Source organism: Cupriavidus sp. 86D6, assembly GCF_057815095.1.
Genome location: NZ_JBYPSB010000005.1, coordinates 284447 through 399789, shown reverse-complemented (window position 1 = coordinate 399789; position 115343 = coordinate 284447). Strand labels below are relative to the sequence as shown.

General features: G+C 68.3%; 98 protein-coding genes, 1 tRNA gene and 2 pseudogenes (2 of these 101 running past the window's edge). 52 read left to right on the top strand and 49 right to left on the bottom strand.

The features are described 5' to 3' along the window. The 6 genes from AC3G88_RS15175 to malQ all read left to right on the top strand — a co-directional run. On the top strand, positions 1-580 hold the 3' portion of the coding sequence (locus tag AC3G88_RS15175; RefSeq protein WP_249641026.1) for a sigma-54 interaction domain-containing protein. The gene continues 437 nt to the left of window position 1, outside the view; 580 of the gene's 1017 nt are visible here — the last part of the coding sequence; the start codon falls outside the window, past its left edge; its stop codon occupies positions 578-580. Between the two features lie 339 nt (positions 581-919). Next, the gene (locus tag AC3G88_RS15170; protein WP_488771940.1) at positions 920-4252 is read left to right on the top strand and encodes an alpha-1,4-glucan--maltose-1-phosphate maltosyltransferase; all 3333 of its coding nucleotides are present in this window, start codon (positions 920-922) and stop codon (positions 4250-4252) included. Next, entirely contained in the window at positions 4249-7650 is a 3402-nt protein-coding gene (gene treS / locus AC3G88_RS15165) for a maltose alpha-D-glucosyltransferase (RefSeq protein ID WP_488771941.1), read from the top strand. The genes AC3G88_RS15170 and treS overlap by 4 nt, the downstream gene beginning before the upstream one ends. Further along, entirely contained in the window at positions 7637-9910 is a 2274-nt protein-coding gene (glgB, locus tag AC3G88_RS15160) for a 1,4-alpha-glucan branching protein GlgB (RefSeq protein WP_488771942.1), read from the top strand. The genes treS and glgB overlap by 14 nt, the downstream gene beginning before the upstream one ends. 85 nt (positions 9911-9995) lie before the next feature. Beyond that, positions 9996-12143, top strand: coding sequence for a glycogen debranching protein GlgX (gene glgX, locus AC3G88_RS15155; protein ID WP_488771943.1), 2148 nt, complete (start codon positions 9996-9998; stop codon positions 12141-12143). After that, a complete protein-coding gene (gene malQ, locus AC3G88_RS15150) occupies positions 12140-14410 on the top strand; it encodes a 4-alpha-glucanotransferase (protein ID WP_488771944.1) in 2271 nt (756 codons plus the stop codon). Before glgX ends, malQ begins: the two co-directional genes overlap by 4 nt. Before the next feature lie 4 nt (positions 14411-14414). Here malQ and AC3G88_RS15145 read toward each other — a convergent pair whose 3' ends face one another. Together AC3G88_RS15145 and AC3G88_RS15140 are read right to left on the bottom strand one after the other, a co-directional pair. Continuing rightward, positions 14415-16334 carry a hybrid sensor histidine kinase/response regulator gene (locus tag AC3G88_RS15145; RefSeq protein ID WP_488771945.1) on the bottom strand — a complete coding sequence of 640 codons (1920 nt, stop codon included), beginning with the start codon at positions 16332-16334 and terminating at the stop codon, positions 14415-14417. Positions 16335-16460: 126 nt separating this feature from the next. After that, positions 16461-16622 carry a hypothetical protein gene (locus AC3G88_RS15140; protein ID WP_153945994.1) on the bottom strand — a complete coding sequence of 54 codons (162 nt, stop codon included), beginning with the start codon at positions 16620-16622 and terminating at the stop codon, positions 16461-16463. A 258-nt stretch (positions 16623-16880) separates the two neighbouring features. Between AC3G88_RS15140 and AC3G88_RS15135 the strand changes: the two genes are divergently transcribed. The 4 genes from AC3G88_RS15135 to treY all read left to right on the top strand — a co-directional run bounded on the left by AC3G88_RS15135 (position 16881) and on the right by treY (position 26013). Next, positions 16881-19391, top strand: coding sequence for a glycogen/starch/alpha-glucan phosphorylase (locus tag AC3G88_RS15135; RefSeq protein WP_488772360.1), 2511 nt, complete (start codon positions 16881-16883; stop codon positions 19389-19391). 321 nt (positions 19392-19712) lie between these two features. Next, positions 19713-21329 (top strand): glycogen synthase GlgA, encoded by a 1617-nt coding sequence (glgA, locus tag AC3G88_RS15130; protein ID WP_488771946.1) that lies wholly within the window; start codon positions 19713-19715, stop codon positions 21327-21329. 66 nt (positions 21330-21395) lie between these two features. Beyond that, on the top strand, positions 21396-23345 hold the full coding sequence (gene treZ, locus AC3G88_RS15125) for a malto-oligosyltrehalose trehalohydrolase (RefSeq protein WP_488772361.1): 1950 nt from the start codon (positions 21396-21398) through the stop codon (positions 23343-23345). A gap of 7 nt (positions 23346-23352) precedes the next feature. After that, complete coding sequence (gene treY, locus AC3G88_RS15120) at positions 23353-26013, top strand: malto-oligosyltrehalose synthase (RefSeq protein WP_488771947.1); 2661 nt, start codon at positions 23353-23355, stop codon at positions 26011-26013. Between the two features lie 9 nt (positions 26014-26022). Here treY and surE read toward each other — a convergent pair whose 3' ends face one another. The 4 genes from surE to AC3G88_RS15100 form a co-directional block, all read right to left on the bottom strand. Beyond that, positions 26023-26808 carry a 5'/3'-nucleotidase SurE gene (gene surE / locus AC3G88_RS15115; protein WP_488771948.1) on the bottom strand — a complete coding sequence of 262 codons (786 nt, stop codon included), beginning with the start codon at positions 26806-26808 and terminating at the stop codon, positions 26023-26025. A gap of 139 nt (positions 26809-26947) precedes the next feature. Continuing rightward, positions 26948-27355, bottom strand: a complete 408-nt coding sequence (locus AC3G88_RS15110) for a hypothetical protein (protein WP_488771949.1) — start codon at positions 27353-27355, stop codon at positions 26948-26950. Positions 27356-27584: 229 nt separating this feature from the next. Next, positions 27585-28592: a cytochrome-c peroxidase gene (locus AC3G88_RS15105; protein ID WP_488771950.1), complete on the bottom strand. Its 1008-nt coding sequence runs from the start codon at positions 28590-28592 to the stop codon at positions 27585-27587. A 232-nt stretch (positions 28593-28824) separates the two neighbouring features. After that, positions 28825-29691 carry a LysR substrate-binding domain-containing protein gene (locus AC3G88_RS15100; RefSeq protein ID WP_153945989.1) on the bottom strand — a complete coding sequence of 289 codons (867 nt, stop codon included), beginning with the start codon at positions 29689-29691 and terminating at the stop codon, positions 28825-28827. A gap of 125 nt (positions 29692-29816) precedes the next feature. Between AC3G88_RS15100 and AC3G88_RS15095 the strand changes: the two genes are divergently transcribed. From AC3G88_RS15095 to AC3G88_RS15060, 8 genes are all read left to right on the top strand, one after another. Beyond that, a complete protein-coding gene (locus AC3G88_RS15095; RefSeq protein ID WP_488771951.1) occupies positions 29817-30404 on the top strand; it encodes a cysteine dioxygenase family protein in 588 nt (195 codons plus the stop codon). Positions 30405-30506: 102 nt separating this feature from the next. After that, positions 30507-32120, top strand: coding sequence for a rhodanese-like domain-containing protein (locus tag AC3G88_RS15090; protein WP_488893466.1), 1614 nt, complete (start codon positions 30507-30509; stop codon positions 32118-32120). Positions 32121-32174: 54 nt separating this feature from the next. Further along, the gene (locus tag AC3G88_RS15085; RefSeq protein WP_400394522.1) at positions 32175-33191 is read left to right on the top strand and encodes a Bug family tripartite tricarboxylate transporter substrate binding protein; all 1017 of its coding nucleotides are present in this window, start codon (positions 32175-32177) and stop codon (positions 33189-33191) included. A 66-nt stretch (positions 33192-33257) separates the two neighbouring features. Next, complete coding sequence (metC, locus tag AC3G88_RS15080; protein ID WP_488771953.1) at positions 33258-34472, top strand: cystathionine beta-lyase; 1215 nt, start codon at positions 33258-33260, stop codon at positions 34470-34472. Continuing rightward, entirely contained in the window at positions 34456-35487 is a 1032-nt protein-coding gene (locus AC3G88_RS15075; RefSeq protein WP_488771954.1) for a M14 family metallopeptidase, read from the top strand. Before metC ends, AC3G88_RS15075 begins: the two co-directional genes overlap by 17 nt. A gap of 98 nt (positions 35488-35585) precedes the next feature. Next, on the top strand, positions 35586-36506 hold the full coding sequence (locus AC3G88_RS15070) for a Bug family tripartite tricarboxylate transporter substrate binding protein (protein WP_488771955.1): 921 nt from the start codon (positions 35586-35588) through the stop codon (positions 36504-36506). 4 nt (positions 36507-36510) lie between these two features. Next, on the top strand, positions 36511-38757 hold the full coding sequence (locus AC3G88_RS15065) for a molybdopterin-dependent oxidoreductase (RefSeq protein ID WP_488771956.1): 2247 nt from the start codon (positions 36511-36513) through the stop codon (positions 38755-38757). A 153-nt stretch (positions 38758-38910) separates the two neighbouring features. Continuing rightward, entirely contained in the window at positions 38911-39243 is a 333-nt protein-coding gene (locus tag AC3G88_RS15060) for a 2TM domain-containing protein (protein WP_488772362.1), read from the top strand. 16 nt (positions 39244-39259) lie between these two features. On the opposite strand, the gene AC3G88_RS15055 is transcribed toward AC3G88_RS15060, so the two are convergent. From AC3G88_RS15055 to AC3G88_RS15045, 3 genes and pseudogenes are all read right to left on the bottom strand, one after another. Continuing rightward, the gene (locus tag AC3G88_RS15055) at positions 39260-40021 is read right to left on the bottom strand and encodes a LytR/AlgR family response regulator transcription factor (RefSeq protein WP_488771957.1); all 762 of its coding nucleotides are present in this window, start codon (positions 40019-40021) and stop codon (positions 39260-39262) included. After that, positions 40018-40878, bottom strand: a complete 861-nt coding sequence (locus AC3G88_RS15050) for a sensor histidine kinase (RefSeq protein WP_488772363.1) — start codon at positions 40876-40878, stop codon at positions 40018-40020. Before AC3G88_RS15050 ends, AC3G88_RS15055 begins: the two co-directional genes overlap by 4 nt. Positions 40879-41098: 220 nt before the next feature. Continuing rightward, positions 41099-41248: pseudogene (locus tag AC3G88_RS15045) on the bottom strand (L-rhamnonate dehydratase); the annotation flags it as partial. On the opposite strand from AC3G88_RS15045, the pseudogene AC3G88_RS15040 reads away from it, so the two are divergent. Next, positions 41245-41397, top strand: a pseudogene (locus AC3G88_RS15040) (L-rhamnonate dehydratase); the annotation flags it as partial. The pseudogenes AC3G88_RS15045 and AC3G88_RS15040 overlap by 4 nt on opposite strands. Positions 41398-41416: 19 nt before the next feature. Here the strand turns inward: AC3G88_RS15040 and AC3G88_RS15035 are convergent. The 3 genes from AC3G88_RS15035 to AC3G88_RS15025 all read right to left on the bottom strand — a co-directional run bounded on the left by AC3G88_RS15035 (position 41417) and on the right by AC3G88_RS15025 (position 44780). Continuing rightward, entirely contained in the window at positions 41417-42169 is a 753-nt protein-coding gene (locus tag AC3G88_RS15035; protein WP_488771958.1) for an SDR family NAD(P)-dependent oxidoreductase, read from the bottom strand. 326 nt (positions 42170-42495) lie between these two features. Further along, a complete protein-coding gene (locus AC3G88_RS15030) occupies positions 42496-43761 on the bottom strand; it encodes an NAD(P)/FAD-dependent oxidoreductase (protein WP_488771959.1) in 1266 nt (421 codons plus the stop codon). After that, a complete protein-coding gene (locus AC3G88_RS15025; RefSeq protein WP_488771960.1) occupies positions 43758-44780 on the bottom strand; it encodes a LysR substrate-binding domain-containing protein in 1023 nt (340 codons plus the stop codon). The genes AC3G88_RS15030 and AC3G88_RS15025 overlap by 4 nt, the downstream gene beginning before the upstream one ends. Before the next feature lie 145 nt (positions 44781-44925). Between AC3G88_RS15025 and AC3G88_RS15020 the strand changes: the two genes are divergently transcribed. The 5 genes from AC3G88_RS15020 (at position 44926) to AC3G88_RS15000 (ending at position 51349) form a co-directional block, all read left to right on the top strand. Continuing rightward, positions 44926-45951, top strand: coding sequence for a tripartite tricarboxylate transporter substrate binding protein (locus AC3G88_RS15020; RefSeq protein ID WP_488771961.1), 1026 nt, complete (start codon positions 44926-44928; stop codon positions 45949-45951). Between the two features lie 21 nt (positions 45952-45972). Further along, positions 45973-47496: a UxaA family hydrolase gene (locus AC3G88_RS15015; protein ID WP_488771962.1), complete on the top strand. Its 1524-nt coding sequence runs from the start codon at positions 45973-45975 to the stop codon at positions 47494-47496. Positions 47497-47541: 45 nt separating this feature from the next. Then, on the top strand, positions 47542-49011 hold the full coding sequence (locus tag AC3G88_RS15010; RefSeq protein WP_488771963.1) for an NAD-dependent succinate-semialdehyde dehydrogenase: 1470 nt from the start codon (positions 47542-47544) through the stop codon (positions 49009-49011). Between the two features lie 49 nt (positions 49012-49060). Further along, complete coding sequence (hpaI, locus tag AC3G88_RS15005; RefSeq protein WP_488771964.1) at positions 49061-49864, top strand: 4-hydroxy-2-oxoheptanedioate aldolase; 804 nt, start codon at positions 49061-49063, stop codon at positions 49862-49864. Positions 49865-49936: 72 nt separating this feature from the next. After that, positions 49937-51349: an FAD-binding oxidoreductase gene (locus AC3G88_RS15000; protein ID WP_488772364.1), complete on the top strand. Its 1413-nt coding sequence runs from the start codon at positions 49937-49939 to the stop codon at positions 51347-51349. Here AC3G88_RS15000 and AC3G88_RS14995 read toward each other — a convergent pair. Together AC3G88_RS14995 and AC3G88_RS14990 are read right to left on the bottom strand one after the other, a co-directional pair. Next, positions 51273-52178: an EamA family transporter gene (locus AC3G88_RS14995; RefSeq protein WP_488771965.1), complete on the bottom strand. Its 906-nt coding sequence runs from the start codon at positions 52176-52178 to the stop codon at positions 51273-51275. The genes AC3G88_RS15000 and AC3G88_RS14995 overlap by 77 nt on opposite strands. Before the next feature lie 218 nt (positions 52179-52396). Beyond that, complete coding sequence (locus AC3G88_RS14990; protein WP_092598271.1) at positions 52397-52576, bottom strand: CsbD family protein; 180 nt, start codon at positions 52574-52576, stop codon at positions 52397-52399. Between the two features lie 365 nt (positions 52577-52941). Between AC3G88_RS14990 and AC3G88_RS14985 the strand changes: the two genes are divergently transcribed. From AC3G88_RS14985 to AC3G88_RS14975, 3 genes are all read left to right on the top strand, one after another. Next, complete coding sequence (locus tag AC3G88_RS14985; RefSeq protein ID WP_488771966.1) at positions 52942-53604, top strand: ABC transporter ATP-binding protein; 663 nt, start codon at positions 52942-52944, stop codon at positions 53602-53604. Further along, a complete protein-coding gene (locus tag AC3G88_RS14980) occupies positions 53601-54398 on the top strand; it encodes an ABC transporter permease (RefSeq protein ID WP_488771967.1) in 798 nt (265 codons plus the stop codon). The genes AC3G88_RS14985 and AC3G88_RS14980 overlap by 4 nt, the downstream gene beginning before the upstream one ends. A 203-nt stretch (positions 54399-54601) precedes the next feature. Further along, positions 54602-55657: a porin gene (locus AC3G88_RS14975; protein WP_488893465.1), complete on the top strand. Its 1056-nt coding sequence runs from the start codon at positions 54602-54604 to the stop codon at positions 55655-55657. Between the two features lie 94 nt (positions 55658-55751). Here the strand turns inward: AC3G88_RS14975 and AC3G88_RS14970 are convergent, their stop codons facing one another. Genes AC3G88_RS14970 through AC3G88_RS14960 form a run of 3 tightly spaced genes read right to left on the bottom strand, consistent with a single transcriptional unit; the run spans position 55752 to position 58904 of the window. After that, positions 55752-57014: an MFS transporter gene (locus AC3G88_RS14970; RefSeq protein ID WP_488771970.1), complete on the bottom strand. Its 1263-nt coding sequence runs from the start codon at positions 57012-57014 to the stop codon at positions 55752-55754. A gap of 1 nt (position 57015) precedes the next feature. Further along, positions 57016-57519: a flavin reductase gene (locus tag AC3G88_RS14965; RefSeq protein WP_488771971.1), complete on the bottom strand. Its 504-nt coding sequence runs from the start codon at positions 57517-57519 to the stop codon at positions 57016-57018. Positions 57520-57530: 11 nt separating this feature from the next. After that, entirely contained in the window at positions 57531-58904 is a 1374-nt protein-coding gene (locus AC3G88_RS14960; protein ID WP_488771972.1) for an LLM class flavin-dependent oxidoreductase, read from the bottom strand. A 152-nt stretch (positions 58905-59056) separates the two neighbouring features. Between AC3G88_RS14960 and AC3G88_RS14955 the strand changes: the two genes are divergently transcribed. Beyond that, a complete protein-coding gene (locus AC3G88_RS14955; protein ID WP_488771973.1) occupies positions 59057-59623 on the top strand; it encodes a helix-turn-helix domain-containing protein in 567 nt (188 codons plus the stop codon). On the opposite strand, the gene AC3G88_RS14950 is transcribed toward AC3G88_RS14955, so the two are convergent. The 7 genes from AC3G88_RS14950 to AC3G88_RS14920 all read right to left on the bottom strand — a co-directional run bounded on the left by AC3G88_RS14950 (position 59624) and on the right by AC3G88_RS14920 (position 66962). Continuing rightward, positions 59624-60409: a GntR family transcriptional regulator gene (locus AC3G88_RS14950; RefSeq protein ID WP_488771974.1), complete on the bottom strand. Its 786-nt coding sequence runs from the start codon at positions 60407-60409 to the stop codon at positions 59624-59626. It lies immediately after the preceding gene. Between the two features lie 100 nt (positions 60410-60509). Beyond that, complete coding sequence (locus AC3G88_RS14945) at positions 60510-61367, bottom strand: isocitrate lyase/PEP mutase family protein (RefSeq protein ID WP_488772365.1); 858 nt, start codon at positions 61365-61367, stop codon at positions 60510-60512. 5 nt (positions 61368-61372) lie between these two features. After that, positions 61373-61891, bottom strand: a complete 519-nt coding sequence (locus AC3G88_RS14940; protein ID WP_488771975.1) for a LeuD/DmdB family oxidoreductase small subunit — start codon at positions 61889-61891, stop codon at positions 61373-61375. Further along, entirely contained in the window at positions 61888-63162 is a 1275-nt protein-coding gene (locus AC3G88_RS14935) for a 3-isopropylmalate dehydratase large subunit (RefSeq protein WP_488771976.1), read from the bottom strand. The genes AC3G88_RS14940 and AC3G88_RS14935 overlap by 4 nt, the downstream gene beginning before the upstream one ends. A gap of 9 nt (positions 63163-63171) precedes the next feature. Continuing rightward, positions 63172-64146, bottom strand: coding sequence for a Bug family tripartite tricarboxylate transporter substrate binding protein (locus AC3G88_RS14930; protein ID WP_488771978.1), 975 nt, complete (start codon positions 64144-64146; stop codon positions 63172-63174). A 368-nt stretch (positions 64147-64514) separates the two neighbouring features. After that, positions 64515-66374 carry a dihydroxy-acid dehydratase gene (gene ilvD / locus AC3G88_RS14925; RefSeq protein ID WP_400392783.1) on the bottom strand — a complete coding sequence of 620 codons (1860 nt, stop codon included), beginning with the start codon at positions 66372-66374 and terminating at the stop codon, positions 64515-64517. A gap of 150 nt (positions 66375-66524) precedes the next feature. After that, positions 66525-66962 carry an Lrp/AsnC family transcriptional regulator gene (locus tag AC3G88_RS14920; protein WP_488771979.1) on the bottom strand — a complete coding sequence of 146 codons (438 nt, stop codon included), beginning with the start codon at positions 66960-66962 and terminating at the stop codon, positions 66525-66527. A 141-nt stretch (positions 66963-67103) separates the two neighbouring features. On the opposite strand from AC3G88_RS14920, the gene AC3G88_RS14915 reads away from it, so the two are divergent. From AC3G88_RS14915 to AC3G88_RS14900, 4 genes are all read left to right on the top strand, one after another. Continuing rightward, a complete protein-coding gene (locus AC3G88_RS14915) occupies positions 67104-68009 on the top strand; it encodes a DMT family transporter (RefSeq protein ID WP_488771980.1) in 906 nt (301 codons plus the stop codon). A 45-nt stretch (positions 68010-68054) separates the two neighbouring features. Continuing rightward, on the top strand, positions 68055-69305 hold the full coding sequence (locus tag AC3G88_RS14910) for a serine hydrolase domain-containing protein (RefSeq protein ID WP_488771981.1): 1251 nt from the start codon (positions 68055-68057) through the stop codon (positions 69303-69305). An 89-nt stretch (positions 69306-69394) separates the two neighbouring features. Next, on the top strand, positions 69395-69709 hold the full coding sequence (locus AC3G88_RS14905) for a hypothetical protein (RefSeq protein ID WP_488771982.1): 315 nt from the start codon (positions 69395-69397) through the stop codon (positions 69707-69709). 90 nt (positions 69710-69799) lie between these two features. Continuing rightward, positions 69800-69979, top strand: a complete 180-nt coding sequence (locus AC3G88_RS14900) for a hypothetical protein (RefSeq protein WP_249641031.1) — start codon at positions 69800-69802, stop codon at positions 69977-69979. A 1-nt stretch (position 69980) separates the two neighbouring features. On the opposite strand, the gene AC3G88_RS14895 is transcribed toward AC3G88_RS14900, so the two are convergent. Both AC3G88_RS14895 and AC3G88_RS14890 read right to left on the bottom strand, forming a co-directional pair. After that, the gene (locus AC3G88_RS14895; RefSeq protein ID WP_488771983.1) at positions 69981-70736 is read right to left on the bottom strand and encodes an HAD family hydrolase; all 756 of its coding nucleotides are present in this window, start codon (positions 70734-70736) and stop codon (positions 69981-69983) included. Between the two features lie 95 nt (positions 70737-70831). Further along, positions 70832-71512, bottom strand: a complete 681-nt coding sequence (locus AC3G88_RS14890) for a Crp/Fnr family transcriptional regulator (protein ID WP_400395990.1) — start codon at positions 71510-71512, stop codon at positions 70832-70834. A gap of 189 nt (positions 71513-71701) precedes the next feature. On the opposite strand from AC3G88_RS14890, the gene AC3G88_RS14885 reads away from it, so the two are divergent. Beyond that, positions 71702-73339, top strand: coding sequence for an acyl-CoA synthetase (locus AC3G88_RS14885; protein ID WP_488771984.1), 1638 nt, complete (start codon positions 71702-71704; stop codon positions 73337-73339). Between the two features lie 38 nt (positions 73340-73377). Here the strand turns inward: AC3G88_RS14885 and AC3G88_RS14880 are convergent, their stop codons facing one another. After that, complete coding sequence (locus AC3G88_RS14880) at positions 73378-74256, bottom strand: c-type cytochrome (protein ID WP_488771985.1); 879 nt, start codon at positions 74254-74256, stop codon at positions 73378-73380. A 242-nt stretch (positions 74257-74498) separates the two neighbouring features. Here AC3G88_RS14880 and AC3G88_RS14875 point away from each other — a divergent pair. Continuing rightward, a tRNA-Val gene (locus tag AC3G88_RS14875) sits at positions 74499-74575 on the top strand. A 74-nt stretch (positions 74576-74649) separates the two neighbouring features. After that, entirely contained in the window at positions 74650-74982 is a 333-nt protein-coding gene (locus AC3G88_RS14870) for a DUF2322 family protein (protein WP_488771986.1), read from the top strand. Positions 74983-75068: 86 nt separating this feature from the next. Here AC3G88_RS14870 and AC3G88_RS14865 read toward each other — a convergent pair whose 3' ends face one another. From AC3G88_RS14865 to AC3G88_RS14820, 10 genes are all read right to left on the bottom strand, one after another. After that, positions 75069-76736, bottom strand: a complete 1668-nt coding sequence (locus AC3G88_RS14865; protein ID WP_488771988.1) for a cation acetate symporter — start codon at positions 76734-76736, stop codon at positions 75069-75071. Next, entirely contained in the window at positions 76733-77038 is a 306-nt protein-coding gene (locus AC3G88_RS14860) for a DUF485 domain-containing protein (RefSeq protein WP_153945946.1), read from the bottom strand. The genes AC3G88_RS14865 and AC3G88_RS14860 overlap by 4 nt, the downstream gene beginning before the upstream one ends. Before the next feature lie 282 nt (positions 77039-77320). Then, positions 77321-77614, bottom strand: coding sequence for a GYD domain-containing protein (locus AC3G88_RS14855; RefSeq protein WP_153945945.1), 294 nt, complete (start codon positions 77612-77614; stop codon positions 77321-77323). A gap of 268 nt (positions 77615-77882) precedes the next feature. Continuing rightward, on the bottom strand, positions 77883-78221 hold the full coding sequence (locus AC3G88_RS14850) for a hypothetical protein (protein ID WP_153945944.1): 339 nt from the start codon (positions 78219-78221) through the stop codon (positions 77883-77885). Positions 78222-78421: 200 nt separating this feature from the next. Beyond that, positions 78422-79312 (bottom strand): LysR family transcriptional regulator, encoded by an 891-nt coding sequence (locus AC3G88_RS14845; protein ID WP_488771989.1) that lies wholly within the window; start codon positions 79310-79312, stop codon positions 78422-78424. A gap of 54 nt (positions 79313-79366) precedes the next feature. Beyond that, a complete protein-coding gene (locus AC3G88_RS14840; protein WP_488771990.1) occupies positions 79367-80071 on the bottom strand; it encodes a cysteine hydrolase family protein in 705 nt (234 codons plus the stop codon). Between the two features lie 136 nt (positions 80072-80207). Further along, positions 80208-80600, bottom strand: a complete 393-nt coding sequence (locus tag AC3G88_RS14835; RefSeq protein ID WP_488771991.1) for a hypothetical protein — start codon at positions 80598-80600, stop codon at positions 80208-80210. Positions 80601-80779: 179 nt separating this feature from the next. Then, positions 80780-81598, bottom strand: a complete 819-nt coding sequence (locus AC3G88_RS14830) for a class I SAM-dependent methyltransferase (RefSeq protein WP_488771992.1) — start codon at positions 81596-81598, stop codon at positions 80780-80782. Between the two features lie 162 nt (positions 81599-81760). Then, positions 81761-82726, bottom strand: coding sequence for an NAD(P)/FAD-dependent oxidoreductase (locus AC3G88_RS14825; RefSeq protein ID WP_488771993.1), 966 nt, complete (start codon positions 82724-82726; stop codon positions 81761-81763). Between the two features lie 6 nt (positions 82727-82732). After that, positions 82733-85090: a hypothetical protein gene (locus AC3G88_RS14820; RefSeq protein ID WP_488771994.1), complete on the bottom strand. Its 2358-nt coding sequence runs from the start codon at positions 85088-85090 to the stop codon at positions 82733-82735. A gap of 229 nt (positions 85091-85319) precedes the next feature. Between AC3G88_RS14820 and AC3G88_RS14815 the strand changes: the two genes are divergently transcribed. Together AC3G88_RS14815 and AC3G88_RS14810 are read left to right on the top strand one after the other, a co-directional pair. After that, on the top strand, positions 85320-87686 hold the full coding sequence (locus AC3G88_RS14815; protein ID WP_488771995.1) for a xanthine dehydrogenase family protein molybdopterin-binding subunit: 2367 nt from the start codon (positions 85320-85322) through the stop codon (positions 87684-87686). Beyond that, positions 87653-88114, top strand: a complete 462-nt coding sequence (locus AC3G88_RS14810; RefSeq protein ID WP_487522286.1) for a (2Fe-2S)-binding protein — start codon at positions 87653-87655, stop codon at positions 88112-88114. The genes AC3G88_RS14815 and AC3G88_RS14810 overlap by 34 nt, the downstream gene beginning before the upstream one ends. A gap of 19 nt (positions 88115-88133) precedes the next feature. Here AC3G88_RS14810 and AC3G88_RS14805 read toward each other — a convergent pair whose 3' ends face one another. After that, positions 88134-88817 (bottom strand): GntR family transcriptional regulator, encoded by a 684-nt coding sequence (locus AC3G88_RS14805; protein WP_488772367.1) that lies wholly within the window; start codon positions 88815-88817, stop codon positions 88134-88136. A 245-nt stretch (positions 88818-89062) separates the two neighbouring features. Here AC3G88_RS14805 and AC3G88_RS14800 point away from each other — a divergent pair, with 245 nt between their 5' ends. The 5 genes from AC3G88_RS14800 to AC3G88_RS14780 all read left to right on the top strand — a co-directional run bounded on the left by AC3G88_RS14800 (position 89063) and on the right by AC3G88_RS14780 (position 94572). Further along, a complete protein-coding gene (locus AC3G88_RS14800; protein ID WP_153945934.1) occupies positions 89063-90361 on the top strand; it encodes an MFS transporter in 1299 nt (432 codons plus the stop codon). Between the two features lie 48 nt (positions 90362-90409). After that, positions 90410-91591 carry a serine hydrolase domain-containing protein gene (locus AC3G88_RS14795; protein ID WP_488771998.1) on the top strand — a complete coding sequence of 394 codons (1182 nt, stop codon included), beginning with the start codon at positions 90410-90412 and terminating at the stop codon, positions 91589-91591. A 63-nt stretch (positions 91592-91654) separates the two neighbouring features. Next, on the top strand, positions 91655-92383 hold the full coding sequence (locus AC3G88_RS14790; RefSeq protein WP_488771999.1) for a maleate cis-trans isomerase family protein: 729 nt from the start codon (positions 91655-91657) through the stop codon (positions 92381-92383). A gap of 27 nt (positions 92384-92410) precedes the next feature. Continuing rightward, the gene (gene hydA, locus AC3G88_RS14785; protein WP_488893464.1) at positions 92411-93829 is read left to right on the top strand and encodes a dihydropyrimidinase; all 1419 of its coding nucleotides are present in this window, start codon (positions 92411-92413) and stop codon (positions 93827-93829) included. A gap of 5 nt (positions 93830-93834) precedes the next feature. Next, the gene (locus tag AC3G88_RS14780) at positions 93835-94572 is read left to right on the top strand and encodes an aspartate/glutamate racemase family protein (RefSeq protein ID WP_488772002.1); all 738 of its coding nucleotides are present in this window, start codon (positions 93835-93837) and stop codon (positions 94570-94572) included. A 62-nt stretch (positions 94573-94634) separates the two neighbouring features. Here the strand turns inward: AC3G88_RS14780 and AC3G88_RS14775 are convergent, their stop codons facing one another. The 4 genes from AC3G88_RS14775 to AC3G88_RS14760 form a co-directional block, all read right to left on the bottom strand. Then, a complete protein-coding gene (locus tag AC3G88_RS14775; protein ID WP_488772003.1) occupies positions 94635-95942 on the bottom strand; it encodes a TolC family protein in 1308 nt (435 codons plus the stop codon). Further along, a complete protein-coding gene (locus AC3G88_RS14770; RefSeq protein WP_488772004.1) occupies positions 95939-99070 on the bottom strand; it encodes an efflux RND transporter permease subunit in 3132 nt (1043 codons plus the stop codon). The genes AC3G88_RS14775 and AC3G88_RS14770 overlap by 4 nt, the downstream gene beginning before the upstream one ends. Next, positions 99070-100158, bottom strand: a complete 1089-nt coding sequence (locus tag AC3G88_RS14765) for an efflux RND transporter periplasmic adaptor subunit (protein ID WP_488772005.1) — start codon at positions 100156-100158, stop codon at positions 99070-99072. Before AC3G88_RS14765 ends, AC3G88_RS14770 begins: the two co-directional genes overlap by 1 nt. A gap of 87 nt (positions 100159-100245) precedes the next feature. Next, positions 100246-100740, bottom strand: a complete 495-nt coding sequence (locus AC3G88_RS14760) for a hypothetical protein (RefSeq protein WP_488772006.1) — start codon at positions 100738-100740, stop codon at positions 100246-100248. Between the two features lie 327 nt (positions 100741-101067). On the opposite strand from AC3G88_RS14760, the gene AC3G88_RS14755 reads away from it, so the two are divergent. Further along, positions 101068-101322, top strand: coding sequence for a hypothetical protein (locus tag AC3G88_RS14755; protein ID WP_488772007.1), 255 nt, complete (start codon positions 101068-101070; stop codon positions 101320-101322). Here the strand turns inward: AC3G88_RS14755 and AC3G88_RS14750 are convergent. Continuing rightward, positions 101277-102590, bottom strand: a complete 1314-nt coding sequence (locus AC3G88_RS14750; RefSeq protein WP_488772369.1) for an MFS transporter — start codon at positions 102588-102590, stop codon at positions 101277-101279. The two genes, AC3G88_RS14755 and AC3G88_RS14750, sit on opposite strands and share 46 nt — an antisense overlap. A 195-nt stretch (positions 102591-102785) precedes the next feature. On the opposite strand from AC3G88_RS14750, the gene AC3G88_RS14745 reads away from it, so the two are divergent. Further along, positions 102786-103271 carry a winged helix-turn-helix transcriptional regulator gene (locus tag AC3G88_RS14745; protein WP_488772008.1) on the top strand — a complete coding sequence of 162 codons (486 nt, stop codon included), beginning with the start codon at positions 102786-102788 and terminating at the stop codon, positions 103269-103271. Positions 103272-103305: 34 nt separating this feature from the next. Then, positions 103306-104100 (top strand): helix-turn-helix transcriptional regulator, encoded by a 795-nt coding sequence (locus AC3G88_RS14740; protein ID WP_488772009.1) that lies wholly within the window; start codon positions 103306-103308, stop codon positions 104098-104100. Between the two features lie 11 nt (positions 104101-104111). On the opposite strand, the gene AC3G88_RS14735 is transcribed toward AC3G88_RS14740, so the two are convergent. The 5 genes from AC3G88_RS14735 to AC3G88_RS14715 form a co-directional block, all read right to left on the bottom strand. Continuing rightward, positions 104112-104642 carry a RidA family protein gene (locus tag AC3G88_RS14735; RefSeq protein ID WP_488772010.1) on the bottom strand — a complete coding sequence of 177 codons (531 nt, stop codon included), beginning with the start codon at positions 104640-104642 and terminating at the stop codon, positions 104112-104114. Continuing rightward, positions 104639-105511 carry a PhzF family phenazine biosynthesis protein gene (locus AC3G88_RS14730; RefSeq protein ID WP_488772011.1) on the bottom strand — a complete coding sequence of 291 codons (873 nt, stop codon included), beginning with the start codon at positions 105509-105511 and terminating at the stop codon, positions 104639-104641. The genes AC3G88_RS14735 and AC3G88_RS14730 overlap by 4 nt, the downstream gene beginning before the upstream one ends. Continuing rightward, entirely contained in the window at positions 105504-106487 is a 984-nt protein-coding gene (locus AC3G88_RS14725) for a Bug family tripartite tricarboxylate transporter substrate binding protein (protein WP_488772012.1), read from the bottom strand. Before AC3G88_RS14725 ends, AC3G88_RS14730 begins: the two co-directional genes overlap by 8 nt. A 174-nt stretch (positions 106488-106661) precedes the next feature. Continuing rightward, complete coding sequence (locus tag AC3G88_RS14720; RefSeq protein WP_488893463.1) at positions 106662-107291, bottom strand: HD domain-containing protein; 630 nt, start codon at positions 107289-107291, stop codon at positions 106662-106664. Continuing rightward, the gene (locus tag AC3G88_RS14715; protein ID WP_488772014.1) at positions 107288-107650 is read right to left on the bottom strand and encodes a hypothetical protein; all 363 of its coding nucleotides are present in this window, start codon (positions 107648-107650) and stop codon (positions 107288-107290) included. Before AC3G88_RS14715 ends, AC3G88_RS14720 begins: the two co-directional genes overlap by 4 nt. A 237-nt stretch (positions 107651-107887) precedes the next feature. Here AC3G88_RS14715 and AC3G88_RS14710 point away from each other — a divergent pair, with 237 nt between their 5' ends. The 7 genes from AC3G88_RS14710 to AC3G88_RS14680 are packed head-to-tail and all read left to right on the top strand — an operon-like array spanning position 107888 to position 115126. Next, entirely contained in the window at positions 107888-109816 is a 1929-nt protein-coding gene (locus AC3G88_RS14710; RefSeq protein ID WP_488772015.1) for a TonB-dependent receptor plug domain-containing protein, read from the top strand. 28 nt (positions 109817-109844) lie between these two features. Further along, positions 109845-111182 carry an HmuY family protein gene (locus AC3G88_RS14705; protein WP_488772017.1) on the top strand — a complete coding sequence of 446 codons (1338 nt, stop codon included), beginning with the start codon at positions 109845-109847 and terminating at the stop codon, positions 111180-111182. A gap of 53 nt (positions 111183-111235) precedes the next feature. Next, positions 111236-112270 carry a hemin-degrading factor gene (locus AC3G88_RS14700; protein ID WP_488772018.1) on the top strand — a complete coding sequence of 345 codons (1035 nt, stop codon included), beginning with the start codon at positions 111236-111238 and terminating at the stop codon, positions 112268-112270. 19 nt (positions 112271-112289) lie between these two features. Beyond that, positions 112290-113129 (top strand): heme/hemin ABC transporter substrate-binding protein, encoded by an 840-nt coding sequence (locus tag AC3G88_RS14695; protein ID WP_488772019.1) that lies wholly within the window; start codon positions 112290-112292, stop codon positions 113127-113129. Between the two features lie 41 nt (positions 113130-113170). Then, positions 113171-114118, top strand: coding sequence for a FecCD family ABC transporter permease (locus AC3G88_RS14690; protein WP_488772370.1), 948 nt, complete (start codon positions 113171-113173; stop codon positions 114116-114118). A 1-nt stretch (position 114119) separates the two neighbouring features. Then, on the top strand, positions 114120-114905 hold the full coding sequence (locus AC3G88_RS14685) for a heme ABC transporter ATP-binding protein (RefSeq protein ID WP_488772020.1): 786 nt from the start codon (positions 114120-114122) through the stop codon (positions 114903-114905). Beyond that, positions 114902-115126 (top strand): hypothetical protein, encoded by a 225-nt coding sequence (locus AC3G88_RS14680; RefSeq protein WP_488772022.1) that lies wholly within the window; start codon positions 114902-114904, stop codon positions 115124-115126. The genes AC3G88_RS14685 and AC3G88_RS14680 overlap by 4 nt, the downstream gene beginning before the upstream one ends. On the opposite strand, the gene AC3G88_RS14675 is transcribed toward AC3G88_RS14680, so the two are convergent. Continuing rightward, on the bottom strand, positions 115101-115343 hold the 3' portion of the coding sequence (locus AC3G88_RS14675) for a sensor histidine kinase (RefSeq protein WP_488772023.1). 1200 nt of this gene lie beyond the right edge of the window; the window shows 243 of its 1443 coding nt (coding positions 1201-1443); its start codon lies beyond the right edge, outside the window; its stop codon occupies positions 115101-115103. The two genes, AC3G88_RS14680 and AC3G88_RS14675, sit on opposite strands and share 26 nt — an antisense overlap.

Below are 115343 nucleotides of genomic sequence, written 5' to 3'. Positions count from 1 at the left end.
CGTGCTGGAAAGCCGCTCGTTTCACCGCGTGGGCGGCGATGCGCCGATGATCAGCGACGTGCGCATCCTGGCCGCCACCAACCGCGACCCCATGGACGCGGTGCGCGGGGGCCAGCTGCGCGAGGATCTGCTGTACCGGCTGGCCGTGTTCCCGCTGCATATTCCGCCGTTGCGCGAGCGTCCCGAGGACATCATTCCGCTGGCGCGCCATTTCCTGGACGAGTTCAACGCGATGGAGCAGACGGAAAAGTCTTTCTCTCCCGGCTCGCTGGAACGGCTGGTGCGCTACGACTGGCCCGGCAATGTGCGTGAGCTGAAGAACTCCATCTACCGCGCCTACATCCTTGCCGACCGTCAGGTCGAGATCGGCAACCCGGGCCTGGCCAGCCAGCCGCCCCGCCCCACCACCGTGGACGGCGTGGTCAGCGTGCGCGTGGGAACCACGCTGGCGGATACCCAGCGCGAGATCATCCTGGCCACCCTGGCCAAGTACGACGGCGACAAGCGCCAGGCCGCCAAGGCACTGGGCATCAGCCTCAAGACGCTGTACAACCGTCTCGACGTGTATCGCGCGAGCTGATCGCCGGGCTTCCGCGTCCGACCTGTCCACCTTCTCCCCGACTGGCCGCCTGGCGTCCGGCAAATCCGCGCACACGCTTCAGCCCCCGTTCGGGTGTCCTGAATGCATGCATTCCTATCAGGGCATTCCTGCGTCCCCGCCATTTCGACCCTGTACTTCTTACATTGCCGACAGGGCAGCGGCGTTGGCGTCATCCGTTCCAACCCTTGCTGCGCCGCACTTCCCGCGCGATACCGGCGCCGGGCGTCTGGCTGGCACGTCCTCTGCATGTCCTTATGGAATTGACATGACGCGCGCCCGCTTGTCCTATGGGGCGCCCACGGCCAGAGGACGTGTGACGTGCGCATTTGCCAACTCAACCTGACGGAATCGCGAGCCCTGGACAACGACACCCTGGTGCGCACCGCCAGGCTCGGATTCGACCATATCCTGCTGGCCGGCTGGTCAGCTTCCCATTCCCGCCCCGACGTCTTGAAAGCGGCGTTCGACGCGTGCCGCCAGCACGGCCTGGCGCCACTGCTCGACCTTGCGCTGGACCGCCTTCCCAGCGACACGGCGGCCATGCATGACGGCTGGATCGATCATGCCCGCCCCGCCGGCAGCCCGGATGCCACCGACAACCACCTGCCTGGCGTTCGCGTGCGCTGGTTCGACGAAGCCACGGCGGGACAGTTGCTGGCCTGGTGGACCGCCCAGCTCGGCGATGCCCTGGCCGCAGGCGCCGCCGGCTTCTGCTGCAGGGCACCATCGCGTGTGTCGGGTCGGCACTGGGCCCAACTGATAGAGGCGCTGCAACGCGACACCCCAACCGGCAATGGCCTCAAGCCCCTTTTCCTGGCCTGGACCCCCGGCTGCACACCCCAGCAACTCGATGACCTGGCCGCCGCGCCGTTCGACGGCGCGTTTTCGTCACTGCCATGGTGGGACTATCGCAGCGCGTGGCTGACCGAGGAAATCGCGCGCCTGCGCCGCTTTGGACGTGTGCTGGCCGCGCCCGCGCTGGCCCCTGACGGCGTAGACGTCCTGGCTGCCCGGCGGGCGTTGTGGACGGCCGCCGCCATCGGCGACGGATGGTTGGTGCCAGCTGGTTACGAGACCGGCGCCGCTGCCGCGCATGGAGCGCCGGGCGCGGCGCTCGACGCGTCACCCGGCGCGCAGGCCGACGGCCATCCCGACGATATCGTCGACGCGCCTTACGACCTGACCCATGAACTGATGCAGGCCAACGCCTGGCTCGCCGCCCGCGATGACGAACCCGCCGTGGCGGTGCGACAGGTCAGCGGGCCCGATGCCCCGCTGACCGTGCTGGCCCGTGTGCCGCGCCACCTTGCCAACGGCGCAGCCGGCAAACCGGCGCTGACCGTGGTGCTGAACCCCTGCCCCGTGCAGCCGGCGTCGTTTGGCGTCGATCGGGTGCTGAGCGGCCTGCCGCAGCCGGCGGCTACCCTGACACCGGTGAACGGCGGCCCCGGGGGCACGCTGGAAGACGGTCTGGACAACCTCAGCCCGTGCAGCACGATCACGCTGCCGCCGGCCGATATCCGCCTGTTCGAGGCCGTGCCCGCGCCCGTGATCGTGACGAACGGGCGCAAGGATACGCGCAACGGCACGCGTAAATCAGCGGGCCGGTCGGCCGACCGCGCGCTGGCCGCCGCCATGGAAGCGCCACGCGTGGCCATCGAGAACCTGTCGCCGGCCACCGACAACGGCCGCTTTGCCGTGCGCCGCACCGTGGGCGAGCGCGTGGAAGTCAGCGCCGATATCTGGATGGACGGTCACGACAAGCTGGCCGCCGTGGTGCTGTGGCGCGGCCCCGGCGAACAGGCGTGGCACAGGGCGCCGATGGTCCACATCGTCAACGACCGCTGGCGCGGCAGTTTCCCGGTGGTGGCCATGGGTCGCCATGAATTCACGGTCGAAGCCTGGCGCGATACCTTCGCCAGCTGGCTCGACGAAGTCGGCAAGAAGCGCAAGGCCGGCGTCAATATCAAGCTGGAAATCGAGGAAGGCGCGCGCCTGGTGGCCGCCACGCTCGGCACGCCGGAAGCCGGCGCCATCGCCGATGCCGGCGCGATCCTGGCCGACCTGTCGGCGGCGGCCGACGACGCCCTGCGCCTGGAGATCCTGCTCTCGCCGCGGACCGAGGCCGCCATGCGCGCGGCGATGGAAACCCCGGCGGGCCGTCCGTTCGCCAGCCGCTATCCAACCACCATGCCGGTCGAGGCAGACCGCCTGGCCGGCCGCTTTGCCAGCTGGTACGAACTGTTCCCGCGCTCCGAGAGCGGCGACGTGAATCGGCACGGCACGTTCGACGACGTGATCCGCCGCCTGCCCGCCATTCGCGCGATGGGCTTCGACGTGCTGTACTTTCCGCCGATCCACCCCATCGGGCAGGCGCACCGCAAGGGTAAGAACAACAGCCTGAAGGCCGAGCCCGGCGACGTGGGCAGCCCGTACGCCATTGGCAGCGCCGAGGGCGGCCACGACGCCATCCATCCGCAGCTTGGCACGCTGGAGGACTTCCAGCGCCTGCGCCGGGCCGCCAGCGACATGGGCATCGAACTGGCGCTCGACTTCGCCATCCAGTGTTCGCCTGACCATCCCTGGCTGCGCGAGCACCCCGAGTGGTTTTCCCATCGGCCTGACGGCACGCTGCGCTATGCCGAGAATCCGCCCAAGAAGTACGAGGACATCGTCAACGTCGATTTCTATGCGGCGCCACCGGCCGGCGAGCAGCTCTGGCAGGCACTGCGCGACGTGGTGATGTTCTGGGCCGATCAGGGCGTGCGCATTTTCCGCGTGGACAATCCGCACACCAAGCCGCTGCCGTTCTGGGAATGGATGATCGCGGACGTGCGGGCAAAGCACCCCGACACGCTGTTCCTGGCCGAGGCCTTCACGCGGCCGAAGATGATGGCGCGGCTGGCCAAGCTGGGCTTTTCACAGTCGTACACGTACTTCACCTGGCGCAACACCAAGGCCGAGCTGATCGAGTACATGACCGAGCTGACGCAAAGCCCGCTGCGCGAGTTCTACCGCCCGCACTTCTTTGTCAACACGCCCGATATCAACCCGTTCTTCCTGCATGGCGGCGAGCGCCCGGCGTTCCTGATCCGCGCCGCGCTGGCCACGCTGCTGTCGGGCCTCTGGGGCATGTACAACGGCTTCGAGGTCTGCGAGAGCGCGCCGCTGATCCTGAACGGCGTGGAGCGCGAGGAATACCTCGACTCCGAGAAGTACGAACTGCGCGTGCGCGACTGGCGGGCGCCGGGCAACATCGTGGCCGAAATCTCGCGGCTGAACCAGATCCGCGCGAGCCACCCGGCACTGCAGAACCACCTGGGCCTGCGCTTCTATCACGCCAGCGATGACGCCGTGCTGTACTTTGCACGCTTCGTGCCCACCGGGGCGGAACATGCCGGCGCCTTCGGCGACGACGTGCTGCTGGCCGCCATCAGCCTGGACCCGCACGCCGCGCGCGAGACCGACATCGAACTGCCGCTATGGGAATGGGGCCTGCCGGACAACGCCGCGCTCGACGCCGAGGACCAGATGTTCGGCACGCGCTTCACGTGGCACGGCAAGCGCCAGCACATCCGCCTGAATCCGCACGAACTGCCGTTCGCGCTCTGGCACGTCAGGCCTCAACAACAACCGGGAGACACGGCATGAAGCGACTCTCCGAGGGCGCCAACGCCGCAATGCTCAATGCCGACCCGCTCTGGTACAAGGACGCGGTGATCTATCAGTTGCACATCAAGTCGTTCTACGACGCCAATGGCGACGGCGTGGGCGACTTTGCCGGGCTGCATGCCAAGCTGGACTACCTGGTCAGCCTGGGCGTCGACACGATCTGGCTGCTACCGTTCTACCCGTCGCCACGCCGCGACGACGGCTACGACATTGCCGACTACCGCAACGTCCACCCCGACTACGGCACGCTGGCCGAGGCCAGGCGGTTCGTGTCCGCGGCGCATGCACGCGGCCTGCGCGTGGTCACGGAACTGGTCATCAACCACACGTCCGACCAGCACCCGTGGTTCCAGCGCGCGCGCCGGGCCAAGCCCGGGTCCGCCGCCCGCAACTATTACGTGTGGTCCGACAACGACCAGAAATACGCCGGCACTCGCATCATCTTCTGCGATACCGAGAAGTCCAACTGGAGCTGGGACGCCGAGGCCGGCGCGTATTTCTGGCACCGCTTCTACTCGCATCAGCCGGACCTGAACTTCGACAATCCGCAGGTGCTCAACGAAGTGCTGTCGGTCATGCGGTTCTGGCTCGACATCGGCATCGACGGCCTGCGCCTTGACGCGGTGCCTTACCTGGTGGAACGCGAGGGCACCAGCAACGAGAACCTGCCCGAGACGCACGCGGTGATCCGCAAGATCCGCCGCCATCTCGATGAGCGGTATCCGGGCCGCATGCTGCTGGCCGAGGCCAACATGTGGCCCGAGGACGCCCAGCAGTATTTTGGCGGGGCGAGCGGCGGCGGCACCGCCGACACCACCGGCGCCGCCAGTCCGGACGGCGGCATCCAGGGGGACGAATGCCACATGTCGTTCCACTTCCCGCTGATGCCGCGCATGTACATGGCCATTGCGCGCGAGGACCGCTTCCCGATCACCGACATCATGCGGCAGACCCCCGAGGTGCCGCCGAACTGCCAGTGGGCGATCTTCCTGCGCAACCACGACGAACTGACGCTGGAAATGGTAACCAGCAGCGAGCGCGACTACCTGTGGGAGGTCTACGCTTCGGATCGCCGCGCCCGCATCAACCTTGGCATCCGCCGGCGGCTGGCGCCGCTGATGGAACGCGACCGCCGCCGCATCGAACTGATGAACAGCCTGCTGTTCTCGATGCCGGGCACGCCCGTGATCTACTACGGCGACGAAATCGGCATGGGGGACAACATCCACCTGGGCGACCGCGACGGCGTACGCACGCCGATGCAGTGGTCGCCGGACCGCAACGGCGGCTTCTCGCACGCCGACCCCGAGCGCCTGGTGTTGCCGCCGTTGCAGGGCCCGCTGTACGGCTACGAGGCCGTCAATGTCGAAGCGCAAACGCGCGACCCGCATTCGCTGCTGAACTGGATGCGCCGCATGCTGGCGCTGCGCCGTCAGCACCGCGCCTTCGGCCGGGGCACGTTGCGCTTTCTGTTTCCGGGCAATCGCAAGATCCTGGCGTACCTGCGCGAATACGATGGCGAGCACATCCTGTGCGTGGCCAACCTGTCGCGCGCGCCGCAGGCCGTGGAACTCGACCTGTCGCAGTTCAATGGCCGCGTGCCCGTCGAAATGCTCGGCGCCACGCCCTTCCCCGCCATCGGCCAGCTGACTTACCTGCTGACGCTGCCGCCGTATGGCTTCTACTGGTTCGTGCTGAGCGAGGACGCGCAGCCGCCGGCGTGGCACGTCAACGCACCGGAGCAGATGATGGATCAGGTCACGCTGGTGCTGCAAAATCTTGGCGGACGTTCCGAACTGACCGACGCGGCGCGCCGCGTGCTGACCACCGAGGTCCTGCCGAACTACCTGGCGCGGCGCCGCTGGTTCGCATCCAAGGGCGAACGCATCGAGCGCGTGAACGTGGCCTATGCGTGGCCCGTGGCCCGCGTGGGCAACAGCGAGGAGGTCTGGCACTGCGAGGTCGAGGTATCGCTGCCGGGCCGCACCGAGTGCTATCAGTTGCCGGTGGCCCTGCTGTGGGACCGCGAAAATACCGATGGCATGTCGCAACTGATGACGGGCCTGTCGATGGCCCGCATCCGGCGCGGCGCCCGCGTGGGCGTGGCCACCGACGGCTTCGTGGTGGAATCCTACGCCCGCGCCGTGGTGCAGTCGCTGCGGGACAACGTCAGCGCCGAAACCCCGCACGGCACCATCCGCTATCTGGCCGAACCGGGTCTGTCCGAGGCCCCGCTCGAAGACGAGCCAGTGCAGTGGATGTCGGCCGAACAATCGAACAGTTCACTGGCGTTCGGCAACACGGGCGTACTGAAGCTGGTGCGGCGCGTGGCCGGGGGCATCCACCCCGAAGCCGAGATGACGCGCTACCTGACCAGCCACGGCTACACCCATTCGGCACCGCTGCTGGGCGAAGTCGTGCGCACCGGCGCCGATGGCACGCCGCACACGCTGATGCTGCTGCAGGGCTACATCCTCAACCAGGGCGATGGTTGGGACTGGACGCTGGACTATCTGGGCCGGTCGATCGACGATGCCCTGCCGGCGGCCGAAACCGGCAACGAGGACGAGTTCGGCGAAGCCATGGCCGGCTACGCCACCATGGTCGGCACGCTGGGCAGGCGCCTGGCCGAACTGCATGCGGTACTGGCGCAGCCGACCGATGAAGACGCATTCGCGCCGGTACCCGCCACCGAGGCGCAGGCTACCGAATGGGCAGAGGAAGCGCTGCGCTCGCTGGAAGAGGCACTAAGCCTGTTGGAAGCGCGCCGCGCCAATGCCACAGGCGCGTTCGCCGGGGACATCGACACCCTGCTGTCCGCGCGCGGCAAGCTGCCGCATCTGGTGTCGCGCCTGGCCGCCGCCGCGCCCGACAGCCTGCAGACCCGCATTCACGGCGACTTCCACCTGGGCCAGGTGCTGATCGCCCAGAACGACACCTACCTGGTGGACTTCGAAGGCGAGCCGCGCCAGCCGCTGGCGTTCCGCCGGCGCAAGACATCGCCGCTGCGCGACGTGGCCGGGCTGCTGCGGTCCATCGACTACGCCGCCGCCACGGTCGGCACCGACCGCCAGGAGCGCACGCACGCCGCGCTGCCGCCGGCACAGGCCGATCGCCGTGCCGCGCTGCTGGACCGCTTCCGCCACACCGCCGGCGACGCGTTCCTGAACTGCTACCAGCAGGCCATGTCTGCAGCGCCCCAGCCCTGGGCCGCCGCCGGCCAGCTGCAACCGCTGCTGCACCTGTTCCTGCTGGAGCGCGCTGCCTATGAAGTGGGTTACGAGGCGGCCAACCGCGTGGCCTGGATCGACCTGCCGACCAGTGGCCTGGCACGCCTGGTCCGCAAGCTGCTGGGAGACGACCATGACCAGGAATGATGCCGCCGCGCTGGAATTGCCGGCGCCGACGCTGCCCGGGCCGGTCATCGATGCGTTGCGCGAGGCGCGCCTGGCCGATCCGTTCGGCGTACTGGGCCCCCACCGCGACGAACACGGCGTGGTGGTGCGCACCATCGTGCCCGGCGCGGCAGCCGTCCAGCTGACCCGCGCCGATGGCGAATTCCTGGCCGACATGGTCCGGCTGCACGCCGACGGCGTGTTTGCCGGTCGCCTGCCCGGCTTCGAAGGTCGGCAACCGGCCGCCCCCGACTACCGGTTGCGCATCCGCTGGCCGGACGGCAGCGAGCAGTTCGGCGCGGACCCGTATGCCTTCGGGCTGCTGCTGGGTGAACTCGACCTGCACCTGTTCAACGAGGGCCGTCACCTGGAACTTGGCAAGTGCCTGGGCGCGCAATGCCTGACGATCGACGGTGAGCCGGGGGTGCGGTTTGCCGTGTGGGCGCCGAATGCGCGGCGCGTGTCCGTGATTGGCGACTTCAATGGCTGGAACGCGGCGCGGCATCCCATGCGCCTGCGCCACGGCGCGGGCATCTGGGAACTGTTCGTCCCGCAGGGCATGGGCGTCGGGCCGGGCAGCCGGTACAAGTACGACATGACCGGCCCGCATGGCGAAGTGCTGCCCGACAAGGCCGATCCGGTGGCGCAAGCCACCGAACTGCCGCCGGCCACCGCGTCGGTGGTGGCGTGCGCCGGGCATGCCGCGCCGCCGTTCCGCTGGAACGATGCGGCGTGGATGGAGCAGCGCGCCCGCACCGACCCCCACGCCGCGCCGATGTCGGTCTACGAACTGCACGTGATGTCCTGGCAGCGCGCCGCCAACGACAGCGGCCGGGGCTGGGAAATCCTGGCCGAGCGGCTGGTCCCGTATGTGCGCGACCTCGGCTTCACGCATATCGAGCTGCTACCCATCACGGAGCACCCGTTCGGGGGCTCGTGGGGCTACCAGCCGCTGTCGCTGTTCGCGCCCACGGCGCGGCTGGGATCGCCCGAACAGTTCGCGTCGTTCATCGACCGCTGCCACCAGGCCGGCATCGGCGTGATCCTGGACTGGGTGCCGGCGCACTTTCCGACCGACCCGCACGGGCTGGCGATGTTCGACGGCACGGCACTGTATGAACACCAGGACCCCCGCGAAGGCTATCACCAGGACTGGAACACGCTGATCTACAACCTGGGCCGCAACGAAGTGCGCGGCTTCCTGCTGGCCAATGCCGTCCACTGGCTCGAACATTTCCATGCCGACGCGCTGCGCGTGGACGCGGTGGCGTCGATGCTCTATCGCGACTACAGCCGCAAGTCGGGCCAGTGGGTACCAAACCGTTTTGGCGGCCGCGAGAACCTGGAATCGGTGGCCTTCCTGCGCGAGATGAACACCGTGGTGCACGAACGCTGCCCCGGCGCGCTGACCATCGCCGAGGAATCCACCGCCTGGCCCGGTGTCACGGCCAGTGTGGAATCGGGCGGACTGGGCTTCAATTTCAAGTGGAACATGGGCTGGATGCACGACACGCTGCGCTACCTTGGCCACGAGCCCATCCATCGCCCCTGGCACCACGGCGACATGACGTTCGGCATGGTCTACGCGTGGTCGGAGGCGTTCGTGCTGCCGCTGTCCCACGACGAGGTGGTGCATGGCAAGGGATCGATGATCGGCAAGGCGCCCGGGGACGACTGGCAGCGCTTTGCCAACCTGCGCGCGTACTACGGCTTCATGTGGACGCACCCCGGCAAGAAGCTGCTGTTCATGGGCGGCGAGTTCGCGCAGTGGCGCGAATGGAACCATGACGAAGAGCTGGACTGGGCGCTGCTCGACCAGCCCGCGCATCGCGGCGTGCATTCGCTGGTGCGCGACCTGAACCGCCTGTACCGCGACCTGCCGGCGCTGCACGCGATGGACCATCGGCCTGAAGGCTTCCAGTGGATCGTGGGCGACGACCACCAGAACAGCGTGTTCGCGTATCTGCGGCGCGCCGCGCCCGACAGCCAGGACGTGGTGCTGGCCGTCGTCAACATGACGCCGGTGCCCCGCCACGGCTACCGCCTGGGTGTGCCGTTCGCCGGGACATGGGAGGAATGCCTGAACACCGACGCCGAAATCTACGGCGGCAGCAACCTGGGCAATGGCGGGCGCGTGCAGGCCGACGCAACACCATCGCACGGCCAGCCCGCGTCGTTCTCGCTGACCCTGCCGCCACTGGCCACGCTGATCCTGCGGTATGCGCCGGAGCATGCCGGGTGACACCGGAGCGCACGCTGCCCGCGCGGCGGGCCATGACGACAACCGACAACCAAAACCAGAACCAGAACAACGAGGAGCTTTACGCATGGCGAGCCTTACCGTTGATCGCCTGCTGCCCGGCAAGCCGTATCCGCTTGGCGCCCACTGGGACGGACTCGGCGTCAATTTCGCGGTGTTCTCCGCGAACGCCAGCCGCATCGACCTGTGCCTGTTCTCGGCAAACGGGCGCAAGGAAGTGCAGCGCCTGGCGCTGCCCGAATGTACCGACGAAATCTGGCATGGCTACCTGCCGCACGCGCAGCCGGGCCTGCAATACGGCTTCCGCGCCTTCGGGCCCTACGAACCCACGCGCGGCCACCGCTTCAACCCGCACAAGCTGCTGCTTGACCCCTACGCCCGTGCGCTGAGCGGGCCGGTGCGATGGTCCGATGCGCTGTTTGGCTACCGCCTCAACAGCCCGCGCGCCGACCTCACGCCCGACCGCCGCGACAGCGCGCCGACGATGCCCAAGGCCGTCGTCATCGACGAGAGCTTCAACTGGGGCGATGACCGGCCGCCCCAACAGCCGTGGGCCACGACCTCGATCTACGAGGTGCATGTGCGCGGCGTGTCGATGCTGCGCGAGGACGTGCTGCCGCAATACCGCGGCACCTTTGCCGCGCTGGCCGATCCGCGCTTCATCGAGCACCTGCTCAAGCTGGGCGTCACGGCGATCGAACTGCTGCCCGTCCACGCGTTCCTGCAGGATCGCTTCCTGATCGAGCGCGGCCTGCGCAACTACTGGGGCTACAACACGCTGGCATTCTTTGCTCCCGAGCCGCTCTACCTGTCCGGGCGCCAGCACCATGAAGTGAAGATCGCGATCCGGCGCCTGCACGCGGCCGGCATCGAAGTGATTCTGGACGTGGTCTACAACCACACATGCGAGGGCAACGAACTGGGGCCCACGATGTCGTGGCGCGGGCTGGACAATGCCAGCTACTACCGGCTGATTCCCGGCGACGAGCGCCATTACATCAACGACACCGGCTGCGGCAACACGCTGAACCTGTCGCATCCGCGCGTGCTGCAGATGGTCATGGACTCGCTGCGCTACTGGACGGAAGTGTTCCACGTGGACGGCTTCCGCTTCGACCTGGGCAGCACGCTGGGCCGCGAAAGCAACGGCTTCGACCCGGGGTCGGGCTTCTTCGATGCCATCCTGCAAGACCCGGTGCTGTCGCGCGTGAAGCTGATCTCCGAACCCTGGGACCTGGGCCCCGGCGGCTACCAGGTGGGCAACCACCCACCCGGCTTTGCCGAATGGAACGACAAGTTCCGCGACAACGTGCGCCGCTTCTGGCGCGGCGACGCGGGCCAGCGCGGCGAACTGGCGGCGCGGCTGACCGGCTCGGCCGACCTGTTCGACCGCCGCCACCGCAAGCCGTGGGCCAGCGTCAACTTCATCACCGCGCACGACGGCTTCACGCTGGCCGACGTGGTCAGCTATGCGCACAAGCACAACGAGGCCAACCACGAGGACAACCGCGACGGCAACGACGACAACGCCAGCGCCAACTGGAGCCCGGACGGCAGCATCGAAGGCCCCACCGACGACGAGGCCGTGCTGGAAACGCGCGCCCGGGTGGCACGCGCCATCATGGCCACGCTGCTCCTGTCGCAAGGCACGCCGATGATCACGGCCGGCGACGAATGGGGACGCAGCCAGCAGGGCAACAACAACGCCTACTGCCAGGACAACGAGCTGTCGTGGCTGAACTGGGACGATGCCGCCCATCCTTCGAATGCGCCGATGCGCCAGCTGGTCAGCCGCCTGCTGGCGCTGCGCCGCCGGTTGCCGGTACTGACCGAGAACCGCTTCGTCCATGGCCGCTCGCAGCCAGCGCCGGGCCTGGCCGATATTGCCTGGTTCGGACCGGACGGCAACGAACTGACCAGCGAGCAATGGGCCAATCCCGAAGACCGTACGCTGGCGCTGCGCCGCGCCACGCACTGCCCAGAGGAAGAGGTGGAGGTCATCGTGCTGTGCCTGAATGCCAGCCACGAGGACGTGGTCTTTCGCATGCCGGCGCCGGGCGAGGACTGGCATCTGCTGTTCGACAGCACAGCGCCGGACCTGGAAGACGAACCCGTGGCGCTCGACGACGAAGGCCGTCCCGCGTACAAGGTGCCGGCGCGCGGCCTGGCGCTGCTGTCCGCCGCGGTGCCCAAGGACGAGGATCCCTCGCGATGAGTCACGACGACGCGCTGCAACGGCTGGCTGAACGCGCGGGGCTGCAGGTGCGTTGGCGCGACGCGTGGAACCAGCCGCAGACGCTGTCGCCGGAAGCCCTGCGCACGGTGCTGACCGCGCTGGACCTGCCCTGCGGCACGGCCGGCGAGTGCGAGGCATCGCGCGCCCGGCTGGCTGCCGACGACGCGGCGCACGCGCTGCCGCCGCTGATCACCGCGGACCAGGGCAGGCCCGTGGTCGTGCCATGGGCACACCCGTCGCCGGAGCGGCCTTATCGCCTGGAATGCGAGGACGGCACGACGATCGAGGGCATCGCCCGGCGCACCGGCGACGGCACGCTGCAAATCGCGCCGGTCTCGCAATGGGGCTACCACCACCTACTGCTGGGCGATGTGTCGACCACGCTGGCGGTGGCGCCGCCGCGCTGCTTCAGCGTGGCCGATGCGCTCGCGGCGTCGCCGCGCCCGGTGCTGGCAAGCAAACCCTGGGGGCTGTCGGTCCAGCTGTACGGGCTACGGCGTGGCGCCGATGGCGGCATTGGCGACCTGACCACGCTGTCGCTGACTGCGGAAGCGGCGGCAGGCGCCGGTGCCGACGCCATCGCCATCAATCCGTTGCATGCGGGATTTCCGGCACTGCCCGAGCGTTTCAGCCCGTACTCGCCGTCCAGCCGCATCTTTTTCAATCCGCTCTACGCCGACCCCGCGCGCATCTTTGGCCAGGCCGCCGTGGACCACGCGGTGGCAACCCTCGGCATCGGCGCGGCACTGGCCGAAGCCGAGCGGCGCACCGAGATCGACTGGCCGGCCGTTGCCCAGGTGCGGCTGCGCTTGCTGCACTGGCTCTGGCAGCATCACGACACCTTGCTTTCCGCTGTGCAGAAGCAGGCATTAGCCGCTTTTCGCGCGCGCGGCGGCAAGGCATTGCTGGCGCACGCGACGTTCGAAACCATCCAGGCCGAGCGGCTGGCCGCCGCAGCCGACGGTGACGCCGCCCGCGACGCCGCCGACTGGCGACGCTGGCCGGCGTCGCTACGCCACCCCGATGGCGCGGCAGCCGCTGCCATCGCGACAAGCGCCGCCGACGCCATCGGCTATCACGCCTTCCTGCAATGGCTGGCCGCCGATGGCCTGAACGACGCGCAGCAGCGTGCGCGCGCGGCCGGCATGGCGATTGGCGTGATTGCAGACCTTGCCGTCGGCACCGACCCCGGCGGCAGCCACGCGTGGACGCGGCAGGCCGAGATCCTCAACGGCTTCCACGCCGGCGCCCCGCCGGACCTGTACAACCCGCTGGGGCAGGACTGGGGCGTGGCCGTATTCTCGCCGCGCGGCCTGCGCCGCAACGGCTATGCCGCCTTCATCGAGATGCTGCGGGCCAATCTGGCCCACGCGGGCGGCCTGCGCATCGACCATGTGCTGGGTCTGGCGCGCATGTGGCTGGTGCCCGAAGGGGCGCCCGCCAGCGCTGGCGCGTATCTGACCTATCCGCTCGACGACCTGCTGCGCCTGGTGGCCATCGAGTCCTGGCGGCACCGCGCGATCATCATCGGCGAGAACCTTGGCACGGTGCCGGAGACGCTTGATACCGCACTGGCCGCGCGTGGCGTGCTGGGCATCGACGTGCTGTGGTTCGTCCGAGAGGCGGACGAGGCGGACGAGGCCGATGCGGCAGACGACGAGGGCGCCGCTGATGCCCGGCCTGAAACGCCCCACTCGCCACCCGGCGAACCCCCTGCCGCAGCCTGGCCGGCCTGCCCCGCATTCCTGCCGCCCGATCGCTGGCCCGTGCTGGCAGTCGCCACCACAACCACGCACGACCTGCCGACCATCGCGGGCTGGTGGGCGGGCCGCGACATTGCCTGGCGCGCCCGGCTGGACCAGCTGGCCGCCGACGAGACCGAAGCCGGCCTGATGGCGCTGCGCGCTGCCGAGCGCAGCGCCCTGTGGCAAGCCATGCGCGACGCAGGCGTGGCACACGGGGCCGAGCCGCCCGCCGACACCGCGCCCGTGGAAACCGTGCTGCGCTGGCTGCATCGCACTGCTACCCCGCTGCGGCTGGTGCCGGTGGAAGACCTGCTGGCGCTGCGTGAACAGCCGAACCTGCCGGGGACGGTCTCCGGCCATCCAAACTGGCAACGGCGACTGGACGCCGATCCGCGCGACCTGTTCACGCGCCCCGCGGTGGAGCGGCGGGTGGCGGCACTGCGCGACGGCGACGCGCCAGCAGGCAGCGGGGGCGAAGACAGCGGAGACAGCGATGCGTGACGCGTCAGGGCGCGTGCGGGTCCGTCAGCGCCCGACAGAGCGCCTCCACGGTCAGCGGCTTGACCAGGTGCGCGTCGAAGCCGGCCGCTTCGGTGCGGCGCCGGTCGTCGGGCGAACTGCGCCCGGTCAAGGCAAACACGCGCGGCCCCAAACCGCTCTGGCGCAGCGCATCCAGCACCTCGTAGCCGCTCATGTCGGGCATCTCCAGATCCAGCAGCACCACGTCGGGCGCGAAGCTGCGCGCCGCTTCCACCGCGCGCATGCCCGTGTAGACCGGCTGGGCGTGATGGCCGAGCACGGTCAGCAGTTCGGCCATGCTGTCGGCGGAATCGGCGCTGTCATCGACGATCAGGATGCGCTGGCCCGCACACTGAGCCGTTCCCGGACGCGGCACGCTGGCACCGTCCATCTGCACCTCGGGCAGCATGACGGTGAACGTGCTGCCATGGCCCTCGCCCGCGCTGCTGGCCTGGATGGCGCCGCCATGCGCCTCGATCACGGCCCGTGCCAGGGCCAGGCCGATACCCAGCCCGGAGCGCGCGGTCTCGTCGCCTTCCTGGGCGAACAGGTTGAAGATGCGGTCCAGCGCCTCCGGCGCGATGCCGCGCCCGGTATCGCTGATCGTGGTCACCACGTTGCCGCCGTCCGCGCGCACCCGCACCGTCACCGTGCCGCCGCGCGCCGTGTACTTGGTGGCGTTGCTGAGCAGGTTCGACAGCACCTGCTCCAGCCGCGCCGCATCGCCGTTCACGAAGACCGGATCGGCGGGCAGCAACACGTCGAACTTCTGGCTGGCACCCTCCAGCGCGGGGCGCATCGCCTCGATGGCGGTGGAAACCACCTCGTTGTACAGCAGGGGCACTGGCTGCACCTTGAGCTTGCCCGACGTCACGCGTCCCACATCCATCAGGTCGCTGACCAGCCGCGTCAGCAACTGCAGTTGCCGGCCGATGATTTCCGCGCAATGGCGGATGCGGGAGTCGGCCACCGGCGTCAGCCGGATCACATCGACCGCGTTGCGGATCGGGGCCAGTGGGTTGCGCAGTTCGTGGGCCAGGATGGCAAGGAACGCCTGTACACGGCGTCCCGCGTTATCGAGATCGGCCAGGCGGGCCGCGTCGGTCACATCGCGCGCGATCCACAGTACGCCCGACACGCCCTGCGCGGCATCGCGCAGCAATACCTGGCGGACATGGCACTGCACCAGCGTGCCGTCATGCCGCTGCAGGCGCTGATCGCCAGACCATGCGCCGCTGCCCCGCACGACATCGAGCAAGCCCGGGGTGCTGGCGGCCGGCCGGGGGCCGGATGGCACATCGGAAACCGTGTCCGGCGCCATGTCGGCCCGGGGGTGCACCAGCGACAGCGGCTGCCCCACGGCCTCCTGCGCGGTGTACCCGAACAGCGCCTGGGCGCCGGCGTTCCAGCTTCGGATCTGCCCTTCGGGGTCAAGCTCGCAGATGGCACAGTCGTCCATCGTATCGAGCAGTTGGTGCCAGCGCGCCTCGACCGCACGCGCGTGCTCCTCGGCCGCGTACTGGACCGTGATGTCGCGGTAGACCACGCCAAAGGCCTCGGGTCCGCCATTGCGTCCTCCGTCGGGCCCCGGCAGGGCCACGATCACCGTGCTGGCATAGAACACGCTGCCGTCGCGGCGCAGGCGCCAGCCCTTGGATTCGGCGCGTCCGGTCGTCCGGGCTGTCGCCAGCAGCTGGTCGGCGCTGGCCCCGTCGTCCGGATCGTCCTGCGTGGCGGGATGAAAACGCGACAGCGGCGCACCGGCTGCCTCGTCGGCGGTGTACAGCAGCACGCGCCGCGCGGCCTCGGTCCACGCACTGACACGACCGTCCGCCGCCAGCGCGAAGATCGCGGTGTCGTCGACCGCATCGAGCGCATTGAGCAATGCGCAACCCGGCAGGGTCATGGGTACGCTCCCTCTTCTCTTGTTGCCGCTGCCCTTCTTGGAGGCAGTCACCGCATCCAGCGCGCCGGCCCGGCGGGCCGGCATGTCTGCGTTGCTTGTAAAAACTACAAGCGGATGCCAAAAACGCTAGCCGTGTTCGCGCGCCGACCTGCTCACCGACGGCGGCGGCGGATGCTTGTCCGGCAGGTTGCGCGCGGGCTGATCCCCTTTTTCCTTGTTGTGATCGGGGCTCTGGTCGGGCCGGCGGTCCGGCCGACGCACGGGGTCATGCGGGATGTGGGTAGCCATGGCGCGTCTCGCAGTGGTTCGCAGGATGGGAAGGCTCATTGCGCTGCAGTTTCCATACCAGCACCGGCACTAATGATTCCCCGGTGCCCCCTCATTTCTTTTGTAGCCTGAAACCAGCACCAAGTCTCGATCCACGTTGATCTGTTCAGGAGTCAAGTGATGACCGATGCATCCCGGCTGCGGCCGGCCCCCGCCGATGCAACCCGCGGCACCCAGAGCACGACTGCGCAAGAGAACCCGGACGACACGCGCACCGCGATGTCCAGCGCCACCATCCGGCGCGCCTTTCTGGACCATGTGTTCTATACCCAGGGCAAGCTGCCCGGCCATGCCAGCGGCAACGATCTCTACCAGGCGCTGGCGCACACCGTGCGCGACCGGCTCGTGCAACGCTGGATCAGCACCGCCGAGACTTACCAGACGCAGCCGTCGCGCACGGTGGCCTACCTGTCGGCCGAATTCCTGATGGGCCCGCATCTGGGCAACAACCTCGTCAACCTGGGCATCGTCGACGAGGTGCGCGCGGCCATGACCACGCTGGACCTCGATCTGGACGACATCCTGTCGCACGAGGAAGAACCGGGGCTGGGCAACGGCGGCCTCGGCCGGCTGGCCGCCTGCTTCATGGATTCGTTGGCCACGCTGGAAATTCCCGCGCTTGGCTACGGCATCCGCTACGAATACGGCATCTTCCACCAGAACATCATCGACGGACAACAGGTGGAAACCACCGACACCTGGCTACGCCACGGCAATCCGTGGGAGATCCAGCGATCCGAATGGGCGGTGCAGGTGCGGCTGGGCGGTCACACCGAGCACTACACCGACGACCGGGGCCGCTACCGCGTGCGCTGGGTGCCCGAAAAGACCGTGGTGGGCGTGCCATTCGATTCGCCCATCCTGGGCTACCGGGTCAACACCGTGAACACCCTGCGCCTGTGGCGCGCCGAAGCCACCGAGTCGTTCGACTTCCATACTTTCAATCGGGGCGACTACCTGGGCGCCGTCAGCAAGAAGGTGACGTCGGAAAACCTGACCAAGGTGCTGTACCCGAACGACGAAACCCAGCAGGGCAAGGAACTGCGGCTGGAGCAGCAGTACTTCTTCGTGGCGTGCTCGCTGCAGGACATGCTGCGCCTGCTGGCCTCGCACGGCATTCCGGTGTCCCGCTTCCACGAGAAGTTCGCCGTGCAGCTCAACGACACCCACCCCGCCGTGGGCATCGCCGAGCTGATGCGCCTGCTGGTGGACGATCACGGCCTGACCTGGGACGATGCCTGGTACATCACCCGCAACGCATTTGCCTACACCAACCACACGTTGCTGCCCGAGGCACTGGAACAGTGGCCGCTGGAACTGTTCCGGCGCGTGCTGCCGCGCCACCTGGAAATCATCTACGAGATCAACGCGCGCTTCCTGGACGAAGTGCGCATCCGCTTCTATGGCGACGAATCGCGGCTTGCGCGGCTGTCTCTGGTGAACGAGCAGGGCGGCCGCTACGTGCGCATGGCCGGGCTGGCCTGCGTGGGCAGCCACGCCATCAACGGCGTGGCCGACCTGCACTCGCGCCTGATGCGCGAGGACGTGCTGCAGGACTTTTACGCGATGTGGCCGGAGAAATTCACGAGCATCACCAACGGCGTCACACCCCGGCGCTGGTTGGCGCTGTCCAACCCGCGGCTGACCCGGCTGGTCAGCGATGCCATCGGCGACGGCTGGATCAAGGATCTGGACCAGTTGCAGGCGCTGGAGCCGTACGCCGGCGACGCCGGCTTCCGGGCCCAGTGGCAGGCCGTGCGCCGCGACAACAAGCGCGACCTGGCGCAGCTGATCCGCGACACCACGGGCGTGACGGTAGACCCGGCGTCGATGTTCGATGTGATGGTCAAGCGCATCCACGAATACAAGCGCCAGCACCTGGCCGTGCTGCACATCATCGCGCTGTATCACCAGATCAAGTCCGATCCCCATGCCGAGATCCCGCCGCGCACCTTCCTGTTTGCGGGCAAGGCCGCGCCGGGCTATCACTATGCCAAGCTGATGATCCGCTTTGTCACGTCGGTGGCGGAGGTGGTCAACCGCGACCCGCAGGTGCGCGACCGGCTCAAGGTGGTTTTCCTGCCAAACTTCAACGTGACCTACGGCCAGAAGATCTACCCCGCGGCGGACCTGTCCGAACAGATCTCGCTGGCCGGCAAGGAGGCGTCGGGCACCGGCAACATGAAGTTCGCCATGAACGGGGCCATCACCATCGGCACCATGGACGGGGCCAATATCGAACTGCGCGACGCCATTGGCGCGGACAACTTCTTCCCGTTCGGGCTCAACGCGTCCGAAGTCTATGCGCTGCGGGCGGCCGGCTACCATCCGTCCACGTATTACGAATCGAGCCCCGAACTGCGTGCCGTGGTGGACCTGATTCAGCACGGGTTCTTTTCCAAGGGCGACGCGGCCGTGTTCCGCCCGCTGTTCGACGGGCTGCTGCAGCACGACCCGTACATGCTGATGGCCGACTTCGCGTCGTACCTGCAGTGCCAGCGCGATGTTTCCGCCGCCTATGCGGACCCGGCGCGCTGGCAGCGCATGTCGGTACTGTCCACGGCGCGCTCCGGCCGGTTCTCGTCGGACAGGGCCATCCGCGAGTATTGCGAGCGGGTCTGGCATGTCGATCCGGTGCCCGTGTGCCTGCTGCGGCGGTCAAGCGGCCAGGTGCAGGGGCAGCGCCGCGCCGGCGATGCCATCGCCGGCTTCAGCGAACGCTGCCAATAGTCGCGCGGCGTCACAGGGGGCAGCCTACGCGGTAGCGCTGCCGCCCCATTCCACTCGGGCCGATCCACCGATTGCAGATTGGTGGACGTCTGGCCCGCTTGCTGCACTTTCTACAAAAGTGGCGGCACCTTATACATCGGCATTGCGCCGCGCCCGTCCCGCCAGTCCAGCCGCCTCAGGCGTCACGCGGCACGCCAGCCTGCGCCGGGGCTGGCACAAAGTTCGCATTGCTGTTCCCCTGCGTCCGGCGGCCCCTGTGTGCGGCGCCGCACGGAGCATCCACCCATCCCAGCAGAACGGCAAACCAGCGGGAGTCTTTCCTTGAACGCGAACACCCTGTTTGTGGCGGCAGAAGCCCAGCCCCTGGCCAAGACTGGCGGGCTGGCCGACGTGGTAGGCGGACTTGCCCGTGCGCTGCTGCAGCGCGGCACCGATGTCACGATCCTGATGCCCGGTTACCCGCGCGCCATTGCGGCGGCGCGCGACGTGCGCAGCCTTGGCGCGATCCACCTGCCGATGGCCCTGCCGCCGGGACACAGCCCTGCGCGCCTGCTGCAGGGCCAGATGCCGGATAGCGGCGTGCGCGTGGTGTTCCTCGACTGCCAGTCGCTCTACGACCGGCCGGGATCGCTGTACGTTGACGCCACCGGCCGCGACTTCTGCGACAACGCCCAGCGATTTGCCGCGCTGGCGCATGCCGCCACGGCCATCGCGGCGGGCGAGACGCCGCTGCCGGTGCCGAGCCTGGTCCATGCGCACGACTGGCACGCGGCGCTGACGCCGCTGCTGATGCGTGCGCGCGGCCTGCACACGCCCACCGTCTGCACGATTCACAACCTGGCCTTCCAGGGCGTGTTTCCCATGGCCGCGGCGGGGCCGCTGGGCCTGCCGCCGGAATCGCTGACACCCGATGGCATCGAGTTCTGGGGCAAGATCAACTTCCTGAAAGCCGGCATCCGCTATGCCGACCGCATCACCACGGTCAGTCATACCTATGCGCGCGAAATCCTGACGCCCCACTTCGGCCATGGGCTGGACGGCCTGCTGGCGCATCGCGCGGCCGTGCTGGGCGCCATTCCGAACGGTGTCGATACCGACACCTGGTCACCCCGTACCGACCGCCTGCTGCCGCAGTGCTACGACGCGCGCAACCTGGCGGGCAAGCGCGCCTGCAAGGCCGCCCTGCAGTTGCGCCACGGGCTGCCGGTGGATGCCGACCGCCCGTTGATCGCCATGGGCAGCCGCCTGACGCACCAGAAGATGGCCGATGTGGCGCTCGACGCGATCGCCCTGGCACTGGCCACACACACCGACGCGCAGTTCGTGATCCTGGGCTGCGGCGATCCCAGGCTCGAAGCCGCATTTTGCGCACTGGCCCAGCGCCATCCGCAGCGCGTGGGCGTGGCCATCGGCTATCGCGAGGAAGATGCGCACCTGCTGCACGCGGGCGCCGACATGCTGTTGCACGGCAGCCGCTTCGAGCCCTTCGGCCTGACGCCGGTCTATGCCATGCGCTATGGCACCGTGCCGATCGTGTCGCGCGTGGGTGGCCTGGCCGACACCGTGCGCGACGTGGGCGACGGCACCGCACCGGCCGCCCGCGCGAACGGCATTGTTTTCGACGGCGAATCCGTTGAGGCGATGTGCGCAGCCATGACCCGTGGACTAGGATGGTATGGTCGCCAGCGCCACTGGCGCACCCTGCAGCGTACCGGCATGCAAACCGACTTCGGCTGGGAAGGCCCCGCGCGCCAGTACCTCGCCATGTATGGCGCGCTGGCACCGGCGCTGGCTCACGTGCCGGTGGTCGTGGACGTGGAAGCCGTGGCAGCGGCGCCGACGGTACAGCCGGCGCGCGGTGGCCGCCGTCCGGTGGCAGTTTCTGACGCACCGGCGCTTTCGCCGTCCGACGCCGGGGCGGCCGCGACGCCCGCCTGAGCCGCGTCCGGCGTGCCACCACCTAACTGGACGTGCGATGTGCCTGCACGAAGGTAGCCTCAGATGATGACTGCTACGCCATCCCCGCCGCCCCGTGACGGCGCGCCGGTCCGCCGGAACTGGCAAACCCTGGGCGCCGATGCCAGGCTGCTGCCCTGCGGCGACGAAGCCGCCGAGGGCTACTGGTTCGGCCCGGTGCGCCTGGCAGACGGCCGCGTGCGCTTCCGGCTGTGGGCGCCAGACGCCGCCGCGCAGGGCCATGCGATACGGCTCGAAGTCGCTGGCATGGCCCCCGTGGTGATGACGGAAGGCAAACGCGGCTGGTTCGAGGCGGTGGTGCCCTGCTGCCACGGCGTGCGTTACTGGTTCCGGCTCGACGATGGCACCATCGTGCCCGACCCGGCTTCGCGCCTGCAGGCCGATGACGTGCATGGCGCCAGCGTGCTGTGCCTGCCGGAGGCCGGCGCGGCCTACGCCTGGCAGCATACGGAATGGCGCGGGCGGCCGTGGCATGAAGCGGTGATCTACGAGCTTCACGTGGGCCTGTGCGGCGGCTACACCGGCGTGATGTCCGAATTGCACCGCCTGGCGGCGCTGGGCTTCACCGCCATCGAACTGATGCCGCTGTCGGAGTTTCCCGGCGCCCGCAACTGGGGCTACGACGGCGTGCTGCCGTTTGCTCCCGAGCACAGCTATGGTTCGCCCGACGAACTGCGCGCGCTGATCGACGCCGCCCATGGGCTCGGCATGATGGTACTGCTCGACGTGGTGTACAACCACTTCGGGCCCGAGGGCAACTACCTGCACCAGTACGCCAGCCCCTTTTTCCGCACGGACCGGCAAACCCCGTGGGGGCCGGCCATCGACTTCCGTCGCGCGGAGGTCCGCCGCTTCTTTGGCGAGAACGCGCGCTACTGGCTGGAATCGTTCCGCTTCGACGGGCTGCGGCTCGACGCCGTGCATGCCATCGAGGATGAGGGCTGGCTACCCCAGCTGGCGCAGGAACTGCGCGCATGCCTGCCGGACCGGCACGTGCATCTGGTGCTGGAGAACGATCACAACGACGTGGCGCTGATACAGGCCGGTTACGACGCGCAGTGGAACGACGACGCCCATCACGCGCTGCACGTGCTGCTGACGGGCGAGCATGACGGGTACTACCGCGAGTATCAGTCGGCACTGCCCGGCGCCACGGCCGCAAAAGACATCGGCACGCCCGCGCTGCATCACCTGGCACGGGTGCTGGGCGAAGGTTTCGCGTGGCAGGGCGAAGTGTCGCCGCACCGCAGCGGCGACGAGAATGGCCCGCTGCAGGGCCGCGAGGTCCGGCGCGGGCAGCCCAGCGCCGGGCTGCCTCCCACCGCCTTCGTGATGTTCCTGCAGAACCACGACCAGACCGGCAATCGTGCGTTCGGCGAACGCCTGACCACGCTGGCGGACCCCGACGCCCTGCGCGCGGCGGTGGCGCTGCAACTGCTCTGCCCGCAGATTCCGCTGGTGTTCATGGGCGAGGAGCATGGCGCGCGCACGCCCTTCCTCTACTTCACCGATCATCCGCCGGAACTGGCCCAGGCGGTGCGCGACGGCAGGCGGCGGGAATTCGCCGCGTCGTCTGCCTTCCGCGACGACGCCCATGCCGCGCGCATCCCCGACCCGAACGCGCCGGAGACGTTCGATGCCTCGCGTCCGGTCTGCGACGATACCGACGGCGATTGCCGCGCGTGGAACCACTACTACGGCGAACTGCTGTCGATCCGCCGCAACGAGATCGTGCCGAGGTTGCGCCATTGCCAGCCGATTGGCGTCACGCCACTGGCCGACCGCGCGCTGGTGGCGCGCTGGCGCCTGGGCGACGGCAGCCAGCTGTCGATCTGGCTCAACCTTGGCGCCGAGCCCGTGGAAGCCGACTGCGCCGGCGGCCGGATGCTGCATGCCAGCCAGGCAGGCGCCATTGCATCGCTCAACGCCGGCATCCTGACCGAACGCTGCTGCGTCACCTGCCTGCATCCCGCCTGACACCGCCATGACCACACCCGCCGACGTGCATCACGCCGACCTCGATCATGCCGGCGTGCCCCGCGCCACGGCGCGGCTGCAACTGCATGCCGGCTTCACCTTTGCCGATGCCGCTACGCTGGTCCCCTACTACGCCGGGCTCGGCATCAGCCACCTGTATCTGTCCCCGATCACCGAAGCGCGGCCGGGGTCCACGCACGGCTACGACGTCACCGACTGCACGCGCATCAGCACGGCGCTCGGTGGCGAAGACGGCTTTGTGGCGCTGGCCGGCCAGGCGCGCGATGCCGGCCTGGGCATCGTGCTGGACATCGTGCCCAACCACATGGCCGCCGACGCCACGCACAACGCATGGTGGCGCGATGTGCTGGCGCAGGGCGAACGCAGCCCGTTTGCCCACTACTTCGATATCGACTGGCAATCGCCCGACCCAGCGCTGCGTGGCAAGGTGCTGCTGCCGGTTCTGGGCGACCCGTACTGGCAGGCGCTGGAGTCGGGCGCGCTGATCGTGGAACGCGGCAGCGATGGCCAGCCGACGCTGCGCTACGGTGACCACGATCTGCCGCTGTCGATGCCGGATGGGTCAACCTTGCCCACCGACGCGCACACACTGCACGCGCTGCTGGAGCGCCAGCCCTACCGGCTGGCGTGGTGGCGCACCGGGGCCGCCATGCTGAACTGGCGCCGCTTCTTCGAGATCACGGAACTGGTAGGCGTGCGCCAGGAGTGCGAGGACGTGTTCGAGGCCACGCACGCGCTGCCGTTCCGGCTGTACCGCGAGGGCTGGATCGACGGGCTGCGCATCGATCATGTGGATGGCCTGGCCGACCCGGCCGGCTACTGCCGCCGCGTACGCGCGCGCCTGGACGCCCTGCGGCCCGGCCGGCCTGCCGCGCTGGCGCGCGCGCATCCCTGGCTGGTCGTCGAGAAGATCCTGGGCGAGCGCGAACCGTTGCCGCGCGACTGGCAGGTGGATGGCACCACCGGCTACGACTTCATGGACGAGGTGGGCGCGGTGCTCCACGACCTGCACGGCGTGGCCCCGCTGAACATGCTCTGGCTGCAGATCAGCGGCGACGACCGCTCGTTTGCCGAACAGGTCCATGCCGGACGGCATCGCGTACTGGCCCGCCACCTGGTCACGGAGGTCGCGTCGCTCTGCGCGCGGCTGCTTGCGCGGGCACGCAGCGACGTCGCCACGCGCGACCTGTCGCCGCACGCGCTGCAGCATGCGCTGTCGGCGTTCATGACGGCCATCCCGGTGTACCGCAGCTACTACGTGCCCGGCGACGATGACCGGGACCGCTCGTTCGACGACGACATGGTGTCGGCAGCCGCCGAAGCCGCGCGCCGCCACCTGGCGCCGGACGAATCGGCCGCCCTGGACTTCATCGTGGCCGCCTTGCGCGCCGACGCCCCGCTCGACACCGCCGCCGGGCAGCTTCGCACCAAACTCCAGCAACTGATGCCGGCGCTGGCTGCCAAATCCACCGAGGACACCGCGTTCTACCGCTATGGGCGGCTGTTGTCCCGCAACGAGGTGGGCAGCGATCCGGGCACGCTGGCCATTGCAGCCGAACGCTTTCACCAGCGGATGCAGGTGCGCGCCGAAACATGGCCGCACGCCATGCTGGCCGTATCCACCCATGACCATAAGCGCGGCGAGGATGCGCGGATGCGGCTGGCGGTGCTGAGCGAGTTGCCCGAGGCATGGGCCGAAGCCGTGGCCGGCTGGGAGACGCATCTGGCGCCGCTGCTGGCGGCATCGCCCCGGGGCCCCGACGGTATCGACCGCCTGATGCTGTACCAGACGCTGGTGGGCGCGTGGCCGGCCGATCCCCGCGCGCTGGCGTCCGAGGAAAGCCAGCGCGCCTTCGTCGACCGCATCCTGGCCTGGCAACGCAAGGCGATTCGCGAGGCCAAGCGTCACGGCAGCTGGACCCATCCCGACAGCGAGTACGAGAACGCATGCGAGGCGTTTCTGCCCGCCATGGCCATCGGCGGGCCGGACAGTGTGCTGGAGAGCATCGGCGCCTTCGCGGCGCGCATCGGCACGGCTGCGGCGCTGAACAGCCTGGCGCAGACGCTATTGCAGCTGACCGCGCCCGGGGTGCCGGACCGCTACCAGGGCAATGAAACCTGGGACTTCAGCCTGGTCGATCCCGACAACCGGCGCGCACCCGATTACGCGCGGCTGCAAGCGCAACTGGAATGCCGCGCGGGCTGGTCGCACTGGCTTGCGCACTGGCGCGACGGCCGCATCAAGCAGCAACTGATCCGCAGCGTGCTGGCTTTTCGACGCGATAACCCGGCGCTGTTCGACCGGGGCTGCTACCGTGCGGTGTCCGTGAGCGGCGATCTGGCCGGGTCCGTGCTGGCGTTCGCACGACAGTGCGGCAACGTGGAAGCCGTGGTGGCCGTGACCCGGCTCGCCGCGCGCCATGTGGACCCGGCCCTGCCGCGTATCCCACCGCATTGCTGGCACGATACGGGCCTGCATACGGGTGATGGCGGCGGCGCGAGCGGTAGCGGCGTCGGTAGCGGCATCAGTAACGGCGACGGCTGGACCGACATCCTGACCGGTCATGCCGTGACATCGCACGCGGGATGGCTGCGCGCCAGGGACGTATTCGCCACGCTGCCCGTGGCGCTGCTGGTGCGACGCTGACGCCAGGTGCTAACCGAGGGCGGCGGCCAGTTGCGTGGCCAGTTGCGCGGCCGCTTCGTCGTCGGTGCGCTCGAAGCGCAGCGGCGTGACCGACACCGCGCCCCGCCCCACCACCATCGCTTCGGCATCGTCCACATCGGGCCGGGGGCCACGCGAGAACTGGAGCCAGTGGTACGGAATGCCGCGCGGGTCCACATGCGCGCGCACGTCGATGGCCTTGACGAGCCCCATGCCCTGGCGCGACACCACCAGCGGGCCGGCCTGCTCCGCTTCCACATCGGGAAAATTCACGTTCAGGCACGCCCCGTCCGACCAGCCTGTCGCCAGCAGGCGGCGGATCACATCCGGCGCCAGCGCGCGCGACGTCTGCCATTTCACCGCATCGCGATCGGTGAACACCTGGCTCAGCGCGATGGAACGGATGCCGAGCAGCATGCCAGTCATGGCGGCGCCCACCGTGCCGGAGAACACGGTTTCCAGCCCGAGGTTGCCGCCCCGGTTGATGCCGGACAGCACCAGATCGGGCGGCGCGTCGCGCATGAGATGGCGCGCCGCCATCACCACGCAGTCACCCGGCGTGCCGCTGACGCCGAAGCGGCGCGGCCCATGTCCGGTCACGCGCAGCGGCGCGTGCAGGCTGATCGAGTGCGACGTGCCGCTCTGGTCGTGATCCGGGGCGACGATCCACACCTCACGGGCCAGCGTGGCCGCCACCTGCTCCAGCACGGCAAGGCCGGGCGCCTCGATGCCATCGTCATTGGTCAGCAGCACACGGTCGACTACGAAATCGGACATGGGGACGCTCTTTGGAGGACGAATGAACGGCCCCTACTGTATCGCAACCATGCCCGCTCCCGTGGCTGCGATGGCCAGGGATGCCTCGTTGCACGCAAAAAAGCCCGCATCGCCGGATGCGGGCATGGCCGTCGCAGTCTTAGTGCAGGCGGTGCGCGTCGCTGTCGAGTGCCCGCTCTGCCGCGTCGCCGGTCGCGCCGCGATAGTAGAGATGGACGCCGATGGCCAGCGAATCGTGACGGATTTCATGCAGTGCACGCCACGCCTGCACGGGGTCCTTGAAGACCAGATAGTGCGCCTCGCGTTCCACCAGCGTGGCCACCTCGTGCAGCCCGTGGTTGTGCAGCGCGCCGACCAGATGATCGAGACTGCGATGCGTGCGGGCGTCCGTACGCGGATAGAGCATGTGCAGCACGGCAACCGGCGAAGCCGCCGGCTGGGCGGTGAACGCGGCAACAATGTCCTGATGATGGATGGCCGTGACGGCATCGTCATTGGCCTGCGTGCGGAAGGACTGAAGTCCTGCGTCGAGGGTCGTGTTGTTCATCTCAGCACCTCCTGGTCAAAATCTGAACGACAGTGGTGCAAAGATAGGGGATATTTGACGCGCCGCAATACGCGTTTCTCGCAACAGTGAATTCCAGCTATTCCGCCGAACGGAATGCCGGGCAGGTTGTCCATGGATCGCATTTCTTTCCGGCAGCTTTCCATGGGCTTTCAGTTGGCTTTCGTCGCTGCCCCGCACACGGCACGGCACGGCGGCAGCGACTGACCCGTTATTCGAACGGACGCGGCTTCGGCGTCTTGTCGTTCGAAGGCGGCAGGATGGGCAGCGTCAGGCGCGGCTGATCGCCCGTTAGCGTATGCAGGAAGGCCACAATATCGGCGTTTTCCTCGGCCGTGAACTTGCGGCCGAGTTGCAGACGCCCCATCACGTCCACCGCCTCGGTCAGCGTCGCCGCCTCGCCGTCGTGGAAGTACGGATAGGTCAATGCCACGTTGCGCAGCGTGGGCACCTTGAAGCTGAAGCGGTCGGCGTCCTTCCCCGTCACGCCGGCCCGGCCTTCGGACGGGTTTTTCGTCTTGTACGGCTCGATCAGGCCCATCTTCTGGAACGACCCGCCGCCAAGGTTCGGACCGTTGTGGCAGGCCACGCAGCCGGACGACTTGAACAGCTGGTAGCCGCGCAGTTCCTGCGCGTCGATGGCCGTCTTGTTGCCTTTCAGCCATTTGTCGAAGCGGGCATTCGGCGTGACCAGCGTCTCTTCGAACGCGGCGATGGCCAGCGTGATCTCGTTCATCGTCAGCTTGCCGGATGGGAACACCTTGCGAAACTCGGCCCGGTATTCGGGAATGGACTTCACGGTGTCGACGGCCAGGTCATGCGTAAAAGCCATCTCGATCGGATTGGCAATCGGCCCGTGCGCCTGCTCCTGCAGGTCCTTGGCGCGGCCGTCCCAGAACTGTACGAAGTTCAGGCTCGAATTGAGGACGGTGGGCGAATTGAGCAGCCCCTTGTTCCATTTGTCGCCAATCGACGTCTTCAGGTTGTCCGAGCCCCCCATGCTGAGGTTGTGGCACGAATTGCACGAGATGAAGCCCGAGCGCGACAGGCGCGGATCGAACCAGAGCTTTGCGCCCAGGGCCACGCGGGCCGGGTCCTTGATCTTCGCGGGTTCGATGGGCTGTACGGGTTCGGCCGGCTGCGACGTGGCGGACGCCACGCCGGCGGCAATCGATGCCGTGATCCACAGCAGTGTTGGTAGGAATTGTCTGAGCTTCATGGGAGGACTCCGAATTTCTTTGAACCGCTCCGGCATCAACGATGCATTGGAACGGGCTCTCGGATTAGGCTCCCATGGCCTGTGGCTTACCCTGACGGGCGTCAATGCCGCCCTGAAAGCCGACGGAAAGGTGCCCTCGCATATCCATACACGATCTTCTTCGTTGGCGCAGTGTTGCGCGCGCCCTACGATCTCGTCTTTGCCCTTTGGGAATTCGCGGCAGCGGCCAGCATCAGGCGCTGGCCAGGCCGCGCTGCAAGGCCGTTTTGAGCATCGAGAAGACATGTCGCGCCACAGGATTGACCGCATTGGGACGCGCCCACAGGTAGTACGTGACATCGGGCAGCCGTGGCAGGCCATCGCTTTCGCCAAGGATGCGCATGTCGGCCTGCAGCAGGTCGATGCTGCGCGCCGTGATACCCAGGCCGGCGCGCAACGCCGCCTTGATGCCGATCAGGCTCGGGGCCAGATAGGCGATGCGCCACGGCACGCCGGCCTGCGTCAGCGATTCCAGCGACAGCTTGCGGAACAGGCTTGGCTCGTCGGCGAGGATCAGCGGCACCGCCGTGCCACGCTCATAGACAAAATCGGCCGCACAGACCCAGATGGTGGGCGTGGTACGCAGCACGATACCTTCGAGCGCGCTGTCCTCGCGCGTGGAAACGGTCAGGTCGATTTCACCGCGCCGCAGCGACTCCATCAGAAAGGGGCTGCGGCCGACATGGATCTCCAGCCGCAAGGCCGGCGACGACCGCGCAATATGCGACAGCAGCACCGGCAGGATGGTGTCGGCCACATCGTGCGGCGCACCAATGCGCAGCGAACCCGTAAGGTCCCCCTCGCGCAACACCCGCAGCGCCTCGTCGTTGGTGCTGAGGAGCTGCCGCGCATACTCGAGCAGCTTCTTGCCATGCCGCGTGAACTGCTTGCTGCGGCCCTGCCGCTCGAACAGCGGCAGATCGAGTTGCTCTTCCAGCCGCTGCATCTGCTGGGTCACCGCCGACTGGGTACGCTGCACGGCCTCGGCGGCAGCCCCGAACGTATCGTGATCGGCAATGGCTACCAGCGTGCGCAGCAGGTCGAGGTCAAGGTTTCGCATTCATTAGCGGCGCTAATGGATTTTCGTCGCGCATTAAGTGGTTTTCAGAACGGGTGTTCATTACAGTGAAACACGAAGCACCGTTCTACCCCCGAAAAACAGAGATTGCAAGGATTGATCGCACCATGTCCCTCGCAGCACAGCGCCAGTCCGCCGTTGGCGACACCATCGAATCCATTAGAAACATTGTAGACAAGGGCGGCGTGACCCGCGCCAGCCTGGCTGAAGTGCTGCCCCTGGTGGAAGACCTGGCCGCCCGCACCGAACTGTGGAATGAAGCCGACTATCCGCCGCCCGAGGCCAACGAGCGTCAGGCCCGCTACCTGATTGCCGAAGACCCGGACCAGACCTACGCGCTGTACCTGAACGTCATGCGGCCCGGCAAGCGTATTCCACCGCACAACCACACCACCTGGGCCTGCGTGGCCGGCGTGAGCGGCATAGAGGTCAACGACGTCTACGTGCGCACCGACGACGGCAGCCAGGCCGGCGTGGGCACGCTGGAACATTCGCACACCGTGGAAGTGGGCCCGCGCCACGGCATCGCCCTGCTGCCCGACGACATCCATTCGGTGGAAATCCGTGGCGATGCCGTCATCCGTCACCTGCACATGTACGGGCGCGCGCTCGAAACGCTGACCGACCGGCTGACGTTCGACCTCGAGACCGGACGCTGCCAGATCATGAACATGGGCGTCCAGACCCGCCGCTAAGCCACACCTGACCGGGGCCGCCGAGCGCGCCCCGACAACTCCTGAATCGAAGCCGACTCCTCGCTCCTGCGGCGAGGACGGCCCCCTTTTTGCCCAACATTCATGACACAGCCCACCTACACCGCCGTCGATGCCGTCACCCTGAAGGGCTGGCTGCACGATGCCGACGAAATCGCGCTGTTCGACGTCCGCGAGCACGGCCAGTATGGCGAGGGCCATCCGTTCTATGCCGTGCCGATGCCCTACAGCCGGCTGGAACTCGATGTCGGCCGGCTGGCCCCGCGTACCGATGCCCGCATCGTGCTGGCCGATGACGGCGATGGCGTGGCGCAGGCTGCCGCGGCGGCGCTGGCATCGCTCGGCTATACGAACCTTTTCGTGCTCGACGGCGGCATGCCGGCCTGGCGCGCCGCCGGCTATACGCTGTTTGCGGGCGTCAATGTTCCGTCCAAGACCTTCGGCGAACTGGCCGAGCACCACTACCACACGCCGCGCGTGACCGCACAGGAACTGGCCGCGATGCAGGCAGGCCCCCAGGCGCCGGTCGTGCTCGACGGACGCCCGGCCAGCGAATTCCGCAAGATGAACATTCCGGGCGCGATCTGCTGCCCCAACGGCGAGCTGGCCTATCGCCTGCGCGACCTGGTGCCCGACAGCACCACCCCGATCGTCATCAACTGCGCGGGCCGCACGCGCAGCATCATCGGCGCCCAGTCCTTGATCAACTTTGGCGTCGCCAATCCTGTCTACGCGCTCGAAAACGGCACGCAGGGCTGGTACCTGAATGATTTCCCGCTCGAACACGGCGGCACCGCGCGTTATCCGGACAATGGCCTGCCGCAGGACATCGACGCGGCCCGCCGCGCCGCCCAGGCGCTGACGCAACGCTTCGACGTCCCCCACATCGACGCCGCCCAGGCCCAGGCATGGCTGGCTGACACGACGCGCACCACATTCCTGTGCGACGTGCGCACCGCCGAGGAATTCGCCGCCCAGACGCTGCCCGGCGCACAGCACACGCCCGGCGGCCAGTTGATCCAGGCCACCGACCAGTACGTCGGCATCCGCCGCGCCCGGCTGGTGCTGTTCGATGCCGAAGGTGTGCGCGCCCCGGTGGTGGCCAGCTGGCTGCGCCAGATGGGCCATGACGCCGTGGTGCTCGAAGGCGGCCTGCAGGCCGGCCAGGCCGCCGGCGTACGCGCCGCCCAGGGTCCGACCCATGAAGTGACCGCACTGCCGGGCACATCCGCCGCGCAGCTGGCAGCGGGCCTGGCCGACCAGTCGATGCTGGCGCTGGACCTGCGCGGCAGCATGGCCTACCGCGCCGGGCATGTCGCCGGGGCGCGCTGGTCCATCCGGTCCCGCCTGGCGCAGGACCTGCGCGGCGTGCCGCACGACACCACGCTGGTGCTGATCGGCGATGCCGATGGCGACGATCCCGCCGAGCTGGCCGTGGCCGATCTGCGCGCGCTGGGCTTCCGCGATCTGCGCCGGCTGCAGGGCGGCTTTGCCGCCTGGCGCGATGCCGGCCATGCGGTGCGCCAGGGCGCCGACACGCTGCCCGACGCGCGCTGCATCGACTACCTGTTTTTCGTCCATGACCGCCACGACGGCAACAAGGCCGCCGCGCGCCAGTACCTGGCCTGGGAAACGGGCCTGATCGCCCAGCTCGACGCGCAGGAACTGGCCACGTTCCGCTTCCCGCCTGCCGGCTGATTGCCACCCGCGCCATTCACTTTCCACCTGCCATAGAAGAACGAGGTCGCCCCCATGTCCCGTCCGATGTCATCCCGCCTGTCGTCACGTCTTGCGCAGTACCTGGTTGCCGTATGCACCGTCACGCTGTCCGCCGCCGCCACGGCGCAGCAGCCCATGGCACCCGTCAACGGATTTCCGTCGCAGCCGCTGCGGATCGTCTCGCCGTTCCCGGCCGGCGGCGGCAACGATGCCGTGACCCGCGTGGTGGCCACGCGGCTGTCGCAGGTACTGGGCCAGAGCGCCGTGACCGACAACCGGGGCGGCGCGGGCGGCAACATCGGCACGCGCTACGTGGCCGAGGCCAAGCCCGACGGCTATACGGTGCTGACCTCGCAGGTGTCGATCATGGCCGTCAACCCAACGCTGTACCGCGCGCCTGGCTTCGATCCGGTCAAGCAGTTCATCCCGGTCACGCAGATCAACGCGGCGCCGCTGGCCATCGTGGTATCGGCCAACGCCCCGTGGAAGACCTTCGAGGAACTGGCCGCGCAGGCCAAGGCGCAGCCGAACCGGATCACGTTCGCCACGCCCGGCAACGGCACGCTGTCGCACCTGGTGGGCGTGGTGCTTGACAAGGACAGCCAGGTTTCGCTCCAGCATGTGCCCTACAAGGGCGCGGGTCCGGCCATCAACGACCTGCTTGGCGGGCAGGTGGACGTGCTGATCACGTCCACGTCGTCGGTGTCCAGTTTCATCCAGACCGGCCGCATGCGTGCGCTGGCCGTCACCAGCCCGCGCCGTCTCGGGGTATTCACCAAGGTGCCGACTCTTGAAGAGCTGGGCTATCGCAATGCACGCTTCGAGGACTGGTACGGCTTCTTCGTACCGGCTGGCACGTCGCCGGAACGCGTTGCGCTGCTGAACCGCGCCATCGTGCAGGTGCTGCAGATGCCCGAGGTGGTGAAGACCATCAACGAAGGCGGCAGCGACGTGGTGGCCAACAGCTCCGAGGCATTTGCCGCGCAGATGAAGCAGGACATTGCCCGCTGGTCGCAGATCGTCAAGCTGTCCGGCGCGCACGTGGACTGATCGACCGGTGCAGGCACGCGCCTTGCGACCCCCTCACACAACATGCGCCAACCCACAGGCCAGCCAATGACGAAAGCGATCCCCACCCGCCTTGCCCATGCCGGACGCACCGCGGCCGTGCCCGGCGGACAGCCGGTCAATCCGCCCGTGGTGCGCGCCAGCACCGTGCTGTTCGAGTCAGTCGCGCAGCAGCGCGAGATGCGCGCCCGGCGCGACACCGAGCGGCTGTTCACATACGGCGCGCGCGGCAACCCCACCAACTTCGCGCTCGAAGACATGGTGACCACGCTGGAAGGTGGCTATCGCACGCGACTGTTTCCGTCGGGCCTGGCCGCCGCGGCGATGACGATCCTGGCCTACGTGCGCCCCGGCCAGCACGTGCTGCTGCCCGATTGCGTCTACGAGCCGGTGCGCAACCTGGCCAACGGCTTCCTGCGCCAGCACGGCATTGCGGCCGACTTCTATGCCGCCAACGGCGCCGACCTGGACGCGAAGCTGCGCCCGGAGACGCGGCTGGTCTATGTCGAGGCGCCCGGTTCGCTGGTCTATGAGATGTGCGACCTGCCCGCGCTGGCGGCCCGCGCCCACGCGCATGGTGCGCTGGTGGCGGCGGACAATACCTGGGGCTCGGGCCTGCTGTACCGCCCCCTGACGCTCGGCGCCGACATCTCGCTGATGGCGGCCACCAAGTACCTGGGCGGCCATTCCGACGTGATGATGGGGACAGTGTGCACCACCGAGGCCGCGTGGCAGCCGCTGGCCACCATGGCCGATGCCTTCGGCATGACCGTCAGCCCCGACGACGCCTACCTGGTGCAGCGCGGCATCCGTTCGCTCGGTGCACGCCTGGCCCAGCACCAGACCAGCGCGCTGGCCGTGGCGCAGTGGCTGCTCGACCGCCCCGAGGTGGCCGATGTCTTCTGCCCCGCGCTGCCGCACGATCCCAATCACGCGCTGTGGCAGCGCGACTGCCACGGCACCAACGGCCTGCTGTCGTTCACGTTGCGCTCGCAGGCGCCGGTGGCGCCCGAACGCTTCGTCGACAGCCTGCAGCTGTTCGGCATCGGCGCCTCGTGGGGCGGCTTCGAAAGCCTGGCCGTGCTGGCCGACATGCGCCGCGCGCGCAGCGTCACGGACTGGTCGCAGCACGGCACCGTGATCCGCCTGCATATCGGCCTGGAAGCCGTCACCGACCTGCTGGCGGACCTGGATCAGGCATTCGCCGCCATCGCTCATCTCGACTCGACAGAAAAGGACACTTCCCATGCCCATCATCGGTGACTGGCTGCGCCAGCAATCCGGCCCCGCCCGCACCAGCGGGCAGCTACCCGTTGGCTCGATGGCCTCGGGCATGTCAGTCACGCTGCCCTACGTGGCCGTACGTGGCGCACGGCCGGGGCGCACGCTCTGGCTGCATGGACAGGTGCATGGCGACGAGATCAACGGCATGGTGGCGGCCCTGCGTTTCGCACGCAGCCTGGACCCCGCGGCCATGCGCGGCAACGTGGTGGTCACGCCCACCGGCAATCCGCAGGCGCTGGACGCGCGGCGCAAGCGCAATCCCTATGACGAGCTGGACCTGGACCAGACCTATCCGGGCAGCGCCGGCGGCCTGGTATCCGAGCGGCTGGCCCATGCGCTGATGAGCGAGGTGCGCGGCGTGGCCGACGTGCTCATCAACCTGCATACGATGAATCCGCTGTTCGACGCCCGCCCCTACACGGTCTACAAGGTCCACCCGGGCAGCAGCGTGACCGAGGCCGAAGTGCTGGCCGCCATGGCGCCGTTTCATCCCCACGTGGCCTGCCAGCAGGACGTGGGCGGCAAGGGCGAGCTGCCCGGCAACATCGCGGGCGCGCTCGACTACCAGTGCCTGGCCGCCGGGGTCTGCGCGTTCATGCTCGAACTGGGCAGCGGCAGCCGTTTCGAGGCCGACAACATCGCCGTGGCCGAGACCGGCTTCCACACGCTGGCCGTGCAGATGGGCATTCTCGACGGCCCGCCGGCCAGGCCCGCCGCCACCACGCTGCGGCGCGTGACACGGCGCGGCTGGATCACCGCCGATGACGGCGGCCTGTTCATTCCGGCGGCACGGGCCGGAGACAAGCTCGGCGAAGGCGCATCGATTGGCGACACGCTCAAGCTCGACGCCTCGCTCACGCCCGTCAAGCCACTCACGCGCGACGGCGTGCTGATCGGCCTGCGCAGCGACCCCGTGGTCCACACCGGCGAGCGCCTGGCGTTCGTGGCGTGGGAATGGGACACGGTGTCGATCCAGCCTTTACTTACGGCATGACAACGGCCCGCGCCACAACGCCTTACCAAGCCTTGAAGCAAGACCATCGGAGCCTCACCATGTTTGCCCGCCGCGCCCTCGTTCTCTGCCTTGCCCTCATGACACCCCTGGCCCATGCGGCCTGGCCCGATCCGTCGAAGCCGATCCGCGTGGTGGTTGGCTTTCCGCCCGGCGGCGGTGCCGACGCGCTGGCGCGTGCCATTGCCCCGGCGCTGTCGGACCAGCTCAAGGCCAACGTCATCATCGACAACCGGCCCGGCGCGGGCGGCCTGATTGCCACCGACATGGTGGCCAAGGCCGCGCCCGACGGCTACACGCTCTACATCGCCACGCCGGGATCGTTCACGATCTGGCCGAACCTGCGCAAGCTGGCCTACGACCCGCAGAAAGACTTCGCGCCGGTCAGCGTGCTGGTGACCATGCCCAACGTGCTGGTGACGGGCGCCGACACGCCATACAAGGACGTGCAGGGCCTGCTGGCGGCCGTGAAGCGCGCGGACGGCAAGTTCTCGTACGCATCGGGCGGCAACGGCACGATCGGCCAGATCGCTGCCGAGCAGTTCAAGATGCTGGCCGGCGTGCAGATGCAGCATGTACCGTACAAGGGCACCACCCCCGCGCTGACCGACGTGATGGGCGGCGTGGTGCCGATCACGTTCTCCGATCCGTCGGCCAAGCCGCTGATCGCGTCAGGCAAGCTGCGCGTGCTGGCGGTGACCACTGCCAGACGCTCGCCGCAGTTCCCCGGCGTGCCAACCGTGGCCGAAGCCGGCGTGCCCGGCTACGAGGTCACCAACTGGTACGGGCTGGTGGCGCCGGCCGGCACCCCGCCCGATGTCATCACGCAGCTGAACAAGGCGCTGGTCAAGGTCATGGCCGACCCCGAGATCCGCCACCGGCTGGCCATATCGGGCATGGATGCCACCTCGGACACGCCGCAGCAGTTCGCGAAGCTGCTCGACAGCGAGCGCGCCAAGTGGGGCGACCTGATCCGCAAGGCCGGCATCCAGGGCGATTGAACCCGTGACCGTCCGCCGCTACCCGCAACTGGCGCATTGGGGGGCCTTCACGGCCGTCGTCGACGATGGCAGGCTGGTCCGCTGCGAACCGTTCGCCGCCGATCCCAACCCGTCGCCCCTGCTCGATGCCATCGTGCCGATGGTCTACTCGCCCACGCGCATCCGTACGCCGATGGTGCGGCGCGGCTGGCTGGCGCAGCGCGAGGCCAGCGACGGCCATGCACGCGGACGCGACGATTTCGTCGAGGTGCCGTGGGACGTCGCGCTCGACCTGGTGGCGGGCGAGATCCGGCGCGTCCGCGAGCAACATGGCCCGGCCGGCGTATTCGGCGGGTCCTACGGCTGGTCGTCGGCCGGGCGGCTGCACCACGCGCGCTCGCTGATCCGCCGTTTTCATTTCACGGGCGGCGGCTGCGTGGACCAGGTGGGCAACTACAGCTGGGGCACCGCGCAATTCCTGCTGCCCCACGTCATCGGCACCGACCGGCCCCTGACGGGCCGCGTCACGGCCTGGCCCAGCCTGATCGCCCATACCGAGGTCTTCGTGGCCTTCGGCGGACTGGCGCTGAAGAACGGCCAGGTGTCGTCGGGCGGCGCCGCCGAGCATACGCAGGAGTCCTGGCTGCGCAAGCTGGCAGCCAGCGGCGCCACGGTCATCAATATCAGCCCCACGCGCGACGATTGCCCCGATTTCCTGGGCGCCGAATGGATTCCGATCCGGCCGAACACCGATGTCGCGCTGATGCTGGCGCTGGCTTACGAACTGCGGCGCACGGGCGCGCACGACGCGGCATTCCTGCAGTCGCATTGCAGCGGCTGGGCCGAACTCGAATCCTATTTGCTGGGCCACGCCGACGGCGAGCCGAAGACGCCGGCGTGGGCGGCCGCCATTACCGGCATTCCGGCTGCGCGTATCGCCCAACTGGCCGCCCAGCTGGCCGGCAAGCGCAGCTACCTCACCTGCAGCTTCGCCGTCCAGCGCCAGCATCGCGGCGAGCAGCCATACTGGATGGCCATTGCGCTGGCGGCCATGCTGGGCCAGATCGGCCTGCCCGGCGGCGGTTTCGGCTTCGGGCATGGATCGATGAATGGCGTGGGCAACCCGCGCGTGGCCACGCCGGGCCCGGAAATGCCGGTCGGGCGCAACCCGGCCAAAGTCGACATCCCCTGCGCACGGCTGTCGGACATGCTGCTGAATCCGGGCACCGCCTACCGCTTCAAGGGCGAGACGCGCCACTATCCCGATGTGAAGCTGGTGCACTGGGCCGGCGGGAACCCGTTCCATCACCACCAGCAGCTGGGGCGGCTGCGCCAGGCATGGGCGCGCCCGCAGACCGTGATCGTGCAGGACATCTGCTGGACGGCCACCGCGCGTCATGCCGATATCGTGCTGCCGGTGACCACCGCGCTGGAACGCAACGATATCGGCGGCTCTTCGCGCGACCGCTATGTGCTGGCCATGCACCAGGCCATCGCCCCATTGCATCAGGCGCGCAGCGATCTCGACATCTTTACCGATCTGTCCGACCGCCTCGGCTATCGCGCGGCCTTTACCGAGGACCGCGACGAACGCGGCTGGATCGCGTCGATCTACGCCCGCTGCCGCGACGCCCAGGCAAGCGCCGGCATCGAACTGCCGCCGTTCGATCAGTTCTGGCGCAGCGGGCACGTGGCCCTGCCCGCACCCACCGACGACTTCGTGCTGTTCGACGATTTCCGGCAAGACCCGCTGGCGCATCCGCTGCGCACGCCAAGCGGCCGCATCGAGCTTGCCAGCCCGACACTGGGCGCCATGTCCGAAGACTGCGGCACCCATCCGAACTGGCAGCCCCCCGTCGAATGGCTGGGCGCGGCCGAAGCGCGGCGCCACCCGCTGCACCTCGTTTCCGTGCAGCCGGCCGACCGGCTCCATAGCCAGCTCGATGCCGCCCCACTGGCCCAGGCCGGCAAGGTGGCCGGCGCCGAACGGATCACGCTGCATCCGGCAGATGCCGCCGCGCGCGGCCTGCACCCCGGCATGCGGGTGCGCGTGCACAACGCCCGCGGCGCCATTGCCGCCGGCCTGGCGGTGAGCGACGGCGTGGCCCCGGGCGTGGCAATGATCGCCACTGGCGCCTGGTACGACCCCGATGCCGAAGGCGTGGACCGCGCCGGCGCCGCCAATACGCTGACGCTCGACATCGGCACATCGGACCTGACCCAGGGGCCAAACGCGATGAGTTGCCTGGTGGAGGTGTCGCGGGAGGGGTAGACGCCGAAACCATGCCCGTCACTCGCGCCACCTCGCCGTCATTGGCGACACGTTGCCGTCGATTCAGCCCCTGCCCCTGGCAAGTGCCTTCGCCGTGGCTTATACCTGTCACATCGCAACGACATTCACGACGAGGAACGAGCCATGCGCCATATGCATCCCCCCTTTCCGAACGCCAGCGCCGATGACGACCAGGCCTGGGCCTACTGGCGTGCCCGCCGCATGGTGCGGGTGCTGCGCGGCTGGTATATCCATCTGCTGGTCTACGTGGTGGTGAACAGCTGGCTGTGGCTGCGCTTTTTCTACTTTCCGACACCGTCCTGGTCGCACTACGCCACCTCGGGCTGGCCGTGGCCGCTGACGACCACGCTGGCCTGGGGGCTGGGGCTGGGCGTGCATGGCATCCTGGTCTGGACGCGCCTGTCGCGCTGGGGCCGCGACTGGGAAACCCGCAAGATCCAGGAATTCATGAACCGGCACCAGTGACCAGCCGGCCCGGGGGCTACATCTGCCGGAATTTGTGCACGTAGGCGCGCGATACCGGCAGTTCCGTGTCGGCGCCGCGCATCCGCACGAACAGGCGCCCCGAATCGTCGCGCCGCGTGCCGGCCACGTGCTCCATGTTGACGATGGTCGAGCGGTGCACCTGCCAGAAGACTTCGGGGTCCAGTCCGTCGATCAGTTCCTGCAGCGGCGTGCGGATCAGGTGTTCACCGTCCTGCGTGTGGACCACCAGGTATTTGTCGTCGCTCTGGAAATACAGCACGTCCTGGATCGGCACGTGGCTGGTGGTGTTGCCCCGGCTCGCGCGCACCCACCGCAGCGGCCCGGCACCTTCCGCGCGCGCCTGTCCACGCGCCAGCTGACCCAGCAGCTGCGCCAGTTCGGGCAGCGGCGCGGACTCCTGAAACGCCTTGCGCAGCCGTTCGATGGTGCGGCCCAGCCGCTCGTCGGTGACTGGCTTCACCAGATAGTCGACGGCGGCGCGTTCGAACGCGTCGAGCGCGAACTCGTCGTAGGCGGTGACGAACACCAGGCGCGTGTCGGTCTCGATGCCCTGCGCCACTTCCAGCCCCGACAGGCCCGGCATCTTGATGTCGAGAAAGGCCACGGCGGGCGCCAGCCGGGCGATGGCCTCGGCCGCTTCCAGGCCGTTGGCGGCTTCGGCCACGATGTCCAGCTCCGGCCAGAGCCGGGCCAGCTTGCCGCGCAGGTGCGCGCGCAGGTGTTCCTCGTCATCGGCGATCAACGCGGTGGGCTTCATGCGGGGTCTCCGTTCCGGTGCGCGCGTGGCAGCGGGATGTCGATCAGCACGGCGGTGCCAGGCGCGCGGTCCTCGATGCGGACGTGGGCATCGCCGTCATAGAGCACGGTCAGCCGCTCGCGCAGGTTGGACAAGCCCACCCCGGCATTGCCGCCCGGCCTGAAGCCCATGCCGTCGTCCTCGATCGTGGCCAGCATGCGTGCCCCGCGCCGTTCCAGCCTCACGAGCAGGCGGCCGCCTTCCACCTTGGGCTCCAGCCCGTGCTTGACGGCGTTTTCCACCACGGGCTGCAGCAGCATCGGCGCCAGCGGCACGGTGTCCAGCGATCCATCGACGTCCACCGTGTACTGCAGCCGCTCGCCCATGCGAATCTTGATCAGCGCCAGGTAGTCGCGCAGCAGCGTGGCTTCCTGCGCCACGGTGCCCTGCGTGGCCCGGCTGGCCGCCAGCGATGCCCGCAGGTACGCGATGAAGTGTTCGAGCATCAGCGTGGCCTTCTGCGGCGCGGGCTCGATCAGGCTCACCACGTTGGCCAGCGTGTTGAACAGGAAATGCGGCTCGATCTGCGCCTGCAGCAGCCGCATCTGCGCTTCCACCAGCTGTTTCTCGGTGGACAGCGTGCGCACCTGGTCGCGCGCCATGAATTCGGCAATCTTGCGTTCTTCCCAGCTCCTGCCCAGCAGGCCGACACGGCTCCAGGTCATGATGCCGTGCACGGCCAGGCCGATGCCCCAGCCCATCAGCGGCGCACGCACCCACGGCCGCTCGGGCGACGTCACCAGGTTGACGACGATCAGCAGCGCGTTGACCCCCACATAGACCAGCGCATGCATGTAGAAGAAGCGCAGCGCCCGCACGCGGCGGCGCGCGTCCTGATAGGCGCGCTGGTCGGCGGCGGTACGCCAGAGTTCTGGATCGACGGAACGCAAGGTGGAATCCCGGGGGCGGGGGTGGAGTTGCCGCGAGATTACCACCGGCCCGGCACGGCGGACATGGGAAAAGTGCGGATCGACAGGAATCCGGCGCCGCCCGTCGCTATGCGGCGCCAGCGACGGATCTACGCAGATCTCCGCCGGACTACCTCGGATGCGGCCGGTGCAGCGGCAGTTCCGGGTTCAGCCGTACGCCAAACCCTGGCGCATCGAGCGCGGACGCCTTCATCCGGCCGTTGACGGGCACCGGCTCGTCCAGCAGTTGCGGATCGAACATCGGCACGATCTGACATGCCCACCATCGGGCGCGTCCGTGCCTTCACGCTGCGCGGCGCGGGCGCCGACTATCACGACCAGGGCGCTGGCCACTGGATCGACGACCACATCGCCGCGCCGATGGCGAAGTCCCCCGAATACCGCCGCAGCCGGCAGAGCTTCGGTATCAGGGACCAGATGACTTCGCTCAGTAGGTGGCGCGTCCGCCCGACAGGTCGAACACCGCGCCCGTGCTGAAGGCGCAGTCCTCGGTCGTCAGCCAGGCGATCATCGACGCGGCCTCTTCCACTTCCAGGAAGCGGCCCATCGGGATCTTCGACAGCATGAACGCGATGTGCTGCTCGGTCATCGAGTCGAAGATCGGCGTGCGCGCCGCCGCGGGCGTCACGGCATTCACCAGCACGCCACTCTGCGCCAGTTCCTTGCCGAGCGACTTGGTCAGGCCGATCACGCCCGCCTTCGACGCGCTGTAGTGGGATGCGTTCGGGTTGCCCTCTTTGCCGGCCACCGACGCGATATTGACGATGCGCCCGAACTTGCGGGCCATCATGTGCGGCACCACAGACCGGCAGGTCAGGTAGCTGCCGATCAGGTTCACCTCGATCACGCGCCGCCAGACGGCGGGGTCCAGTTCCCAGGTGGGGGCATTGCCGCCCGTGATGCCGGCGCTGTTGACCAGCGCGTCGATGTGCCCCAGCTTCTGGATCGTGGCTTGCGTGGCCTGGTCGACGGCATGCTCGTCGGTCAGTTCCACGACCTCGCCGGTGACCTGGCCCAGCTTCGACAGCGCGTCGCAAGCCCTGACCAGCTGCGCCTCGTTGACGTCCCACAGCGACACCACGGCACCCGAACGCAGCATCCGTTCGGCCACGGCGTAGCCAATGCCCTGCGCACCGCCGGTAATCACGGCCACGCGGCCCTTCAGGTCGAGCTGGTTCATTGCGGGTCTCCCACGTTGGCCGCCACGGTGCGCTGCTGCTGGCGCAGGCGTCCCTGGGCATCGATCAGGCCGGGCCGTTCCTGGCCGGCCGCACCGTAGCGAATCAGCTTCATCTTGTCTCCTGTCTTTTTGGTGGGGTGAGAAGCGTCCGTTGCACTGTAAGCCGCCAGCCTATATCGTTCCAATCAATTTATAAGAGCAAGCCATTCCATTCTGGAATAGCCAGGGAGACACCGCAAGAACGAGGCGCTGTCGGACGTGGCCACGGCGTTCGTCGGCCACCTGCAGGCGCGCGCGCAGTCGAAGGCCGCGGCGGCTTCGGCAGCTTAACGGCCGAAGCGGCGCGGATCGTACGGCGTGGGGTCCACGTACGGCGTTTCGCGGTCGAACAATTCGGCCAGCAGGCGCGCCGTGGCGGGCCCAAGCGTCAGGCCCTGGTGGCCATGTCCGAAGTGGAACCACAGGTTGGCATGACGCGGCGCGCGCCCCACCACCGGGCGCATGTCGGCAATGCACGGTCGCGCGCCCATCCACGGCTGTGCTTCCACGGGCTGGCCCAGCCGCACCAGATCGCCGGCCAGCATTTCCGCCCGCACCGACTGCACCGGCGTGGGCGGCGATTCATGATGCGCGAACTCGGCGCCCGTGGTCAGCCGCAGGCCCTGGCGCATCGGTGCCAGCAGGATGCCGTTCTCGGCGTCGAGCAGCGGCCTGTCCGGCATGGCGTCCACATGGTAGTGGCGGTGGTAGCCGCGCTTGACGAACAGCGGCAGCCGGTAGTCGAGCCGGCGCGTCAGCCCCGCCGCCCATGGCCCCAGCGCGATCACGGCATGTTCGGCCTGCACCGCGCCATCGCGCGTGCGCACCGTCCAGCCGCTGCCCGACTGGCGCAGCGTATCGGCGTCGCCCTGCAGCAGCACGCCCCCCTCGCGCTCGAACAGCGCCGCGTAGCGCGCCACCAGTTCGCCGGGATCGCTGACCGTCCACGGGTCCTGCCAGTGCACCGCGCCGGCCATCGGCCGCTGCAGCACCGGCTCGGCGGCGGCCAGTGCCGCGCTGTCCAGCACCGCGTGGCGCAGATCGTGCGCGGCCGCGACGGTGCCGGCCGCCTTGGCCGCCGCGTCGAACGCGGCCGGCGTCCGGTAGGCCTCCAGCCAGCCCGATTTGCGGACCAGGTCCTGGGCACCGGCGCGTTCGATCAGCGGCGCATGTTCGTCGATGCAGTGGCGGATCAGCGCCGCGTAGGCACTGACCGTGGCCATATAGCGTTCCGGCGCCGACGCGTGCCAGTAGCGCGCCAGCGACGGCACCAGCGACGGCAGCGCCCGCAGGTGGTAATGCACGTCATTGCCACGCCGCGCCGCCACCCGCAGGATCGCCTGCCAGGCGCGCGGAAACGCATACGGCTGCACCGCCTCGCGCTGGATGATGCCGGCATTGCCGTACGAGGTCTCGCGGCCCGGCGGGTTGCGGTCGATCAGGCACACGGCATGGCCGCGCTGTTGCAGCGCCAGCGCCGTGGCAACGCCAACGATGCCGGCACCCAGCACAACGACTTCGGTCTGGCGGGACGTTCTGGAAGTTTCTGTCATGAGGTCTTGCTTGCGGGTTTAGCGGTCTTGCGCGTCCGGGCGCCCTTGCCGGGGCTGCCGGGGCTGCCGGGGCTGCTGTTTGCCATGTCGATGTCCCGCGCCGTCTCGCGCAGGCAATCGGCCAGTTCGGCCACGCTCGGCGGCAGCCGGCGGTCGCGCAGCGTGATGAGACCTACGGGCGGCAGTTCCACTTCCACGGGCATCGCCAGCACGTGGAAGCGCCCTTCGGCCTGCCATTGTCGGCCCACGGAGCCTGCCACGAAACCCACCACCTGCCGCTGCGCCACGAAGGTGGTAACGGCCAGGTACGACGACGACTCGATCACGTCGGCCGGCGGCGGCTGCCCGTGGCGGAAGAACGCCTGCTCGATCTTGACGCGCAGCGATGCCCACGGCGGCGGCAACACCAGCGGATGCCGCGCCAGGTCGGTCCAGTCGGGGCTGGCCTGCCGCGCCAGTGGGTGGCCGGCGGCCACGATGGCCACCATCGGATCCTCGTAGAGCGCGTCGGTGATCAGGTCCGGCGCGGCGTAGCTGGGTTCCAGGCGGCCAACGATCACGTCGAGTTCCGACAGCCGCAGGCGGGGCAGCAGATGCGTGAGGTCGCCCTCCTCGACCAGCACCGTCGCACGCGGCGAGCGGTCCTTGAGGCGCGCCACGGCCCGGGCCAGCAGCACAGGCAGCGTGGCGCCCATCGATCCCACGCGCACACGGCCTGCCGCGCCGCTGGCCACGGCCTCGATCTCGTCGCGCGTCACGTCGTACTGGGCCAGCACGGCGCGCGCAAAGCGCACCAGCGATTCGCCAGCCGGCGTGGGCTCCGTGCCGCGCGTGGAGCGCGTGAACAGCGTCAGCCCGAGCATTTTCTCCACTTCGGCCAGCACCTTGGACACGGCCGGCTGGCTGACCGACAGGAATTCGGCGGTGCGGCCCAGATGCCGGAACTCGTCCAGCGCCACCAGCAGTTGCAGGTGGCGAAGCTTGATATTGGAGCGGAAGGCCCGGTCGATATGCGCCATGGCAGCGAGTCTACCTAACCGGAAGGTTATGAAGCAATGCCAATTTTCTATTGGATGGTTATGTTCGGGACGCCCACAATCCGTCCCAGAGCGGGTTGGCATCGACGCCGGTCCGCGACCTAAAACAAGATTGGAGACATCCCCCATGACGCAAGGTCTTCCCGCCAGCCTTTCGCGCCGCCGGCTACTGCTGGGCAGCGCCGCCACCGCCGCCGTTGCCGCCACCGGCACGGCCAGCCTGCTTGTGCCGCGCATGGCACGCGCCGCGGCAGAATATCCCGACCGGCCCATCACGTTCATCTGCCCCTGGCCGGTGGGCGGCACGGCCGACCAGTCGATGCGGGCCCTGTGCCAGGTGGCGTCGGGGATTCTCAAGCAGTCGATCGTGGTGGAAAACCGCGCCGGCGCATCGGGCATGATCGGGACCAAGGCGCTGGCCCGCGCCACCCCCGATGGCTACACCATTGGCCAGATCCCGATTTCGGTCACGCGCTTCTCGCAGCTGGGCATGCTGCAGCTGGACCCGCGCACCGAACTGACCTACCTGGCACGCACCTCTGGCCAGACCTTCGGCATCGCCGTGCCGGCCGGCTCGCGCTTCAAGACGCTGGCCGATGTGGTGGCCGAGGCCAAGGCGCACCCGGGAAAGCTCACCTACGCACATGCCGGCATCGGCGGCGCCACGCACGTCGGCATGGAGCAGTTCGCACTGGCCGCGGGCGTGAAATTCAACGCCATCGCCTACAAGGGCGGCTCGCAGGCCCTGCAGGACGTCCTGGCCAACCAGGTGGACCTGCTGGCCGATTCCAGTTCGTGGGCGCCGCATGTGGAAGCCGGCAAGCTGCGCCTGCTGGCCACCTGGGGCGAGCAGCGCACGCCGCGTTTCAAGGACACGCCCACGCTCAAGGAACTGGGCTACAACGTCGTCGTGGAAGCCCCCAACGGCATCGGCGCGCCCAAGGGCCTGCCGCCCGACATCGAAAAGAAGCTGCGCGATGCGTTCCGCGCCGCCGTGGCCAGCGCCGAATTCAAGACCGTGGCCGCCCGCATCGACGCGCCGATCATGTATCTGGACGGCCCCGACTACAAGAAGTACGTGGCCGAGGTCTACGGCCAGGAAACGCAGCTGATCCAGCGCCTGAAACTCAAGGAAATGCTCGCCCAGAGCTAACCCGCCCCAATCCTGTCAATCGTGACCCTGAACCCCGTCATCCGCCTGCACGCCAACGACAACGTCCTGATCGCCCGCGCCGACCTGACGCTGGGCCAGCACCTGGAGGATCTGGACGTGCGCGTGCGCGCCCAGGTGCCCGCCGGCCACAAGATCGCCGCCCGTGCGATTGCACGCGGCGAGCAGGTCAAGAAGTACGATACCGTGATCGGCGTGGCCGACCGCGACATTGCCGCCGGCGAGCACGTGCACAGCCATAACCTGCGGCTCGTGGACGACTACCGCGATCCCGCGTTCTGTGCCGATGTGCGCCCCGTGGCCTACGTGCCGGAACGCGAACGCGCGACGTTCATGGGCTATGTGCGGCCGGACGGGCGCGTGGGCACGCGCAATTTCGTCGGCATCCTGTCGTCGGTGAACTGCTCGGCCACGGTCATCAAGCACATCGCCGCGCATTTCACCAAGGAGCGGCTGGCCGCCTATCCCAATGTCGATGGGGTGGTGGCATTCGCGCAGAGCAGTGGCTGCGGCATGTCATCGCCAAGCGAGCACTTCGACCTCCTGCGCCGCACCATCGCCGGCTATGCGCGGCATCCGAACCTGGCCGGCGTGCTGATCGTCGGCCTGGGCTGCGAGCGCAACCAGGTGGCTTCGCTGGTGGAATCGCAAGGGCTGGTCCGCGGCGAGAACCTGCACACGCTGGTGATGCAGGACACGGGCGGCACGCGCGCCACGATCGAGGCGGGTATCCGCGCCATCGAGGCCATGCTGCCGGCCGCCAATGCCTTCCGGCGCCAGCCAGTGAGCGCCAGCCATATCAAGATCGGCCTCGAATGCGGCGGCTCGGACGGCTTCTCGGGCATCACGGCCAACCCGGCGCTGGGTGCGGCCATGGATATCCTGGTGCGCCACGGCGGCACCGCAATCCTGTCGGAAACCCCGGAAATCCACGGCGTGGAGTTCATGCTCACGCGCCGGGCGGTGACGCCCGAGGTAGGCAAGAAGCTGCTCGATCGCCTGGCCTGGTGGGAACGCTACACCGCCGGACACAACGCCCAGTTCAACGGCGTGGTGGGGCACGGCAACCAGCAGGGTGGCCTGGCCAACATCTTCGAGAAATCGCTGGGCTCGGCCATGAAGGGCGGCACCACGCCGCTGCAGGCCGTGTACGAGTACGCCGAGCCGATCGACCGCGCCGGATTGGTCTTCATGGATTCCCCCGGCTACGACCCGGTGGCCGCCACCGGCCAGATCGCCAGCGGCGCCAACCTGATCTGCTTCACCACCGGCCGCGGCTCGATGTTCGGCTCGAAGCCCGCCCCGACCATCAAGCTGGCCTCGAATTCGCCGATGTTCCGCCGCCTGGAGGAAGACATGGACATCAACTGCGGCCTGGTGCTCGATGGCGAACTCAGCGTGGCGCAGATGGGCGAACGGATCTTCGAACACATCCTGCGCGCCGCATCCGGCGAACCCACCAAGAGCGAGCTGCTTGGGCTGGGCGATCACGAATTCGTGCCCTGGCACGTGGGGATCGTGAGCTAGGCCCCTCGCATATCAGACGCTTCCAACATCCGACCCCGCCATCGCATGCTGACCACCCTCACCGACCCCACCCTGCTTCGTAGCCAGAACTTTATCGACCAGCAATGGTGCGACAGCCGCGCCCGCCTGGAAGTGACCGACCCGGCCACGGGCGCAGTGATCGCCGACGTGCCCGACAGCGATGCCGCCGACGCCCGGCGCGCCGCCGACGCCGCCGCGGCGGCCTTCCCGGCCTGGAGCCGCCGCACCGCCCGCGACCGTGCCCAGATCATCAAACGCTGGCACGCGCTGATCCTGGCCAACGAGCAGGACCTGGCCCGCATCATCTCCGCCGAGCAGGGCAAGCCCATGCACGAGAGCGTGGGCGAAGTGCGCTACGGGGCGTCGTACGTGGAATGGTTCGCCGAGGAAGCCACGCGCATCTGCGGCGACGTGGTGGCCGAGGCCGTGCCGGGCCGCAAGATGATCGTGCTCAAGGAGCCGGTGGGCGTGGTAGCCGCCATCACGCCATGGAACTTCCCGCTGGCGATGATCGCCCGCAAGATCGCGCCCGCGCTGGCCGCCGGCTGCACCGTGGTGGCCAAACCCGCCGAAGACACCCCGCTGACCGCGCTGGCGCTGGTCCGCCTGGCGGAACGCGCGGGCCTGCCGCAAGGCGTGTTGAACATCGTCACCGCATCGCGCGGCAACACCCCCGCCGTGGTCGATGCCTGGCTGGCCGATGCGCGCGTGCGCAAGATCACGTTCACGGGCTCCACGCCGGTGGGCAAGCACCTGGCCCGCGAGTCGGCCGGCACGCTCAAGAAGCTGTCGCTGGAGCTCGGCGGCAACGCCCCGTTCATCGTATTCGACGATGCCGACCTCGATGCGGCCGTGGAGGGCCTGATGGCCGCCAAGTTCCGCAACGGCGGCCAGACCTGCGTGTGCCCGAACCGCGTGTACGTGCAGGCCGGCGTCCACGACGCCTTCGTCAGCAAGCTGGCCGCCCGCGTGGGTGCGCTGCACGTGGGCCCGGCTACCGACCCCGCCGCGCAGATCGGTCCGATGATCAACGCCCGCGCCGTCGACAAGATCGACCGCCATGTGCGCGATGCCGTGGACCAGGGCGCCCGCGTGGTGGTGGGCGGCGAGCGCGTGCGCACCGCCGACGGCCCGCATTACTACGCCCCCACCGTGCTGGCCGGCGCCACGCCCGCGATGGCGCTGGCGCACGAGGAAACCTTCGGGCCCGTGGCGCCTGTGTTCCGCTTTACCAGCGAGGATGAAGTGATCCGCGACGCCAACGACACGCCGTTCGGGCTGGCCGCCTACTTCTATTCCAACGACGTGCGGCGCATCTGGCGCGTGGCGCAGGCGCTCGAAACCGGCATCGTGGGCATCAACGAAGGCGCGCTGGCGTCCGAGGCGGCGCCGTTCGGCGGCGTGAAGGAATCGGGCTACGGCCGCGAAGGATCGCGCCACGGGCTTGACGATTACATGCATACCAAGTATCTGTGCCAGGGCCAGTTGCACTGACAACGCCCATCGAACCCCGTTCGACACCCGCACCGACAGGAGACACCCCATGCCCGCCCATAACCCGTTCAAGGCCGCGCTGGCCGCCCGCCAGGCCCAGATCGGCCTCTGGATGTCCGCCGCCACCCCCTACGTCGCCGAAATCAGCGCCACGGCCGGCTTCGACTGGCTGCTGGTGGACGGCGAACACGCGCCCAACGACGTGCGCACCATCCTGCAGACGCTGCAGGCACTGGCCCCGTACCGCTCGCAGCCCGTGGTGCGCGCCGTGTCGGGTGAGACCGCACTGATCAAGCAGCTGCTGGACATCGGCGCCCGTACGCTGCTGATTCCGATGGTGGACACCGCCGAACAGGCCGCCGCACTGGTGCGCGCCACGCGCTACCCGCCGTTCGGCGTGCGTGGCGTGGGCAGCGCCGTGGCGCGCGTGTCGCAATGGAGCGCCCGCAAGGACTACCTGGCCGTGGCCGATGATGAGGTCTGCCTGCTGGTGCAGGCCGAGACCGTGACCGCCATGCAGAATCTGGAAGCGATCTGCGCGGTCGATGGCGTGGATGGTGTCTTCATCGGCCCGGCCGACCTGGCCGCGTCGATGGGTCATCGCGGCAACCCGGGCCACCCCGAGGTGCAGGCGCAGATCGAGACGGCCATGCGCACGATCATCGCCAGCGGCAAGGCCGCCGGCACGCTGACGTCAGACAATGCGCTGGCGCGTCGTTACCTGGAACTGGGCTGCACCTTCGTGGCCACCGGCGTCGACGTGCTGGTCTACGCCAACGCGGCGCGCAGGCTCGCCGCCGAATTCCTGCCGGAGCGCGCCCAACAGGTGTCCGCGCCCGGCGCCGCCTACTGAGTATCCAGGATGTCCCCGCTGCCTTCCCAAGCCCTGCCCTCTCAAGCCCTGCAAGCCGACCTGCTGCAGGCCATGCTGGCCATCGTCGGCCCCAACGGCTGCCTGACCGCCGACGCCGACACCGAGCCGTACGTGACCGACTACCGCCGCATCTATCGCGGCAAGTCACCGCTGGTGGTCATGCCCGCCACCACCGAACAGGTCAGCCGCGTGATGGCCTGGTGCCATGAGCACGACGTGCCCGTCGTCCCGCAGGGCGGCAACACGTCACTGATGGGCGGCGCCGTGCCCGACGACAGCGGCACGGCCGTGGTCATCAGCCTGAAGAAGATGAACCGCGTGCTGGCCATCGACACCGTCAACGACACGATGACCGTGGAAGCCGGCGTGACGCTGTCCGGCGCACGCGCCGCGGCCGACGATGCCCGCCGCCTGTTTCCGCTGCGCATCGGCTCGGAGGGCTCGTGCCAGATCGGCGGCAACCTGTCGACCAACGCAGGCGGCACGGCCGTGCTGCGCTACGGCAACATGCGCGATCTGGTGCTGGGCATCGAGGTGGTGCTGCCCGACGGGCGCATCTTTTCGTCGCTCAAGGGCCTGCGCAAGGACAACACCGGCTACGACCTCAAGCACCTGTTCATCGGCGCCGAAGGCACGCTCGGCATCATCACCGGCGCGGTGCTGAAGCTGATGCCGCAGCCGCGCTCCACCGCCGTGGCGTTCGTGGCCGTGGACGGCCCGGAGGCTGCCGTCAAGCTGCTGGGCGAGGCCCGCGCGCTGTCGGGCGGCGCGGTCACGGCCTTCGAACTGATCTCGGCCCCGGCGCTGGACCTGGTGCTCGAATACCTGGGCGACGTGCCGTCGCCGCTGCCGGGGCGTCATGACTGGATGGTGCTGATCGAACTGACATCGGGCACCGACGAGGAAACCCTCGGCGGCACGCTGATGGAAATCCTGGAATCGGGCCTCGGCAATGGCTGGGTCGTGGATGCCGCCGTGGCGTCGAGCCTGGCCGACGTGCAGCAGTTCTGGCGCATCCGCGAGGAAATCTCGGACGCCCAGACGCGCACCGGCGGCAGCATCAAGTGCGATATCTCGGTGCCGGTGTCGCGCATCGCGCAGTTCATCGACAAGGCGTCGGCCGAGGTGCTGGCGCTCGAGCCGGCCACCCGCATGGTGATCTACGGCCATATGGGCGACGGCAACGTCCACTTCAACCCGCTGCGCCCGAAAGACCGCGATGCCAGGGACTTCCTGGCGCAGTGGTACAAGCCCGTGTCGGATCTGGTCGATGGTCTGGCCCACGCCGAGAACGGCTCGATCTCGGCCGAGCACGGCATCGGCGTGGCCAAGCGCGACGACCTGGGCCGCTACAAGTCGCAGGTGGAGCTGGAGCTGATGTGGCAGGTCAAGCGCGCGCTCGATCCGAAGAACCTGTTGAACCCGGGGCGGGTGCTGCCACCGATCGCTGGGCCCGCTGACTGAGCCAGACCCCGCCGAGCACCAGCACCATGCCCGCGATCTGCGCCGTGCTCAGCGTCTGGCCCAGCACGATCCAGCCGATCAGCACCGCCGTGAGCGGGCTCAGGAACCCCAGCGTTGCCACGGCGCCGGGGCCCAGCCGCGCGATGCCCCGGAACCACAGCACGTAGGTCAGCGCCGCGCCGATCACCGTCAGCCACGCCATGCCCAGCGCGTTGGCCAGCGTGGGCGTGGGCAGCGGCGGCTCCAGCCATAGCGCGAACGGCACCAGCAGGATGCCGCCCGCCGTCAGTTGCCAGGCCGTAAATGTCAGCGCCGGCACCGGCGGCTGCCAGCGGCGCGTGAGCACGGTGCCTAGCGCCATCGACACTGCGCCAGCCAGTCCGGCCGCCACGCCCACCGCATCGAGCGTGGCCTTCGGGGTCAGCACCAGCAACGCCACGCCCGCCAGCCCGGCCAGCGCCGCGGCAATCGCGCCCACCCGGATCGCCGATCCCAGCAACACACGCGACAGCGCGATCACGATCAGTGGCTGGATGGCACCGAGCGTGGCCGCCACGCCGCCGGGCAGCCGGTAGGCCGAGACGAATAGCATGGCCCAGAAGAACGAGAAATTGAGCGCGCCCAGCACCAGCAGCCTGGCCCACCAGCTGCGCGCCGGAAACTGCCGCCCCAGCAACCAGAGCAAAATACCCGCCGGCAGCGCACGCAGCGTGGCAACCGTCAGCGGATAGCCGGCCGGCAGCCAGTTGGTGGTCACCAGGTACGTGGTGCCCCAGATGGCGGGCGCCAGCGCGGTCAGCAACAGGTCTGTCGAACGGCGTGTGGCCATGGAGATTCCCTTTGGGACCAGTGCAGGTGGAGGAACACGATGAATGTGCGCACATTACAGCACTGCACCGTCCGACGGAAGCCGACGGATATGGAACACAGCATTTACCGCCCGTCATGAATCGGGGCCACCATGCAAAAAGCGGGGCCGCAGCCCCGCTTTACGGTGATCGGGCGCCGCCAGTGGCTGGCGGCCCCTGCCTCGCGCCGGATCAGGCCCTAGCGCGGGTTCTTCTTCATGTCTTCCTTGGTATCGCCATAGCTGGCCTGCGTGCGGCCGGCCACCTGCTGGGCCTTGCCCTTCATTTCGGTGGAAGTCTTGCCGGTTACCTTGCCGGCCAGTTCCTTTGCCTTGCCCTTGGCCTCGTTCATGCGGCCCTTCACCTGGTCCTTGTTCATGATCGCACTCTCCTGATGGGTCGGTTCGTAGGGCGTCCGGCGTCCGCGCGCTGGCCCGGCTGGCGGGCGCTGCGGCAGGCAACGGCGCTACTGGACAGTGTAGAAAGGGCACGGGAGCTGTCGTGTAGGACATAGCCGCAACAGGATGTCGGACGGTGCCAATGCGGTTCTCCCGGCGCCGGTGCGGCTCGCCCTTGCACACGCCGCGTCGGCGCCGACAATTGGAGCCGGGCCTGCGCATGCATCGCACCTGATGCCGCCTGACGTCATGCCATATGCCTCACTCTCACTTAATCCGCCATTCATCGAATGACGATACGCTTGCAGCACTCCGCCTTCCACCCGCCTTGCCCCCGCCCCGCCCTATGGACGGCCACCTGCATATCCAAGACCTGACCGGCCACGGCCGCGGCCCTTATACGTTCGATGTGACGGGCGGCAAATGCACGGTGCTGTCGGGCCCGTCGGGCAGCGGCAAGAGCCTGCTGCTGCGCATGATTGCCGACCTCGATCCCAGCAACGGCAGCGTACGCATCGGCACCACGCCGCGCGAGGCGCTGAGCGGGCCGGCCTGGCGACGCGAGGTGATCTATGTGGCGGCGGAATCGGGCTGGTGGGCCGACGACGTGCGTAGCCATTTCGACGACCTCGGCCCGGCCGACATCGCCGATACGACCCGTGGCTCCGGAACACCCGGCACCGCCGATACCCGGCTCGCGCGCCTGGCGCGCCGGCTCTGCCTGCGCGACGACATCCTGGCCGCGCGCGTCAGCCATCTGTCCACCGGAGAGCGGCAGCGGCTGGCGCTGCTGCGGGCCATCGTCCGCCGCCCCCGCTTCCTGCTGCTCGACGAGCCCACCTCGGCGCTGGATCACGACACCACACTGGCCGTGGAAGCCGTGCTGCGCGAAGTCATGGCCGAGGGCGTCGGATTGCTGGTCGTTTCCCACAACACCGAACAGGCAGCGCGCCTGCAGCACGCGCACTGGCGTCTGTGCCCGTCCGGACTGGAGCCCCTGCACCCATGAACCCGATCCTGCTGACAACGGGCGATCTGACGCTGGCCAGCCTGCTGATCGTGGCCGGCGCGGCGCTGTCGCTGGCCATGTCGCTGGGCATCCATCGCGCCCTGCTCTGGGCCGCGGCCCGCATGGTGGTGCAACTGATGCTGGTAGGCCTGGTACTGCGCGCGGTCTTTGCGCTGTCGTCGCCATGGCTCACGCTGCTGGTGGTGACGGCGATGATCTTCGCCGCGGCGCGTGAATCCGGCAGCCGGCTGGAGCGCCGCTTCGCGCCGCGCTGGCAGATGTCGATCGGGCTGGCGTCGGTCAGCGCCCCCACGCTGGTCATCACGGTGCTGGCACTGCTCACCGCCCTGCGCCCCACACCGTGGTACGACGCACGCCACGCGATTCCGCTGGCCGGCATCATCCTGGGTAACGCCATGAACGCGGCCAGCCTGACGCTGCACGCCACGCTCAACGCCGCCTGGCACCAGCGCCAGGCCATCGAGGCCAGGCTGGCTCTGGGAGACGACCGCCATGCCGCCTTGCGTCCGATCCTGCGGCAGGCGGTGCGCGGCGGACTGCTGCCGACGATCAATACGATGGCGGCAGCGGGCATCATCACGCTGCCGGGCATCATGACCGGCCAGATCCTGGCCGGCATGGACGCAATGGACGCCGCACGCTATCAGATCCTGCTGATGTTCCTGCTGGCCGGCGGCAGCCTGCTGGCCGTGGTGGTAGCTGGCTGGCTGGCCGTATGGCGCCTGACCGACGAGCGCCACCGCCTGCGCCTGGACCGTCTGCACGCGGCCTGAACCGCCACCCCAACTGCAACAGCCCTGACACCATTGACATGGCACTTCGTAGAACTGCCATGTAGTGACGCATTTCCGTGCAACAGTCTCATCTCGAATGAGAAAAATCTCATTCAGAGTGACGAAGAAGCGAGCCAAATCAAAGCCGAAAAATTCATGCCTTCCGATCATTGCGGATTCCTTCCCAACCTGGAGAACAAGGCATGAAACTGAAACTGGCAGCGGCTGCTGCAATCACGATGTTTGCCGCCGGCGCTCAGGCGCAGTCGAGCGTCACCCTGTATGGCGTGGCCGACGTCGGCGTGGAATACCTGAACCGCACCGCCGGCGACCACAGCAACGTGCGCATGCAGTCCGGCAACGGCATCACCACCGGCTCCTGGTGGGGCATGCGCGGCACGGAAGACCTGGGCGGCGGTCTCAAGGGCGTGTTTGTGCTGGAGAGCGGCTTCAACCTGGACACCGGCACATCGGCCAGTAGCCGTCTCTTCAACCGGCAGGCATTCGTGGGCCTGCAGGGCCGGTTCGGGGCCCTGATGCTGGGCCGCCAGCAGACGCCGATCTACGACTTCACGCTGGCGTTCGACCCGATGGCCGCCACCTCGCAATACTCGATCGTCAATCTGGACCCGTTCATGGCCAGCCGGGCCGACAACGCCATCCAGTACAAGGGCACGTTCGGCGGCCTGACGGCGGCGGCGCTCTACAGCTTCGGCTATGACAACAGCGCCCCGTTGGGCTTCGGCAGCGGCGAGGTGCCGGGCAACTACAAGAAGGGCCGCGAGTACGCCGCCAGCCTGCGCTACACGACGGGCCCGCTCGACGTCGGCCTGGTGTACGACCTGCGCCAGCCCGACACCGATATCAAGGACCAGCGCGCGTCCGTGGCCGGCAGCTATGCCTTCGGCCCGGCCAAGGTCTTTGCTGGCTATCGGTGGGAAAACCTGAGCGGCGCGGGCGCGGCCTTCAAGCACAGCAACATCTACTGGATGGGACTGGGCTACCAGGCCACACCGGCACTGATGCTGAAGGGCGCGGTGTACTACAACGACTATGCCGAGACCAGCGCCGACCCGGTCGTCTTCGTCGCCACGGCCGACTACGCGTTCTCCAAGCGCACCAGCGCCTACCTGGACCTGGGCTACGCGTGGAACCGCACCAGCAAGGGCGTTGCGTCGCGCGCCAGCCTGAGCGCGGACAACATCCGGGCAGGCGACAGCCAGTTCGGCGCGATGGTGGGGGTACGCCACCGCTTCTGACCCCGCCGCAAGACACTTTCCGATTTGCCCGGCCGCGCGCCGGGCTTTTTTATGTCGGCTTGATCGAAAAACCGCCCGCGGACGTGCCGGCAACTCAGCGCCGGCCACCTGCCAGCTTCCGCGCATCGGGATGCCCGCGCAGTCGCCACATCGCCACGCAGCCAAGTGCCGGACCGATGGCCAGCATGCCGAAGCCGGCTCGCCAGCCCAGCCATTCGACCACATCGGGCACGAGGTGGATGCTGGCCAGCGTCAGCAGGAAGCCGGCGCATGTCTGCGCCGTCAGCAGCGTGCCGATCGATGACGGTTCGGCCAGTTCGGTCACGCTGGCCGAGAACTGGGCGGAATCGGCGATGACCGACACGCCCCAGACCAGCGCCACCGTCACCAGCACCGCCATCGGAGCCGTATCGAGCCAGCCCATCAGCGCCGCGCAGCTTGCGCTGATGGCCATGGCCCCGATGGTGACGGCCGTGCGGCCCACGCGGTCGGCCAGCCATCCGCCCGCCCAGGCACCCAGCGCGCCAACGGCAATCGCAGCGAAGGTCAGCAGTTCCGCCCGCCCCCGCGCATCGGCCATGCCGCGTGCGGCAAACGTCTGCTGCAGGAACAGCGCCAGCCACGCCCACATCGCGTAAAGCTCCCACATATGGCCCAGATAGCCCAGGTTGGCCAGGCGCACTGCGGGCTGGCGCCAGGCCTGCGCGATCTTGGTCGGGTCGATGCGTGCGGCCTTCCGGAGATTGGGGCCGATCGCCGCCATGCCAATCAGCAGCGCCGCGCCGGCCGCGCAGGCCGCCGCCACGGCGTAGATCGTGCGCCAGTCGGGGCCGCCGCCCGCAGCGGGCGTCAGCCACGCGGCCACCAGATGCGGGCTGGCCGACCCGAGCGTCAGCGCCCCCACCAGCAACCCGATCAGCAGGCCCAGGTCAGCGCGCGCCCAGGTTGCCGCCAGCCGCATGCCCACCGGATAGACCCCGGCCATGCACATGCCGGTGATAAAACGCAACGCCACCACCGCGCCGCCCGTGGGCGCGATGAACGCGAGCATGCCCGTGGCCAGCGCCGCCACCAGGGCCGAGCCGGCGAACAGCCGGCGCAGGTCGTAGCGGTCCGGCAAGGACAGCAGCGCCGACATCAGCGTACCGGCGACAAAGCCGAACTGCACGGCACTGGTCAGCAGCGCCTCGTCGAACGCCGAAATGGCCTCGGTGCGCTGGATCAGCGCCACGGCGGTGCTGGCAGAGAACCACACGCCCATCGCCGCCACTTCGGCCAGCAGCAGGATGGCGATCGAGAACAGCTTGCCGCGCTGGCGCTGCCGCACCGGCGCGGCCGCCGAAGTGGGTGCTGTCATCTCAGACGGCCGCCGGGTGTGCGACGGTGCCCACGGGATGGAAGTCGCGCCCGAAGTAGATCAGGCCCGCCTGGCCGCTGGCGCTTTGCGCGGCCTTGACGGCGCAGAAGAACACCGTATGCGTGCCCACTTCGGTTACCGACGTGATCTCGCAATCGAGCGCGCTGATGGCGCCATGCAGCACCGGCGCGCCCGTGGCCAGTTGCCGCCACTCGGCGCAGGCAAACCGCTCGTCCAGCGACAGGTCCCTGTCGGCGAAGCGCATGGCCACGTCGCGCTGCCCGGCGGCCAGCACATTCACGCAGAGCCGGCCGTTCTGGCGGATGGCGGCGTTGTTGCGGCTGGAGCGGTTGATGCAGACCAGCACGGTGGGCGGATCATCGGTAACCGGACAGACGGCGGACGCCGTGCAGCCGGCCAGGCCGGCCACGCCGTCCGTGGTGATCACGTTGACGGCGGCACCCAGGCCCGCCATCGCGTCGCGAAACGTTGTCTTGTCTACCATGATGCGTCTGTCTATACCGGATTGGCGCCGGTTCCGCGATATTGCGCCGCCGCGTGGGTGGCTGGCAAGCGGGCCGTGCCGAACAGCTTGTCGCGATAGGTGCCCGGCTGGTACGCGGTCTTGTAGGCGCCGCGCTCCTGCAGCAGCGGCACCACCAGGTCGATCACGTCCTCGAAGCACTCCGGCACCACCGTGCGCGACAGGTTGAAGCCGTCCACGCCGGTCTCCTCGCTCCAGGCCATCAGCAGGTCTGCCACATGGTCGGCCGCGCCCACCCACGGCGGCTGGCGGCTGCCCAGCACCATCTGTTCCAGCAGCTTGCGGCGCGTCCATTGCGGGCCCGCACTGCGCGTCATGGCTTCCACGTTCGACACGATGGCCTGGCTCTTGCCCGTATCGATCGGCTCGTCCAGGTCGTAGCGCGAGAAGTCGATACCCAGCGACGCCGCCGCGTGCACCAGCGCGGCCTCGGAACTGACGTAGCGACGGTATTCCTCGAACTTGTCGCGCGCCTCGGCGTCGGTGCGCCCGACCACCAGCGTGGCACCCAGAAACACCTTCACGTCGTCGGCCTGCCGGCCCAGCTGCACGGCCTGCGCGCGGATGTCGTCGACGATTTCCTTCACGCCCTCCTTCTTCTGCCCGTTCACGAACACGCACTCGGCGTGCGTGGCGGCAAAGCGGCGGCCCCGCGTCGACGACCCGGCCTGGTACAGCACCGGCGTGCGCTGCGGCGACGGCGCGCACAGGTGCATCGCATCCACCTTGTACTGCGGGCCGCGATGATGGATCACGCGCACTTTTTCGGGATCGGCATAGACCCCGGCCGTGCGGTCGGCCACCACGGCGCCGTCGTCCCAACTGCCTTCCCAGAGCTTGTAGACCAGCGCCATGTACTCGTCAGCCAGGTCGTAGCGGTCGTCGTGGGCCACCTGGCCATCGATGCCGATGGCCCGCGCCGCGCTGTCCAGATAGCCCGTGACGATGTTCCAGCCGATGCGCCCGCCGGTCAGGTGATCCAGCGTGGACATGCGGCGCGCAAACAGGAACGGCTGCTCGTAGGTCAGGTTGGCGGTCACGCCAAAGCCCAGGTGCCGGGTCACGGCCGCCATGGCCGGTATCACCAGCGTCGGGTCGTTGACCGGCACCTGCACCGCGCCGCGCAATGCGGCGTCGGGGCTGGCGCCATAGACGTCGTAGACGCCCACCACGTCGGCAAAGAAGATGCCGTCGAACAGGCCGCGCTCCAGCGTCTTCGCGTAGTCGATCCAGTACTGAAGTTCGGCGTATCGGTGCGACTGGTCGCGCGGGTGGGTCCACAGGCCCTGCTGGATGTGGCCCACACAGTGCATGTCGAAAGCGTTCAGGCGGATTTCACGGGGCATGGGGCGGCTCAGAAGGGGAAAGGGGCAGGTCTGGTCTTCATCCACTATAGTGGACAAATGAGCATCATCGTGAGGATTTCAGCCAGAGGGTTAACCCGCGCCATGCAACGCCGCTTCTATAATCGGACCACCTTCCCAGCGCCTTCGCCACCATGAGCCGCCTGCCCGACGACCCCACCACCGCCATTTCCGCCCGCGTGCGCATCGAGCGCGAGTCGCGCGGCTGGTCGCTGGCGGAGCTGGCGGACCGCTCCGGGGTGTCCAAGGCGATGATCAGCAAGATCGAACGTGGTGAGGCCAGCCCCACGGCTACCGTGCTGGGACGCCTGTCAGGCGCGTTCGGGCTGCAACTGTCGATGCTGCTGGCGCTGGCCGAGCAGGCTGGCGAACGCCTCAGCCGCGCCGCCGAACAGCCGGTGTGGCAGGACCCGGAAACGGGCTACACGCGCCGTGCGGTATCGCCGCGCAATGGCGGCATGCTTGAACTGGTGGAGGTGACGCTGCCCGGCCACGCGCGGGTATCGTACCCATCGTCGGCCTTCACGTTCCAGCATCAGCAGATCTGGGTGCTCGATGGCACGCTGGTCTTCGAGGAAGGCGAGCTGGCGCACACGCTCGGCGCCGGCGACTGCCTGCAGCTGGGGCCGCCCGCGCCCTGCACGTTCATCAATCCCGGCCCGGACGCCTGCGTCTACGTGGTGGCGCTGGTGCGCCGCTGATCAGGGCTGGTCGGCGTCGATCCACACGCGCGTCGACGCCCCCGCGCGCGTCAGCCGCATCTGGTAGGTATAGCGTTCGGGGTGGTAGAGCCCGACCAGGAACTGCACCGGGCGGCCGTTCGCGTCGGATGCCACGCGCGACACGCGCAGCAACGGCACGCCGGGCGCGATGCGGAAGATGCGGGCCACGTCCAGGTCGGCCACGGCGGCACCCAGCGTCTGCTCGGCCGAGACCACTTCGACGCCGTGCTGCGCCAGCGCCACCAGCATCGGCGTGTCCTGCAGCGTATGGCGGTCCAGCGCCGCCGCCAGATCGTCGGGCACGAACACTTCGGTATAGGAAATGGGCTGCGCCTTGAACTTGCGCACCCGCACCACCTTGAGCACGGGTGCGCCAGGCGGCAAGTCCAGTGCGGCGCTGACGGCGACGGGCGCCGCCATGCGCTTCCATTCCAGCACCTGCACGCGCGTACGCATGCTGACGCTGACGATGTTGTCGAGCAGGCCGCCTCGCACGGTCTGCACGGCGGTCCCGGCCTGCGGCACGTTGCGCGCGGTCGGCACCGTGCCCTTGCCGCGCAACCGTATCACCAGGCCTTCTTCTTGCAATCGCGCCAGGGCCGACCGCACGGTCACGCGCGCCACGCCGAACTCCTCGGCCAGCTGGCGTTCGCCGGGCAGCGGCAGGCCGGCTGCGTAGTGGCCGCCGCGAATGCGCTCGCGCAGGATCAGGCGAACCTGCTGGAAACGCGGCAGCGAGGTCAGCGGGGCGTGGGCATCGAGCATCGGGCGGGAGGCGGCAATCAGGCAGGTGGGCCGGGAACTGCGGGCGATGCCGCCACGGTACGCGTGCCGCCCCGGTCAGGCAAGCACGCGTCGCATCGGGTTATTCGTACTGCTTGCCCAGCGCCAGCATTTCCGGCGTGCCGATGACGTCATTGAGCGCCTGGAACGACAGCATCCTGTCCAGGTACGGCGTGGTGGTGCCGTTGGCGTGGAGGCTGGCCAGGTAGTCGCGCAACGCAAAACTCAGCGCGCGCACGGTGCCGCCCGGGAAGATCACGATGCGGAAGCCGATGGCCTCCAGTTCGGCGGCCGGCAGCACGGGCGTCTTGCCGCCTTCCACCATGTTGGCCAGCAGCGGCGCGCGCCCGCCCAGGCGGGCGATCGCTGCCGTCATGTCCTCGCGGCTGCGCAGGGCCTCCACGAAAAGCACATCGGCGCCGGCTTCGGCGTACTGCTCGGCGCGCGCCAGTGCGGCGTCCATGCCCTCCACGGCAACCGCGTCGGTGCGCGCGATGATCAGCGTATTGCCGTCGCGCCGCGCATCGCAGGCGGCGCGGATCTTGCCGGCCATTTCCGCGGCGCTGACCACGGTCTTGCCATCCAGATGACCGCAACGCTTGGGCATCGACTGGTCTTCGAACTGGATGGCGGTGGCGCCAGCACGTTCCAGCACGCGCACCGTCTGCATCACGTTCAGCGCATTGCCGAAACCGGTGTCGGCGTCCACGATCAGCGGCAGCGTGGGGCAACGTTCGCGGATATTGCGCGTGACCGATGCCACGTCATCCAGCGACAGGAAGCCGATATCGGGCCGCCCCAGCCGCGTGTAGGCGATGCTGGCGCCGGACAGGTAGGCGGCCTGGAAGCCGGCCTGTTCGACCAGCAGGGCCGAAAACGGGTCGTAGACGCCCGGTGCGGTCACGATGCCGGTGCCCTGCAGGCGTTGCTTCAGCGTCATTGCAGTCATTGCACTCCCTCTTTGACCGAAAGTTGGCCCGACGCGATCCGGCGCGCCAGGTGCGGGACCAGTCCGCCATCGCGGATCATGGCCACCAGATGCGGGGGCACCGGCTCGCACTGCAGCGCCGGCGCGTCGTCAATATAGACCTGGGCCGTGTCGATCTCGCATCCCGCGCGCTGGCCGGGCGTCACCGGCGGCAGCGCCGGGCAGGTCAACAACGGCAGCCCGAGGTTGAATCCATTGCGGTAGAACAGGCCGGCGAACGAGGGGGCCACCACCGCCACCACGCCCAGGTGGCGCAATACCTCGACCGCCTGCTCGCGCGACGATCCCGCGCCAAAGTTGCGCCCGCCAAAGACGATGTCGCCGGGGCGCACCTGTGCCGCGAACGACGGGTCCACGGCTTCCAGGCAATGGCGCGCAATCTCTTCGATGCCAAACTTCATGTAGGCGCCCGGCGCCAGGAAATCGGTATTGATATCGTCACCGAACACCCAGGCCCGGCCGGAAAATCGACTCATGCCAGCACCTCCCGTGGATCGGCAATGCGGCCGGCAATGGCCGAAGCGGCCACCGTGTACGGCGAGCCGAGGTAGACCTGCGATGATGCCGCGCCCATGCGGCCCTTGAAATTGCGGGCCGTGGCGCTGATCACCACGCTGTCTTCGCCAAACCGGTGCTCGCCATAGCCCGCGCAGGCGCCACAGGCGTTGGGCAGCAGCTCGGCGCCGGCATCGGTCAGCACGGCCAGCGTGCCTTCCTGCGCGGCGCGCTGCTGGTCGGCGGCACTGGCGGGCGCCACCAGCAGCCGCGTGCCCCGTGCCACGCGCCTGCCGCGCAGCACCTGTGCCGCCATGCGCAGGTCGTCCAGCTTGGCGCCGGTGCAGGCACCGATATAGGCGATGTCGATGCCCACGCTGCCGAACGTGCCCACGTCGTCGGCGTTGGCCGGCGTGTGCGGCCGCGACACCTGCGGCGCCAGCGTCGCGGCATCGAAGTCATGCACCGCCAGGCAGGCCGCGTCGGCGTCCGACTGCCAGCCGTCGATATCGATGGCATCGGCCGGCGCACCGGCGGCCAGCAGCCAGTCGCGCGTGGTTGCGTCGGGGGCGATGAGCCCCACCTGCCCGCCCAGTTCGGCGGTCATGTTCGACAGCGTCATGCGATCCTGCATCGACAGCGCCGACACGGCGTCGCCGGTGTACTCCACGGCCTGGTACTGGCCGCCGTCCATGCCGAAGCGCGTGCACATGCGCAGCATCATGTCCTTGGCCGAGACCCCGGCGCCCAGGCGGCCATGCCAGCGCATGCGGATGGTCTGCGGCACGCGCACCCAGATCTCGCCGGTCACCAGCACGCCCAGCATCTCGGTGGCGCCGATGCCGAACATGTAGGCACCGAACGCGCCGCCGGTGGACGAATGGCTGTCGCCGCCCACCGCGAACATGCCCGGGCGCAGATAGCCCTTCTGCGGCACCACCACGTGGCAGATGCCCTCCATGTCATGGAAGCGCGCCACGCCTTCGTCGCGCGCCCAGTCGCGCGCGATCTGCACGATCCTGCGGCTGTCGGCGTCATGCGCGGGCACGTAGTGGTCGGTGACCAGCACCACCTTGTCCGGATCCCACACCTTCGCGCCGAGCTTTTCGAGCATCGGCTTCACGCGGCGCGGGCCGCTGGAGTCATGCATCATCGCCAGATCCACGCGACACGTGACAATCTCGCCGGGCGCCACGTCGGCCCGGCCCGCGGCCCTGGCCAACAGCTTCTGCGCCAATGTCTGGCCCGTCATTGCTATTCCTTACTCGACTTTGGTACCGGACGCCTGGATCACCTTGGCCCAGTGCTGGATGTCGCTGCGCACGAACGCGCCGAACGCCTGCGGCGTCATGCTGACGGCCGTGGCGGCTTCGGTCTCCATGCGTTGCTTGTAGGCCGGGTCTTCGACGGCCACCTTCACCGCGCGATAGAGCTGGTCCGTGACGGCCGGCGGCAGCTGGGCCGGGCCGAACAGGCCAAACCACGCCGACGACTCGAAGCCCTTCACGGTCTGGCCGATGGGCGGCACACCCGGGAACTGCGGCAGTGCATCCCGGCTGCTGACGCCCAGGAACTTCAGCGTGCCCGACTTCAGGTGCGGCAGCACGTTCACGGTGCTGGCGAACATCAGGTCCACGGTGTTGTTGCCCAGTACATCGGTCAGCGCCGGGTTGGTCCCCTTGTACGGGATGTTCACGATGTCGGTGCCGGTGGCCAGCTTGAACTGCGCGCTGGCCAGATGCAGCGACGAGCCCTGCGCGCCAATCGCAAACGTGAGCTTGCCGGGGTGCTTCTTCGCGTAGGCGATCAGCCCTGCCGTGTTGTCGAACGGCACGCCCTTGCGGGCCACCAGCACGCTGGGCACGCGCGCCACCATCGTGATCGGCGTGAAGTCCTTGACCGGATCGAACGGCAGGTTCTTGTAGAGCGACGCGTTGATGGTATGGCCGGTAAAGCTCATCAGCAGCGTGCTGCCGTCCGGTGTGGCGCGCGCCACATATTGCGCGGCGATATTGCCGCCAGCGCCGGGCCGGTTGTCCACCACCACCGTCCGGTGCAGCGTGTCGCCCAGCGAGCGGGCAATCAGGCGCGCCAGTGCGTCGGTGGTGCCGCCTGCCGGGCTGCCCACCACGATCGTGATGGGCTTGTCCTGTGCCGCCGCGCGCTGGACCGGGGCCAATATCGCAAACAAGGCCAGCGTCGCGCCGGCCAACAGCTTTCTTCGACTGATCAACATCCGTGTCTCCGCCTCTGTGTACTTCCTGTGGGGTTCAGGCGGACTCTATGCCCCATGGCCCGGTCACTCAATGGAACCAGCTGGTCCTATCCACGGGACCAGTCAGCGCAATGGATGTACAGACATTGTCGGCCCCGCATGGCAGGCATCCATGTGCACGCCGCGCCGCGCCGTCCGAAAGCGCGCCATGGTACACAGACATGGCGCAAGTCAATACAACGCAATGCAATGCAAAGGGGGAATGTCGGGGGCGACGCGAAAGCGCCATTTACCGGCTGAAACCGGTGCCCGATGCAAAAACGCCGCGCTTCCCGACTGGCGGGGCGCGCGGCGTTGCGCGATCGAGCGGGCCACGCGGGCCCGGCAGATCAGTCGTCGAGCAGCGACAGGTCGCGCACGGCGCCCTTGTCGGCCGACATCACCAGCTTGGCATAGGCCTTGAGCGCGGCCGACACCTTGCGCGGACGCGCCTTGGCCGGCTTCCAGCCACGGGCGTCCTGCTCGGCACGGCGGGTGGCCAGTTCCTCGTCCGACACCAGCACGTTGATCGTGCGGTTGGGAATGTCGATGCGGATCTTGTCGCCATCGCGTACCAGGCCGATGGCGCCCCCGGCCGCCGCCTCGGGCGAGCAGTGGCCGATCGACAGGCCCGACGTGCCGCCGGAGAAGCGGCCGTCCGTCAGCAGCGCGCACGCCTTGCCCAGTCCCTTGGACTTGATGTAGCTGGTCGGGTACAGCATTTCCTGCATGCCCGGGCCGCCCTTCGGGCCTTCGTAGCGCACGATCACCACGTCGCCGGCCTTGACCTTGTCGTTCAGGATGTTCTCGACCGCCTCGTCCTGCGATTCGGTCACGTGGGCCGTGCCCTCGAACACCAGGATGCTCTCGTCCACGCCGGCGGTCTTCACCACGCAGCCGTCCAGCGCGATATTGCCGGTCAGCACGGCCAGGCCGCCTTCCTTCGAGAACGCGTGCTCGTACGAGCGGATGCAGCCCTCGGCGCGGTCCAGGTCCAGGCTCGGCCAGCGCGTGTTCTGGCTGAACGCCACCTGCGTGGGGATGCCGGCCGGGCCAGCCATGTAGAACGTGCGCACGGCTTCGTCCTGCGTGCGGACGATGTCCCACTGGTCCAGCGCGTCCTTGAGCGTGGGCGTATGCACGGTCGGCACGTCGGTGTGCAGCTTGCCGGCGCGGTCCAGCTCGCCCAGGATGGCCATGATGCCGCCGGCGCGATGCACGTCCTCGATGTGGTACTTGTTGGTGTTCGGCGCCACCTTGCAGAGCTGCGGCACCGAGCGCGACATGCGGTCGATGTCGGCCATCGTGAAGTCGATCTCGGCTTCACGGGCAATCGCCAGCAGGTGCAGGATGGTGTTGGTGGACCCGCCCATGGCGATGTCCAGCGTCATGGCGTTCTCGAACGCCTTGAAACCCACCGAACGCGGCAGCACGCGCTCGTCGTTCTGCTCGTAGTACATGCGGGCCAGATCGACGATGCGCTGGCCGGCGCGCTTGAACAGCTGTTCGCGGTCGGCGTGCGTGGCCACCACGGTGCCGTTGCCGGGCAGCGACAGGCCCAGCGCCTCGGTCAGGCAGTTCATCGAGTTGGCCGTGAACATGCCCGAGCACGAGCCGCACGTGGGGCAGGCCGAACGCTCGACCTGCGCCACATCCTCGTCCGAATACGACGGATCGGCGGCCATCACCATGGCGTCCACCAGGTCGAGCTTCTTCAGTTCGATGGTCTTGGTCACCGGGTTGGCCAGGCGCGTCTTGCCGGCTTCCATCGGGCCGCCCGACACGAAGATCACGGGGATGTTCAGGCGCATGGCGGCCATCAGCATGCCCGGGGTGATCTTGTCGCAGTTCGAGATGCACACCATGGCGTCGGCGCAGTGGGCATTGACCATGTATTCCACCGAATCCGCGATGATGTCGCGGCTGGGCAGCGAATACAGCATGCCGTCGTGGCCCATGGCGATGCCGTCGTCCACGGCGATGGTGTTGAATTCCTTCGCCACGCCGCCGGCGGCTTCGATCTCGCGCGCGACGAGCTGGCCCAGATCCTTCAGGTGGACGTGGCCCGGCACGAACTGGGTGAACGAATTGACCACCGCGATGATCGGCTTCTGGAAGTCTTCGTCTTTCATGCCGGTGGCGCGCCACAGCGAGCGCGCACCTGCCATGTTGCGGCCGGCGGTGGAAGTCTTGGAACGGTATGTGGGCATTGTGGGTGCTTGGAAATAACGCAAACGCAGCGGCCCACAGCGGATCGACAGGGCCAGGACAAACCCGTGCGGGCGGCCTTGTGAGCCGGGCGCCGGGCAAAGCTGGGGATTATCCCACAGCCCTTGCCCGGGTTGGGTGCCGGTCTGAGGCTACAGCGGCGGGAGTCTTCGCTTGACCGGCTGCGACTTGACGATGGACGAACTGGTCTCGGCCATCTCGGTGATCTGCTCCAGGATATGGTCCAGGTGCTCGATAGATCGCAAATACAGCCGACCGATGAAACAGTCGTCGCCGGTCACCTTGTCGCATTCGGCGAATTCGGGGATGGCCTCGATCAGCTTCTGCACCGCCTGCAGCTTGCCGGGCAGCGGCCTGATGCGGACGATGGCCTGCATCGGAAAGCCGAGCGTGCGCGGTTCCACATCGACCGTGAAGCCGCGGATCACGCCACGGTCCTCCAGCCGGCGCAGCCGTTCCGACGCGCCGGGGGACGACAGGCCCACCTGCTCGGCCAGGGCTTTTACCGGCATGCGGGCGTCCTGCTGCAGCAGGACCAGGATGCGACGGTCGATATCGTCAAGCGACATAAGGTATTTTCCTGAAAACGCCTTACAAAATACAAAAGAAAGCGAGATATGCCTGCATTTTCGACTGTGGATTGTAGGCCACAGGCCTTAAACTGCAACCCTCATTTTGCAACGATGCACGCACAGGGACAGGAGATAGCCGTGGACGACAGAACGCGGGGCATGCTGGAAATGGTGGCGGCGATGGTGATCTCGGGCACCATCGGCTGGCTGGTGGTGGTATCGGGGCGGCCGGTCACCCAGGTGGTGTTCTGGCGGTGCGCCTTCGGCGCGGTGGTGCTGGTGCCGGTCTGCCTGGCGCGTGGTTACCTGCGGCCGGGCGGCATCTCGCTGCGCCAGGCGCTGCTGGCGGTGGCCGGCGGGGTGGCCATCGTCGCCAACTGGCTGCTTCTTTTTTCAGCCTACGAAGGCGCATCGATCTCGATTGCCACGGCGGTGTACAACACCCAGCCGTTCATGCTGGTGGCGCTGGGCGCGCTGTTCCTGGGCGAGCGCCTGACCGTGGCCAAGGTGGCGTGGCTGCTGCTGGCGTTCGGCGGCATGCTGCTGATCGTGCAGGGCAAGCCCGGCGCTGGCGCGGCGCACGGCAACTACCTGCTGGGCATCGGGCTGGCACTGGGCGCGGCCTTCTTCTACGCGCTGGCGGCGCTGATCGCCAAGCAGCTCAAGGGCGTGCCGCCGCACCTGATCGCGCTGATCCACGTGCTGGTGGGCACCGTCATGCTGCTGCCGATGGCGCTGCGCGCCGACCTGCCGACCGGCGCCCTGCCCTGGGCCACGCTGGCGACCATGGGCTTTGTCCATACCGGGCTGATGTACATCCTGCTGTATGGCGCGATCCAGAAGCTGCCCACGCACCTGACAGGCGCCCTGTCGTTCATTTATCCTATCGTGGCCATTCTGGTGGACCGGCTGGCCTTCGGACATCATCTGCTCCTGTCGCAAATCGGCGGCGCGGCGTTGATCCTGCTGGCCGCCGCGGGCATGACGCTGGGATGGCCCTGGCGCGGAATGCTGCCGTGGGGGGCGCGCAAGCCCTCTGCCTGACGGCGGCCCGCGCCCCGACTTCAAATCTGACAGGGAGGCGCGCAGATGCAGCAGACGCACGGGATGTCGCGGGATCGGCTGGACCGGATCGGACGCTTTATCGACGAGACCTACGTCGCCACCGGCAAGCTGTCGGGCGCGCTGGTGCAGGTCTGGCGGCGCGGCGAACTGGCCTTGAATGCTGTGCTGGGCCAGGCCGACCGCGAGCGGCAGGTGCCGCTGGCCGAAGACGCCATTTTCCGCATCTATTCGATGACCAAGCCGATCACGTCGGTGGCCATCATGATGCTGGTGGAGGAATGCAGGATCGCCCTCGACGACCCGGTCAGCAAGTACATCCCGGCCTGGGAAAAACTGGGCGTGTTCGCGGGTGGCTTCATGGAGAGCTTCCAGACCCGCCCGCCCGCACGGCCGATGCTGGTGGTGGACCTGCTGCGCCATACCGCCGGCCTGACCTACGGCTTCCAGCAGAACAGCAACGTCGACGCGGCCTACCGCAAGCTGAAGATCGGCGAACTGGCCACCGACGGCACGCTCGACGACATGATCGAGAAGCTGGCCACACTGCCGCTGGAATTCTCGCCCGGCGAGGCCTGGAACTACTCGGTGGCCACCGACGTGCTGGGCTACCTGGTCGGCAAGATCAGCGGCATGCCGTTCGACACCTTCCTGAGAAAGCGGATTTTCGATCCGCTGGGCATGGTCGATACCGGCTTCCACGTGCCCGCGCACAAGGCCGCCCGGTTCTGCGCGTGCTACGCGGTCGGTGCGCTCGGTTCCAAGGTGATCTCGCCGCGCGGCCCGATGCTGCAGGACGATCCGCAGACCAGCCCCTACCTGCAGCCGCCCGGGTTCCTGTCGGGCGGCGGCGGCCTGGTATCGACGGCCGCCGACTACATGCGCTTTGCCCGCATGCTGCTGAACGGCGGCGAACTCGACGGCGTACGCCTGCTCGGTCCCAAGACGCTGGCGCTGATGACGGCCAACCACCTGCCCGGCGGGGTGGACCTGCCGCGCCTGTCGCGCTCGATGTTCAGTGAAGCCACCTACGAAGGCGTGGGCTTCGGCCTGGGCTTCGCCACCACCATCGCGCCGGCCAGCACGCTGATTCCGGGCAGCGCCGGCGACATGTTCTGGGGCGGCGCCGCCAGCACGTTCTTCTGGGTCGATCCCAAAGAAGACCTGATCGGCCTGTTCCTGACCCAACTGCTGCCGTCGTCGGCCTACCCGGTGCGCCGCCAGTTGCGCACGCTGGTCTACAGCGCGATCACGGAATCGGGGCCCGCACCGCGCTAGCCCGGCGGCCCGCGCTAGAGCCAGAGCGGCCCGGCGCGGGCGCGAGTAAAATGCGGCCACGTGAAACCCGCTACGGACCCGACCGAAACATGAAGCTCCGCACGACGATCGTCACGATGTCGCTGGCCGCCATGGGCGCCCTGAGCCCCCTGGCGCACGCCAGTGTGTCTTCCGATGCACACGCCTTCAAGGAAGGCGTCAAGGAAGCCGGCAAGAAAACCGGCCACGCGGTGGCCGATGTGGCCCGCACGATTGGCCACGGCGCCAAGGAAGCCGGCATCACCATCGGCCATGGCGCACGGGACGCCGGCCACGCGGTGGCCGACACCACGAAACGCGGCTATCAGGCGACCAAGCAGGCCATCAAGGGCGACGGGAAGAGCGAAGGCCGAGGCGAGGATTAATCCCGGATTGCGCGGACGATCAGGCCCGATGTCGCGCCGCCCCGCCGCACATGCGTACAATGCGCGGCTTAACCAATTGGAAAGCTGTCCGTGAAGAAAACCGACCTGGAAAAAAACAAGGGCCTGAAGATCAACAACAATCTGAAGCAGGCCGGCGCCAACCGGGCAGGTGGGCTCCCGAAGTCGCAGCGCCAGCAGGGCACCGGCAAGAATGGCCTGCTCGGCAAGCTGCTCGGCAAGGCCGTGCCGCAGGAAAAAACCGAGGACTGAATCAAATCGCCGGGGCCGCCGGCATCGCGCGCGCCACCGGGCAGGTCGGGTCGATGGCCCGGCACAGCGCATAGAGATCGCGCACGATCACATGCGGCGCCGGGCTGCTGCGGGCCCAGCGCGCCGCAGCGGCATCGTCCGAGCGCACCACCCACGCGGCCTGAAAGCCAGCCGCGATCGCACCCACCACATCCAGATCCGCATCGTCGCCGACGTGCAGCATCCGTTCGGGCCGGCACCCGGCCAGTTCGGCCGCCGCATGGAAGATCGCGGCATCGGGCTTGGCGCACCCCGCGGTCTCCGGATTCAACGCCGCATGGAAGAAGTGATGGCCGCCCGTCACCTGCAGGCTGGCGTTGCCGTTGGACACGGCCACCAGCGGAAAGCGGGCGCTCAGCCATTCCAGCGCCGGGAATGCATCGTCGAAGAAATCCACGCGCTGGCGCGCGGCAAAGAATACGTCATAGGCCGCCTCGGCCAGTTGCGGGTCTTCGTCCGACAGTTGCAGGAGCATGCGGATCGATCCCAGCCGCAGTTCGCGCAGGCTGTGCGATAGGTCGGGGCGCTCGGCCTGGAACCGCGCGCGTAGCTCCCCCAGCACTTGCGGCGACGTCAGCAGGCCCGATGTGCGCGGCGCCTGCGCCAGCAGCCAGTCGTGCAGGGTCTGCTCGGCCCGGATGACGGCGGGCGTGAAGGGCCACAGGGTATCGTCGAGATCGAGCGAAATGGCCGCGAGGTTGGCCAGTGGTTGTTGCATGGGGACAGGGGCACGGAATGGGGAATCGGTCCGAATTGTGCCAGGGTTCGCCGCGCCCCGTACGGCAATCGCCCGCATTCGGTACGCTGGCCGCCTTACAGTTCCGATATCCCGAAACGCCGCAGCGCCTCCAGGTCCGTGACCCGGATGGTCTGGTACGACAACCCGACCATGCCTTCGGCCTCCAGCCGCCGCAGCGCCTGGTTCACGCGCTGGCGCGACAGCCCGGTGAGCAGGCCGATTTCCTCCTGCGACAACTCCAGCACCGCCGTCGTCTTCGGATAGAGCGCCCGGTGGAACAGCTGGGCGATGGCCTGCGCCACGCGGGCATCGGCGCCCAGCAGGCGGTCGTTCTGCACCATGGCGATGAACTGGCCCATGCGCTCGTTGAGCTGGCGCACCACGTAGCCCGCAAAGGGCAGGCTGTCCGCCAGCAGCGTGTTGAAGACCGTTTCCGCCACCAGCAGCACGCGCGATTCGCGAATGGCGATCACATCGTAGCGCCGGTCTTCGCGCTTGATGACGCTGCCCTCCCCGCACCAGCCACCGGCCGGCACGCCACAGAAGGTGCAGCCGCGCCCGTCCGGCGTGTAGACCGCCAGCTTGATCAGGCCAGCATCCACGCCGATCCAGTGGCGGGAATATTCGCCCCGCCGCGCGATATAGCTGTCGGGCGCGAACGTCCGCACCCCGGTGCCCGACGCCGCCAGCGCCTGGTGTTCCGGCGCCAGCGCGCGATACCAGTCGTGTTGTTCAAGCAATTCGTGGACGTTCATGAGCCTGCGGCAACGGTTACGCAATGAAATCTGACGCGAAACTTACGCCAACGGGGCACAAGATGCATCAATGTCGCGGTTGGGGCAGATCTGTCGCCTGCATGACAGAGTCGGCCCGCGCGAGAATGATAGCGTGGCCCCCGAGCACACAACACGAATCCAACAGGATCCAGACAGGAGACACGCATCATGCCGACCGACTTCGATACCGGGCTGGCCCGCAACGCCGCCAATTTCGTGCCGCTGACCCCGCTCGACTTCATCGCCCGCGCGGCCGAAGTCTACGGCCAGCGGCTGGCCATCGTGCATGGTCCGCTACGGCAGAACTGGCGCGATACCTATACACGCTGCCGCCGGCTGGCCAGTGCTCTTGCGCGCGCCGGCGTCGGCAAGGGTGACACGGTCGCCGCGTTGCTGCCCAACACGCCGGCCATGATCGAGGCGCATTTCGGCGTGCCGATGTCCGGCGCCGTGCTCAACGCGCTGAACATCCGCCTCGATGCCGCCAACCTGGTCTTCATGCTGCGCCACGGCGAGGCGCGCGTGCTGCTGGCTGATACCGAGTTCGCCGATGTGGCGCGCCAGCTTGCGCGCGAGGTGCAGGGGCTCAAGGTCATCGCGGTCCATGATGTGCTCGGCCCCGAGCCCGACGCGCCGTTTGGCGACACCGACTACGAGAGCTTCCTGGCCGGCGGCGACCCCGACTACGACTGGCAGATGCCGGCTGACGAATGGGATGCCATCGCGCTCAACTACACGTCCGGCACGACGGGCGACCCCAAGGGCGTGGTCTACCACCACCGTGGCGCGGCCATGAACGCGGTGTCCAACATCCTGGAATGGGACATGGCCAAGCATCCGGTCTACTTGTGGACGCTGCCGCTGTTCCACTGCAATGGCTGGTGCTTTGCGTGGACCGTGGCCGCCCGCGCCGGCGTCAACGTCTGCCTGCGCAAGTTCGATCCGAAGCTGGTGTTCGATCTGATGCGCGACGAGGGCGTGACCCACTACTGCGCGGCGCCCATCGTCCATACCGCGCTGGTCAGTGCACCGGCCACGTGGCGCGAAGGCCTGCGCGGGCCGGTGCGCGGCATGGTGGCGGGCGCACCGCCGCCGGCTGCGGTGCTGGCGCAGATGGAACAGATGGGCTTCGAACTGTCGCACGTCTATGGCCTGACCGAGGTGTACGGCCCGGCCGCGGCCTGTGCGGAGCAGGACGACTGGCGCCACGTGTCGATGGAAGAACGGGCCGTCCTGAAGGCTCGCCAGGGCGTGCGCTACCACCTGCAGGCAGGCGTGGCCGTACTGGACCCAGACACCATGCAGCCGGTGCCGCGCGACGGCGAAACCATCGGCGAGATCATGTTCCGCGGCAATATCTGCATGAAGGGCTACCTGAAAAACGACCGCGCCACGCGCGAGGCGTTTGCCGGCGGCTGGTTCCATACGGGCGACCTGGGCGTGTGCATGCCCGACGGCTATATCAAGATCAAGGACCGCAGCAAGGACATCATCATCTCGGGCGGCGAGAACATCTCCAGCGTCGAGGTCGAGGACGCGATCTACCGCCACCCGGCCGTCATGGCCGCCGCCGTGGTGGCCCAGCCCGACGCCAGGTGGGGCGAAACCCCGTGCGCGTTCGTCGAACTCAAGGACGGCGCGAGCGCCACCGCCGAGGAAATCATCGCCCACTGCCGCACGCTGCTGGCCGGCTTCAAGGTGCCCAAGGCCGTGTACTTCGGCCCGCTGCCCAAGACATCGACGGGCAAGATCCAGAAGTTCGAACTCCGGCGCCAGCTGCAGTCTGCCGCCGCGATCGACGTCTGACGCCCCCCCGCCGTGCAACACCGCCGCGCCGCCGCGCTTCAGGGCTTGGGCGCCGGGGCGTCCGCCTTGCGCCCTGCCATGTGGTGCAGGTAGGCCAGCAGATCCTTGAGCTCGGCGTCGGACAGCGTTTTCTGGTCGATCGACGACATCTTCGAGCCCGGCCACCAGCGCAGCGCCTGCGGGTCGCGGATCAGCTTCGACAGCTTGTCGTCGCCCAGGTATTCCACCGGGTTGTAGGGCACGTTCAGGTCCGGCCCCAGGTTGGCGTCGCCGGCGCGGTTCATCGAATGGCACGAGAAGCAGACGCGCTGGAACGCCGCAAAGCCGCGCATGACCGGGCCGTCGGCGGGCTCGCCTTCGGCCGGGCGGATCGCCGCAAAACGCTCGGCGGCGGCGCCGCCCAGATCAATGCGTGCAATCGCCCAGGTCCACAGGCTTTCGGTGATCCGCACCGGCGCCTCGGGCTGCCTGGCCGACTTCGGCACGGTCCAGATCAGCCGGAACGGGCCGATGTCCTGCCCTTTCAGCTTCGGCCACGGCTTTGCCGGGTTTTCCACCGCCAGCCACGCACGCGGGCCGTCGGGGCGGTCGGCCAGCAGCAGGCCCAGCGGCAAATGCGAGACATAGCCATCGGTGGCGGCCGTGGTGGCGCTGCCGTCCGGCGTTGCCGGCAGGCCTGCCAGCAGCGCCGCCATCGGGATGGCCTTGAACGTCATGCGGCGCTTGTAGTTGTCGTCATCGACGGTGACGCTGGCCAGGCGCCGGTCTTTCAGCAGCGCATCGCGGGTCAGGATCTTCTGCTGGTCGCCAGCGGTGATGGTCAGCTTGGCGGCGTCCTCGGCGTGCGCGGGGGCGGCGCCGATCAGGGCCAGCGTGCAGCCGATGGCTGCGGCGGCGCGGGTGAGCCAGGGGGTCATGTTCTCTCCTCGTGCGGGCGCTGGGGTGTTATCGAGGCGGGCGCCCTGGCCGTAACCCTAAACGATGCCCATGACAGGCTGCAATCTTCCCTGTCCCCCAACACACCTGTCCGCCCGCATGACGCATGCTTCGGGGGATGCTGGCTGGCGGTCGGCATGTGGCGCGCCGCCCCCCAGCAAAGGTTTTGCAAAAGAAATGCTTGCGCTTTGCCAAAGTCGTCTATAGAATTCGCGCCTTCGCTAGGCTCGTAGCTCAGCTGGTTAGAGCACCACCTTGACATGGTGGGGGTCGTTGGTTCGAGTCCAATCGAGCCTACCAACGCACAAACAGGAACGGACGGTCGCCCCTCGGCACCGTCCGTTTTTGCATTCCAGACCGAACGGAACCCTTTCATGATCCAGCCAAGCCCGGTATTCAAGGACAACCTCGCCCAATTGCCCGCCATCGACGGCATCGCCCGCATCGACCTGGTCGACACCGGGGGCACCGTGGTGGCCAGCATCGAGAACGTACCGGGCAAGCAAGGCTCGCTGGCCGTGTACCACTACCTCCAGCAGGTCTTCGGCAAGCTCGATGCCCAGGCCGCCGAGCATGGCCTGGCCGTCTTTGCCGAACACACCGCCGATGCGCGCAACCGGCCGGGCGCACACCCGAACGTGGACCGCCTGCTGGCCGTCGCCAGCGGCGGCGAAGCCCTGCGGATCGAAGTCGTCGCCCGCGCCTAAAGCGGCCTGCCGTCCGCCGCGCGACGCAGAAAAAGACGAACGGCCCCTTGCGAGGGGCCGTTCTACTACTACGGAGTGGCGAGATCCTAGTGCGCGGTCGCTTCGCCCGCGCCGATGCCCGTCTCGGAGCGCAGTTCCTGCGCCTCGAAACCAGCCTTGTCCAGCAGGGCGCGCCGTGACTTGTCGGTCACCGAGAACAGCCAGATGCCGACGAAACCGATCGTCATCGAGAACAGCGCCGGCGACGTGTAGGGGAACGGCGCGTTCTTGAAGTGGAACACATCGACCCAGACCGCCTGGGACAGCACGGTCAGCACCACCGCCGACACCAGCCCCAGGAAGCCGCCAACCATCGCGCCCCGCGTGGTGCAACCCTTCCACAGCACCGACAGGAACAGCACCGGGAAGTTGGCCGATGCCGCCACCGCGAACGCCAGCGACACCATGAACGCGATGTTCTGCTTCTCGAACACGATGCCCAGCACCACGGCGATGAAGCCCAGCACGATGGTCGTGAGCTTCGACACACGCAGTTCCTCGGCACTGGTGGCCTTGCCGTGCCTGAACACCGTCTGGTACAGGTCGTGCGACACCGCCGACGCACCGGCCAGTGTCAGGCCCGCCACCACGGCCAGGATCGTCGCGAAGGCTACCGCCGAGATAAAGCCCAGGAACACATTGCCGCCCACTGCGCTGGCCAGGTGAACGGCAGCCATGTTCACGCCACCCAGCAGCTTGCCGCTACCGTCCTGGAAGCTGGCGTTGGTGCCGACCAGCACGATCGCGCCAAAGCCGATAATGAACGTCAGGATGTAGAAGTAGCCGATCCAGGTGGTGGCCCAGAACACCGACTTGCGGGCTTCCTTGGCGTTCGGCACGGTGAAGAAGCGCATCAGGATGTGCGGCAGCCCGGCGGTACCGAACATCAGCGCGATGCCGAACGAGATGGCCGAGATCGGGTCCTTGATGAAGTTGCCGGGGCTCATGATCGAGTCCTTCTTCGCATGCACTTCCACGGCCTTGGCGAACAGCTGCTCCGGGCTGAAGTGATACTGCGCCAGCACCATGAAGGCCATGAACGACGCACCGCCCAGCAGCAGGCAGGCCTTGATGATCTGCACCCACGTGGTGGCGGTCATGCCGCCGAACAGCACGTAGATCATCATCAGCGCGCCCACGATGACCACGGCCACCCAGTATTCCAGACCGAACAGCAGCTTGATCAGTTGCCCCGCGCCCACCATCTGCGCGATCAGGTAGAACGCCACCACCACCAGCGTGCCCGACGCCGCGAAGGCACGGATGGGCGCCTGCTTGAAGCGGTACGCCGCCACATCGGCAAAGGTGAAGCGGCCGAGATTGCGCAGCCGTTCGGCCAGCAGGAATGTGATGATCGGCCAGCCGACCAGGAAGCCGATCGAATAGATCAGCCCGTCGTAGCCATTGGTGTACACCGCTGCGGAAATGCCCAGGAACGACGCGGCCGACATGAAGTCGCCGGCAATCGCCAGGCCATTCTGGAAGCCCGTGATGCCGCCGCCCGTGTAGAACGTGGCGGCGGACTTGGTTTTCTTGGCCGCCCACTTGGTAATGAACAGCGTGCCGATGACAAACACCACGAACATGCCGATGGCCGTCCAGTTGGTGGCCTGCTTCACGGCCTGGCCCAGATCGCCACCGGCGGCGAAGGCGTTGGCGGACAGCAGCAGTGCCGCGCCGAGCGCGGCGGCGCCAAATGCGTGACGGGTCATCATGCCACCTCCTGCTTGATGCGATCGGTCAGGTCGTCATAGACGCGGTTGGCATGGCGCACGTACAGGCCGGTAATCACGACGGTAAAGAGAATCACGAACAGCCCGATCGGCATGCCCCAGGTCATGACGCCCTGTCCCACGCGCGTTGCCAACAGCTCCTTGTCGAAGGCAATCAGCAGCACGTAGCCGTAGTACACCACCAGCATCACGGCCGTCAGCAGCCAGCCAAGCCGGCCGCGCCGACGCACCAGTTCCTGATACTGCCGGCTGGCCTTCAGTTTCTCGATCACATCCTCTTGCATGCTTGTCTCCTGCGCATCGCTGCTGCACGTGCTTGCCACATAGTTTTGCGTTTGCCGTGCGGGTTTCCTCCGCATGGCGTGGTGACAAGGTAATGCGCGCCCCTTACCCGGTTCTTACACGGTGCGCCTGGCGATGCGGGGGTAAACGCCTAGCCTGTGCGTAAGTCCGTCGAGGTCCAGGGAGGTCGCGTCATCCGGATGGCCGCAGGGAATCTGCGCCGGGGGGCGCCGCGCGCGTCGACCCGTTCGCGGGTGCGACGCGCGCGGCGTGGCAAGCGCCGTTCAGCGCATCTTGCCGAGGATCGCCTTCATCTCGTCTTCGGTGAAGGCGCGCAGTGTCTGCGTGTGAACATTCCCCTGCGAGCCGATCGACAGACCAAAGGCCGTCACGGAGGCGTCGTCCTGCGCTTCCAGCGTCAGGATCACGTCATATTTTCCGAGCGTCCAGAACACGTCGGTCACCTTCACGCCGAACTGCGGCGCCATTTCGCGCACGGCCGCGGCGCGTTTGGTGGTGTCCTTGACAGTGCGTATGCCCTGGTCTGTAAAGCTTGCGAGCACGATGTATCGGGTCATGGCAAATCTCCGACAGGATGGGACAGCGTCGTCAGCGCGCTGACAACGGCTCATGGCTTCGGAGCGTGACCCGACAGGTGCGCGCAACGCACCGTCCTGGCAAAACCGGATCGTGGACGCGTACACCTTGCAGGCGACACGCCGGGGAGTGTGAGCAACTTCGCATCGATGCAAGGAGCGAGCCACTGGCCGCACCATGCAGGCTGGCGGGCAGCGGCCATCCATTACGCGGATGATTCGCGCCCAGGCCGTTGCAAGCCTGAAACAGTCAGCGTGACGGCGTGCGCACCGGACCCGGACACGCCTTGAGCCCTAGCCATATCACGCCAATCACGATATTGACCGGGACGCTGAGCGCGCCCGGCACATAGAAGCACGCCGACAGCACCGGCGCGCGCATCAGCACCTCTACGGCACCGCCCAGCCCGTACAGCAGCACGCCACACCACAGCCACCGCCGCATATAGGTCAGCAGCCAGTGCGCGCGGGCCTGGTTGAAGCGCCAGGCCGCCGTGCGCGCGATCAGGTCGCCCCGGCTGGCGTCCGCGAACATCCAGTCGAAAAAGAAGTACCGATACAGCAGGGTGCGAAAGGCAAGCTCTTGCATGATGAGGGTGGGCCAACTCTGGCCGTATCGCGCAAAGACCGTGCCCACGCCGCTTCCGGCGCCGGGACTTTCACTACTTTAGGCGCTTCAGGCGCACCAGGCGGATTTTTCACGCCCGCCCTCGCATCGGACAGACACCTGCACCGGGGCGATGCACCGCGCATCGATGCCGGTCGCCGTGCCGCCATGCGTCGCGTGCATCACTGCGCGCCGTAGTGCTCCGCCATGAAATCGATGAAGGCGCGCGCACGGGGCGTCAGGTGCCGGGTCTGCGGATAGAGCGCGTAGTAGTGGCTGGCCCCCGCGTGGTACTGCGGCAGCACACGCACCAGACCGCCACGCGCCAGTTCGCTGCGCGCCGTGCGCTCGGTGAAGGCCGCGATGCCGGCGCCGGCCAGCGCCGCCGCATACAGCGCGGTGATCGCATCTGCAGCCAGCGCGCCGCGCACGGCCACCCGTTCGGTCTGGCCTTTGGCATCGGTCAGTTGCCAGGTATCGGGCGCTGCGGCGAATGCCAGCAACCGGTGGCGGGCCAGATCGCTGGCGTTCACCGGCAGGCCCGCTGTGGCCAGGTAGGCCGGTGACGCCACCAGGACCGTATCGGACCTGGCCAGACGCCTGGCCATCAGACTGCTGTCGGCGAGCGGTGCGCTGCAGATGCGCAGCGCCATGTCGAAACGCTCGGCCACCAGGTCGACAAACTGGTCACTGCACGACAGTTCCAGCCGGATCTCCGGATAGCGCGCACGAAACGCAGGCAGCCAGTCCTGCAGTTCGAGCGTGCCGATGGCCAGCGGCACCGTCACGCGCAGCGGCCCGCACAGTTGCGCGCCTTCACCCGTCATCGCCATGTTCATGGCGTCGATGCGCGTGAGGATATCGGCGCAGTGGCGGTGGTAGCGTTCGCCGGCGTCCGTCAACGCGAAGCGCCGCGTGTTGCGGTTCAGCAGCTGCACGCCCATGCTGGCTTCCAGTTGCTTGAGCTGCCGGGACACGGTGGAGTGGGACAGGTCGAGCCGCTCCGCCGCCGCCGAGAATCCCCTGGCCTCGACGATGGCGCGAAAGACACGCATGGCAAGCAGCTGGTCCATGAAAATGCCGTCCCCCAAAAGCAGAAACGCCCCACGGGGCGTTCCAGGATAGTGTCAGCGCAGCGGCAGATGCGTGATGGCTGCAGTGGTCATTACATCGCCGAAGGTGTCTTCGATCTCCGCAAGCGCGGCATCATGCAGCGCATCCTTGCCGATCGTACGGCCATCGGCGCGCGTGATGGCGCGCGTGGCCGAGGCGTCGGATGCTACCACAACGTGAAACCCGAGCGGCACCGCGTCGCGCGCAGCGCCTGCCACGCAGGCATGGGTCATCAGGCCCGCCAGCACGATGGTTTTGATGCCCATTGCCTTGAGGCGGCGCTCCAGGTCCGTGCTGGCAAACACGCTCACGGTTTCCTTGCGCAGCACGACGTCCTGCTGGCGCGGCGCCATGCCGGGCTGGAAGTCCACCGTCTGGCCATCCTCGGCAAAGACGGCGGCGCCGGCCGGCGCGATGTGCTGGATCTGGAAGACGGGAATGCGGTGGCGATCGGCAAACGCAAGCAGGCGCTGCGCGTTTTCCATCGCGCGCTGGCCATCGGGAATCGGCATCCGGCCGGAGAAGTACTCCTTCTGGAAGTCGATGACGACCAGCGCCGTGCTGCGCGGATCGAGATGCTCGACAGGCTTGGCACCCAGCATCGCACGGATGCCCGGGTGGGCGTTGTCGGGCGCCGCGTGGACGGCACCGCCGGCAGATGCCGCAAGCGACAGGCTCACGGTGGCCAGGCGGAAGCAACGCAACAGGGTCAGGGTCATGACAGGCTCCTCAATGAATCGAGGCGCCAGTCTAGGTTTGCACGGGTGGCCTGTTCAACGCCATGCGCCGCACAGCATTTGTGCGGCGCATGCACAGGTGCGCGGTGCCACGCCGGTGGCACCGGCGTCGATCAGGTCAGGCGCCGTCGAGGTAGACGTTGCGTCGGCCCAGGCGACTGCCGAGGGCGTCCGGCGGCAGGCTCATGCTGGCGGGGTCGACGGCGCCCGGCGCAGGTGCCATGGTCGCGACACCCGGCGCCGGCGGCACGCCCATCTGCACGGTTTCCATCGAACCCTGGGCGTAGGGATTGGCGGCGGGCTGCTGCTGCGCGACGCCAACGGGTGCGGCCGGTGCGGCCGGCGCTGCGTAGCCCGTGGACGCGGCAGGGGCAACAGGCGCGCCCGGCGCTGCCTGGGTGGCGGGCATCGGCTGGGCCTGCTGGGCTGGGGCCAACTGCTGCGCGAGCAGTGGGTACGACGCGATCAGTGCGCCAGCCATCAACAGGGATTTCGCCAGATGTTGCTTCATTCGTGTACCTCCAGAAAAAGCCTACAGACTTGGGAACGCCCACTGTAGCGTCGAGGCACCTGACAAAGTGTTCCGTTTTGCAACTGTCATTAACGAGGCTTGCGGCCGACATTCATGCGCGGTATTTGCGCGCGCGTGCATCGGCCGCCACCTGGCGTGGGTCGCGTGCGGCGGCACGATCAGGGCGGCGTCATGACCGTCACGCGCAGGTAGGTCGCCGGAATCTCGGTGACGTCGGGCTTGCCACTCCGGTTTTGCGCGTTGAACAGCGCCTCGAGTTCGCGCTGTAGATCGTCGCGCTTGCCGTTCGCCTCTGCGGCGGCAAACGCGTTCATGGTCGGGCCGTAGAAATCACGGAACGTCGCCAGGAAGTCAGAGGGCTTGCCGGCGTACCAGAAGACATAGGTGTCGCGGTCAAAGCCGATGTTCTCCGGCGGCACGCCTGCGGCGCCGAATCGCTCGGTCACGATGATCTCGTGGCCCCACAGCATCGGGCTGATAAACCCTTCCGGCGGTGGCGGCGAATAGGCCATGCTGATCTTCAGCACCTGCGCGACCAGCGTGGGATCGTTCGGAATCCAGTTGCCCATCACGATGCGCCCGCCGGGCTTGGCCACGCGCACCATCTCGCTGGCCACCTCCGCCGGCTTGGGCGCGAACATGGCGCCGAACATGCTGACGACCAGGTCGAAGGTGTGATCCGGCAGGTCCGTCAGCGCGCAGGCATCGCCCTCCTGGAAGCGCAGGTTCCCGAGCCCCGCTTCCTGCGCGCGCCGGTTGCCGGCGGCCACCAGGTTGCTGGCGATATCGACGCCCAGGACGTCGGCCCCGCGCTTCGCTTCGGGCAGTGCGGTGGTGCCGTCCCCGCAAGCCAGGTCCAGCACCTTCATGCCGGGCGCGACGCCCAGCCGCGCCACCAGTTCGTCGCCACTCTCGCGCATGGTCGCCGCCAGCCGCGTGAAGTCGCCCTTTTCCCACAGCGCCTTGTTCGGATTCATCGGGTGCCCCCTTGTTGCCATGTCGTTGGATCGTTGCCCGTGCCGATACCGTCGGCACACGGCACCCGCGTTGCGGGTTCTGGTTTTGTAGTGCATGGGACAGTGGCGGGCAATGGGACCGAAGCCCCGCGCGACGGACAAGACACCCGGGGGACCGGGCGGTCACCGCACAGCCAGATGCGCGCGGGCGTACACGTCGCTCAGTGCGGCGCGACTGGCGCGGTAGGTCTGCAACACCCAGTCCGCGTACAACGCGGCCACCAGGCTGCTCCGCTGCGGCCAGCGCACCACATCGGCGGCCAGCGCGCCGGCACGGGCACCCGATTCCAGCGCAAAGCGCAGGCCGTCGCCGGTAGCCGGATCGAGATAGCCGGCGGCATCGCCGCAAACGAAGTACCCCGCGCCTGCGGCCTGCCGCAGATGCCGCCAACGGCGGCACTCGCGCCAGATCCGGCCAACGGGCCGCATGCCGGGAGGCCATGCCACGCTGGCGTCGCGCGTGCCGCACAGCGCCGTCCAGATGCAGCCCTGCGGGGTGGCGTGCCGCCACAGCCATCCGCCGGGGCCAATCACGAATTGCGTACCCGGTGCGCTGGCCTGCTCCGCAACCAGCACACCAAAGCCGCGCTGCAGCCACCAGGCCCGCGAGTCGATGCCTTCCGGCAGGCCCAGGCAGCGGCGCAGCCAGCCGTTCACGCCGGACGCGTCGATCACGACGTATGCGCCGGCAGCAAGGCCTCGGCCGGACATGCCTTCCACACCCCTCACGCGATGGCCGGCCACAACCGGCCGCAACATGGCCGCGGGCATGACCTGGTAGTCAGTTCCGGCACGCACCGCCGCCTCGCGCAGACCGCGATCGAGCTGCGCACGATCGACGGCACGGCCTCGCTGTGCAGGAACGGTAGTTTCGTGCCCTGCATGGTCGAGCCAGATGTCGGACCGGGCAGCCAATGCAGGTGAGATCGCATCCAGGAGCCGCAACGCCCCTTCGGACGCGCATTCCGGCACCGCCCGCGTACGGCCGGCGCCCACCATCGTCGCCGGGTAGCCGGCTCGGGCCGCCGCAATGGCCGCCGCGCATCCCGCGGGACCGTCGCCGATCACCAGCACGCCACCATTGCGCATGATTGGTCAGTACAGCGCCAGTGCTTGCGGGCCCGGCGGCCGGCGCCGCACCGCGCCGATCAGGCCCGCCGGGGTGGCATCGCATTGCAGCGCCTCGGCATACGGCACGCGCAGCCGCCCGGGTTCATGCTGGCGGGGCACGGCGCTGGCATCGGCGGGAAGCACGAACACGAAGCGATAGACGATATCGGCGGCGCCATCGTGGGCAAGTGCGGGAGCGGCGTCCAGCCTGCGCGCCGACACCAGCCACAACCGCGTGTGCGACGGCACCTGCCCGTTGTCGCACGCCGCCACCGCGTGGCGCAGCGCACTGATCCGGCGAATCAGCTCGGCCGAGTCGACATGCTCGAACGCACCGAACAGCATCTGGCCACGCAACGCATTGGCCACGTAATCCGAACGATGGATGTCGGCGTAGTCCACCTCGCCCGCCGGGGTCAGGTACGGGCCGTACTCCCCGTCCCAGCCCGGCCGTGCCGCCCCGCCATGCGCCAGCGGATGCGACGGGTGATAGCCCAGTTCGTCATCGAGCATCGGCAGCGCCGTGGGGGCATCGGCGCGACGGAACGTGCGCGACGCATCCGGGCTTAGCGCCGGCCAGAAGCTGTTCGACGCCGCGCACAGCTTGATGTCCTCCGCAAACGGGCTGCCCAGCCCGAACGTGGCCAGATAGATGCCACCCCATCCGCCGGCATAGGTCACATCCCAGCCCGGCGCGAACACGCTGGACGATGCATCGGACAGGAACGACACCATGCGCGGCACATGCATGCCGTCTGCCTGCGGTGCCTGCCCGCGTGGCGCCAGGCTGAACGACACCGGCATGGTGGTCTCGCCGGGCGCAAACGCCCGCGCCCCGCTGAACGGGTCCCGGTGCATGGGATTGGCGGGCAGCCGTTCCGCACTGAGCGACAGCGGCGATCCGCTGCGAAATTGCGACTTCGGGTCGATGTTCTGCTCGCGGAACCACCGTTGCAACTCCGCCTGGTCGGCGTAGGGATAGAAATCGGGCGCGGCCACCACGGAATAGGCCGGAAACACATGGCGGCGCGGCCATTGCGCCACGCGCACGCTGACCGCCCCTTCCGCGCAGTGGTCCAGGAACAGCTGTGCGTGATAGCCGCCCTGCTTGACTTCGGCCAGGAACTGGTCGCGGTCCGACGGCTCCGCGCACATGTCGCGATAGGTGGCCCCGTCGTCTTGCCAGCGGTGTCGGATATTGATGTACTCGGGGGCGTTGCGAGGCTCCGGATAGCGCAGGAACGCCGGGGCGAAATGCGGGATATATCGCTCGCGCAACGCGTTGATGCCCTCCAGGAACAGCTTGAACAGGTCCGAGAAAATGCGCTGGGTGGTGAAGCGCCGGTTGACCACCGGCACCACGCGCCATTGCGCCGGCACGCGGAAGCCCCGAATCCTGAAATGCTCAGGCGTCAGGGGCTCGATCAACGGCAACGCCCCCGGCATCAACCACACGGAATCGCCCTTGCGCACCAGCGCGATCGGCGGTGCCGTGGAGCCCGGCTCCGGCGCGGCGCTCTGCGCGGCATCCGGGAAGCGCCACGACTGCGAATACGGCGGATCGGCCAGCACGGCTTTGGGCTCCGGCTTCACGCCCCAGCGCGCCTGCACGGCGCGGCGCAGCTTGTCGCCAACGTGATGGTGGCCAAATTCCAGCGTCAGGTCCTGCCCCGGCACGCAACCGCTGGCAAACAGCTTGCGCACGGGCACCAGGAACTCGCGCGCTGCGTCGCCCTCGCGTTCGCCTTCGACCAGGCTCAGCGCGCCGGCACCGCGCGTCCTGCGCACCAGGAATGCCGCGTAGTGGGCGGGCAGCACGCGTACGTGGTCCGGGTGCCCCGCCACGGTCGGCACGTGGCTGCGCGTGCGGGGGTCGTAGCTCGATTCGGTGTCGCCGTTGCGCGCGATGCCGAGCCGCGAGAAGACCAGGTCTGCGTGCTGCTGGTGCCCGGTGCGGCGTGCCGGCCGATATTGGCAGGCCAGCACCGCGATATCGAGCGATGCCCAGTCGCCGGGCAACGGCGCGCGCGAATAGATGTAGTTTTCCAGCAGGTCCAGGTCGGCCAGCTCGACTCCCATATCCAGCGTCGGGCACTCCGCCAGCGCCAGCATGTGATAGAGCAGGCTGCGCGCGGGGTCCCCCGGCTCCACGGCACGCTGCGTGGCACGGCTAAGTTCGGCCACGCGCGGGTCCGACCAGTCGATCCGCAGCGGACGTTCGAGGATGTCGGCGGTGTCGTCGGCCGATCGGACCATGGACAGGTCCAGGCCATGCCGCAGCAGCGCCTGTTTCCACGGCGCCGACAATCGCAGCACCCAGGCATGCATCGCTTCGACGGGCATCGCGCACCTCCCCCCGACAGCTGGCGGCGTGCCCGCATGCGCGGGGCGCGCGCTTTCATCGGATTTCCATCCGTATTCCATCGCATTGATGTCTGGCGGGTACGCGTTGGCCTTTAGGCCTAGACGTACCGTTGCCGCCTCGCGATGGCGGGCGACATTGACTAATATAGGTGATCGCAGCAGCAAGAGAATCGGGCTTGCGCTTGCGTTTGCGACCAGGGGCCATGTCATGCTGACGCGCAGAACCTTTCTACTCGGCGGTGCGGCGGCGGGCGCGCTGGTGGTGGGATGGACGTTGCTGCGGCCCGAGGACCGTCTCGACGCCGACCTGCCGCCGCCCGCCACCACCGGCGATGCGCGCCTGAACGGCTGGGTCGTGATCGGCGCCGACAACCACGTGACCATCGTCATGAGCAAGGCCGAAATGGGCCAGGGCGTGCATACCGGCGCCGCCATGCTGCTGGCCGAGGAACTCGATGCCGACTGGTCGCAGGTGCGCGTGGAGCAGTCCGCCATCGCACCGCTCTACGTCAATCACGAAAACCTGCCGCGCAGCCTGCCGTTCCGTCCCGACGACGACGGCGCGCTGGCCCATATCAGCGAATACCTGGCCCGGCGCGGCGCGCGCCTGCTGGGGTCGATGGTGACCGGCGGATCGACCAGCATCGTGGACCTGTGGCAGCCGATGCGCGAAGCAGGCGCCTCCGCGCGCGCCATGTTGTGCGGCGCGGCCGCGCGCCGCTGGGATGTGCCCGCGGAACAGTGCCAGGCCCGCTCCGGACGCGTGTTCCACGCGGCATCGGGGCGTTCGGCCAGCTTTGGCGAACTGGCCACGGACGCGCGCGACGTGCCCCATCCCGCCCATCTCACGCTTAAGGACCCGAAGACGTTCACGCTGATCGGCAAGCGCCTGGGCCGTATCGAGGCAAAGGCCAGGCTCGATGGCACCGCGCGCTTCGGCATCGACGCGTTGCCCGACCACCTGCTCTATGCGAGCGTGCTGATGTGCCCGACCCTCGGCGGCACCGTGCGCAAGTTCGACGTGAACAGGGTGATGCACAAGATCGGCGTAAAGGGGTTCTATCCGATCGATGCCTACCACGGCGGCACGGGGGGCGTGGCAGCGATCGCCGAGAATCCGTTCCTCGCCATGCGCGCGCTGTGCGAATTGCCGGTCGAATGGGATCACGGGCCGGCCGCGGGTCTGAACACCGAAGACGTGCGCGCGGCGCTGACCCGTGCGCTGGAATCCGGCAGCGGCGGCCACACGTTCTATCGTACCGGCGACGCCGAAGCGGCGCTCAAGCGCGGCAAGGTGCTGGAAATGCGCTACGAGGTGCCCTACCTCGCGCATGGCGCGCTGGAGCCGGTCAACTGCACGGTGCAGGTGGACGGCGGCAAGGCCCAGGTGTGGGTGTCCACACAGGTGCCGATGGCCGCGCGCAAGGCGGTGGCAAACATGCTGGGCCTGAGCGTCGATGACGTGCAGCTCCACCAGCTACTGCTGGGCGGCGCGTTCGGGCGACGGCTCGAAATCGACTTCATCGTGCAGGCCGCCGCCATCGCACGGCACGCTTCGCCCAACCCGGTGCAGACCATCTGGTCGCGCCCGCAGGATATGACGCATGATTTCTACCGGCCCGCCTGCATGGCGGTCTGCCGCGGCACGCTGGACGCCGATGGGCGGCTTGTGGGGTGGGAAAGCGTCACGGCCAGCCAGTCGATCGCCGAACAGGCGCTGCCGCGCGCGTTCGGCAAGCCGCGCTTCCTGACCCGGTTGCTGCCCGATGCCACCATGGCCGAGGGCGCGTTCGACCAGCCCTACGCGTGCCCCAACATGCGGGTGCACCACCATCGCGTCGAACTGCCCGTGCCCGTCGGCTACTGGCGCTCCGTCGGCCATTCGCACCAGGCGTTCTTCGTCGAGTGCTTTCTCGACGAGATGGCGGCGGCGGCTGGCAAGGACCCGATCGCATTCCGGCTGGCACTGCTCACGCAGCCGGCGCACCGGCGCCACGTACGCGTGCTGGAGACGCTGCGCGAGCGCGCCGCATGGCGCGGACCCGCGCAATGGACGGACCGCGATGGCGTGACCTTCGCACGCGGCATGGCGATGCACGAATCGTTCGGCAGCGTGGTAGCCCAGGTGGCCGAGGTGGCGGAGGTCGAGCGACAGGGCGCGCCGGCCGAGCGTGATTTCCGCGTGACGCGGGTGGTCTGCGTGATCGACTGCGGCCGCCCCATCAATCCGAACCTGGTGGAGCAACAGATGGAAAGCGGCATCGTGTTCGGGCTGTCGGCCGCGCTGCAACAGGCCATCACGTTGCGCAACGGGCAGGTGCAACAGCACTACTTTCCCGACTTCCCGATCATCGACATGGAGACCTGTCCCGTCATCGAGACCTATGTGCTGGACAGCGACGCGGCGCCAGAAGGCGTGGGGGAATCCGCCACCCCGCCCATCGCGCCCGCCGTGGCCAACGCCTTGTTCGCGCTGACCGGGCAGCGCCACCGCAGGCTGCCGCTACAGGCGACACCTGCCGTACCGGAGGGCAACGACCCATGGTGTCAGTCCGTCTCAACGGCAAGACCGTAGACCTGAAATCCGCCACCGACACGCCGCTGCTCTGGGCGCTGCGCTGCGAGCAGCGCCTGACCGGCACCAAGTTCGGGTGCGGCATCGGCGTGTGCGGCGCGTGCACGGTCTTGCTCGACAACCGTGCCACGCCGGCATGCCAGCTGCTGCTGAAGGATCTGCGCGGTGCGCGCATCACCACGGTCGAAGGCCTGCAAGGCCCGGTCGCGCAGGCCCTGCGCGCGGCGTGGATCGAATTCGATGTGGTGCAGTGCGGCTACTGCCAGAGCGGTCAGCTGGTGGCGGCCGCGGCGCTGCTGGCCCGCTGCCCGGTGCCGACAGACCTGCAGATCGATATGGCGATGCGAGGCATCGTCTGCCGCTGTGGCACGTTTCCGCGCATCCGCAAGGCCATCCACAAGGCAGCCGCCATGTGCCGGCGCGGCTGAGCGGCTGGCGCCGGAAGCGTCAGCGGCCGCGCCGCGCGTTGGCCACGCGGGCTGCCGGCTCGGCGGATTCGGCCAGCGTCAGTTCCACCACACGCAGCACTTCCCGGGCCGTGTTTTCCGAATGCTCGCGCAGGATGCCCGCCAGGCGCGGACGCCCCGGTTCGTGCAGCGCGGTCATGATGGCCTCGTGTTCCTCGTGCGATTCCTGCCAGCGCATCAGGTCGGCATTCGCCGCGCCGCGCGCACGATGCACCTTGCTCATCAGCGTGGCATAGATGCCCGACAGCACGGCGTTGTCGGCGCTGTCGACAATCATCTGGTGGATTTCCTGGTTGATGCGGAAGTAGTCGGTGCGGCGCCCGGCATCGTGGGCGTCGACCATGGCTCGATGCTTGCGTTCGATCTTCGCCAGCGCCGCATCGTCGAGCCGTTGCGCGGCCAGATCGCCCGCGTGGGCCTCAAGCCCGTGCAGCGTCTCGAAGGTGGCGCGCAGTTCGTCAAGGTCGAGCGGTGCCACGCGATAGCCGATGTACTGGCGATGGAGCACCAGCCCTTCGGACACCAGCACCTTGAGCGCCTCGCGCAACGGCGTCTTCGATACGTCGAACGCGTCGCAGAAGGCCTTCTCGTCGATGCGCACGCCGGGCGGCAACTCGCCCTCCTGGATCATCGTGCGCAGCCGCGCCGCGATTTCGGCCGACATGCCCAGTGTGCGCAGGCGGGCGGTTTTAGGAAGCACTTGTGTCACGAACGTCACCAGAATAGGGAATCTGCACCAGTCCGAAGATTAGCACACCCAGATTGGTGCTTACCCTATGTCTATATAAATCAACAACTTATCAGCGTTGTAATTACAGATTACGTATCCTATACTCCGTTCCAGTTGCGCGACACCCAAACAGAAACGCCTCGAAAACGCAGCACCCCAGGAGCAAGGAGACCCCCGTCATGTCAACCACAAGCCAGGCCGCCACGATGACGGCCCCGCGCAGCAGCGTCCGCTGGAAGATCTTCCTGATGATGCTGTTCCTCATCGCCATCAACTACATCGACCGTGCGTCGCTGTCGGTGGCGATGCCGCTGATCGCCAAGGAATTCGACCTGAGCCCCACCATGCAGGGTATGGTCCTGAGCGCGTTCTTCTGGACCTATGCGCTGATGCAGGTGCCGGGCGGCATGCTGGCCGACAAGTACAAGCCGCGCATCGTGATTGCCTGCGCCACCGTGTTCTGGGGCGCTTTCCAGGCACTGGCCGCCGTTTGCACCAACACCACCGCCCTGCTGCTGACCCGCCTGGGCCTGGGCGCCGCCGAAGCGCCGATCTACCCGGCGGGCGGCAAGCTCAACGCGATCTGGATGACGCAGAACGAACGCGGCCGCGGCGCCACGCTGCTCGATGGCGGCGCGCCGCTGGGCGCGGCGCTCGGCGCGATCATCATCACCTGGCTGATTTCCTCGCTCGGCTCGTGGCGCCTGGCCTTCGTGGTCGCCGGTGTCGGTACCGTCATCGCCGGTGTCGTGGCCTGGTGGTACATCCGCAATTCGCCGCGCGAACACGCTGGCGTCAATGAACTGGAAGCGAGCTATCTCGAAGAAGCCCACGCCACCGAACACCGCGCCGAGCCGGCCAACCTGTCGGGCCGCTCGCTCGATTTCTTCAAGTACCGCTCGGTCTGGTGCATGGCCATTGGCTGGATGTGCTTCAACACCGTCTTCTACGGCCTGCTGACCTGGATGCCGAACTACCTGAACAAGGTGCATGGCTTCGACATCAAGGCCATGGGCGGCGCCAGCTTCATCATTTTCTTCAGCGGCTTCATCGGCGAACTGATCGGCGGCTGGATTGCCGACAAGTGGAAGGAAGCCGGCGGCCGGCCCAACGTGGTCATGCGCACGCTGTTCGGCATTGCCGCCGTGGTGGCCACGGTGTCGATCTTCTCGGTGGCCTATGTGACCAACCCCGTGGTGGTCGTGGCCCTGCTCTCGTCCACGCTGTTCTTCCTGCGCTGGTGCGGCCTGTTCTGGTGCATCCCGTCGATCCTGGGCACCCGCAACAAGATCGGCTTCCTGGGCGGCGTGATGAACCTTGGCGGCAATATCGGCGGCATCAGCGTGCCGATCATCGTCGGCATGATCGTGCAGTACACCGGCTCGTACTTCCTGGCGCTGATGTTCTTCGCGGCTGCCGGCGTGGGCCTGCTGCTGGCGTCCACGGCCATCGACTACGAAAAGAAGATCCCGGTCTGACGACCCGCTTCGCACCGCCGATCCACAATCCGGCTGGAGGAGACACCCATGACACAACTCAACCCGATCCTGGCTGCGGCGCTGCTGGCCTTCGGCGCACCGCTCGCGCAGGCTGCCCCGGCCACGGCCGGTGGCATCCCCACGGCGCAGCCCGAAGCGGTCGGCGTCGATTCCGCGCGGCTGGTGGCGCTGTCCGAATGGATTCGCCGCGACAAGCTCGACGTGCGCAGCCTGCTTGTCATCAAGGACGGCAAGCTCGTGTTCGAACGCTACAGCGAAGGCCTCGGACGCGACTACAACCACGAGCTGTATTCGGTGACCAAGTTCATCAGCGCGCTGCTGGTAGGCACGCTGGTCGGTGACGGCAGGCTCGCCGCCACCGACACCCCGGCGCCGCGCCTGGCGGCGGCACGCCCGGACCTTGCACCGGCGCTGGCCGACAAGCAGCAAATCCAGCTGCGCCATCTGATGTCGATGTCGAGCGGCCTGTCGTACAAGCTCGTCGAGGGCACCGACACGCTCTACTACGGCGTGCCGGACCGCCTGAAGGTGGCCGCCTCCGCCAGCGTGCGCACCACGCCAGGCACCGAGTTCGACTACATCGACGTCAACCCGGTGCTGGTCGGCGCCACGGTCAGCCAGGTCACCGGCATGCCCGAACAGCAATATGCGGCCAAGCGGCTGTTCGAACCGCTCGGCATGTCCCACTACCGCTGGGACGGCGCCGATGGCAAGGGCGCCGTCTCCGGCGGCTGGGGCCTGCGGCTTCGCTCGATCGACATGGCGCGGCTTGGCATGCTGATGCTGAACCAGGGCCGCTGGAACGGCCAGCAGATCGTGCCGGCGTCCTGGGTGGCGCAGATGACCACCCCGTCCGGCCCGGCAAGCGACTACGGCTACTACTGCTGGGTCAACAACATCGTGAAGGGCGAGCGCGAGTTCAGCGCCATGGGCTACAAGGGCCAGTTCATCACGGTGCTGCCCAAACAGAACGCGGTGATCGTCATGAACAGCATCATGTCGACGCAGGGCGGACTGCGCGACGCAAAATACCTGGACCTGTATCGTCAGATGGTCAACGATTACATGCTGCCGGCATTGCAGGCCGGCGCCACCGTCAAGCCGGACGCAGCGCGTCAGGCCGCGTTGAAGGAGGAGCTGGAGCTGGCACGCACCACCCAGGGCGTGCCCGGCACCCAGCTCGCCTTCAACGACAAACCCGAACAATAAGACCAACATCCAATCCCGAGGCGCCGCGCCCAGACGGTGCCCGAATACTCTTGAGAACCAACCATGAGCAAGCAGATTCGTCTTGGCATGCTGACGCCATCTTCCAACACTGCGCTGGAGCCCATTACCAGCGCGATGGTCAGCGGCCTGCCCAACGTCAGCGCGCATTTCTCGCGCTTCACGGTCACGGAGATTTCGCTGCGTGACCAGGCGCTGGGCCAGTTCGACCTGGAAAAGATCCTGGGCGCGGCCCGCCTGCTGGCCGATGCGCGCGTCGATGTGATCGCGTGGAACGGCACGTCTTCGGGCTGGCTCGGCTTCGATCGCGACCAGGCCCTGTGCAAGCAGATCACCGAGGCCACCGGCATCCCGGCCACTACCTCGGTGCTGGCGCTGAACGAGATCCTGGAAAAAACCGGCGCCCGCCGCTTCGGCCTGGCCACGCCCTACCTGAACGACGTGCAGCAGCGCATCGTCGCCAACTACCAGCGCAGCGGCTTCGATTGCGCGGCGGAACGCCATCTGGACCTGCACGTGAACTACAGCTTCGCCGAAGTCGAGGAAGACACCATCCGCAAGATGGTGCGCGAGCTGGCCGGCCAGAACGTGCAGGCCATCAGCACGTTCTGCACCAACCTGCGCGCCGCGCACCTGGCCGAGGAACTGGAGGCCGAGACCGGCATCCCGTTGTACGACACGATCTCGACCGTGGTGTGGAAGTCGCTGCGGCTGGCTGGCGTGGATACCAGCGCCCTGAAGGGCTGGGGCTGTCTGTTCCGCGAAGTCGCGTAACGCCGAGCAAACCGGAGTGTGATGATCATGCCTGCAGACAACAATCTTGACCTCGTGATCCGCAATGCCGACGTGGTCACCGCTTCCGACCGCTTTCGCTGCGACATCGGTGTACGCGGCGGCAAGATCGTGGTCCTTGGCCACGGCCTGCCCGCCGCACGGCAGGAAGTCGACGCCGCAGGGCTGCTGGCGCTGCCCGGCGGTGTCGATGGCCACTGCCACCTGGACCAGCCCATGCCCGACGGCATGCGCATGGCCGACGATTTCTTCACCGGCACGCGCGCGGCCGTGTGCGGCGGCACCACCACGGTGATCCCGTTCGCGGCGCAGGAAAAAGGCGCGTCGCTGAAGGCCGCCGTGGCCGACTACCACCGCCGGGCCGACGGCCGCGCCGTGATCGACTACGCATTCCACCTGATCGTGGCCGACCCCACGCCGGCCATGCTGCAGGACGAACTGCCGTCGCTGATCCGTCAGGGCTACAGTTCGTTCAAGGTCTACATGACCTACGACGACTTGAAGCTTTCCGACCGCGAGATGCTCGAAGTGCTGGACGTCGCGCGCCAGAACCAGGCCCTGGTGATGGTGCATGCGGAGAATGCCGACTGCATCTCGTGGCTGACCGACAAGCTGACCGGCGAAGGGCGCATCGCGCCGCGCTTCCACGGACTGGCCCGCCCGGCCGTGGTCGAGCGCGAAGCCACCCACCGTGCGATCTCGTTCGCCGAACTGGTCGACGTGCCGATCCTGATCGTGCACGTGTCCGGCAAGGAAGCCATCGAGCAGATCCGCTGGGCGCAGGGCCGCGGCCTGAAGATCCTGGCCGAGACCTGCCCGCAGTACCTGTACCTGACCGCCGAAGACATGGGCCTGCCCGGAGACGACGGCTACGAAGGCGCCAAGTGCATCTGCAGCCCGCCGCCGCGCGACCCGGAAAACCAGGCCGCCGTCTGGCGGGCGCTGGCCAACGGCGTGTTCAGCGTATTCTCGTCGGACCACGCGCCGTTCAACTACGACGACCCCGAAGGCAAGAAGCTTGGCGGCGTGGCCCAGCCGTTCGACCATATCCCGAACGGCGTGCCCGGCATCGAGACCCGCCTGCCGCTGCTGTTCGATGGCGTGCAGCGCGGCAAGCTGTCGCTCCACCAGTTCGTCGAACTGACGTCGTACCGTCCGGCCAGGATCTACGGCCTGTACCCCCGCAAGGGCACCATCGCCGTGGGCGCCGATGCCGACATCGTGCTCTGGGACCCGGCGCGCAAGGTCCGCATCGCCAACAGCAACCTGCACCACGCGGTGGATTACACACCGTACGAAGGCATCGAAGTCACCGGCTGGCCGATGACCACGTTCTCGCGCGGCGAGATGATCGTGCGCAACGGCGAATACCTGGAGCCGGCCGCAGGACGCGGCAAGTTCCTCGAAGCGGGCCAACCCGAACTGTGAGCGCCATGAACCTCCTGATCGTCAATCCCAATATCAGCGCGTCGGTCACCGACCTGATCCACGCGGAAGCACAGCGCACTGCGTCGCCGGACACTCGCATCACGATGGCCACGGCGGCTTTCGGCGTGGCCTATATCGAGACCCGCTTCGAGGCGCTGGTGGGCGGCTACGCCACGGCGTGCGCCGCTGCCGAGCACGCGGGCAGCTTCGACGGCCTGATCGTCGCCGCGTTCGGCGACCCGGGGCTGGCCGGCCTCAAGGAACTGTTCGACGTACCGGTCGTCGGCATGACCGAAGCGGCGCTGGCCAGCGCCTGCCTGCTGGGACAGCGCTTCTCGATTATCGCGATCTCGCACCGCATCGAGGCCTGGTATCGCGAATGCGTGGCCGCGAACGGCCTGGCATCGCGGCTGGCCAGCATCCGGTCGCTGCAGACGCCGCTGCGCGACATCGGCAGCGTGCAGGAAGACCACGCGGCCCGGCTGGACGAGATGAGCCTGCAGGCCGTGCGCGAAGACGGGGCCGACGTGATCATCGTGGCCGGCGCCCCGCTGGCCGGACTGGCGCGTTCACTGCAAGGCAGGATTCCGGTGCCGGTGGTCGATGGCGTCAGCAGCGCGGTGCGGCATTGCGAATCGCTGGTGGCGCTGCGCGCCGGCAGCGCCCGCGAAGGCAGCTTCGCGCGGCCGCCGCAGAAGGCCAACGCGGGCCTGCCCCCCGCCCTGGCTCGCCTGCTGGCGTAGTCCCCGCCGCCCGCTTGCGCGAACCCGGTGGCCGCGGACGCCTGGCGCCGGAGCACCTCCGGTCACGGCGACTCGAACCGCGACTGCTCGTGCAATGCCAGCCGCAGCTTCTGCTGCGCCTCCAGCGCATTGACCATGGCCGTGCGCGCCGCGAGCGTGGTCTCGGTCAGCCCCCGCCGCACCACCAGCAACTGGCCGATGCCGATCTCGCCGGCCGCATAGGCACGTGCGGCGCGATCGGCGGCGCTCTGGTCGAGCGTCAGCGCCGCCTGCTGCGCGCGCGCAGCCTGCTCCAGCCCCGCCACCGATCTGGCCAGCACATCGAACTCTGCCCCGGCGGTCTGTTCCACGGCCGCACGGCGCCGTGCGGCGGCTTCGGCGTCGGCCGCCGCCGCCACCGCGACGGATCGCCGATGCGCGGACCCCAGCGGCATCGAGATCGACAAACCCGCAATGCGCTCCGCGCCGCCCCGCTCGACCGTGACGAAGGCCCCCACCGTCGGATCGGGCTTGCGCTCCAGGTCCGACCGGCGCGCGGCACGGCTGGCTACCGCCTCATCGGCAATGGCCAGCCGCACCGCATGGCTGACGTCGAGATAGCGGGCCCGCGCGCCCTCGCCAAGCAGGTCGGCGGCAACCGCTGGCGGCAGCGTGGCAATCTGCGCGCCGGCCGGCATGGCGGCGGGCAGGCCCAGCGCCGGAAAACGCGCCCGCAGTTCGGCTTCCGCCGCGCCCTGGGCGGCCCTGGCGCCGGCCAGCGCCGCTTCGGCACGCGCCTGTTCGGCCTGCACGATTTCCAGGTCCATCGGCGCGGCATCGCTGGCGCGCACACGCTTGCCCGTTGACACGACCAGGTCGGCGGCCAGCGCCGCACTGCGCGTCATGGCGGCCGTGGCCTGGCGTGCGCGCAGCACGTTGAACCACAGCGCCAGCATCTGCCTGGACGTTTCGTGCAGCGCGTCGTCCAGCGCGATATCGCCCTGGTCGATCGTGGCATCGGCCAGCGCCGCGTCCGCATCGGACTTGCCCCACAGGCGCAGCGGCCGCTCGATGGCGACCTGCCCTTCCGCGAAGTTGTCGGACGGGTCGCGCACATGGCGACGCTGCCCCGTGGCCCGCACCACGAACTCGGCCGTGCCGGCGCGAATGCCGCTGGCCCGCGCGCTGGCACCGTCGCGGCGCGCCCTGGCTGCCGCCACGTCCGGCGCGGCATCTAGCGCGGCGCGCACCGATTCGGGCGCCGGCAGATAGCCGTCCTCGCTTACGGCAAGGGTCGCCGATGCCGGGGCTTCCGTGGCACAGGCGCACGCCGCCCACCATCCGGCAACCAGCACGATGCCAAGCGTCAGTTTCAGGTCATGCGTCTTCATTGTTCCAGCCCTCCCACCGCCGTAACCGGGGCATTGGCTTGCGCGGCGCGCTTCGGCATGCCGAAGCGTTCAAACAGCAGCGGCAACAGCAGCAGCGTCAGCGCGGTGGAAGTCACCAGCCCGCCCGACACCACGATGGCCAGCGGACGCTGGATCTCCGAGCCCGGCCCACTGGCCAGCAACAGCGGAATCATGCCGAGCGCCGTGATGCAAGCCGTCATCAGCACCGGACGCAGGCGATCCCTCACGCCGCGCCGCACCGCGCCGTGGATGTCGAGCCCCTCCTCCAGCAGCGCGTTGAAGTGCGACACCAGTACCACGCCGTTGAGCACGGCAATGCCCAGCAGCGCGATAAAGCCGACCGATGCCGGCACCGACAGGTACTCGCCCGAGATCCGCAGCGCAGCAATGCCGCCGACCAGCGCGAACGGGATGTTGCCGATCACCAGCAGCGCCTGCCGCACCGAGCGGAACGTCAGCATCAGCAGCAGAAAGATGGCCGACAGCGCCAGCGGCACCACCAGCCCCAGGCGCGCGGCCGCGCGCTGCTGGTTCTCGAACTGGCCGCCCCAGACAATGCGCAGGTCCTTCGGCATGCCGGGCAGCGCGGCCACCGCCGCACGGGCATCCTCGACGAACCCGGTCAGATCGCGTCCATCGACGTTGACCTGCACGATGCCGAAGCGCGCGCCGTTCTCGTGGTTGATGCGCACCGGCCCGTCCACGCGCCGCACCGTTGCCAGCGACGTCAGCGGCCAGGTCTTGCCGTCCGGCGCCGTCACCATCAGGCTCGTGAAGCTTTCGGGGGTCTGCCGCAGCGCGTCGCTGCCGCGCAGCAGCAGCGGCGTGCGCACCACGCCTTCGGGCACGATGCCGATGCGTTCGCCCTCCACCTGCGCACGCAGCAGCGCCTGCAGCGCATCGCCGGACAGGCCGGCGCGGCCCAGCGCGGCCCGGTCCACGGCCAGCGTCAGGTACTGCACGCCGTCGTTGCTGGCGGCGATCACCTCGGCGGCGCCCGGCACCTTTCGCATCTGCTCGGCAATCGCGGCGGACGCATGGTTGATGGCCGCCAGATCGTTGCCGAACACCTTGATGGCCACGTCGCCGCGCGTGCCGGTCATCATCTCGGCAATCCGCATCTCGATGGGCTGGGTAAAGCTGTACATCACGCCCGGAAATTGCTCCATGACCTTGCGGATGTCGGCGGCGATGTCCTCCTTGGTGCCCCGCCATTCGGATTTCGGCTTCAGCACCAGGAACGCGTCGGTCTCGTTCAGGCCCATCGGGTCCAGGCCCAGGTCATCCGACCCCATGCGCGCGACAATGGACCGGATCTCGGGCACCGCCTCGAGCAGCGCCGCCTGCACGCGCCGGTCGATGTCGAGCGATGTCTCCAGCGACACCGACGGCGCGCGTTGCATCTGCACGATCAGGTCGCCCTCGTCCATCGACGGCATGAACGCCTTGCCCACCGATGCATAGAGCGCCACCGCCAGCAGCAGCGCCGCGCCGGCCGCGCCGAACACCACGCGGGCGCGACGCTGGCTCCAGACCTGCAGCCGGTCAAAGCGTGCGGACACCCAGCGCATCAGGAACGGCGCGTGCCCGTCATGCGCGCGCAGCAGCAGCGATGCCAGCGCCGGCACCACGGTCAGCGCGATCACCACGGACGCGCCCAGCGCCAGCACGATCGTCAGGGCGACGGGGCCGAACAGCTTGCCCTCCAGCCCTTCGAGCGACAGCAGCGGCAGGAATACGATGGCGATGATCGACACGCCGGCCAGCATCGGCACCGCCACGCTCGACACCGCATGCCGGATGATGGCGGGCCGCAGGGCCGGATCGGTATGCCGCGCATGCGCGCGCGTGAGCCCCGATTCGATGTTCTCGACTACCACCACGGCCGCGTCGACCAGCATGCCCAGCGCGATGGCCAGGCCGCCCAGGCTCATGAGGTTGGCCGTCAGGCCCACGTAACGCATCATCAGGAAGGTGGCCAGCAGCGACAGCGGCAACGTGGCTGCCACTACCAGCGCCGCCCGCAGGCCGCCCAGGAACAGGTACAGCGTGACGATCACCAGCAGGCTGGCCTCGACCAGCGCGCGCACCACGGTGTTTGCCGCGCGCGATACCAGTTCGCCCCGGTCGTAGAACACCTTCGTGCTCATGCCCCTGGGCAGGGTGGGCGCCAGTTCGTCGAGCTTGTCCTGCACGGCCTTGACGACCCTGGACGCATCGGCGCCGCGCAAGGCCAGCACCAGCCCCTGCACCGCCTCGCCCTTGCCGTCCATCGACACCGCGCCGTTGCGCGTGGTGGAACCCAGCCGCACGGTCGCCACGTCGGCCACGGTGACCTGGGCCGCCTGCGCCGCATCGGCGCCCGCCGGCACGACGATGCGCCGCAGGTCGTCCAGCCCGCGCACGCCGCCTTCCACGCGCACCACCCAGGTTTCGTCGCCCTGCTCCACGCGCCCCGCGCCATCGTTGCGGTTGTTGCTTTCCAGCGCCTGGCGCAACTGCTCCAGCGTCACGCCCCGCGCGCGCAGCCGGGCCGGATCGGGAATCACCTCGTAGCTGCGTACTTCGCCGCCCAGCGCATTGACGTCAGCCACGCCGCTGACGGTACGTAGCGCCGGGCGGATCACCCAGTCCAGCACCTGGCGGCGCTCGGCCAGCGTGTGGGTATCGCTTTCGAGCGTGAACATGAACATCTCGCCCAGCGGCGTGGTGATCGGCGCCAGGCCGCCCACCGCGTTGTCGGGCAGGTCCCGCATCAGGCCGGACAGCCGTTCGGTCACCTGCTGGCGGGCCCAGTACGGGTCCACGCCCTCCTCGAAGTCGACGGTCACGTCGCTGAGCCCGTACTTCGACACCGACCGTACGATGGTCTTCTGCGGGATGCCCAGCAGTTCCTGCTCGATCGGCGTGGACACGCGCTGCTCTACCTCCTCGGGCGTCATGCCGGGGATCTTGAGGATGACCTTGACCTGCGTCGGCGCGATATCCGGGAAGGCATCGATTGGCAGGTTGGCATACGCCCAGACGCCGGCACATGCGAGCACGGCGGCCGCGATCAGCACCAGCACGCGCTGGCGCAAGGCCGCATCAACGATTCTGTCCAGCATCATTGGCCTCCGAGGAGCATGCCTTTGAGCGCGCCGATGCCCGTGACGGCCACCCTGGCGTTGGCCGGCAGCACGCCACGCACCGTGGCAAAGGCATCGTCCGTGGCATCGACCGTCACCGGGTAATAGGCCACGCCGTCCTTGACGGCCACGAACACCCCTGGCTTGCCTTGCGTGTAGGTCAGCGCGGCCACCGGCACCCGCAGGCGGACGCCGGACTGACCGGATAGCCCGGTTGCGCCGCCAGTGGCCTCGCCCAGGTGGATGACAACGCCGACGCTCTCGCCAGCCTGCAGGCTGCCGCGCGCGTCAAGTGTGGCCCGGATACGCACCGCGCCAGTCCCGTCGCTGGACGGCACCACGCCCGCCACCTTGCCGGCCGCGCCACGCTGGCGGACTTCCACGCGCTCGCCGCCCCGGATCGTGGGCACGTCGCGGCCCACCAGCAGGTCAAGCTCCAGCGCATCGGGATCGACGATGCGGAACAGCGGCGCCGAGGCATCGACGCGCGTGCCCGGCACCGCGTGGATCTCCGCAACCAGCCCGTCGCGCCCCGCCACCATGCGCGCGTCGCCACGCGGGCCTACGCCGATGCCGGCGGCCGCCATTTCGGCCTCGCGCGCCCGCACGGCTGCGGCGGCCTCGCGGGCGCGCGCCTGGGTGGTCTCCCAGCGGCTGCCGGCAATGATGCCGTCGTCGTGCAACTGGCGGTCGCGCTTGAGTGCAAGCTGGGACAGCTCTGCCTGCGAACGGGCCTCGGCCAGCGCACGGCTGGCCTCGAACATCTGCGGGCTGGCAAACAGCGCCAGCGGCTGGCCCTTCTTCACGGACTGGCCGATGGCAACCAGCACTTGCGACACCATGCCCGGATATGGCGCGGCCACCACAAACTGCGCATCGGGACGCAGCACCACGCGCGCGGTGGCGCCGATTTCCATATGCGTGGCGTTCTCGGCAGCCGCGAAGCGGATGCCCAGCGCCTGGGCCTGGGCGGCGCTGAGCGCCAGCGTACGTGCCTGGACGGGGGCGATACAGGTCAGCGCCGACACCGCAAATGCGGCCAGCGCCAGACGACGACGGAAAGACATTCCTGACTCCGAATCAATGCGAGTGAAAGCCGCACGCCGCAGGTCGCGGGCGTGCAAGGGCACCGGGTAGGCCCGGTGGGTTCGCGGTCAGGAATACAGGGGAGGCGCGTGTGCGGGCGGGGGATGGCTGCTGCCGCCGCGCCAGCGCAGACGGTGCGGCGTGGCGGCACGTACCAGCGGCCAGGCGACCCATGTCGCCAGCACCAGCAGTACGGCACACAGGGCCAGAAGCGCCTCGATCATCGATGGATCGACATCGAGCCCCGGCCCGGCATGGCTCAGGCCTTTTTCAACATCGATCGAAAAAGGCTCGTCATCGGCATGGGGAACGGCAGGGATGGCCTGGGCCTTGCGCTCGTCGAGCACGACCTTGAACAGGCCCGGCATCGGGATATCCAGATGGAACCCGGTCTGGTGCGGCGTGCCCATGTGGGCATGCAGCAGCGGACCCAGGCACTGGATCACGATCAGGATCGTCAGGAAACCAAATCTGGTGAAAGGTACTAGGCGCCCCATGGCGGTGGAATCACAAGGTTGGGGCTGGCGGAGTTGGCGACCATGAAAGCCGGTTGCCGGCGCCATGGCTGTCTGGCCAGGTATGTTGACGACGGCGCCCCCGTGATGGAGGCAGGCTGCTCCCCCAGGACGGACCGAATGCTAGCACGGCTTCGTTGCCGCTGCCACCGCACCCCGACGTGGCCAGGGCATGGCCGGCGGCAGGCGAGGCGAGCGACATGTCGCGACATGACATGACGGGACTTGTCAATCGCCCATTTCGTCGACAAAAAAGAGCATGACCGGTCGACCGTTCAATCGGCACACTATTGGCAGCAATGGCACAGAATCTGCCGTATGCTGAATTGTTCAGCGTGCAAGCGCGCCCAGTCCGACCCTGCCCGGAGGCGACTCATGCTTGTTGGAAGTGCAGTAGACAAGCTGCGACGTGAAGCAGCCGTCGCACGCGAGACCGCGCCCGTCGATCGGCGCATCGCACGACTTCGCCAGGACATTCGCTGGCAACTGCACTATGCAAAGACGCAGAAGGCGCGCGGCTACCCGGCGCGGGACTACGCGCGGGTACTCCGGCTGCTGCGGCAGACCCTGAGCGTCGAAAGAGCCTATCGGGCCGCGTTGCGCAAGGCGGCGCTGGCCCGGCTGCCTTGAACCACCGCCGGCCCCCGGCCAGTTTTCCGCGTATTGGGGAGCGGCGCACCGGCCACCCGGCGCTCACGGTCCTTTTGCCGCCCACCGCCAGGACACTCCGGTTCGACGCACGCCGTAGCCTTGCGCGTGGCGGCCCAGAACACCAGTGCCGCCACGCTGACCGCCGCACCCAGCGCGCAGACGCCATGCCACCCACCGGCCCCGTATGCCGCGGTGGTGCCAATGCCGCCCAGCCCGCTGCCCACGGCATAGAACAGCATATAGAGACCGATGAGGCGGCCGGGCGCCTCCGGGCGCGTCCGGACGATCATGCTCTGGCTGGTGACATGCAGCGCCTGCCCCGCCGCGTCAAGCAGCACGATGCCCACGGCCAGTATCCACAGCGACACATGCAGCTGGGCAAGCGGCCACCAGGCCAGGACCAGCATCACCAGTGCCGCCAGGGTCGTGCGCTGCCCATGTCCGGCGTCCACCCACTTGCCGGCACGCGCGGCCGCCAGCGCGCCAATCACCCCCACTAGCCCGAACGCACCGATGGCCGTGTGCGGCAGCGAGAACGGCGGCGCACCCAGCGGCAGCACCACTGCGCTCCAGAAAATGTTTAGCGCGGCAAACATCAGCAGCGCCAGCATGCCCCTGACCTGCAGCGTGCGCTCGTGGCGCAGCAGCGCGAACATGGACAGGATGAGACGCGGGTAGGTCACGCGCACGCGTGGCGGCGCAAGCACCGGCAAGCGGTTCCAAAGCAGCACACCCGCCACGAACATCAGCATCGCCGCCGCAAGGTAGACCCAGCGCCATCCCGCAAGATCGCTGACCGCCCCGGCAAACACCCGGGCGGACAGCAGGCCCACGAACACGCCGCTCTGGGCTGCCCCGACCACCCGGCCCTGCTCGTGGACCGACGCCGCGCTGGCCGCATAGGCCAGCAGGCCTTGCGTCATCGCCGTGCCAAGCAGGCCCACCGCCAGCATGCCCGCGAACAGCGCGGGCAACGTCCGCGCCAGGGCCACCACCACCAACGCGACGACCAGGGCAACCAGTTGCACACGCATCAGCCGGCGCCTGTCGAGCAGATCGCCCAACGGCACGACGAACAGCAAGGCCAGCGCGCTGCCGGCCTGGGTCATCGCCACCACGCTGCCAACGGCCGCCACGTCGATCCGGAAATCGCGCGCCAGGGCATCGAGCAGCGGCTGGACGTAATAGACGTTGGCCACGCTGAAACCGGCCGATGCGGCAAACAGGGCGACCAGGCCCCGGGCCATGCCAGGGCCGCCCGGCCGCGCCGCAGCGTCGATGCGTGATCTTTCCAGCGTGTCTTCCGGTGCCATGGCGCCTCTTATCCAGTTTCAAAACAAAACTGGTTGAATGCTAGGGCAGCCGGTTTTAAAATGCAACCAGATCATTGCGTGCCGAGACCCATGCCAACACCTTCGACCCCCGCGACACCTGCGGCGCCCATGACGCGTACCGCCCCGAAGCCCCCGGAATCCTGCCCGGTCGCCAGGTCTCTCGATGTGGTGGGCGACCGCTGGTCGCTCCTGATCGTGCGCGACGCCTTCGACGGCGTGCGGCGCTTCAGCGATTTCCAGCGCGGCCTGGGCATGGCACGGAATATCCTGGCGGACCGGCTGCACAAGCTGGTGGAGGCCGGCGTGCTGGCATTGCAGGCCGCTTCCGATGGCTCGGCCTACCAGGAGTACGTGTTGACCGCAGCGGGCGAGCGGCTGTTTCCGGTGGTGGTGGCGCTGCGCCAATGGGGCGAGCGGCATCGGTTCGCGGCCGGTGAGCGCCATTCCACGCTGATCGACCGGCGCACCGGCAAACCCGTGCCGCCCATGCAGCCCTTGGCGAAGGACGGCTCCGTCATACGCGCCGCCGATACCGAGGTCCGCAAGGTGAAGCAGGACAAGCAGGACATCGGCGCCGCCCGGACCGGCGTATGATCGCTGGCATCCCCTGGCCGCCGGAATGTCCGCGATGACCGACCGCCCTCATCTGTCTCCCAAACTGCATCTGACAGTCACGCACGGCTTTGCGCTGCATAACAGCCGGCAGCCCGCGTTCCGGCGCGAGTGGCACGAGCATGACTGCGGCATGCTGCTTTGGCCGCGCATGGGCCGGCTCAAGACGGTGTGGGATACCCCCGGCGATGCGCCGGGGGCAGCGGCGCCCGCTACGGCGGCACGGTCACGGCGTGCCGCGACACTGGTGCGCGGTGCCGCGGTGCTGCTGCCGGCGTCGACGTCGCACCTCACGGCGTCCGAGCATCGGCTGCAGCAGCACGGCGAACTCTATCTGCCCCCCGACCGCATGCCCGCCCTGCGGTATGGCGCGATCCGCCTGGACGGGCCCACTGTCGCCATGCTGGAGGCGCTGCTGGCTCCCAACCTGTCCACCCCGAGTGCATCCTGGCTGGTGCGTGCCATCGTCGAGCAACTGGTGACGAGCCGGCCGCTGGCGCATCCCGAAGCGCCGGCATCGATCGCCCATCGCATGGTGTGGCGCTTCACACAGGCGCTGGAATGCGACCAGCCCCTGCCGTCGATCGATGCGGTGGCCAGCGAACTGGGTGTGGCGATTCGCCAGTTGCAGCGGGCATGCCAGATCGAATTCGGCACCACGCCCGTGGCGATCCGGCGGCGCGTGCTGGCCGCGCATGCCAGGGCGCTGATCGCGACCGGGCACGCGCCCGCCAGTGTCAGCGTGCAGCTGGGCTTTGCCTCCAGCGGCCACCTGCACCGGCTGCTGCGCGAGGTGCCGGCGCCGGCCTAGGGCGGCGTTCCTCACACGCTGGCCACGATCGCTTCCACTTCGATCTCTGTCCATGCACAGTCAGGCAGACTGGCCACGCCCACCGCGCTGCGGGCGGGCAAGGGCTGATCGGGAAACGCCACGCGCAACACGGCCGAAGCCGCGTCGAGTACCGCGGGATGCCGCGTGAACGTGTCCGCCGCACGAATGAACCCGCGCAGCCGTACCACCTGGACCACGCGCGACAAATCGCCGCCACAGGCCTGCCGCAGCGCCGCCAGCGCATTCAGCATCGAGACCTGCGCCGCTTCGCGGGCCGGTATCAGGTCGTCGTCGGTGCGGCACAGCCCGGCCATGGCCACGCCGTGCCGCCGGCAGACCTGGCCGGAAATCGACACCCATTGCGCATCGCCAACCGGCACCGCGCAATACGGCGCGTAGTTTCCTCGGGGCGCCGATACCTCCGGCAGCACCAGGCCCACCGCCGCGAGCCGCGCTTCCGGCGTGCCTGGCGACGTGTCTGGTGGCGTGTCGGGCGGCGCGCCTGGTGCCTGCGCCGTCATGGCGCGCCCCATGCCGTCTGGCCACTAAGCCAGCAGCCGTCCGCCGCGCCCTGGTCGTCGATGCGCGGCGCCACCAGAATCTCCGACGGACTGCCCATGGCATCGCCTTGCCAGACGGCAATGGATGGCGCGGCGGCCGCGTCCGCCCCGTTGCCCAGGCCGCCTTCGCGGGCCAGGTAGCCCCACAGCGCGGCGGCGGCGATGCCGGTGGCGGCGTCCTCCGGGTAGCCCGACGATTTCGGAAACTGCCGCGCATGCACGATGCGCCGGCCATCCGCCTTCGTCGCGCCCAGCGCGTAGGGATAGAGGCCCGTGGAGCCGATCGATTCGCAGAGCGCCTGCATCGTGGCGAAGTCGGGCTGCAGACCATCGAGCATCGCCACGGACGGCAGCGCCACCAGCGTCTTCACGCGGCTGGTGGCGGCGTTGGTCATCGTCCACGCGCCCATCGGCAAGCGCAACTGCGCGGCCACCCGGGCACTTTCCTGCGCGCCCAGCGGCTGCGTGCGTACCGCCGGCTGCGAGATCCACGCGCATTGCAGCGTGTCGTCCCACCGGGCGTGCACCACGCCGCTCAAGGTTTCGATCCGCGCGGTGGGCGTGGTCCACTGTCCCCACTGCCGCAGCGCCCATAAGGTGCCGACAGTGGCGTGGCCGCACATTTCCATCTCGTGCTGGGGGACGAAGAAGCGGATGCGCCAGTCGCAGCCGATGGCGCTGGGCAATACAAAGGCGGACTCGTGCCCGTGCGAGGCGGCCACCGCCTGCATGCCCGCCGCGTCCATGCCCTGTGCATCGGCCACCAGCGGCACGGGGTTGCCGCCCCGGCCATCGCGCACGAATACGTGGATCAGACTGACTTCACTCACCTGTGGCTCCTACCGATCGTGCAATCGCTCCCCAATAGGGGATGTCCTTCTGTACGGCGGCCTGCAGCGCCGCCGGCGTGCCCGGCCGGGCCGTGACACCCTTGGCGGCAAGGTCTTCCGCCACGGCCTTGTCTCGCAATACCTTGTTCAGTGCGGCATTGAACCGGTCCACCACCGCTGCCGGGGTCCCCTTGGGGAACGCAATGCCGTACCAGAGCTGCTGCTCGAAATCGGGCACGCCCTGGCTGGCAAACGTCGGCACGTCGGCCAGCAGCGGCGTGGGCGCGGTGGTGGCGATGGCGGTGATCTTGCGCGCCTTGATGTATGGCGCCAGGCCCACCGGATTGTCGAACATGATCTGCACCTGCCCGCCAATCAGGTCGGTGTAGGCCGGGGACGCGCCGCGATACGGCACATGCACCAGCGGCACGCCCGCCAGCTTCTGGAACTGCTCCCCCATCAGGTGCGATACGGTGCCTACACCCACCGAGCCGAAGCTGTGCTGCGTCTTGTCGGCCCTGAGCCTGGCCAGCAACGCCTTGACATCGGTCGACTGCAACTGGTTGTTGACGGCCAGCACATACGGCGAGGTGCCGATGAACCCGGCATAGCTGAAGTCCCTGGCCGGATGGTAGGTCAGCTTGGGATAGATCGCCACGCTGACCGCATGCGTGCTGGTGGTCACCACGCCGGCGGTGTAGCCATCGGCCGTGGCGCGTGCCACGTAGGCCGAGCCCAGTGTGCCGCCGGCCCCGCTGCGGTTGTCGATCACCACCGGCTGGCCCAGTTCGCGCTGCAGCAGCGGCTGGATCGACCGCACCACCAGGTCGGTGCCGCCGCCCGCCGGGAACGGGACGACGATGACAACGGGCCTGGCGGGCCAGGTTTCGGCCTGGGCGGCCCCGAAACAGAGTCCGGCTACGATGGCCAGCAGTGCGCGGCGCGCCGCGCGGGGCGGATGGGACAGGATTGACACGGGCTTCCTCCTTGTGGATGTGCAGGGAGTCTAGGCACGCGGCGCGCGGGATTCGAACCGGAATGCGACCCGTACCGATCCGAAATGCGCCCGGCGGTCAGGCCGCCCCGCCCTGCCCACAACAAAAAAGGGCACCCTCGCGGATGCCCTTCGATTCAAATCCGTCCCGAGGCCTCAGGGGCTATCGTCCGCGGCCTGCGAGTCGCGGAAATGCGCCCGAACCAGCCTGGCGGCTGCTTCCCAGAGCGCCGGGGCGCCACGCTCGATGGTCGGCCCGTAGCGGGCGACGACCTGCGCCTCATCGAGCCCCGGCGCAATCCACGTGCCGCCGCCGGTGGCGACGTTATGAAGCAGCGGCTGAAAGCGGTCCAGCGACTTGGCAAACTTCGCGTCATCCGTTTCGGCCGCCTCGAATTCGGTCCACAGCCGGCGAAACTCGGCGGCCTGCGCTGCCGGCAGCAACGAAAAGATCCGCTGCGCGGCCCGCTGCTCCCGCTCCGCCTGGTCGGTCCGGGCGGCCTGGGCGGCCTGGGCGGTCTGCCGCGACGGAGCATGAAGCGGCGTGTCGCCGGCATCGATTTCCACGATATCGTGGAGCAGCAGCATCTTGACGACACGCACCACATCGACCGGCGCCGCGGCATGTTCCGACAGCACGAGCGCGTACATGGCAAGGTGCCATGAATGCTCGGCACTGTTCTCGCGGCGCGACTGGTCGATCAACGGCGACATCCGCACCACGCTCTTCAGCCGGTCGATCTCTCGCAGAAATGCCAGCTGACGTTCAAGATCGGAGAGGTTCATGGCGCCGTTTCGTCCGGCTCGTCTTCCAGCAGATGCCCGTAGGCATCGATCTCCTTCTGGGTACGCGCCTCGCTGGCGGCAATCTTGTCGGCGGTGATCTCGCCGTCCACGAACTCGACCGACACCCGGCGCACGCGCGAATCCTTGTCGACGATGCCCTGCAGCACCTTGTCGAACAGCTTTTCTCCGGCCTTGAGGCCTAGCGCCTGCGGCACCAGCACCTTGACCAGCAGGATCTCGTTGTCGTCCGAGCCCTTGGCCACATCGGCGATGGCTGTCCTGAGGTAGCCCTTCAGTTTCAGCACACTGAGATTGCCGGGAACCGCCACGTGCGATACCCGAATCCGTTTCTTGTCCATACGCTACTGCCCGGCTGTGATGTCAACGCGCCGAATATAACGCACGGACGCCCCACGCCCGGCTGCCGCGGCGGCCGGGCGCTTCATTAAGCATTCTTAACGGAAGATGCATACGAGAATCATTATCATTTGAGGCTCGTTTGTCATGACCGGATCGGTAGACCGCCGGTTCCGCCCCGAATGCGCCTGAAAACCCTTGCCCTCGTTGCCGGCACCCTCCTTTGCGCAGCGCCGCATGTGCGAGCCCAGCAGACCGGTTCCGGCGATCCCCTGCCAACGGTGGTTGTCACGGGCACCCGGAGCGAAAAAACGCTGGACGAGACCCCGATCCGTACCGAGGTGGTGGACCGCCAGGAAATCGAGCGCACCCATGCGCGCACGCTCAAGGATGCGCTGGAAAACGTGCCCGGCCTGCAACTGCGCGAGATCCACGGCAAGTCCGGCTATGAAGTCACGCTGCAGGGCATGACAAGCGACCAGGTGCTGATCCTGATCGACGGGCTCCCCATCTCGGCCAGTACCGGGTCCACCGTCGATGTCTCGCAATACCTGCTGACCGAGGTGGACCGTGTCGAGGTGGTCAAGGGCGCCAGTTCGGCCCAGTACGGCAGTTCGGCGATGGGCGGTGTCATCAACGTGATCACGCGCCCGATTGCCAAGGGGTTCTCCGGGGCCGTCACGGCCGATGCCGGCAGCTATGGCGCCCAGAATGCCGATGGCTCGCCCGGCGCCCTGCACGGCAACATCCGGCTCGAAGGGGGCACCGGGAAGATCCGGGCGCGCGTCAGCGCCGATGCGCTCGACAACAAGGGCTTTGCCGTCGATCCGGACGGCTGGACGCGTCACGGCGACAAGATCCGGCGTGAACAATACGCAGGGCGCCTGGAATGGCTGCCCGCCCAGGCCGGCAACTTCTGGTTCGACGCCAGCGCCTACCGCGAGACCGACGAGCAACGGTATCAGTACTACGCGCCGCCCCGCTACGTGCCGCAGCGCAAGACCGAGGACATCGACCGCAACCGATACACCTACGGCGGCCAATGGCGCTTCGACAACGGGGTGCGGGCACGGCTGGCCGGCGTGCATGAAACCTACGACAGCACGTCGCGCGAATACTCGAACGGCGCCCAGACCTCGGTCCGCAACGCCGCCCAGCAGACCGACCATGTTTCCGCCCAGTTCGACCTGCCGGCCTGGTATCGCCAGTTGTGGCAGTTCGGCGGCGACTTCCATCGCGAAACCCTCGACCAGTCGGTCAATGGCACTTCGGAACTGGCGGGCACCGGCAGCGCCGAGCGCCAGTCGGGCGAGCTCTACCTGCAGAACGACATCCTGTTCAACGACACGTGGGAGATGGTGGTCGGCCTGCGCGGCCAGCACGATTCCGACTTCGGCAGCCACTTCGCGCCCAAGGTAGGCGTGCGCGCCAACCTGCTGTCCAACGACACGTGGAAAGGCGTGCTGCGCGCCAACTACGGCCAGGGTTACCGCGTGCCGAACCTCAAGGAACGCCATTACCTGTTCGACCACAGCTCGCTGGGCTACGTCGTACTGGGCAATCCGGACCTGAAGCCGGAGTCGTCGAACAGCTTCCAGCTGGGCGGCCAGCTGAGCTGGCGCGACCGCGTGACCCTCGACACCAACCTGTTCTACAACCGCGTGACGGACCTGATCCAGACCGACATGACCAACTTCACCATGGTCAACGGCATCGCGGTCTACACGTACCGCAACGTGGCGCGCGCCAGGACGCAGGGCGTCGAGACATCGTTGCGCTGGCGTGCCACCAGCCAGCTGAACCTGACCACGGCCTACACGTTCACCGATACCGAGGACCTCGATACCGGCCTCGAACTGACCCGCCGGCCGCGCCACATGGGCCGCGTGGGCGCCGACTGGCGTGTCCTGCCCGCGACGGAGCTGTCGGCGCGTGCGCGCTTCCAGAGCAGCGAACTGACCGACTCCGCCACCGGCGCCTGCTCGCCGGGCTGGGGCACGCTCGATCTGGTGCTGAACCAGAAGATCGGCCGCAACGTGACCGCTTTCGCCGGCGTGAACAACCTGTTCGATCGCCAGCGCGATTTTGCGAATGCCAGTGACTTCGGGCCCGTGGCGGGGCGCTTTATCTACCTGGGCGCGCGGTTCAACGTCGACGTCGCCCGCTAACGAGACATCAAACGGGGAAGCACTGATCATGATCCACGACACGCTTGCACTGCATCGCCGCCCGCTGGGCGTCATCGGCGCGGCCGCGCTGGCACTGATGCTGGCCGCCTGTGGCGACGGCGACGGCGACAGCGGCGGCGGTACCACGACCGGCGGCACCAGCGGCGGCAGCACGGGGGGCGGCACCACGACCCCGCCCGCCTCCACCTCGGCATTCACGCAGACGGCCGACTGGACATTCGCATTGCCGGCCGCCGGCAATTCCCTGTGCTACGACTTCAACGCCAAGGCCGAAACGGCCTGTACCGGCACCGAGTGGGACCTGAAGGTCAAGACCGAAGCCGGCGGCCGCACGGCAAAGCTGTGGACCAACAGCGGCACCAGCGGCACCGGCAACGGCGGCGCGTTCGGCAGCCCGTTCGACCACACCTGGACCACGCTGGCGACCTGGAAGAACGCCACCATCGATCCGGACAATGGCGCCCTGCCTGCCACGGTATTCCTGAAGGACTCGGCCAGCGGCGTGTTTGCCAGCACCGCCAACGACATCGGCTCGGCCGCATTCGAATACGGCGTGACCGGCGCGGCGACCGATCACCTGCTGTACCCGACCTTCCGTACCTTCGTGATCACGACCAACAGCGCGCTGGCCGACACCACGGGCACCGCCGCGGCGCCGGTATTCGCCCTGCAGGTGACCGGCTACTACGGCGGCGCGGGCGGCACGACGTCCGGCTATCCGAGCTTCCGCTTCGTGGATCGCAGCGCGCCGGGCACGGTCTACACCGCTTCGGTCAATGCATCGGCCGACTGGGTCTACTACGACCTGGTCAACCGGGCCGTCACCACCGCCTCGGGCCCCTGGCATATCGCGTTCAACCGCTACAACGTCAAGCTGAATGGCGGCGAATCGGGCACGGGCACGGTGGCGGGCTTCGTGGGCAAGACGCCGGCCGGTTTCTATGACGCATCGAACAAGCCGGTGGCATCGGCATTCACCAGCGCCACCAACGTGAGCACGACGCTGGCCGATCTCACCGCCGCCGACATGCGCCTGCCCACGGCCGCCGCGCAGTGGATCAGGGATTCGACGGCGTCGGTGCTGAACCCGGCCTACACGGGTGCGTACCCGAATCCGATGAATTTCGGCTGGTATTCGTACTTCCCGACCGCCGCGGCGGCCGCCGCCAACGGCCTGCCGGCGGTGGCGCACCTGATCAGCGCCAACCCCGACGCTGGCGGCCTGATCCGCGGCGGCGAAGGCGGCACGTATGCGCGCTTCCACCTGACGAAGATCGCCTACGCCGATCCGAACGCGAACAGCAGCCAGCAAACGTGGACGATCCACTTCGACGTCCAGCCCTGAGCCCCGACTGCTGAACGAGCGACTACCCGCGACACCTCACGACACACATGGACATGGAACAACAAGGCATCGAGACGCTGCGCCAGCGCCATCAGGCATTGGCCGACGCCCACCCGAAACTGCGCATGCGCGACCGCGCCCAGCGCCTTGGCGCCAGCGAGGCCGAACTGGTCGCGGCCGGATGCGGCGTGGCCGTGCGACAGCTTGGCGGCACGGCGCAGCAGCTGTTCCGTGATCTCGGCACGCTCGGCCCGGTGATGGCCCTGTCGCGCAACGACCATGCCGTTCACGAACGGCATGGCCAGTATCAGGGCATCGAGGCGGACGGCCCCGTCGGCATCGTGCTCGGGCCGGACATCGACCTTCGCATGTTCTTCGGCAACTGGCGGTATTTCTACGCCGTCACGGAGCATGGCCGCGACAGCCTGCAGTTTTTCGACCGGGCCGGCGAAGCGGTACACAAGGTCTACCGCACCGACGCCACCGATGCCGCGGCATGGCAGGCATATGTGGATCGCCATGCCGTGGCGACGGTGACGCCGGTCCTGCCCGAGCCCGTTGCGCCAGTGACCGAGTCCGAGACCCCTGCCGACGCCGATGCCATGCGTGCCCACTGGCTGGGGCTCCAGGACACGCATGATTTCTTTGCCATGCTGCGGCAGTTCAAGGTATCGCGCCTGGGCGCCCTGCGCACGGCCGGCAATGACCTGGCCCAGCAGGTGGACAACACGGCCGTCGAAACCGTGCTCGGCCGTGCCGCCGAATCAGCGCTGCCCGTCATGTGCTTTGTCGGCAACCGGGGCATCGTACAGATCCATACCGGCCCGGTGCACAAGCTGGTGCGCACCGGCCCCTGGTTCAACGTGCTCGACGAAGCCTTCAACCTGCACCTGAACACCGAGGCCGTTGCGTCGAGCTGGGTCGTCAACAAGCCCACGGTCGATGGCTGGGTGACGTCGCTGGAACTGTACGGCGCCGGTGGTGAGCTGATCGTCCAGTTCTTTGGCGAGCGCAAGCCGGGCAAGCCGGAACTGGGCGCGTGGCGCGCGCTGCTGCAATCGCTCTGCCCGACGGCACTGGCCGCCTGACCGCATTGCCGGAGTCGACATGAAACTACTGCGCTCTGCGCTGTTGTCCCTGCTGTGCGCGGCAGGCCTGGCCCATGCCGCACCGCCGGCCCGCGTGGTCGGCCTGGGCGGCGCGATCACTGAGATCATCTACGCACTGGACGCGGAAAAGACGCTCGTCGGCGCCGATTCGTCCAGCATCTACCCCGCTGCCGCGCTGAAGCTGCCCAAGGTGGGCTACTACCGCGCGGTGTCGGTCGAAGGGCTCGCCAGCCTGAGGCCCGACCTTGTACTGGCCGCCGACCAGGCCGGTCCGCCCCAGGCACTGGAACAGATCCGCAAGCTCGGCAGCAAGGTGGTAACGCTGCCTTCGGCGCCCACCGTGGCGGCGCTGGACCAGCGCATTCTCGGCACCGCCACGGCGCTGGAGATGCCGGAGCGCGGCCGCGCGCTGGTTGACCGCCTGCACGCCGAACTGCGGGCCATCCGCGCGGTCAGCCAGCCGGTGCGCGTGCTGATCGTCAGCAGCCACACCGGCAAGATGCAGGGGATGGGCACCGCGACTGCCGGTGACGCCATGCTGGCGCTGGCGGGCGGCACCAACGTATTGGCCAGCCAGACCGGGTTCAAGCCGTTTTCGGCCGAGGCGGCCGCGGCCCTGAAGCCGGACGTGATCGTCACCACGACGATGTCGGTCGGTGCCAGCGGCAGCGCCGACGCGTTCCTGGCGCAGCCGGGCCTCAATGCGACGCCAGCTGCCCGCAACCGGCGCATCGTCGTCATGGACGATCTCCTGCTGCTGGGCTTCGGGCCCCGCCTGCCAGAGGCGCTTCGGCTGTTGCAGACGGGGCTGGCTGCCCGGCAAACGGCGGACCGCTGATGCGCAGCCACCGACTGGCCATCTTCACCACGCTGTGCGTCATGCTGGTGCTGGCCGCCCTGTGGACAGCTTCCAGCGGCGCGCTGTCGATTCCGCACCAACGTCTGCTGCCGTTGCTGTGGTCGGCCGCTGGTGACGGCGACGATGCCATGTGGCGCAACGTGCTGATCGAAGTGCGGCTGCCACGTATCGTGCTGGCCATCACGGTGGGCGCCGCGCTGGCGCTCTCGGGCGCGGTCATGCAGGCGTTGTTTCGCAATCCGCTGGCCGAGCCGGGCCTGATCGGCATCTCGCTGGGCGGTGCGGCCGGCGCGGTGGCGGCCATCGTGCTGGGCGCCGACGGACTGGCCGGCATCGCGCCCGCCGCGTTCATCGGCAGCCTTGCGGCAACGTCGTTTGCCTACCGGCTCGGCGCGCGGCGGGGGGGCATGGCCAGCCTGCTGCTGGCCGGTATCGCGATCAACGCCATCTGCGCGGCCATTGTCGGCTTCTTCACGTATCAGGCCAGTGACGTGCAGCTTCGCAACCTCACGTTCTGGAACATGGGCAGTCTCGCCGGCGCCACGTGGCCCTTGCTGGCGTGGCTGGTCCCGCTGGTGGCTGTGCTGTGCGCGCTGCTGCTGCGTGACTGGCGCGCCATGAATGCGCTGCTGCTGGGCGAGCGCGAGGCCCTGCACCTGGGCTTCGATCTCAAGCGGCTGCGCCGCCGGCTGATCGTGCTGACCGCCCTGCTGGTGGGCCCCATCGTCGCCGTCACCGGCACGATCTCGTTCGTTGGGCTTGTCGTGCCGCACCTGGTGCGCATGCCGCTCGGTGCGGACCACCGCTGGCTGCTGCCGAACACGCTGGCCGGCGGCGCCATTGCCATGACACTGGCGGACTGGCTGTCCCGCATGGTGGTGATCCCGGCCGAGTTGCCGATCGGCATCGTCACGAGCCTTGCGGGCGGGCCCTTCCTGCTCTGGATGCTGACGCGAAAGGGGGCATGAGGTGCTGGTCGCCCGGAATCTGCACTGCAACCGCGGGCGCCGACAGGTGCTCTCCGGTATCGATCTGAGTCTGCGCCCCGGCGAAGTGCTCGGCATTCTCGGCGCAAATGGCGCGGGCAAGAGCACGCTGCTGGGTGCGCTTGCCGGCGAGATCGCCGTCCCGGCGTCGGCTGTCTCGCTCAACGGGCGTGACATGGCGCACTGGCCTGCGCACGCCCTGGCGCGCACGCGCGCGGTACTGCCGCAGTCGCCGGGGCTGAACTTCGATCTGGACGTGACCGAAGTGGTCGCCATGGGCGGCTATCCGTTCCCCGAGCTCGACCGACGGGCGCTGGACGCACTGATACGCCGCGCGCTCGGGCTGGCCGATGTGGCACACCTGGCCGGCCGCGACTACCAGCGCCTGTCTGGCGGCGAACAACAGCGCGTGCAGTTTGCCCGTACGCTGGTGCAGACGCTGGCCTGCCGGGCAGCCGACAGCTATCGGGCCCTGCTGCTCGACGAGCCGATTTCGAGCCTCGACCCGCGCCACCAGCTACTGCTGCTCGACAGCGTCAGAACGCTGAGCCGCACCGATGGCCTGGCCGTGCTCGTGGTATTGCACGACGTCAACCTGGCGGCTCGCTGGTGCGACCGCTTGCTGCTGCTGGCCGATGGCCGGGCCGTCGCCTGCGGCGATCCGGCCGAAGTGCTGACGGAAATCAGGCTGGCGTGCGTCTATGGCATCCCCGCCAGGGTGATGCCGTCGCCGGTGCACGCGGGCGTGCCATTCGTCGTCTTCGGATGACCGATTGCCTGCAGCAGATCCTGCAAGAGGCGCTGGCGCACAAGCCGGGCCCGCTGATGTTCGTGGCGCTGGTACTTCCGCCCGTGCTGCTCTGGATTGCCGTGTTCGGGCGCGTGCCTGCCCCGGGCGCTACCGACGCCGATGGCGCTGCAAGGCCATTCGTCGCCCGGCATTCCATATGGATGCGCGATGGTCTCATCGGCAGCGCAGCGCGTCCTTGAGCCCCGTCCTGTCGCTCCACTGGCGGCGGTCCAGCAGCAACACGGCCAGAAGCCCCTCGGGAAGGTTCTCTTCCAGCGAAAGCCGGGCGCCATGCAGCCCCGCGATGGCATTGACCAGGGCCAGGCCGAGCCCGCTGCCCGATGGCGCGACGCCGCCCGATTTCCGGCCCGAGGTTGCACCCAGACGCCGGAACCGCTCCACCGCCTGGCCGCGCAG

What these genes read in the sequence shown, in the direction of transcription:
- AC3G88_RS15060 (WP_488772362.1), top strand. Translation starts at nt 38,911, where the DNA reads ATGCATCCCCCCTTTCCGAACGCCAGCGCCGATGACGACCAGGCCTGG.
- AC3G88_RS14770 (WP_488772004.1), bottom strand. Translation starts at nt 99,070, where the DNA reads ATGCTGGACAGAATCGTTGATGCGGCCTTGCGCCAGCGCGTGCTGGTG.
- AC3G88_RS15095 (WP_488771951.1), top strand. Translation starts at nt 29,817, where the DNA reads ATGTCCCTCGCAGCACAGCGCCAGTCCGCCGTTGGCGACACCATCGAA.
- AC3G88_RS14800 (WP_153945934.1), top strand. Translation starts at nt 89,063, where the DNA reads ATGTCAACCACAAGCCAGGCCGCCACGATGACGGCCCCGCGCAGCAGC.
- AC3G88_RS14910 (WP_488771981.1), top strand. Translation starts at nt 68,055, where the DNA reads ATGCAGCAGACGCACGGGATGTCGCGGGATCGGCTGGACCGGATCGGA.
- AC3G88_RS14865 (WP_488771988.1), bottom strand. Translation starts at nt 76,736, where the DNA reads ATGATGACCCGTCACGCATTTGGCGCCGCCGCGCTCGGCGCGGCACTG.
- AC3G88_RS14815 (WP_488771995.1), top strand. Translation starts at nt 85,320, where the DNA reads ATGCTGACGCGCAGAACCTTTCTACTCGGCGGTGCGGCGGCGGGCGCG.
- AC3G88_RS15000 (WP_488772364.1), top strand. Translation starts at nt 49,937, where the DNA reads ATGCTGGCCATCGTCGGCCCCAACGGCTGCCTGACCGCCGACGCCGAC.
- AC3G88_RS14945 (WP_488772365.1), bottom strand. Translation starts at nt 61,367, where the DNA reads ATGACGCTGAAGCAACGCCTGCAGGGCACCGGCATCGTGACCGCACCG.
- AC3G88_RS14975 (WP_488893465.1), top strand. Translation starts at nt 54,602, where the DNA reads ATGAAACTGAAACTGGCAGCGGCTGCTGCAATCACGATGTTTGCCGCC.
- AC3G88_RS14880 (WP_488771985.1), bottom strand. Translation starts at nt 74,256, where the DNA reads ATGACCCCCTGGCTCACCCGCGCCGCCGCAGCCATCGGCTGCACGCTG.
- surE (WP_488771948.1), bottom strand. Translation starts at nt 26,808, where the DNA reads ATGTCCGATTTCGTAGTCGACCGTGTGCTGCTGACCAATGACGATGGC.
- AC3G88_RS14955 (WP_488771973.1), top strand. Translation starts at nt 59,057, where the DNA reads ATGAGCCGCCTGCCCGACGACCCCACCACCGCCATTTCCGCCCGCGTG.
- AC3G88_RS14680 (WP_488772022.1), top strand. Translation starts at nt 114,902, where the DNA reads ATGACCGATTGCCTGCAGCAGATCCTGCAAGAGGCGCTGGCGCACAAG.
- AC3G88_RS14700 (WP_488772018.1), top strand. Translation starts at nt 111,236, where the DNA reads ATGGAACAACAAGGCATCGAGACGCTGCGCCAGCGCCATCAGGCATTG.
- AC3G88_RS15035 (WP_488771958.1), bottom strand. Translation starts at nt 42,169, where the DNA reads ATGAACCAGCTCGACCTGAAGGGCCGCGTGGCCGTGATTACCGGCGGT.
- AC3G88_RS14735 (WP_488772010.1), bottom strand. Translation starts at nt 104,642, where the DNA reads ATGACGGCGCAGGCACCAGGCGCGCCGCCCGACACGCCACCAGACACG.
- AC3G88_RS14715 (WP_488772014.1), bottom strand. Translation starts at nt 107,650, where the DNA reads ATGGACAAGAAACGGATTCGGGTATCGCACGTGGCGGTTCCCGGCAAT.
- metC (WP_488771953.1), top strand. Translation starts at nt 33,258, where the DNA reads ATGACGAAAGCGATCCCCACCCGCCTTGCCCATGCCGGACGCACCGCG.
- AC3G88_RS14860 (WP_153945946.1), bottom strand. Translation starts at nt 77,038, where the DNA reads ATGCAAGAGGATGTGATCGAGAAACTGAAGGCCAGCCGGCAGTATCAG.
- AC3G88_RS14965 (WP_488771971.1), bottom strand. Translation starts at nt 57,519, where the DNA reads ATGGTAGACAAGACAACGTTTCGCGACGCGATGGCGGGCCTGGGTGCC.
- AC3G88_RS14870 (WP_488771986.1), top strand. Translation starts at nt 74,650, where the DNA reads ATGATCCAGCCAAGCCCGGTATTCAAGGACAACCTCGCCCAATTGCCC.
- AC3G88_RS15110 (WP_488771949.1), bottom strand. Translation starts at nt 27,355, where the DNA reads ATGAACAACACGACCCTCGACGCAGGACTTCAGTCCTTCCGCACGCAG.
- malQ (WP_488771944.1), top strand. Translation starts at nt 12,140, where the DNA reads ATGAGTCACGACGACGCGCTGCAACGGCTGGCTGAACGCGCGGGGCTG.
- hpaI (WP_488771964.1), top strand. Translation starts at nt 49,061, where the DNA reads ATGCCCGCCCATAACCCGTTCAAGGCCGCGCTGGCCGCCCGCCAGGCC.
- AC3G88_RS14790 (WP_488771999.1), top strand. Translation starts at nt 91,655, where the DNA reads ATGAGCAAGCAGATTCGTCTTGGCATGCTGACGCCATCTTCCAACACT.
- AC3G88_RS15090 (WP_488893466.1), top strand. Translation starts at nt 30,507, where the DNA reads ATGACACAGCCCACCTACACCGCCGTCGATGCCGTCACCCTGAAGGGC.
- AC3G88_RS14940 (WP_488771975.1), bottom strand. Translation starts at nt 61,891, where the DNA reads ATGAGTCGATTTTCCGGCCGGGCCTGGGTGTTCGGTGACGATATCAAT.
- AC3G88_RS14765 (WP_488772005.1), bottom strand. Translation starts at nt 100,158, where the DNA reads ATGTCTTTCCGTCGTCGTCTGGCGCTGGCCGCATTTGCGGTGTCGGCG.
- AC3G88_RS15075 (WP_488771954.1), top strand. Translation starts at nt 34,456, where the DNA reads ATGCCCATCATCGGTGACTGGCTGCGCCAGCAATCCGGCCCCGCCCGC.
- glgX (WP_488771943.1), top strand. Translation starts at nt 9,996, where the DNA reads ATGGCGAGCCTTACCGTTGATCGCCTGCTGCCCGGCAAGCCGTATCCG.
- AC3G88_RS14830 (WP_488771992.1), bottom strand. Translation starts at nt 81,598, where the DNA reads ATGAATCCGAACAAGGCGCTGTGGGAAAAGGGCGACTTCACGCGGCTG.
- AC3G88_RS14820 (WP_488771994.1), bottom strand. Translation starts at nt 85,090, where the DNA reads ATGCCCGTCGAAGCGATGCATGCCTGGGTGCTGCGATTGTCGGCGCCG.
- AC3G88_RS14885 (WP_488771984.1), top strand. Translation starts at nt 71,702, where the DNA reads ATGCCGACCGACTTCGATACCGGGCTGGCCCGCAACGCCGCCAATTTC.
- treS (WP_488771941.1), top strand. Translation starts at nt 4,249, where the DNA reads ATGAAGCGACTCTCCGAGGGCGCCAACGCCGCAATGCTCAATGCCGAC.
- AC3G88_RS14990 (WP_092598271.1), bottom strand. Translation starts at nt 52,576, where the DNA reads ATGAACAAGGACCAGGTGAAGGGCCGCATGAACGAGGCCAAGGGCAAG.
- AC3G88_RS14855 (WP_153945945.1), bottom strand. Translation starts at nt 77,614, where the DNA reads ATGACCCGATACATCGTGCTCGCAAGCTTTACAGACCAGGGCATACGC.
- AC3G88_RS14720 (WP_488893463.1), bottom strand. Translation starts at nt 107,291, where the DNA reads ATGAACCTCTCCGATCTTGAACGTCAGCTGGCATTTCTGCGAGAGATC.
- AC3G88_RS14985 (WP_488771966.1), top strand. Translation starts at nt 52,942, where the DNA reads ATGGACGGCCACCTGCATATCCAAGACCTGACCGGCCACGGCCGCGGC.
- AC3G88_RS15025 (WP_488771960.1), bottom strand. Translation starts at nt 44,780, where the DNA reads ATGGCGCATATCGACCGGGCCTTCCGCTCCAATATCAAGCTTCGCCAC.
- AC3G88_RS14745 (WP_488772008.1), top strand. Translation starts at nt 102,786, where the DNA reads ATGACGCGTACCGCCCCGAAGCCCCCGGAATCCTGCCCGGTCGCCAGG.
- AC3G88_RS14840 (WP_488771990.1), bottom strand. Translation starts at nt 80,071, where the DNA reads ATGACCCTGACCCTGTTGCGTTGCTTCCGCCTGGCCACCGTGAGCCTG.
- ilvD (WP_400392783.1), bottom strand. Translation starts at nt 66,374, where the DNA reads ATGCCCACATACCGTTCCAAGACTTCCACCGCCGGCCGCAACATGGCA.
- AC3G88_RS14705 (WP_488772017.1), top strand. Translation starts at nt 109,845, where the DNA reads ATGATCCACGACACGCTTGCACTGCATCGCCGCCCGCTGGGCGTCATC.
- AC3G88_RS15135 (WP_488772360.1), top strand. Translation starts at nt 16,881, where the DNA reads ATGTCCAGCGCCACCATCCGGCGCGCCTTTCTGGACCATGTGTTCTAT.
- AC3G88_RS14750 (WP_488772369.1), bottom strand. Translation starts at nt 102,590, where the DNA reads ATGGCCCGGGGCCTGGTCGCCCTGTTTGCCGCATCGGCCGGTTTCAGC.
- AC3G88_RS14920 (WP_488771979.1), bottom strand. Translation starts at nt 66,962, where the DNA reads ATGTCGCTTGACGATATCGACCGTCGCATCCTGGTCCTGCTGCAGCAG.
- AC3G88_RS14835 (WP_488771991.1), bottom strand. Translation starts at nt 80,600, where the DNA reads ATGAAGCAACATCTGGCGAAATCCCTGTTGATGGCTGGCGCACTGATC.
- treZ (WP_488772361.1), top strand. Translation starts at nt 21,396, where the DNA reads ATGACTGCTACGCCATCCCCGCCGCCCCGTGACGGCGCGCCGGTCCGC.
- AC3G88_RS14755 (WP_488772007.1), top strand. Translation starts at nt 101,068, where the DNA reads ATGCTTGTTGGAAGTGCAGTAGACAAGCTGCGACGTGAAGCAGCCGTC.
- AC3G88_RS14775 (WP_488772003.1), bottom strand. Translation starts at nt 95,942, where the DNA reads ATGAAGACGCATGACCTGAAACTGACGCTTGGCATCGTGCTGGTTGCC.
- AC3G88_RS14950 (WP_488771974.1), bottom strand. Translation starts at nt 60,409, where the DNA reads ATGCTCGATGCCCACGCCCCGCTGACCTCGCTGCCGCGTTTCCAGCAG.
- AC3G88_RS15055 (WP_488771957.1), bottom strand. Translation starts at nt 40,021, where the DNA reads ATGAAGCCCACCGCGTTGATCGCCGATGACGAGGAACACCTGCGCGCG.
- AC3G88_RS15010 (WP_488771963.1), top strand. Translation starts at nt 47,542, where the DNA reads ATGCTGACCACCCTCACCGACCCCACCCTGCTTCGTAGCCAGAACTTT.
- AC3G88_RS15070 (WP_488771955.1), top strand. Translation starts at nt 35,586, where the DNA reads ATGACACCCCTGGCCCATGCGGCCTGGCCCGATCCGTCGAAGCCGATC.
- AC3G88_RS14740 (WP_488772009.1), top strand. Translation starts at nt 103,306, where the DNA reads ATGACCGACCGCCCTCATCTGTCTCCCAAACTGCATCTGACAGTCACG.
- AC3G88_RS14895 (WP_488771983.1), bottom strand. Translation starts at nt 70,736, where the DNA reads ATGCAACAACCACTGGCCAACCTCGCGGCCATTTCGCTCGATCTCGAC.
- AC3G88_RS14995 (WP_488771965.1), bottom strand. Translation starts at nt 52,178, where the DNA reads ATGGCCACACGCCGTTCGACAGACCTGTTGCTGACCGCGCTGGCGCCC.
- AC3G88_RS15105 (WP_488771950.1), bottom strand. Translation starts at nt 28,592, where the DNA reads ATGAAGCTCAGACAATTCCTACCAACACTGCTGTGGATCACGGCATCG.
- hydA (WP_488893464.1), top strand. Translation starts at nt 92,411, where the DNA reads ATGCCTGCAGACAACAATCTTGACCTCGTGATCCGCAATGCCGACGTG.
- AC3G88_RS14690 (WP_488772370.1), top strand. Translation starts at nt 113,171, where the DNA reads ATGCTGGTGCTGGCCGCCCTGTGGACAGCTTCCAGCGGCGCGCTGTCG.
- AC3G88_RS15140 (WP_153945994.1), bottom strand. Translation starts at nt 16,622, where the DNA reads ATGGCTACCCACATCCCGCATGACCCCGTGCGTCGGCCGGACCGCCGG.
- AC3G88_RS15100 (WP_153945989.1), bottom strand. Translation starts at nt 29,691, where the DNA reads ATGCGAAACCTTGACCTCGACCTGCTGCGCACGCTGGTAGCCATTGCC.
- AC3G88_RS14845 (WP_488771989.1), bottom strand. Translation starts at nt 79,312, where the DNA reads ATGGACCAGCTGCTTGCCATGCGTGTCTTTCGCGCCATCGTCGAGGCC.
- AC3G88_RS14905 (WP_488771982.1), top strand. Translation starts at nt 69,395, where the DNA reads ATGAAGCTCCGCACGACGATCGTCACGATGTCGCTGGCCGCCATGGGC.
- AC3G88_RS15145 (WP_488771945.1), bottom strand. Translation starts at nt 16,334, where the DNA reads ATGACCCTGCCGGGTTGCGCATTGCTCAATGCGCTCGATGCGGTCGAC.
- AC3G88_RS14760 (WP_488772006.1), bottom strand. Translation starts at nt 100,740, where the DNA reads ATGGCGCCGGCAACCGGCTTTCATGGTCGCCAACTCCGCCAGCCCCAA.
- AC3G88_RS14695 (WP_488772019.1), top strand. Translation starts at nt 112,290, where the DNA reads ATGAAACTACTGCGCTCTGCGCTGTTGTCCCTGCTGTGCGCGGCAGGC.
- AC3G88_RS14980 (WP_488771967.1), top strand. Translation starts at nt 53,601, where the DNA reads ATGAACCCGATCCTGCTGACAACGGGCGATCTGACGCTGGCCAGCCTG.
- AC3G88_RS14850 (WP_153945944.1), bottom strand. Translation starts at nt 78,221, where the DNA reads ATGCAAGAGCTTGCCTTTCGCACCCTGCTGTATCGGTACTTCTTTTTC.
- AC3G88_RS14810 (WP_487522286.1), top strand. Translation starts at nt 87,653, where the DNA reads ATGGTGTCAGTCCGTCTCAACGGCAAGACCGTAGACCTGAAATCCGCC.
- AC3G88_RS15085 (WP_400394522.1), top strand. Translation starts at nt 32,175, where the DNA reads ATGTCCCGTCCGATGTCATCCCGCCTGTCGTCACGTCTTGCGCAGTAC.
- AC3G88_RS14935 (WP_488771976.1), bottom strand. Translation starts at nt 63,162, where the DNA reads ATGACGGGCCAGACATTGGCGCAGAAGCTGTTGGCCAGGGCCGCGGGC.
- AC3G88_RS14825 (WP_488771993.1), bottom strand. Translation starts at nt 82,726, where the DNA reads ATGCGCAATGGTGGCGTGCTGGTGATCGGCGACGGTCCCGCGGGATGC.
- AC3G88_RS14795 (WP_488771998.1), top strand. Translation starts at nt 90,410, where the DNA reads ATGACACAACTCAACCCGATCCTGGCTGCGGCGCTGCTGGCCTTCGGC.
- AC3G88_RS14960 (WP_488771972.1), bottom strand. Translation starts at nt 58,904, where the DNA reads ATGCCCCGTGAAATCCGCCTGAACGCTTTCGACATGCACTGTGTGGGC.
- treY (WP_488771947.1), top strand. Translation starts at nt 23,353, where the DNA reads ATGACCACACCCGCCGACGTGCATCACGCCGACCTCGATCATGCCGGC.
- glgB (WP_488771942.1), top strand. Translation starts at nt 7,637, where the DNA reads ATGACCAGGAATGATGCCGCCGCGCTGGAATTGCCGGCGCCGACGCTG.
- AC3G88_RS14890 (WP_400395990.1), bottom strand. Translation starts at nt 71,512, where the DNA reads ATGAACGTCCACGAATTGCTTGAACAACACGACTGGTATCGCGCGCTG.
- AC3G88_RS14930 (WP_488771978.1), bottom strand. Translation starts at nt 64,146, where the DNA reads ATGTTGATCAGTCGAAGAAAGCTGTTGGCCGGCGCGACGCTGGCCTTG.
- AC3G88_RS14970 (WP_488771970.1), bottom strand. Translation starts at nt 57,014, where the DNA reads ATGACAGCACCCACTTCGGCGGCCGCGCCGGTGCGGCAGCGCCAGCGC.
- AC3G88_RS15030 (WP_488771959.1), bottom strand. Translation starts at nt 43,761, where the DNA reads ATGACAGAAACTTCCAGAACGTCCCGCCAGACCGAAGTCGTTGTGCTG.
- AC3G88_RS15020 (WP_488771961.1), top strand. Translation starts at nt 44,926, where the DNA reads ATGACGCAAGGTCTTCCCGCCAGCCTTTCGCGCCGCCGGCTACTGCTG.
- AC3G88_RS14805 (WP_488772367.1), bottom strand. Translation starts at nt 88,817, where the DNA reads ATGTCGGCCGAAATCGCGGCGCGGCTGCGCACGATGATCCAGGAGGGC.
- AC3G88_RS14780 (WP_488772002.1), top strand. Translation starts at nt 93,835, where the DNA reads ATGAACCTCCTGATCGTCAATCCCAATATCAGCGCGTCGGTCACCGAC.